At 68.9% G+C, this 84,407-nt stretch carries 73 protein-coding genes, 1 tRNA gene, 1 rRNA gene and 5 pseudogenes; 40 read left to right on the top strand and 40 right to left on the bottom strand.

Going from position 1 to position 84,407, the window contains the following annotated elements; genetic code table 11:
• Positions 1-79: ribosomal RNA gene (rrf, locus tag ACSVDD_RS27365) — 5S ribosomal RNA — on the top strand; the annotation flags it as partial.
• Between the two features lie 321 nt (positions 80-400).
• Here the strand turns inward: rrf and ACSVDD_RS27360 are convergent.
• The 3 genes and pseudogenes from ACSVDD_RS27360 to ACSVDD_RS27350 form a co-directional block, all read right to left on the bottom strand.
• Positions 401-559 (bottom strand): annotated as a pseudogene (locus tag ACSVDD_RS27360) (IS3 family transposase); the annotation flags it as partial.
• Positions 560-613: 54 nt separating this feature from the next.
• Positions 614-994, bottom strand: a complete 381-nt coding sequence (locus tag ACSVDD_RS27355; protein ID WP_448192588.1) for a DDE-type integrase/transposase/recombinase — start codon at positions 992-994, stop codon at positions 614-616.
• A 51-nt stretch (positions 995-1,045) separates the two neighbouring features.
• A complete protein-coding gene (locus ACSVDD_RS27350) occupies positions 1,046-1,525 on the bottom strand; it encodes a glycosyltransferase (RefSeq protein ID WP_448192594.1) in 480 nt (159 codons plus the stop codon).
• A gap of 47 nt (positions 1,526-1,572) precedes the next feature.
• Between ACSVDD_RS27350 and ACSVDD_RS27345 the strand changes: the two are divergent.
• The 5 genes and pseudogenes from ACSVDD_RS27345 to ACSVDD_RS27325 form a co-directional block, all read left to right on the top strand.
• A pseudogene (locus ACSVDD_RS27345) lies at positions 1,573-1,962 on the top strand (IS6 family transposase); the annotation flags it as partial.
• A gap of 20 nt (positions 1,963-1,982) precedes the next feature.
• Positions 1,983-2,279, top strand: a complete 297-nt coding sequence (locus tag ACSVDD_RS27340; RefSeq protein WP_448192587.1) for a methyltransferase domain-containing protein — start codon at positions 1,983-1,985, stop codon at positions 2,277-2,279.
• On the top strand, positions 2,227-3,810 hold the full coding sequence (locus ACSVDD_RS27335) for an IS66 family transposase (protein ID WP_448192586.1): 1,584 nt from the start codon (positions 2,227-2,229) through the stop codon (positions 3,808-3,810). Before ACSVDD_RS27340 ends, ACSVDD_RS27335 begins: the two co-directional genes overlap by 53 nt.
• A 282-nt stretch (positions 3,811-4,092) precedes the next feature.
• Positions 4,093-5,118 carry an SDR family oxidoreductase gene (locus ACSVDD_RS27330; RefSeq protein WP_448192585.1) on the top strand — a complete coding sequence of 342 codons (1,026 nt, stop codon included), beginning with the start codon at positions 4,093-4,095 and terminating at the stop codon, positions 5,116-5,118.
• A gap of 14 nt (positions 5,119-5,132) precedes the next feature.
• A complete protein-coding gene (locus ACSVDD_RS27325) occupies positions 5,133-6,086 on the top strand; it encodes a PRC-barrel domain-containing protein (protein WP_448192584.1) in 954 nt (317 codons plus the stop codon).
• A 29-nt stretch (positions 6,087-6,115) separates the two neighbouring features.
• On the opposite strand, the gene ACSVDD_RS27320 is transcribed toward ACSVDD_RS27325, so the two are convergent.
• Together ACSVDD_RS27320 and ACSVDD_RS27315 are read right to left on the bottom strand one after the other, a co-directional pair.
• Complete coding sequence (locus ACSVDD_RS27320) at positions 6,116-8,395, bottom strand: glycoside hydrolase family 15 protein (protein ID WP_448192583.1); 2,280 nt, start codon at positions 8,393-8,395, stop codon at positions 6,116-6,118.
• Positions 8,396-8,433: 38 nt separating this feature from the next.
• Entirely contained in the window at positions 8,434-8,910 is a 477-nt protein-coding gene (locus ACSVDD_RS27315) for a hypothetical protein (RefSeq protein WP_448192582.1), read from the bottom strand.
• Positions 8,911-9,105: 195 nt separating this feature from the next.
• Here ACSVDD_RS27315 and selA point away from each other — a divergent pair, with 195 nt between their 5' ends.
• From selA to ACSVDD_RS27295, 4 genes are all read left to right on the top strand, one after another.
• Entirely contained in the window at positions 9,106-10,530 is a 1,425-nt protein-coding gene (gene selA, locus ACSVDD_RS27310) for an L-seryl-tRNA(Sec) selenium transferase (protein WP_448192581.1), read from the top strand.
• On the top strand, positions 10,527-12,479 hold the full coding sequence (selB, locus tag ACSVDD_RS27305) for a selenocysteine-specific translation elongation factor (protein ID WP_448192580.1): 1,953 nt from the start codon (positions 10,527-10,529) through the stop codon (positions 12,477-12,479). The genes selA and selB overlap by 4 nt, the downstream gene beginning before the upstream one ends.
• Positions 12,469-12,561: transfer RNA gene (locus ACSVDD_RS27300), tRNA-Sec, on the top strand. Before selB ends, ACSVDD_RS27300 begins: the two co-directional genes overlap by 11 nt.
• Before the next feature lie 64 nt (positions 12,562-12,625).
• Positions 12,626-13,444 (top strand): formate/nitrite transporter family protein, encoded by an 819-nt coding sequence (locus ACSVDD_RS27295; RefSeq protein WP_448192579.1) that lies wholly within the window; start codon positions 12,626-12,628, stop codon positions 13,442-13,444.
• Here ACSVDD_RS27295 and ACSVDD_RS27290 read toward each other — a convergent pair.
• The 20 genes and pseudogenes from ACSVDD_RS27290 to ACSVDD_RS27200 all read right to left on the bottom strand — a co-directional run bounded on the left by ACSVDD_RS27290 (position 13,413) and on the right by ACSVDD_RS27200 (position 33,368).
• A complete protein-coding gene (locus ACSVDD_RS27290; protein ID WP_448192578.1) occupies positions 13,413-13,766 on the bottom strand; it encodes a hypothetical protein in 354 nt (117 codons plus the stop codon). The genes ACSVDD_RS27295 and ACSVDD_RS27290 overlap by 32 nt on opposite strands.
• On the bottom strand, positions 13,763-14,770 hold the full coding sequence (gene nrfD, locus ACSVDD_RS27285; protein ID WP_448192577.1) for an NrfD/PsrC family molybdoenzyme membrane anchor subunit: 1,008 nt from the start codon (positions 14,768-14,770) through the stop codon (positions 13,763-13,765). Before nrfD (ACSVDD_RS27285) ends, ACSVDD_RS27290 begins: the two co-directional genes overlap by 4 nt.
• Before the next feature lie 11 nt (positions 14,771-14,781).
• A complete protein-coding gene (locus ACSVDD_RS27280; RefSeq protein ID WP_448192576.1) occupies positions 14,782-15,681 on the bottom strand; it encodes a 4Fe-4S dicluster domain-containing protein in 900 nt (299 codons plus the stop codon).
• Positions 15,682-15,683: 2 nt separating this feature from the next.
• On the bottom strand, positions 15,684-18,233 hold the full coding sequence (locus ACSVDD_RS27275) for a molybdopterin-dependent oxidoreductase (RefSeq protein WP_510167013.1): 2,550 nt from the start codon (positions 18,231-18,233) through the stop codon (positions 15,684-15,686).
• Positions 18,234-18,287: 54 nt separating this feature from the next.
• On the bottom strand, positions 18,288-18,884 hold the full coding sequence (locus ACSVDD_RS29770; protein WP_510167012.1) for a hypothetical protein: 597 nt from the start codon (positions 18,882-18,884) through the stop codon (positions 18,288-18,290).
• Positions 18,881-19,114 (bottom strand): hypothetical protein, encoded by a 234-nt coding sequence (locus tag ACSVDD_RS27270; RefSeq protein WP_448192575.1) that lies wholly within the window; start codon positions 19,112-19,114, stop codon positions 18,881-18,883. Before ACSVDD_RS27270 ends, ACSVDD_RS29770 begins: the two co-directional genes overlap by 4 nt.
• Before the next feature lie 78 nt (positions 19,115-19,192).
• Complete coding sequence (gene selD / locus ACSVDD_RS27265) at positions 19,193-20,185, bottom strand: selenide, water dikinase SelD (RefSeq protein WP_448192592.1); 993 nt, start codon at positions 20,183-20,185, stop codon at positions 19,193-19,195.
• Positions 20,186-20,251: 66 nt separating this feature from the next.
• Positions 20,252-21,355 (bottom strand): annotated as a pseudogene (locus ACSVDD_RS27260) (slr1591 family oxidoreductase); the annotation flags it as partial.
• A gap of 52 nt (positions 21,356-21,407) precedes the next feature.
• Positions 21,408-21,734, bottom strand: coding sequence for a cytochrome C oxidase subunit IV family protein (locus tag ACSVDD_RS27255; RefSeq protein WP_448192574.1), 327 nt, complete (start codon positions 21,732-21,734; stop codon positions 21,408-21,410).
• Positions 21,731-22,375, bottom strand: coding sequence for a cytochrome c oxidase subunit 3 family protein (locus ACSVDD_RS27250; RefSeq protein ID WP_448192573.1), 645 nt, complete (start codon positions 22,373-22,375; stop codon positions 21,731-21,733). Before ACSVDD_RS27250 ends, ACSVDD_RS27255 begins: the two co-directional genes overlap by 4 nt.
• Positions 22,368-24,011, bottom strand: coding sequence for a cytochrome c oxidase subunit I (locus ACSVDD_RS27245; protein WP_448192572.1), 1,644 nt, complete (start codon positions 24,009-24,011; stop codon positions 22,368-22,370). Before ACSVDD_RS27245 ends, ACSVDD_RS27250 begins: the two co-directional genes overlap by 8 nt.
• Positions 24,008-24,955 carry a cytochrome c oxidase subunit II gene (gene coxB, locus ACSVDD_RS27240; RefSeq protein WP_448192571.1) on the bottom strand — a complete coding sequence of 316 codons (948 nt, stop codon included), beginning with the start codon at positions 24,953-24,955 and terminating at the stop codon, positions 24,008-24,010. Before coxB ends, ACSVDD_RS27245 begins: the two co-directional genes overlap by 4 nt.
• Positions 24,956-24,963: 8 nt before the next feature.
• Complete coding sequence (locus tag ACSVDD_RS27235; RefSeq protein ID WP_448192570.1) at positions 24,964-25,782, bottom strand: SCO family protein; 819 nt, start codon at positions 25,780-25,782, stop codon at positions 24,964-24,966.
• A complete protein-coding gene (locus tag ACSVDD_RS27230) occupies positions 25,779-26,255 on the bottom strand; it encodes a hypothetical protein (RefSeq protein WP_448192569.1) in 477 nt (158 codons plus the stop codon). The genes ACSVDD_RS27235 and ACSVDD_RS27230 overlap by 4 nt, the downstream gene beginning before the upstream one ends.
• Positions 26,248-27,330, bottom strand: coding sequence for a hypothetical protein (locus ACSVDD_RS27225; RefSeq protein WP_448192568.1), 1,083 nt, complete (start codon positions 27,328-27,330; stop codon positions 26,248-26,250). The genes ACSVDD_RS27230 and ACSVDD_RS27225 overlap by 8 nt, the downstream gene beginning before the upstream one ends.
• Entirely contained in the window at positions 27,327-27,851 is a 525-nt protein-coding gene (locus ACSVDD_RS27220) for a c-type cytochrome (protein WP_448192567.1), read from the bottom strand. The genes ACSVDD_RS27225 and ACSVDD_RS27220 overlap by 4 nt, the downstream gene beginning before the upstream one ends.
• A complete protein-coding gene (locus ACSVDD_RS27215; protein ID WP_448192566.1) occupies positions 27,848-28,366 on the bottom strand; it encodes a DUF3341 domain-containing protein in 519 nt (172 codons plus the stop codon). The genes ACSVDD_RS27220 and ACSVDD_RS27215 overlap by 4 nt, the downstream gene beginning before the upstream one ends.
• Entirely contained in the window at positions 28,366-29,721 is a 1,356-nt protein-coding gene (gene nrfD / locus ACSVDD_RS27210; protein ID WP_448192565.1) for an NrfD/PsrC family molybdoenzyme membrane anchor subunit, read from the bottom strand. Before nrfD (ACSVDD_RS27210) ends, ACSVDD_RS27215 begins: the two co-directional genes overlap by 1 nt.
• Before the next feature lie 3 nt (positions 29,722-29,724).
• On the bottom strand, positions 29,725-32,718 hold the full coding sequence (locus ACSVDD_RS27205) for a TAT-variant-translocated molybdopterin oxidoreductase (protein WP_448192564.1): 2,994 nt from the start codon (positions 32,716-32,718) through the stop codon (positions 29,725-29,727).
• Complete coding sequence (locus ACSVDD_RS27200) at positions 32,715-33,368, bottom strand: cytochrome c3 family protein (protein WP_448192563.1); 654 nt, start codon at positions 33,366-33,368, stop codon at positions 32,715-32,717. The genes ACSVDD_RS27205 and ACSVDD_RS27200 overlap by 4 nt, the downstream gene beginning before the upstream one ends.
• 375 nt (positions 33,369-33,743) lie before the next feature.
• Between ACSVDD_RS27200 and ACSVDD_RS27195 the strand changes: the two genes are divergently transcribed.
• On the top strand, positions 33,744-34,031 hold the full coding sequence (locus tag ACSVDD_RS27195; RefSeq protein WP_448192562.1) for a hypothetical protein: 288 nt from the start codon (positions 33,744-33,746) through the stop codon (positions 34,029-34,031).
• A gap of 39 nt (positions 34,032-34,070) precedes the next feature.
• Here the strand turns inward: ACSVDD_RS27195 and ACSVDD_RS27190 are convergent.
• Together ACSVDD_RS27190 and ACSVDD_RS27185 are read right to left on the bottom strand one after the other, a co-directional pair.
• Positions 34,071-34,602: pseudogene (locus ACSVDD_RS27190) on the bottom strand (IS6 family transposase).
• On the bottom strand, positions 34,583-34,846 hold the full coding sequence (locus ACSVDD_RS27185; protein WP_448192561.1) for a transposase: 264 nt from the start codon (positions 34,844-34,846) through the stop codon (positions 34,583-34,585). Before ACSVDD_RS27185 ends, ACSVDD_RS27190 begins: the two are co-directional and overlap by 20 nt.
• 55 nt (positions 34,847-34,901) lie before the next feature.
• Between ACSVDD_RS27185 and ACSVDD_RS27180 the strand changes: the two genes are divergently transcribed.
• The gene (locus ACSVDD_RS27180; protein ID WP_448192560.1) at positions 34,902-35,078 is read left to right on the top strand and encodes a hypothetical protein; all 177 of its coding nucleotides are present in this window, start codon (positions 34,902-34,904) and stop codon (positions 35,076-35,078) included.
• A gap of 66 nt (positions 35,079-35,144) precedes the next feature.
• Here ACSVDD_RS27180 and ACSVDD_RS27175 read toward each other — a convergent pair whose 3' ends face one another.
• Positions 35,145-35,666: a DUF4396 domain-containing protein gene (locus ACSVDD_RS27175; protein ID WP_448192559.1), complete on the bottom strand. Its 522-nt coding sequence runs from the start codon at positions 35,664-35,666 to the stop codon at positions 35,145-35,147.
• A gap of 169 nt (positions 35,667-35,835) precedes the next feature.
• The gene (locus ACSVDD_RS27170) at positions 35,836-36,480 is read right to left on the bottom strand and encodes a DUF4142 domain-containing protein (RefSeq protein WP_448192558.1); all 645 of its coding nucleotides are present in this window, start codon (positions 36,478-36,480) and stop codon (positions 35,836-35,838) included.
• A 206-nt stretch (positions 36,481-36,686) separates the two neighbouring features.
• Here ACSVDD_RS27170 and ACSVDD_RS27165 point away from each other — a divergent pair, with 206 nt between their 5' ends.
• Genes ACSVDD_RS27165 through ACSVDD_RS27145 form a run of 5 tightly spaced genes read left to right on the top strand, consistent with a single transcriptional unit; the run spans position 36,687 to position 39,240 of the window.
• Positions 36,687-37,616: an RNA polymerase sigma factor gene (locus ACSVDD_RS27165; protein WP_448192591.1), complete on the top strand. Its 930-nt coding sequence runs from the start codon at positions 36,687-36,689 to the stop codon at positions 37,614-37,616.
• Entirely contained in the window at positions 37,565-37,999 is a 435-nt protein-coding gene (locus ACSVDD_RS27160) for a cation efflux transmembrane domain-containing protein (RefSeq protein ID WP_448192557.1), read from the top strand. The genes ACSVDD_RS27165 and ACSVDD_RS27160 overlap by 52 nt, the downstream gene beginning before the upstream one ends.
• A 1-nt stretch (position 38,000) precedes the next feature.
• Positions 38,001-38,189 carry a hypothetical protein gene (locus ACSVDD_RS27155; RefSeq protein WP_448192556.1) on the top strand — a complete coding sequence of 63 codons (189 nt, stop codon included), beginning with the start codon at positions 38,001-38,003 and terminating at the stop codon, positions 38,187-38,189.
• Positions 38,186-38,704 carry a cation:proton antiporter domain-containing protein gene (locus ACSVDD_RS27150; protein WP_448192555.1) on the top strand — a complete coding sequence of 173 codons (519 nt, stop codon included), beginning with the start codon at positions 38,186-38,188 and terminating at the stop codon, positions 38,702-38,704. Before ACSVDD_RS27155 ends, ACSVDD_RS27150 begins: the two co-directional genes overlap by 4 nt.
• Positions 38,704-39,240, top strand: a complete 537-nt coding sequence (locus tag ACSVDD_RS27145) for a cation:proton antiporter domain-containing protein (RefSeq protein WP_448192590.1) — start codon at positions 38,704-38,706, stop codon at positions 39,238-39,240. The genes ACSVDD_RS27150 and ACSVDD_RS27145 overlap by 1 nt, the downstream gene beginning before the upstream one ends.
• A gap of 100 nt (positions 39,241-39,340) precedes the next feature.
• Here the strand turns inward: ACSVDD_RS27145 and ACSVDD_RS27140 are convergent.
• Positions 39,341-40,690: pseudogene (locus ACSVDD_RS27140) on the bottom strand (ISNCY family transposase); the annotation flags it as partial.
• A gap of 204 nt (positions 40,691-40,894) precedes the next feature.
• Here ACSVDD_RS27140 and ACSVDD_RS27135 point away from each other — a divergent pair.
• From ACSVDD_RS27135 to ACSVDD_RS27125, 3 genes are all read left to right on the top strand, one after another.
• Positions 40,895-42,118: a tyrosine-type recombinase/integrase gene (locus tag ACSVDD_RS27135; protein WP_448192554.1), complete on the top strand. Its 1,224-nt coding sequence runs from the start codon at positions 40,895-40,897 to the stop codon at positions 42,116-42,118.
• A 103-nt stretch (positions 42,119-42,221) separates the two neighbouring features.
• Positions 42,222-44,237, top strand: coding sequence for a tyrosine-type recombinase/integrase (locus ACSVDD_RS27130; RefSeq protein ID WP_448192553.1), 2,016 nt, complete (start codon positions 42,222-42,224; stop codon positions 44,235-44,237).
• Positions 44,238-44,249: 12 nt separating this feature from the next.
• Positions 44,250-44,705: a hypothetical protein gene (locus tag ACSVDD_RS27125; protein ID WP_448192552.1), complete on the top strand. Its 456-nt coding sequence runs from the start codon at positions 44,250-44,252 to the stop codon at positions 44,703-44,705.
• 213 nt (positions 44,706-44,918) lie between these two features.
• Here ACSVDD_RS27125 and ACSVDD_RS27120 read toward each other — a convergent pair whose 3' ends face one another.
• On the bottom strand, positions 44,919-45,335 hold the full coding sequence (locus tag ACSVDD_RS27120) for a hypothetical protein (protein WP_448192551.1): 417 nt from the start codon (positions 45,333-45,335) through the stop codon (positions 44,919-44,921).
• 403 nt (positions 45,336-45,738) lie between these two features.
• A complete protein-coding gene (locus ACSVDD_RS27115; protein ID WP_448192550.1) occupies positions 45,739-46,362 on the bottom strand; it encodes an FMN-binding negative transcriptional regulator in 624 nt (207 codons plus the stop codon).
• A gap of 85 nt (positions 46,363-46,447) precedes the next feature.
• On the opposite strand from ACSVDD_RS27115, the gene ACSVDD_RS27110 reads away from it, so the two are divergent.
• Together ACSVDD_RS27110 and ACSVDD_RS27105 are read left to right on the top strand one after the other, a co-directional pair.
• The gene (locus tag ACSVDD_RS27110; protein ID WP_448192589.1) at positions 46,448-47,149 is read left to right on the top strand and encodes a helix-turn-helix domain-containing protein; all 702 of its coding nucleotides are present in this window, start codon (positions 46,448-46,450) and stop codon (positions 47,147-47,149) included.
• 108 nt (positions 47,150-47,257) lie between these two features.
• Entirely contained in the window at positions 47,258-47,710 is a 453-nt protein-coding gene (locus ACSVDD_RS27105) for a DMT family transporter (protein WP_448192549.1), read from the top strand.
• Positions 47,711-47,743: 33 nt separating this feature from the next.
• On the opposite strand, the gene ACSVDD_RS27100 is transcribed toward ACSVDD_RS27105, so the two are convergent.
• Complete coding sequence (locus tag ACSVDD_RS27100) at positions 47,744-48,046, bottom strand: hypothetical protein (protein ID WP_448192548.1); 303 nt, start codon at positions 48,044-48,046, stop codon at positions 47,744-47,746.
• 223 nt (positions 48,047-48,269) lie between these two features.
• Here ACSVDD_RS27100 and ACSVDD_RS27095 point away from each other — a divergent pair, with 223 nt between their 5' ends.
• Positions 48,270-48,953 (top strand): YcbK family protein, encoded by a 684-nt coding sequence (locus tag ACSVDD_RS27095; protein ID WP_448192547.1) that lies wholly within the window; start codon positions 48,270-48,272, stop codon positions 48,951-48,953.
• Between the two features lie 46 nt (positions 48,954-48,999).
• Here ACSVDD_RS27095 and ACSVDD_RS27090 read toward each other — a convergent pair whose 3' ends face one another.
• The 3 genes from ACSVDD_RS27090 to ACSVDD_RS27080 form a co-directional block, all read right to left on the bottom strand.
• Entirely contained in the window at positions 49,000-49,356 is a 357-nt protein-coding gene (locus ACSVDD_RS27090; RefSeq protein ID WP_448192546.1) for a response regulator, read from the bottom strand.
• A gap of 36 nt (positions 49,357-49,392) precedes the next feature.
• Positions 49,393-51,624 (bottom strand): MASE4 domain-containing protein, encoded by a 2,232-nt coding sequence (locus ACSVDD_RS27085; protein WP_448192545.1) that lies wholly within the window; start codon positions 51,622-51,624, stop codon positions 49,393-49,395.
• Positions 51,625-51,722: 98 nt separating this feature from the next.
• The gene (locus ACSVDD_RS27080; protein ID WP_448192544.1) at positions 51,723-52,418 is read right to left on the bottom strand and encodes a DUF1194 domain-containing protein; all 696 of its coding nucleotides are present in this window, start codon (positions 52,416-52,418) and stop codon (positions 51,723-51,725) included.
• 205 nt (positions 52,419-52,623) lie between these two features.
• Here ACSVDD_RS27080 and ACSVDD_RS27075 point away from each other — a divergent pair, with 205 nt between their 5' ends.
• A complete protein-coding gene (locus ACSVDD_RS27075; protein ID WP_448192543.1) occupies positions 52,624-53,571 on the top strand; it encodes a transglycosylase SLT domain-containing protein in 948 nt (315 codons plus the stop codon).
• A 22-nt stretch (positions 53,572-53,593) separates the two neighbouring features.
• On the opposite strand, the gene ACSVDD_RS27070 is transcribed toward ACSVDD_RS27075, so the two are convergent.
• The 3 genes from ACSVDD_RS27070 to ACSVDD_RS27060 form a co-directional block, all read right to left on the bottom strand.
• Positions 53,594-55,567: a glycosyltransferase 61 family protein gene (locus ACSVDD_RS27070; protein WP_448192542.1), complete on the bottom strand. Its 1,974-nt coding sequence runs from the start codon at positions 55,565-55,567 to the stop codon at positions 53,594-53,596.
• A gap of 96 nt (positions 55,568-55,663) precedes the next feature.
• On the bottom strand, positions 55,664-57,481 hold the full coding sequence (locus ACSVDD_RS27065) for a sensor histidine kinase (RefSeq protein WP_448192541.1): 1,818 nt from the start codon (positions 57,479-57,481) through the stop codon (positions 55,664-55,666).
• Positions 57,482-57,618: 137 nt separating this feature from the next.
• Positions 57,619-59,883, bottom strand: coding sequence for a helicase-related protein (locus ACSVDD_RS27060; RefSeq protein WP_448192540.1), 2,265 nt, complete (start codon positions 59,881-59,883; stop codon positions 57,619-57,621).
• 334 nt (positions 59,884-60,217) lie between these two features.
• On the opposite strand from ACSVDD_RS27060, the gene ACSVDD_RS27055 reads away from it, so the two are divergent.
• From ACSVDD_RS27055 to ACSVDD_RS27035, 5 genes are all read left to right on the top strand, one after another.
• Positions 60,218-61,006 carry a WecB/TagA/CpsF family glycosyltransferase gene (locus ACSVDD_RS27055; protein WP_448192539.1) on the top strand — a complete coding sequence of 263 codons (789 nt, stop codon included), beginning with the start codon at positions 60,218-60,220 and terminating at the stop codon, positions 61,004-61,006.
• 3 nt (positions 61,007-61,009) lie between these two features.
• The gene (locus ACSVDD_RS27050) at positions 61,010-63,394 is read left to right on the top strand and encodes a GumC family protein (protein ID WP_448192538.1); all 2,385 of its coding nucleotides are present in this window, start codon (positions 61,010-61,012) and stop codon (positions 63,392-63,394) included.
• Between the two features lie 16 nt (positions 63,395-63,410).
• On the top strand, positions 63,411-64,643 hold the full coding sequence (locus ACSVDD_RS27045) for an endo-1,4-beta-xylanase (RefSeq protein WP_448192537.1): 1,233 nt from the start codon (positions 63,411-63,413) through the stop codon (positions 64,641-64,643).
• A 28-nt stretch (positions 64,644-64,671) separates the two neighbouring features.
• On the top strand, positions 64,672-65,592 hold the full coding sequence (locus ACSVDD_RS27040) for a class I SAM-dependent methyltransferase (RefSeq protein WP_448192536.1): 921 nt from the start codon (positions 64,672-64,674) through the stop codon (positions 65,590-65,592).
• A 228-nt stretch (positions 65,593-65,820) separates the two neighbouring features.
• Positions 65,821-68,295 (top strand): cellulase family glycosylhydrolase, encoded by a 2,475-nt coding sequence (locus ACSVDD_RS27035; RefSeq protein WP_448192535.1) that lies wholly within the window; start codon positions 65,821-65,823, stop codon positions 68,293-68,295.
• Between the two features lie 62 nt (positions 68,296-68,357).
• On the opposite strand, the gene ACSVDD_RS27030 is transcribed toward ACSVDD_RS27035, so the two are convergent.
• Positions 68,358-69,839, bottom strand: coding sequence for a lipopolysaccharide biosynthesis protein (locus tag ACSVDD_RS27030; protein WP_448192534.1), 1,482 nt, complete (start codon positions 69,837-69,839; stop codon positions 68,358-68,360).
• A 642-nt stretch (positions 69,840-70,481) separates the two neighbouring features.
• On the opposite strand from ACSVDD_RS27030, the gene ACSVDD_RS27025 reads away from it, so the two are divergent.
• The 11 genes from ACSVDD_RS27025 to ACSVDD_RS26975 all read left to right on the top strand — a co-directional run bounded on the left by ACSVDD_RS27025 (position 70,482) and on the right by ACSVDD_RS26975 (position 84,190).
• Positions 70,482-71,927, top strand: coding sequence for an exopolysaccharide biosynthesis polyprenyl glycosylphosphotransferase (locus ACSVDD_RS27025; RefSeq protein WP_448192533.1), 1,446 nt, complete (start codon positions 70,482-70,484; stop codon positions 71,925-71,927).
• 116 nt (positions 71,928-72,043) lie between these two features.
• Positions 72,044-73,354, top strand: coding sequence for an O-antigen ligase family protein (locus ACSVDD_RS27020; protein WP_448192532.1), 1,311 nt, complete (start codon positions 72,044-72,046; stop codon positions 73,352-73,354).
• 32 nt (positions 73,355-73,386) lie between these two features.
• Positions 73,387-74,319, top strand: a complete 933-nt coding sequence (locus ACSVDD_RS27015; protein ID WP_448192531.1) for a glycosyltransferase family 2 protein — start codon at positions 73,387-73,389, stop codon at positions 74,317-74,319.
• Between the two features lie 17 nt (positions 74,320-74,336).
• Positions 74,337-75,551, top strand: coding sequence for a glycosyltransferase family 4 protein (locus tag ACSVDD_RS27010; RefSeq protein WP_448192530.1), 1,215 nt, complete (start codon positions 74,337-74,339; stop codon positions 75,549-75,551).
• 254 nt (positions 75,552-75,805) lie between these two features.
• The gene (locus ACSVDD_RS27005; RefSeq protein ID WP_448192529.1) at positions 75,806-76,957 is read left to right on the top strand and encodes a glycosyltransferase family 4 protein; all 1,152 of its coding nucleotides are present in this window, start codon (positions 75,806-75,808) and stop codon (positions 76,955-76,957) included.
• A 37-nt stretch (positions 76,958-76,994) separates the two neighbouring features.
• Positions 76,995-77,921 (top strand): polysaccharide deacetylase family protein, encoded by a 927-nt coding sequence (locus tag ACSVDD_RS27000; RefSeq protein WP_448192528.1) that lies wholly within the window; start codon positions 76,995-76,997, stop codon positions 77,919-77,921.
• A 197-nt stretch (positions 77,922-78,118) separates the two neighbouring features.
• Complete coding sequence (locus ACSVDD_RS26995) at positions 78,119-78,436, top strand: acyl carrier protein (RefSeq protein ID WP_448192527.1); 318 nt, start codon at positions 78,119-78,121, stop codon at positions 78,434-78,436.
• A gap of 22 nt (positions 78,437-78,458) precedes the next feature.
• Complete coding sequence (locus ACSVDD_RS26990) at positions 78,459-79,982, top strand: class I adenylate-forming enzyme family protein (protein ID WP_448192526.1); 1,524 nt, start codon at positions 78,459-78,461, stop codon at positions 79,980-79,982.
• Between the two features lie 30 nt (positions 79,983-80,012).
• Positions 80,013-82,031: an asparagine synthase (glutamine-hydrolyzing) gene (asnB, locus tag ACSVDD_RS26985; RefSeq protein WP_448192525.1), complete on the top strand. Its 2,019-nt coding sequence runs from the start codon at positions 80,013-80,015 to the stop codon at positions 82,029-82,031.
• A gap of 57 nt (positions 82,032-82,088) precedes the next feature.
• The gene (gene nadE, locus ACSVDD_RS26980; RefSeq protein WP_448192524.1) at positions 82,089-83,096 is read left to right on the top strand and encodes an NAD(+) synthase; all 1,008 of its coding nucleotides are present in this window, start codon (positions 82,089-82,091) and stop codon (positions 83,094-83,096) included.
• Complete coding sequence (locus tag ACSVDD_RS26975; protein WP_448192523.1) at positions 83,093-84,190, top strand: GNAT family N-acetyltransferase; 1,098 nt, start codon at positions 83,093-83,095, stop codon at positions 84,188-84,190. Before nadE ends, ACSVDD_RS26975 begins: the two co-directional genes overlap by 4 nt.
• Positions 84,191-84,407: the final 217 nt, after the last annotated feature.

Genomic DNA, 84,407 nt, shown 5'->3' with positions numbered 1-84,407 from the left:
ATCCCGAACTCGGCCGTGAAAACCCTCCGCGCCAATGGTACTGCGTCTCAAGACGTGGGAGAGTAGGTCGCCGCCAGGTCTTCCAGGCGCACATCACACCCGGATCAACGCCGCATCGCTCGACACACGCCAACGCCGCCGCCCGCCCCACCAAAAGGGGGCGGGAGGCGGAGCTTTAGTTGGTTGTTTCTTGCCCTACGCATGGCGGGTGCAACTTGGCTGACCGTTACGGAAGGTTCCTTGGCGCCTCTCGCGTGCGGCCATTCAAAACGTCCGCACCGGGCATCCAAGTGGGCACGTTGTACGGCAACGTAGTGTGTTCATAGTGTGTTGCGCCTGGTCGACCTAATGGGGGCTGCGTCGGCACTGTCGGTTCGCCCGGCAGATGGGGCGACCTTCCGACCTGGAAGTTCGCATCCCAGACCCGTCGGATAGCTACGCTCAGTTCCGCATCGCTTCGCGAGCGGACCGGCGCTTTGGACGGATCGGCGCGCCGGGCGGCATGGGCGTGATAGGTGGACGGGGCGATCGGCAGCACCTTGCCGATCGGCTCGACCCCGGGTTCCGTTGCAAAGTTTGTCGGCAGGCGCGGACAGGCGTTGCGTCCGCGTCGTCAGGCGGCAACACCGAACAGGTCGGCGATGAAGGTCGCCTGGGTAGGCATGTCGTTGGCGGGAATGGCGGCGACCTGCCCCTTGCGCACCATCGCCAGGATCTCGTAGCCGGCGATCGTCCGGCGCGCCGTGTGGAAGCCTTTGAACCCGAGCCCCGGCCGGACGAGCCGCTTGATCCGTCGGTGATCCTGTTCGACTATGTTGTTGAGATATTTGCGTTGCCGCAGCTTGGTGAAGCGCCACAGTTCCCCGGCCTGCTTCATCGCCTTGGTCGCACTCGGGTAGGCGGCGTTCTTGTCCACCGTGAGGGTGCGCGGGGTCACCGATCGATTCCTCGTAGTGCTGTTTGTACGTATCGACCGTCTCGTACATCTCGTCATAAACGGCTGGTCACGCTTCCCTCATCACCGTCTCCTTTTTGGCCGTAGCGCCTAGAGTTGCGCCAGGATCGTGCGAAATAGGGCGATCTGGCCGCGGGTCGTTTCGTTCCAACTGAAGCGCTCTGCAAAGCGGCGGGTGGCGGCTCGCAGCGGCGGCATGGCCAGCAAGCTCCGAGCGGTCTGCGCGATAGCGGTGGCACTGCGCTCGGGCAGCAGGTGCCCGGCGGCGGGCTCGACGACCAGCTCGGGCGCGCTTCCGGCGCGCGAGGCGATGACCGGCGTGCCGCAGGCCATCGCCTCCAGCAGCACGTTGGCCCAGCCTTCGTGGCTCGAGGCGAGCACCAGCGCGTCGGCAGCGGCGTACAGCGCCGGCATCTCGGCGTGCGGCACTACGCCCAAAAAGCGCACTCGCTCTGCGACGCCCCGGTCGGCGGCGAGCCGGCGCAGCGCCGCTTCCTCCGGGCCGCGTCCAGCGATCAGCAGCGTCGCCCCTGGCAGCGCGGTTCCGTTGCAAAGTTTGACGGCGGGCAGCGATCGGATAAAACCCAGCCCGTTTCTGTGGCTGGGGTGACAGGGTGATGTGGTCCAAGAAGAACCCGTTCAAGGGTCGGCAGTTCACGGCGGCGGTGATCCTGTGGGCGGTGCGCTGGTACCTGCAGTTCCCGATCAGCTACCGCGATCTCGAGCGCATGCTGGCCGACCGCGGCGTGGCGGTCGATCACACGACCCTTTACCGCTGGATCCATGCCTACGCCCCGGAGTTGGACAGGAGGCTGCGCCCCCACCTGCGCCCCCACCTGCGCACGACGACCGGCTCCTGGCGGGTGGACGAAACCTACGTGAAGGTGAAGGGGCGGTGGATGTATCTGTACCGCGCCGTCGATGCGCGTGACCAGACCATCGACTTCCTGCTCAGCGCCAAGCGCGATGCCGCGGCCGCCCGGCGCTTCTTCCGCAAGGCGCTGAAGCAGGCGCACACTATTATCCGATGATGCGCGCGGCCCTGTCCGAGGTGGAGCGCCTGCGCGGCCGCTCGGTCCTCGAGGTCGGCTGTGGCAGCGGAGCGTTCGCGCACATGCTGTTCGATCGGACGGACATGGCTTACCGTGGTTTCGACTTTAGCCCGTCCGGTGTGCAGGCGGCCCAGCGGCGCGTACGTGGGGCAAAAGGCCGGGCAGGTATGAGGCGGACCGGGGTTGGTTTTGAACTGATCGAGACTCATGTTCCCGGCTGTGAGCCCCCCCGCGAAGCTTTCTCTTTCCGGCCTGTCGCGCGGCGACCTTGAAGCGCTGACCGAACGGCTGCTGGCGGACAACGCGGCCCTGAAGCAGGCAGTTGCGGAGCTGCGGGCGGAGGTCGCCGCGCTCAAGGGCGTGACGGGGCGACCCGTGATCCGGCCCAGCGGCATGGAGCCAAAGACCGAGCCCAAGCCGATGGGCGGCGGCAAGCGCGGCCAGAAGCGGCGCAAGACCGAGCGGCTGGTGATCCATGAGGAGCGGATCATCAGGCTGGACGCGCCGACCGGCTCGCGCTTCAAGGGCCACGAGGACTTCGTCGTCCAGGATCTCGTGCTGCGCCCGCATGTGGTGCGCCTCCGCCGGGAACGCTGGCTGACCCCAGCCGGCGAGACGCTGCTCGCCCCGATGCCGGCCGGGATCACCGGCCACTTCGGGCCGGAGCTGCGCCGCTTTGTGCTGCTGCAGTATCATCAGGGCCAGGTGACGATGCCGCGCCTTGTGAACCAACTGCGGGCCTTCGGGATCGACATCTCCAAGCGGCAACTCGTGCGCCTGCTCAACACCGGCACGCACACCTTCCGCGACGAAGCCCGCGCGGTGCTGCGGGCCGGGCTGGAAACCGCGGCGTGGATCAGCGTCGATGACACCGGTGCCCGGCACAAACGCAAAAACGCCTTCTGCACGCAGGTCGGCAACGATCATTTCACCGCCTTCGCCACCACCGGCTCCAAGAGCCGGCTGAATTTGCTGGAGGTGCTGCGGGCTGGTTATGACGATTACATGATCAACGCCGACGCGCTGGCGTACATGCGCCAGCGCGCCCTGTCGGGAGCGATCATCGCCCAGTTGGCCGCCGCTCCCGAACGCCGCTTCGCCGACAAGGCGGCCTGGATGCGTCATCTCGACCGGCTCGGGATCTCCGGGGTGGCGGTCTCCCCCGACCCGGTGCTGATCGCCACCGAAGGCGCAGTGTGGGGTGCCATCAAGGCACACGGCCTGCTGCCCGACACCGTGATCCTGTCCGACGATGCCGGCCAGTTCGCCGTCGATCACCACGCTTTATGCTGGGTGCACGCGGAACAGCTGGTGCACAAGCTCGACACCTTCACCGACCGGCAGTACGCCGCCCAGCAACGCGTGCGGGCGCTGATCTGGTGGTTCTACGCCGACCTGAAAGCCTACCGGTGGGCGCCCGATCGACGTCGGCGCTCCGCGTTGCGGACGCGCTTTGATCGCCTGTTCCGCCGGCGCACGGGGTTCGCCACGCTCGACCGCCTGCTGCAACGCTTGCACGCCAACAAGGACGAACTGCTGGTGGTGCTAGACCGCCCGGAGGTGCCGCTCAATACCAACGGCTCGGAGCGTGACCTGCGTCCGCAGGTCACCAAGCGCAAGGTCTCGGGCGGCACCCACTCCGATTCGGGGCGTGACGGCCGCGATGCCTTTGCCGGCCTGCTGCTGACCTGCGCCAAGCTCGGCGTCTCCTTCTGGGACTATCTCGGCCATCGCCTCGGCGTGTCCGGAGTTGAGGCCCCCTACCTGCCCGACCGCGTCAGGGTGTACTCAGCAATGGCCTGAGCGCCCGGCCTTTTGCCCCACGTACGGTCATTCACGCCAAGCTATTGTATTCCAAAGGTACTCGTTGGTCCAGGCGGGGTCAAACGGACGCCGATCGGGGGCTGGGCCGATTCCGATTTACAGCCATGCCCGACTCCTTATGCGGCTAGTCGCACGCCGCCAACTCGCGGGACGCGGGCGGGTTCCATGTGGAATGGAACCAGATGCGCCACGCGGAGTTGGCGGCGTGCCGGGCGGTTTCAGGCCTGTGAGGTCCAGGGCAAGGATTGAGGAGGTAACAGCATGGCATCCCATCCCGTCGTCTGCATCACGGGGGCGTCGGCCGGCGTCGGTCGCGCCACCGCTCTGGCGTTCGCGGCAGAATGGAAGGCGGCCATCGGGCTGATGGCGCGCTCGCGCGAGGCGCTGGAGGAGGTCCGGCGCGAGGTCGAGCGGTTGGGCGGCGAGGGCCTTGTGCTCCCCCTCGACGTCGCCGACCCTGAGGCGGTGTCCGCCGCCGCCGACCGCGTGGAGGAGGAACTCGGCCCCATCGAGGTGTGGATCAACGTCGCCATGGTAACGGTCTTCGGCCGCGTGCGCGACCTCACGCCCGAGGAGCTGAAGCGCGTCACCGACGTCACCTATCTCGGCTCGGTGCACGGCATCAAGGCGGCGCTGCGTCATATGGAGGCGCGCGACCGCGGCACCATCATCCAGGTCGGCTCGGCGCTCGCCTACCGCTCCATCCCCTTGCAGGCGGCCTATTGCGGGGCCAAGCACGCCGTCATGGGGTTCATGGACAGCCTGCGCTCCGAGCTGCTCCACGACGGCAGCCGCGTGCAACTCACCATGGTGCAGCTTCCGGCGGTCAACACGCCGCAGTTCGATTGGGCGCGCAGCCACATGCCGCGGCGCGCCCGGCCCATGGGGAAGGTCTTCCAGCCCGAGGACATCGGCCGCGCCATCGTGCACGCGGCGGAGCACCCGAAGCGCGAGTACTGGCTCGGCGGCACGGCGATGGAGGCCATTCTCGGCAACTTCCTGCTGCCGGGCTACGGCGACCGCTACCTCGCCCGCACCGCCGTCGAAGGGCAGGAGACCGCCGAGCTGGAACGGCCCGGTCGGCCCGACAACCTGTTCCACCCGGTGGAGGGTCTGCACCGCGTGCGCGGCCGCTTCGGGCTTCCGCACCATGACCTGAACCTGGTGGCCAGCGGGCGCACGGCACGCGCCACCAGCTTCGCCGCCGGGCTGCTGCTCGTGGGCGGCCTAGGCTACATGGCCCGCGCGGCGGTGTCCCTCGGCTCCGCCATGGCGCCACGAGGATGAACGGGAGAACGACGATGATGCGGATCGGTACGGCCGCGGCGGCGGCATTGATGCTGGTATCGGCCTCCAGCGCGGCCCAGCCGGGCGGACCCGCCGCGCAGCCCGGATCGCGCAGTGCTGCCGAATGGCAGAACGATGCCCCCGTGCGCATCCTCGTCCGGCCGGCCGGGAGCATCGCCGGAAGCGCGCTGCGCAGCGAGGCGGGCGAAACCGTCGGCCGGGTCGATGGCGTGCTGATCGACGCCCCGAGCGGCGCCGTGCGTTACCTGCTGGTCGGCTCCGGCGGCTCGCTGGACATCGGCCACGAGCTGGTCCCGGTCCCCTGGTCTGCCGTCGCCGTCGATCCGGGGGAGCATGGCGGGGTTCGCCTGACGGTCGACAGCGGCATGCTGGAACGGGTGCCGCGCTTCCGTCGCGAGGAGATCCGCCAGTTGATCGAGCCCGACGTGATCGCGCAGATCAACGACAACGTCTGGACGCCGGGTGCGCCGCGCGCCGTGTCCGGAAGCAGCGGGACCGCGGACGCCCCGCCCCGGCATGCGCCGCTGCCCGCCACGGACCTCGCTCCCCGCGATCCGGTGCTCCTTGTCCAGTGGGACACCGTGACGACCATCGCGCCGCCGGCCCTGGTCCGGCCGGACACGATCCGCGGCACGCTGGTCAGCACCCGGTCCGGGGAGCTCTTCGGCCACATCGACCGCCTGATGATTGACACCAACCTCGGACGGATCGCCTTTGCGCTGATCGGGCATGGCGGCTTCCTCGGGCTGAACGAGGACTGGGTTCCGTTGCCGTGGCAGGCGCTGTCCTGGTCGCCGGGGACCGAAAGCTACGTTCTGCAGGCGGATGCGCAGCCGGCGCCGCGGTCCGTGCCGAAGCAGGAGCCTCTCCCTGCGATGGTCGAGCACCGCGACCTGGAGCAGCTCTACGGCGCGTACGGTGTCGAGCCCTACTGGAAGAGGGGGTGAGCGCCGGCCCCGGTTCGCAGGAGCCCCGTTCAGGCGCCGATATGGATCGAGTGAGTCGTCGCCTGCACCCGGCCGTGCTCGTGCATGTCGAAGTGGACGGCCCTGACCGCGGCCAGCTCTCCGGCGGGGATGCCGACGCAGTGCAGGCCAAGGCTGCTTTCGGCGGAGGCCCGGAGTTGCGGCATCCCCGGGTCGTCGAACCTGATGCCCAAGTCGAAGGGCTTCTGGTCCTCGATGACCAGGTCGCGCCCGGCGGGCAGCCGATGGAACGGGAAGGTCCGCCTCCAGTGCCAGGCGCGCGCCGGGCGCGGTTGGGTACTGTAGCGGCGGACGACATCGTCCAGCATCTCGGCCGGCTTCCCGGAATGTTGCGCGGCAACGAGCTTGATGTACTCGGCGTGCGCCCAGACGAGCGGGGTGGCGCTCCCGGTGGGATACCCGGGCCGCAACCCGCGCGACGGGATGGGGGGAGCGTCCCAGACCTGTTCCGGCAACAGGCCGCTCGACGTCGACAGCGTGCCCATCGCATGCAGGTACGGAGCGGCGTCTTCTCCGGCCAGCAGGGCGAAGTGCCCCCGTTCCCCCGTCAGCAGCGGCCAAGCGCGACCAACGCCGGCCCCGTCGAAAGGCTGGCCGTCGGCGTGTTCGCCATAGCGGTCACCGTTGTAGCGGTGGTAGGCGACGCCGCGCGGCGTCGCCACGCGCAGAAGCCGGTCCACGACACCCATGGTCGATTGCAGGCGTGGGTCACGCGCCGCTCTCAAGCCGAGCCGCGCCAAGTAGGCGAAGCCGAGCCCGACCTGGGCCTCGGCCGAGAAGGGGGCGGCGTCCGCGGCGGCCCGCCGCACAGACCCGTACGGCCCGCCCCTCGCCGGCACCGGCGCGACGCGGACGTAGTAGCCGCCGGACGACAGCCCCCCACGCTCGACGAATGTCCAGTCCTCCTGCCGTTCGTTCCAATAGTCGGCCAGCGCCAGCGCCAGCGCCTCGGCCGCCGCATCCGGTTCGAGGAAGCGGCTGCCCGCAACGAGTGCCGCGATCTCGACGGCCAGGGAGAACGGACTGACACCGGCGCTGTCCTCCCACCGGTCCATCGGGCTGGCCGGGCCGACCCGCGCGATGCAGCGTAGCGCGTGATGCGCCATCGCGGCGACGCCGTTCAGCCCGTCGAGCGCGCCGGCGGCGCTCAGCTTGGCGGCGAGCAGCACCGGGAAGCCGGCCTCGTCGAGCTGGATTCCCCTCCAGAACGGACGGCCGTCGGGAAAGTAGCTCTGCCACCAGTGACCGTCGGCGTCCTGCGTCGCGACCAGAAAGGCCAGGATGATCTTGGCCTGATCCAACTGGCCGAGCACCATGCAGGCGAACGCAGCTTCGACGGCGTCACGCGTCCAGACCACGTGATAGCCGCCGCGGAGGTCGCCCTGGAAGCCGCCCCAGGGGATGCTCAGGCTTGCGACCACGGCGCCGGGAAAGGTCCGGTCTTCGTGCGTCTTGATGACGGCGGCCGAGCGGCGGACCCGCCATTGCAGATCCGGCGCGACATCCGGCACCCGGAGCGACGCCGCCCATTCCTTCCAGGTGGATTCGTAGCCGGCGCGGAGCGTGGCGCAACCGGTTCCAAGGCTTGAGCGGGCAAGGACGCGCGCCCCCTCCTGGGTCCCGGCAAAGCCCAGCGCCAGCGTCCCGCGGTCGGGCTCCACCTCCGCCATAAGGACGGCGGCCTCCTCGGAAATCGGGCCGCTCGCCGCCAGGGACGCGTCGCGGAGCAGGGCTTCGAGGGTGTTCGGCTCCCCGATGCAGCCGACCGAGGCCAACCGGAACGGCCGGTCGGCCGCAAGGCAGAGCGCCGCGCCGGCGCGGCAGGCCATCAGCCCTTCTTCGATCCACAGCGTGCTGTCCCGACGCCCGTCGAGGCGCGGTTCCAGCACGGCGAAGAGGCGGAGACCCCGCCCGAACAGCCGGTACGAGACGAGCGCCACGTCGCGGCGCGGGTCCGACAGCACGCGCAGGCCCAGGCGGAAGCCGGGCCCCGCATGCACGATGGCCGGAAGGTGCACTCCGGCGTCGGGGCAGGACACGCGGTAGGCGTTCCCACGGCCAAGCTCGGTCCAGGTTGCGCCGCGGCACACGAGGAAGCCCAATCGGCGGATCTGCGGTCTGCCGCTCGACGGCCAGAACATCTCCGTCGGTATACCCCCGGCTATCGTGACCCAGACACGCGACGACCCAAGCGCCGTCAGGACGACGTCCTTTGCGCTGCTCGCCCAGGCTTCGGAGGGATCGCCAGGAAGCACCGGTGGTTCCGTCATGCACGCCCTCATGCACGCTGGTCATCCGTCCACGTGGGTTACCGCAGGCGGAAGCGAATCCGCCCGACGGACCCGTCAACCAACTCCAGCGGCTGCGGGCAGGGGCCGGCCGGGCCGTCCGTGCCGCCGCAGGTGAGTTGGGTGATCACAACCGAGCGCATGTCGCGGCACGTCGCCGGCGTGAAGCGCAGCGCGGCCTGGAAGAACAGGCGGTCGATCACCGGCTCGCGCGTCGCGTCGAAGCGCTGCTCCTCGAGAAAGCGTCCGTCGGCGCCGCGCGCCTGCGCCGTGAGGCCGAGACGCTGGATCGGCGCGTTGCTTTCGTTCTCAACAAGGACGGGCACGCGGCATCCCTGAGCGTCGGTGGTCTGGATCGGGCCGTAGGGCTCCAGCACGAGGGGCACCGCGTGCTGCGCCGGCCATGCGGCGCGCCCGAAATCGGCGTTGTCCGAACACCCCACGAGCCCGAGCACCGCGAAGCCGAGTGCGGCACCGGCAATCCAGTCTGCGTTCATGGCTCTGCACCGACGTTGATGATGCGCCAACTCCGCCTATCGCGTCCGGTTCCGGTCATTTCCGTCGGCCGGACGAGCGCGGGACCGCTTGGTCTCTCTATCGGGGTACTTCCAAGAAGGCGGCTCCTGCCGGGCCTTGGCGTGTTAGCAAGGCATGAGACCGTCGTACAACGCACGGAGCCGGATGTGCATGGGGTGCCTTCGCCTCAGGCGGCGGTTCTGCGGGGCCTGCCGCAAGTCGAACGGCTGATGGGAAGCGCCGAGGCCGCGACGCTGATCGCCGCGCACGGCCGCTCTCCGGTCCTGCGCGCCATTCGCCGGTGCCTGGCGGACCTGCGGGTGCAGTTGCGCGAGGGCCGCGGCGATGCCTGCGCCGCAAGCCCCGCCGGCATCCTCGCTGCGGCGAGCGAATGGCTGGACGAGGAGGCCGCCCCCCGCCTGCGCCGGGTCATCAACGCCACCGGCATCGTCCTGCACACGAATCTCGGGCGGGCGCCGCTGGCGCCGCAGGCGGTGGCCGCGGTGGCCGAAGCGGCGTCCGGCTACATGAATCTCGAATACGACCTCGACGAGGGGAGCCGCGGCTCGCGCTATCAGGGCGTCTCCGGGCTGCTGTGCGAGCTGACCGGGGCGGAGGCGGCGCTGGTGGTCAACAACAACGCCGCCGCCGTGCTGCTGGCGCTGGCGGCGCTGGCGGTGCCGGGCGAGGCGGTGGTGTCGCGCGGCGAGCTGGTGGAGATCGGCGGCTCCTTCCGCGTCCCCGACGTCATCGCCCAGAGCGGCGCGCGCTTGGTCGAGGTCGGCACCACGAACAAGACGCGGGTCGGCGACTACGACCGGGCGATCGGGCCGGACACGCGCGTGCTGCTCAAGGTGCACCCCAGCAATTACCGGATCCAGGGCTTCACCGCCGCGCCGGAGCGGGCAGAGCTTGCGGCGCTGGCCCTGACCAGGGGCGTGCTCACTGTCGATGACCTGGGCAGCGGCAGCCTCGTCGACCTGCGCCCGATGGGCCTGCCGCACGAGCCGACCGTGCAGGAAAGCCTGGCGGCCGGCATCGACCTCGTGACGTGCAGCGCCGACAAGCTGCTGGGCGGCCCGCAGGCCGGCCTGATTCTCGGCCGCAAGGAGCTGGTGGCGCGCCTGAGGGCGCACCCGCTGCTGCGCGCCGTGCGGGTGGACAAGCTGACGCTGGCGGCGCTGGAGGCGACGCTGAAGCTCTACCGCGCGCCCGAGCGGGCAGCGGCGGCCATTCCGGTACTCGCCATGCTGGGCGCGCCGGTGGCGGTGCTGGACGGGCGGGCGGAGCGCCTGCGCGCCGCTCTGGCCGCCGCCCTGACCGACGTGCCGGGGCTGGAGGTGGCGGTGCGGGCCGGTACCGGCTTTGCGGGCGGCGGCGCGCTGCCGGAGGCGGCGATCCCGACGCGGATCGTCGCCCTGCGCAACTCCTCGCACGGCGTCGAGGATCTGGCGCGGCGCCTGCGGCGGCACCGGCCCGCCGTCGTCGGGCGGGTCAAGGACGGCTGGCTGCTGTTCGACCTGCGCACGGTCGCGGAGGACGAGGTGGCCGAGATCGCCGCCGCCTGCCGGGCCGTGCTGGACCGGGAGGGACCGGGGTGAGGACGGCGGTCGTCGGCGTTGTCGGCCATGTCGATCACGGCAAGACCGCGCTGGTCGGCGCGCTCACCGGGATCGACACCGACCGGCTGGCGGAGGAGAAGCGGCGCGGCATCTCCATCGCGCTGGGCTTCGCGCACCGGACGACGGAGCGCGGGACGCTGGCCTTCGTCGACATGCCGGGGCACGAGCGCTTCGTGCACACCATGGTCGCCGGCGCCACCGGAATCGACGCCGTGCTGCTGGTGGTCGCCGCCAACGAAGGCGTCAAGCCGCAGACCGTCGAGCACCTGGACATCGCGCGGCTGATCGGCGTGACGCGCGGGGTGGTGGCGATCAGCAAATGCGATCTGGTCACGGCGGACGAGGCGCGGCGGACCGGCGCGGCGGTGCGTTCCCTGCTGGCCGGAACCGGGCTGGAGCGCGCTCCGCTCGTCTTCACCTCGGTGGCCGCCGGGCAGGGGCTCGATGCGCTGGCCGGCATGTTGGTGGGCTTGCTGGACGATGATGCGGAGCGCCCGGATGCGGGCGTCTTTCACCTGCCGGTGGACCGTGCCTTCGCGGTCCCCGGCTTCGGCCCGGTGGCCACGGGGACGCTGCGGCGCGGCGCCATCCGCGTCGGCGACGCGGTGGAGCTGTGGCCGGGCGGAACGGCCGCCCAGGTGCGCGGCCTGCACGTGCACGGCGCGTCGGTCGGGGAGGCCGCCGCGGGGAGCCGGGTCGCGGTGAACCTGCGCGGCGTCGAGCTGGCCGACCTGCGGCGGGGCTGCGCCCTGGCGACGCCCGGCCTGCTGGCGCCCTCCCACTGGCTGGACGTGCGGCTGGAGCTGCTAGGCGACGCGCCCAAGCCGCTGCCGACTGGGCAGACGGCGCAGCTCCTGTTCGGCACCACGGACACCATTGCGCGCGTCCGCCTGCTCGACCGCGACGCGCTGGAGCCGGGACATGCCGCGCCGGCACAGCTCCACTGCGCCGAAGCGGTCAGCGTGCCCGCGGGCGAGCCCTTCATCCTGCGTCTCGGGTCGCCCACCCGGACGGTAGGCGGCGGACGCATCGCCGACCCGGCGGCGGCGCGGCGGCGGCGCTTCGACCCGGCCGCGGCGCGTTCCATCCTGGCGCTGGCCGAGGGGCGCCCGGCGGAGGCGGTGGCGGAACGTCTGGCCTCGGCGGGCGGCCGTGGTGTACGGATGGAGGAACTGGTCCGGCTGCTCGGCACGCTGCCCGACCGGCTGGACCCCGCCGCCTGGGGCGCGGAGCGGCTGCCGGACGGTACGCTCCTCGCCGGTCCGATCTACCACGGGCTGCGGGATGCCGTCCTGGCGGCGGTGGCCGACGCGCAGCGCGCTTGCCCGACCGAGCGGGGCGTTCCGCCCGACCGGCTGCGCGCCGCCCTGCCCGGGGCGCTGCCGGACGGAACGGCCGCCGCCCTCGTGGCGCGCCTCGTGGCGGAGGGGGCGCTGGTGCGGGACGGCGGGCTGTTGCGCCGGCGCGGCCTGGACGCCGCGGCGCTGCTGTCCGCCGCCGACCGTGACGTGCTTATGGCCGTGGAGGCCGCGTTTCTCCAGGGCGGGCTGGCGCCGCCCGACGTCGCCGAGGTTGCCGGACGCGACGCGCGCCGGCACAAGGCGCTGCATTTCCTGGCGCGCAGCGGCGTGCTGGTTCGGGCGCCCGACCGCGTGCAGAAGCGCGAGATCGTCTTCCACCGCGACGCCATGGCCGACGCCGCCCAGCAGGTGGCGCACGCGCTGGCCGGCACACCCGAAGGGCTGACGGTGAGCGACCTCGGCCGCCTGCTCGGGATCTCGCGCAAGTACAGCGTGCCGCTGCTCGAACATCTGGACGGCATCGGCGTCACCCGCCGCAAGGGGGACCGCCGCGTCGCCGGGCAGCCCCATCCGGGCAGTGGTCCCGCCGCACCGTGCGCGCCATCTGAGGGGATGGGGAGGCGATAAGGGTCTGGTGGCCCTCCTGGTCTTCAAAACCAGCGGTTCGCCGAAAGCGAACGGTGGGTTCGATTCCCATCCGCCTCCGCCAGTTCCGCCGCGCCGATGCGCGCGCCGGGCGGTTTACCGGACATCACGTCCGACGGAGACGCCCGGTGCCCGACATCCATGACCGCCATTTCGACCGCCGCGAACGGGAGGAGATCGAGGAGCGCTCCAACCCGCCCGCCTTGATCCTCCACGAAGCCATCCGCCTGGAGGGCGACCAGGAACTGGAGCGCCCGCCCTCGTCGCTTTTGTGGTCGGGGCTGGCGGCGGGGCTGTCGATGGGCTTCTCGATGGTCGGCGAAGCCCTGCTGACCACGCACCTGCCCGACGCGCCGTGGCGTCCGCTGCTGGCGAGCTTCGGCTACTCGTTCGGCTTCCTCATCGTCATCCTCGGCCGGCAGCAGCTGTTCACCGAGAACACGCTGACCGTCATCCTGCCGCTGCTGCACCGCTGGTCGTCGCGGACGCTGATGCGGGTGGTGCGGCTGTGGACGCTGGTGTTCGCGGCGAACATCGCCGGCACGCTGGCTTTCGCCGCGCTGGCCGCCGCAACCCCCGCCTTCACCCCGGAGCTGCGCGCCGCCTTCGCGGAGATGGGCCACTCGACCCAGGCGGCCGGAGCCGGCGCGACCGTGCTGCACGGGATTCTGGCCGGCTGGATCATCGCGCTCCTGGTGTGGATCACGCCGTCCGTCGGCCAGGCGCGCTTCTTCGTGATCGTCGCGCTGACCTGGCTGATCGCGCTCGGCAAGTTCGCGCACGTCATCGCCGGCTCGGTGGAGGTGTCCTTCGCCGCTATGGAGGGTGTGGCGGGGTGGGGCGACTACGCCTTCGGCTTCCTGCTGCCGGCGCTGGTGGGCAACGTGCTGGGCGGCGTCGGGCTGGTCGCCCTGATCAATCACGCCCAGGTCCGGCAGGACCAGTAGCCCCGCCGTCCTCCAGCAGCCGGCGCAGGAGGTCACGCGCCTTCTCGATGCGCTTGCGGCGCACGCCGACCAGCGGGTACTCGCCGCCGAAGGTGACGCTGAGCACCGCGTTGACGTGGTCGAGGCGCCGGGAAACCTCCTCTCCGGCGCGGCGGCGCGCGATCAGGCCGTCGCGCAGGCGCACGAGGCAGCGCGACGCCTCGGCCATGGCGTCGTAGGTCTCCTGGACCTGCGTGTCCTCCGGCGGCGCGGCCAGGATGCGGTCGAGGACGCTGAGGGCGTCGCCGCAGTCGTTTCCGGGGTTGGCGTGTTCGGGCTTCATCCGACGGTCTCCCGCGGCACGGCGGTGGGCAGGCGCGGCGCACCCCGCGCCGGCAAGGCGGTGCGGGGCGCCGGGCGGGCGAAGCGGAAGTAGTCGGCCGGCCGCTCGGCCGAGCGGTTGCCGGCGTGCACGATGGCGGAGCGCAGCGCCATGCCGCTGGCCAGGACGGCGAGCGAGCCCAGGACCGACAGCGCGGCCGACGGCCGACGGCGGCTTGCGTTGACGGCGTGGCAGACCACCGGCACGGCGGCGCCGAGCTTCTGCACCGACGCCCAGACGGTGTCGTCCACCGGGCCGGCGACGCCGTCGGCGTGGTATTCGCGCTCGGACGCCAGCGAGGCCGCGAGGTCCACCGCGCTGGCCGCCAGCGCCACGCGGTCGAGCGTGCGGGTGTTCTCCGGCCGGCCGTCGACGCGCTCGCCCAGCGACAGCGCGGCCGCCGCGCAGGCCATGGCGGAACTGCCAAAGCGCACCGCCAGCAGCTGCGGGGCGGAGGCCCACAGCGGCGTGCTGGTGGCCGACAGCAGCGCCGCCGTGTAGACGCTCATGCCCGCCCCGGCGACCGCCGCCGGAATCTGTACGGCGCTCGCCACCCGCGGCAGGCCCAGCCATTGCGCCGCCAGCGTCAGCCCGCTGAAGGCGCCGAAGCCGGTGAGGATCCAGCTGCCGATGGACATAGGCGAGGTGCGCCGAAAAATGCGCAGCATGTTGTAGAATCGGCTCGGCGTGTGCAGGTCGCCGACCAACAGCAGCGCGCCCAGCGTCGGGGCGGCCATCGCCACGTGGCGGGCGTTGCACACCAGTTTCTCCGATCCCGGACGCCCCGTCAGGTCCGCCGCGGTGCCGATGATCTGCGCCGAGCCGGACAGCCCGGCCAGGAAGATGTAGCCGCTGGTCTTCCAGCCGAACGGGCTGGGCTTCAGCACCGGGCGTCCGTAGTAGGTTTCCCCCTGGTAGGGCCTGCCGGCGGGGCCGGGGAGCCGGGGCGTCTCGTCGAGGGGCATGCAGTCTCCTCCTAGCGGCGGTCGGCGGCGAACAGGGCGACGGCGGCCAGGGCCAGCCCGGCCATGGTGGCGAGGCCGGCGGTCAGCGCCGGCTCGACCCGGTTGGAGGCGCGCGTCGGCGCGGTTGGGAAGCCGTAGGTTTCCGGCCGGTCGGTCAGCAGGAAGAAGGCGTTGAGGTGGCCAAGGCCGCCGGTCGCCCCCGGCCCACCCGGCGCGCCGTAGAGATAGGCGTCCTCGGCGCCCTTGCCGTGCAGGTCGGCAACCCGCCTCCTCGCCATCTCCACCAGCGCCGGCACCTCGCCGAAGCGGATGGAATCGGTGGGGCATGACTTGGCGCAGGCCGGCTCCAGCCCGCCCTTGAGGCGGTCATAGCACAGCGTGCACTTGTGCGCCTTGCCATCGTCGGGGTTGAGGTCGACCACGCCGAACGGACAGGACGGCACGCAGTAGCCGCAGCCGTTGCAGATATCCTGCTGCACGACGACCGTGTCGAACTCGGTGCGGAAGATGGCGCCGGTCGGGCAAGCCTCCAGGCAGGGGGCGTTGTGGCAGTGCTTGCACACGTCGCTCATCATCAGCCAGTGGCTCTGGAACGGCGGCATCTCGGTGACGCGGTGGCCGTCCGTGCCGATCTTCTCGACGAAGGCGACGTGCCGCCACGTGTTGGCGGACAGCCGGCCGGTGTTGTCGTAGCTGGTGCCCTTCAGCCGCACGTCGTCGGCGGGGAGCGCGCTCCACTCCTTGCACGCCACCTCGCACGCCTTGCAGCCGATGCACAGCGTGGTGTCGGTGAAGAAGCCGTAGCTCTTGCCCGGCTCGATGGTTACGCCGGCGGTCAGCTCGGATTCGTCCGGGATCATCCCGGGCAGGATCGGGTCGGCGTAGTCCAGCGCGCGAGCGGGGACACCCATGCCTAGCCTCCTCGTCCGGGGCGCTCCAGCCGGCCCTTGCGCAGGCCGCAGGTCAGCGCCTTGTTCTCGTGCATGCTGGTGTTCGGGTCGCCGATGACGGCCGTCAGCACGTTCGCGATGTCGCCGGTGGCGAAGCCGCTCCAGCCGAAGTGCCAGGGCATGCCGATCTGGTAGACGCGCCGCCCGTCGAGCTGGAAGGGGCGCAGCCGCGCGGTCACCAGCGCCCGCGTCTCGACCGCGCCGCGCGGGGTGGACAGCGTGACCCAATCGAGCGTGTCGACGCCCAGCTCCGCCGCCAGCTCCGGCGGGATCTCGCAGAACCCCTCCGGCTGCAACTCGGCGGTGGACGCCACCGAGCGGGTCGGGGTGCCGCCCGAATGGTGCTCGGTCAGGCGGTAGGTGGTCAGTACGTGCGGATAGCGCGGGTCGGCCGCCTCGTGGATCGGGTTGTCCGGCCGGTCCCAGACCTTGGCGGCCGGGTTGTGCTGCTGGCCGTAGAAAGGGTTCTTCACCGGCGATTCCACCGGCTCGTAGTGCGTGGGCAGCGGGCCGTCCTTGATGCCCGACGGCACGAACAGCGCGCCGCGCCCGTCGGCGATCATGATGAACGGGTCGGTGCCGCTCAGCGCGTCCATGCCCGACGGTTCCTTGCACCAGTCGGGGCGATAATCGGGCGCCTTGTTGGTCGAGAAATCGACCTTGTCGTAGCCGTCCCACGCGCCCTTGCCGGCATCCCACCACACCAGCTTCTTGCGCTCCGACCACGGCTTGCCGGACGGGTCGGCCGAGGCGCGGTTGACCAGCGTGCGCCGGTTCGACGGCCACGCGAAGCCCCAGCCCAGGTGCGTGCCCGGCCCGTCCGGGCCGTCCGCCTTGCGCGAGCGCGCGTGGTTGTGGTCGTCCGCGGGGAAGACGCCGGTATAGATCCAGCAGCCGCAGGCGGTCGAGCCATCGTCCTGGAGGTGCTTGAAGTCGGGGATCTGCTTGCGGTGTTCTTTGTTCTCGGCCCAGGTGTAGCCGTTGATCTCCCGCAGCACCGCCTCGGCGTCCGGTTCCTCGCGCTCGCCCAGCGTCGGGTAGTCCCAGGTGAGATAGCGGATCGGCTGGTCCTTCGGGTCGGCGCTAGCGCGGTACAGCTCCTTCAGCCGGCGGCCGAGATGGTAGATGAACCACAGGTCGGAGCGGCTGTCGCCCGGCGCCTCCACCACCTTGTCGTGCCATTGGATCAGGCGGTGCGTGTTGGTGAAGGTGCCGGCCTTCTCGCCGGCCAGCGCGGTGGGGAGAAGGAACACCTCGGTTTTGATGTCCTTGGGCGCCAGCTCGCCGTCACGCACCGGGTGGCCCTTGTACCAGAAGGACGCACTCTCGGTTTCGGTGAAGTCGGTCACCACCATCCAGTCGAGGTTGGCGAGTGCGCGTTGCACCAGTGTCGAGTTGCTGCCGCCTACCACCGGGTTCTGGCCGATCAGGAACAGCCCCTTGATCAGCCCGTCCTTGATGGCGAGCGTCATGGGAAGCTGCGAATGGTCGCCCATGATCTTGGGCAGCCACGCGAATCCCCAGCCGTTCTCCTTCATCCCGTTCTCGCCGTACCAGGCGCGCAGCAGGCTGACGATGTATTTCGGGAAGTTGTGCCACCACCCCGTCGGCGTCGTCTCGTGGTCGATGTAGTCCTGCAGCGAGTGGTGCGGCTTCAGCCCGTGCGGCTGCGGCAGGTAGCCGGGCAGCAGGTTGTACAGCGTCGGGATGTCAGTCGAGCCCTGAATGCTGGAATGGCCGCGTAGCGCCAGGATGCCGCCGCCGGGCCGCCCGACGTTGCCGAGTAGGAGCTGGATGATCGCCGCCGCGCGGATCATCTGCACGCCGGTGGAGTGGTGCGTCCAGCCCACCGCGTAGCAGATTGTCCCCGTCTTCTCCGGCCCCGAGGCGCGGGCCAGCGCGTCGGCGACCCTGACGAAGGTCTCCTTCGGGCAGCCGGTCACCCGCTCCACCATCTCCGGCGTGTAGGCGGCGAAGTGGCGCTTCAGGATCTGGTAGACGCAGTTCGGGTGCTGCAGCGTCTCGTCCTTCGGCGTCGGCCCCTTCTGCAGCCGTTTGGTCAGGTCGGAGAAGGACTCCGTGGTGTTCACGAAGTGCTCGGCCAGCGAGGAGGGCACGAACTCGCCCTCGTACTGCCAGCTCTCAAAAGTGTAGGATTTCTTCTTCTCGTCCCAGCCGGAGAACTTGCCGTCGTTGCGGCTGGGGTCCTCGAACCTGTCGTCGATGATGGTGGCGAGGTTGGTGTAGGTGAGCGCGTACTCCCTGAACCACAGGTCGTGTTCGAGAATGTGGTGGATGATGCCGCCGAGGAACGCGATGTCGGTCCCCGCGCGCACCGGCGCGTAGACGTCGGCCAGCGCCGAGGTGCGGGTGAAGCGCGGGTCGGCGTGGATCAGCGTCGCCCCCTTCTCCTTCGCCTGCAGGGCGAAGCGGAAGGCGATCGGATGGTTCTCGGCCATGTTGGACCCCATCACCAGGATGCAGTCCGCGTTGGCGAGATCCCATTGGGGCATGGTGGCCGCCCCACGGCCGAAGGAGGCACCCAGACTGGGCACCGAGGAGGAGTGTCAGACTCTTGCCTGGTTTTCGATCCACACCATCCCCAGACCGCCGCCGAACAGCTTCTTGATGAGGTAGTTCTCCTCGTTGTCCAGCGTGGCGCCGCCCAGCGACGCCATGGAGAGCGTGTGGTTGACCACGGTGCCGTCGGGCAGCGCGTGGACGACGCTCTCGTCACGGGTCCGCTTGGCGAGGTGCGCGATGCGGTCCATCGCCCAGTCGAGCGGCTTTTGCTCCCAGCGGTCGGAGTGCGGGGCGCGGTAGAGCACCGTGCTCATGCGCGTCTCGCTGGTCAGCCAGCCGAAGGTCGCCGCCCCCTTCGGGCACAGCGTGCCCTGGTTGATCGGGCTGCGCGGATCGCCCTCCACATGGATCAGGCGGCCGTCCTTGGCGTACATGAGCTGGGCGCAGCCGACCGCGCAGTAGGGGCAGATGTTGGTGCCGACCGTGTCCGCCTCCTCCAGGCGCGGCCGCAGCGTTTCGGAGCGGCTGCTTCTGGCGGCATCGGAGAACGGGCTCTCCCCGCGCATCTGCCGGGGCACGGACCATTCCCGCACGAAGCTGCGGGCGCGGTCGGCGAGGCTGCGGCGGCGGATCGGCTTCATGCGCGGGGCTCCTCTGCGTATCCGATGTCGTGCACGATCCCGGCGATCAGGCCGGGGCGCTCGTCGTAGCGGACGGTGATCCGCGCGTGCGTGCGGGCGAGCGGGGGCAGGTCCTGCGGCTCGATGGGCGCGTCGTGCGCCAGCACGAACAGCTTGGCGATCCCCTCGTCGCTGACGAGCTGGAAACGCCCCTCCTGCGAGAGCGTGATGGTGCCTTCGACCGTGCGCATCGGCGTGTTCGGACGAGCTGTTGGTGGGTCCTGGCCCATCAACTCCGGGCGCGGCGTCCGGTTCGCTTCCCCGACGGCTTACCCCGTCCGGCAGAGGACGCGGGGCTCGGGTCCCGCCTGCGGCATCACGGTGCCGATCAACACGGCCGATGGATACCCCAGGGTGCGCAGGGCGGCCGTGCCGGCCGCCGCGCACCCGGACGGTACGCCCGCGAGCAGGCCGCCCGCCGTCTGCGGGTCGAAGAGCAGTGCGGCGCGCGGGTCGCCGACGTCGCCGGACAGGCGCCGCCCGGCCTGCGCGTTCTCCGGGTGCAAGGTGCTGGCGACGCCGACAGCCAGCAGTTCCATGGCGCCCTCCAGCGCCGGCAGCGCGTCGAGATCGAGGGACGCGTCGACACCCGAGGCGTCCAGCATCTCCAGCAGATGGCCGAGCAGCCCGAAGCCCGTGACGTCGGTGCAGGCGATCGCACCATGCTCGGTCAGGCAGGTCGCCGCGGCGCCCGAGGACACTTGCATGCCGGCCAGCGCCGCCGCGATCCAGCGCGCCTTCGCCTCGCCGCGCCTCGCCGCCGCCAAGAGGACGCCGGTGCCCAGCGGCTTGGTCAGCACCAGCGCGTCGCCGGGCCGCAGGCCGCCCTTGCGCAGGATCCGGGGGCCCGCCACGCCGGTGATGGAGAAGCCTAGCCCCGGCTCCGCCATCTCGGCGCTGTGGCCGCCGACGAGGCGGGCGCCGGCCGCCTCCAGCACCTCCATCCCGCCGCGTAGCATCTGGTAGAGGTCGTCCTCCAGCATCGCGGCGCGCGCGGGCGGCAGTCCGGCGACCGCCAGCGCGGTCAGCGGCGCGCCGCCCATGGCGTGGACGTCGCCCAGTGCGTGGGCGGCGGCGATGCGCCCGAAGAGGTAGGGGTCATCGACGAAGGCGCGGAAGAAGTCGACGGTCTGGAGCAGGGGGCCGCCGGACGGCGCCTCCACCACCGCCGCGTCGTCGCCGGCCTCAGTGACGCCCAGCCGGTCGAGCACCCGGCCCAGGACCGTGACCGGGAGCTTGGCGCCGCAGCCGCCGCAGCGCATGTCCGGGGCTTCCGTGGGGGGAGCGGGCGGGCGCATCGCCGGCAGATCCTGGTAGCCGCGCATCCAGCGCCGGTCGATCCATTCCTTGAGCCGCCATGCCCACGCGCCCTCCGCGACCAGCGGCCCCTTGATGGCGACGGCATGGCGTCCGCCGGTGCCGATGAGCGACAGGAAGCGCCGCTGTGGGGCGAACGGCCGCGGCTCCCGTCCGGCCAGCGCCCGCCGGAGGTTCTCCGCCAGCGGTGGTCCCTGCCGCACGGCGAAGACGCCGGCTTTCGGGCGCGGGTGCGGCTGCACGGCGGCGACATCGCCGGCCGCGAAGACCAGCGGATCGTTGACCGAGCGCAGGCCGGCATCGACCGCCACGAAGCCGCTCCCGTCCAGCGTCAGGCCGGTGTCGGCCAGCCAGGGGGCCGCACTGGCCTGCGTCGCCCAGACGACGGCGTCGCAGGGCAGGGCGGTGCCGTCGGCGAAGACCAGCCCGCCCGCCTCGACCCGCGCCACCTCAGCCTCCTCGCGCACCGCGATGGCCTGCTCCGCCAGGACCCGACGGAAGATCCGGGCCGCCGCCCCGGCCTGCCCGGCGAGCAGCCGCCCGCGCGTCACCAGGGTGAAGCGGGGCAGGGCGGCCGGGCAGCGCCGGCGCAGCGCGTGCTGCATGGAGAGCACCACCTCCACCCCGGCCGCCCCGCCGCCGACCATGGCGACGTGCAGCGGCCCGGCCGCCACGCACAGCCGCTCGGACAGCCGCCGCCAGCGCTCGGTCAGGCGGTCGATCGGCTTCAGCGGGATGGCGTGCTCCGCGGTGCCCGGCGTGTCGAGCGCCGGGCACGAGCCGATGTCGAGCGACAGCCGGTCGTAGCGCAGCGGCGGGCGGTCCCGCAGCAGCACGCGTTGCGCCGCGCGGTCCAGGCCGACGGCTTCCGCGTGGACGAGGCGCGCCCCGGCGAAGTGCGCAAGGCGCCACAGGTCGATGTGGCAGTCGTCGTGCGCGTAGTGCCCGGCGACGAAGCCGGGGATCATGCCGGAGTAGGGCGTCTCGACATCGCGCGCGACCAGGGTCAGCCGCACGCCCGGCACCGGGCGCATGCCGAAGCTCTTCAGCACGTGCACATGCGCATGGCCGCCGCCGACGAGCACGAGATCCTGTTCGACGGGGCTGGTCCGCATGGCGATCCTCGTTTCGCCGGGGGCGCCGGCGTTCACCGCGTCGGTTGGCCGGTCAGCCGCGGCCTTCGCGACCGGTCGGCGTGGTCAGCGGGCCCGTGGGGACATCGTGCCGGGTCAGGTAATCGGTCGATGCGAGCGTGAACAGGAACGCCAGCCAGAACAGCCCCGCCGCCGCCGCGACACGGGTCAGGTAGGACGCGCGGAACAGTTTCATGAACACGGTGAGCACCAGCGCCGTTTTGGCGGCGGAGATCGTCAGCGCCGCCACGAGGTTGAACGGCCCCATCGGCACGTAGGCCAGCCCCAGCGTGGTGGCGAGGCACGCCAGCAGGCCGAGCCACGTCAGCAGCAGCGGGCGGGGCGGCGTCGAGATTCTCATGCCCCGCTCCTCCCGACCAGATAGATGAGCGGATACAGGAAGATCCAGACGACGTCCACGAAGTGCCAGTACAGGCCGGTGACCTCGACGGGCGTGTAGTAGAGCGGCGAGAAGACGCCGCGCCAGGCGCGGATCATCGTGACCAGGACGATGCCGATGCCGGCGGTGACGTGCACCCCGTGCACGCCGGTCAGCATGAAATACAGTACGTAGAACAGCTCGACGGCGTGCGCGTGCGGCCCCTCCTGGTGGAAGTTCAGCCCCGGCACCAGGTGCTCGTTCCATTCCTTGTAGTACTCCAACCCCTTGAGGCCGAGGAACAGCAGGCCGAAGAGCGCCGTTGCGGCGAGCAGGACCACCATCGCCCGCCGCCGTCCGCGCTCCGCCGCGTGCACCGCCCAGGCCATGGTGAAGCTGCTCGTCAGCAGGATCAGGGTGTTCACCGAACCAATGATGACCTTGGTGTGCTGCCCGGCCTCGGCGAAGCCGTCCGGGTAGACCGCGCGGTAGACCGTGTAGGCGAACAGCATGCCGCCGAAGAACAGCACCTCGGTGGCGAGGAAGACCCACAGGCCGAGCGAGGCGGTCTCCGCCTGCTGGCGCATCGTGGCGTACTGCGGTTCGATGCGAAGCTCAGCCATTTTGCGTCTCCGCCTCCGGCCGGTACTGGTAGGGCGGGCGGGTGACCACCGGCGTCACCTCGAAATTGTGCGTCGGCGGCGGTGACGGGGTCTGCCATTCCAGCCCCGTCGCCTGCCAGGGGTTGGGCCCGGCGCGACGCCCGCGCACCAGCGACCAGCTCAGATAGAAAAGCGGCAGCAGGTAACCGACGGCGAGGATCGAGGCCCCGGCCGAGGACAGCACGTTCCACACCTGGAACTCCGGCGGGTAGGCGTAATAGCGCCGCTCCATGCCCAGGTAGCCGAGGATGAACTGCGGGAAGAAGGTCAGGTTGAAGCCGAAGAAGATCAGCATGGCGGCGATGCGCGCCCACCATTCCGGGTACATCCGCCCGGTGATCTTCGGCCACCAGAAATGCAGGCCGCCGAAATAGGCGCTGACCATGCCACCGACCATGATGTAGTGGAAGTGCGCCACCACGAAGTAGGTGTCGGTCACGTGCACGTCGAAGGCCAGGTTGGCGACAAACAGCCCGGTCAGCCCGCCGGTGGTGAACAGGCCGATGAAGCTCAGGGCGTAGAGCATCGGCGCGTCGAAGCTGATCCAGCCCTTGTGCAGCGTGGCCGTCCAGTTGAACACCTTGATCGCCGACGGCACGGCGATGATGTAGCTGAGCAGCGAGAACACCAGCCCGGCGTAGAGCGACATGCCGGCCACGAACATGTGGTGCGCCCAGACGAAGAAGCCCAAGGCCACGAACGAGATGCTGGCCCACACCACGAACTTGTAGCCGAACAGCGGCTTGCGGGCGAAGCACGGGATGATCTCGCTGATCACGCCGAAGCCCGGCAGGATCATGATGTAGACCGCGGGGTGCGAGTAGAACCAGAACAGGTGCTGGAACAGCAGCGGGTCGCCCCCCAGAGACGGGTCGAAGATGCCGACGCGCAACAGGCGCTCCACCGCCACCAGCGCCAGCGTGATCGCCAGCACTGGCGTCGCCAGCACCAGGATCACGGCGGTGGAGTAGTTCGACCAGACGAATACCGGCAGCCGGTACCACGTCATGCCGGGAGCCCTCAACCGATGCGTCGTCACGATGAAGTTCAGTCCCGTCAGGATCGAGGAGAAGCCCGACACGAACACCGCGGCCAGCGCCAGCACCACATAGCTGTTCGAATACATGGACGAGAACGGCGTGTAGAAGGTCCAGCCGGTGTCGACGCCGCCGACCAGCATCACCACAAGCCCAAGCGCGCCGGCGAGCACGAAGAGGTACCAGCTCAGTAGGTTGAGCCGCGGGAAGGCGAGGTCCTTGGCGCCGATCATCAACGGCATCAGGAAGTTGCCGAGTGTCGTCGGGATCGACGGGATCAGGAAGAACCACACCATGATGATGCCGTGCATAGTGAACAGCCGGTTGTAGGTGTCCGGCTCAAAGATGCCGGCCGGCGTCGCGAGGCTGAACCGGATCAGCGTCGCCGCCGCCCCGCCGACGAAGAAGAACAGGGTGATGGAGATCGTGTAGAGGATGGCGATGCGCTTGTGGTCCGTGGTGAGCAGCCAGGAGCGCAGCGTGAAGCCGCCTTCGGTCAGATAGTTGCGGGTCGTGGAGATGGGCTCGGCCGGCGGGCCCGAGAAGGTCGCGGTGGTCATCGGGCGGGCCTTTCGGCGTTTCCCAGGGACTTGATGTAGGCCAGCAGCTTCACGAGGTCGTCCTCGCCGATCTGGCCGGCGAACGAGGGCATGATCGGCGGGTAGCCGGCGGCAATCTCGGCTTTCGGCATCAGAATGGAATCGCGGATGTAGCGGTCGTCGGCGACGACCGTCCGACCGTTCGCCAGCGGCACCGGTCGGCCGTACAGCCCCTCCAGCGGTGGCGCGTGCACCGTGCTGGCGGCGCCGTGGCAGCCGCTGCAGCCGTATTGCCGGAACAGCGCGGCACCCTCCTGGGCCAGCGTCTCGCCGGCCCCCTGAGCATCCAGCCAGCGCTGGAAGGCGGCGGGCTCCATGACGACGACCGAGCCGCCCATGTGGGCGTGGTCGGTGCCGCAGAACTCGGCGCAGAACAGGTGGTACTCGCCCACCGTCGTCGGGGTGAACCACAGGACCTCGGTGCGGCCGGGCACCGCGTCCTGGCGGATGCGGAAGGCCGGCACGGCGAAGTCGTGGATGACGTCCTGCGAACTCAACACCAGGCGCACGGGCCGCCCGACGGGCACGTGCAGCGTGTCGATCTCGCGCTGGCCGCCGGGGTGCTCGACCTTCCACATCCACTGCTTGCCGACGACGTAGATGTCGGTGGCGTCCGCCGGCGGCCGATGGATGTCGATGTAGAGGTACGCCCCCCAGACATACAGGCCGAGGAAGGCGACGAAGGTCGCCGTCGTCCAGCCGGTCTCGACCTTCCACGTCTTCTTGAGCGTGTCGCCGCGCTCGGCGGAACTGCCGCGCCGGTAGCGGACGCAGAAGACGATCATCAGCCCGAACACCAGGATCAGGATGACGCCGCTCGCCGCGACCAGACCGGCGAACAGCCAGTTCATCTGGCTGGCGTGGCTGGATGCCGTCGCGGGCAGGAACTGAAGGTCGCCTCCCATGGTCCACCTCAGAGCCTGCGCGGTTGGCGCGCGGCGCGCGCGATGACCAGCCCGAGGCCGAGCACCGAAGCGGCGCCGGTGGCGCGCATCAGCCAGCCGACGGCCGCGTCGTATTTGCCCCGCGCCGGGTCGTAGGCGTAGCAGAGCAGCAGCAGATGGTCGGCGACGGAAGCGATCGTCCCCTTCGACGCCTCGACGAGGCCGAGGCGCAGGTCCAGCGGGTCGTAGCCGATCCCGAGGAGATAGCGGGAGATCGTCCCGCCCGGCGACACCAGCACCACGCCGGCCGGATGGGCGTACTGGCCCAGGGCCGGGTCGTCGCGGTAGGGGAAGCCGGCGGCGACGGCGAGGCGCCGCACGGCCTCGCCGTCGCCGACGAGGAAGCGGGCGGCCCCGGCAAAGGCGGGATCGCGGCCGAAATGCCGGGCCTTCAGCGCCGCCGCATCGGCGGGCGTCTCGCCTGGATCGATGCTCACCGCGGCCACGCCGTAGTCCCGGCCAGGGGTCAGCGGCACCCGGCGCAGCGCTGCCGCCAGATCGCCGAGCACGACGCCGCACAACGTCGTGCAGCGGAAATAGTCGAAGACGAGGATCATCGGCCTGCCGGCGCCGAACAGAGTCCCCGTGTCGACCGCCGCGCCGGTGGAATCGCGCAGCGTCACGTCCGCCGGGAGCGTCGCGCCGGGGTGCTGCGCGAAGGCGAGGCCGGCCAGGGCCGCCGCCGGCAGGCTGGACGACGCGGCGCGCGGCGCCGACAGGGGCGCGGTGGTGCCGGCCAGCAGCACGGCGCCGGCGGCAAGCAGGCTGCGGATGCGCGGAGCCGTCATTTCGCCTCCGGCCAGTCGGGGATGCCGCGTTCGGCGACGCGGCGCATCGCCTCGTCGATGGGGATGCGGGCGATGCCCGCCGCACGGTCGACCCAGCCGTAGCTGTGCAGCGTCCGCTCCGCCTCGGCGCGGTAGGCCCGCATGTCGGCGGCCGGGTCGGTCTGGAGCCGCGGCTCGGGCATGGCGGCGGTCAGGGCCTTCGGCTGGTCGCGGGTGGCGTCCGGGAAGATGACGAGCAGCGCGACGATCACCGCGGCGATCACGAACACCGCGAGCGCGGCCAGGAACCCGATCACCCAGGGCGGCGCGTCGGAGGGCTCGACCCGCGTGTCGTCGTTGCGGGGCTCCTCATCGTGCGGCGGGACGGGCGGACGGCGCTTGCGCCCCGCCACGCCGAGCAGCAGCAGCGCCGCATAGCCGGCGATCCGTCCCGCGATGCCGCCAGTCCGCCCGATGCGCGCCGCATCATCCATGGCGAGCGCCCTCCGCCAAGCCCGGAACCTCCGGGCGCGCCGAGCGCGGCCGGCGGCGCTGCGCCTCGAGCCGGCGCTGGTACAGCAGGAACCACGCCCCGCCCATGGCCGCCGTGGCGGCCGGGGCGAACCAGGTGAAGCCGCCCGCCGTGCCCGGCAGCACCAGCCACCAGCCTTCCAGCACGTGCGCCGCCAGCACCAGGACGCACGCCGCCGCAAGGCCGGCGCGGCTGCGCTTCACCGGCCACCAGATCAGCAGCAGGAACGGCAGGACCGCCTCGCCGAATGCGCCGAGCACCGCCACCCAGCCCCAGCCGCCGGCCAGCCGCGGCACGTACCAGGAGATCTCGTGTGGCAGGTTCTCCTCCCAGATGATCAGGAATTGCATGAAGGACAGGTATCCCCACAGCAGGACGCCCGCGAACAGAAGGCTGCCGAGGTCCATGCGGCGGCCGGGCTCGGCCGCCGGCTCGGCCAGCGCCACTGTCAGCGCCGCCAGCGCGAGCGCCGCCAGGAGATGCCCGCTGATCACGGTCATCCCGTAAATGCTGGAGCCCCACTCCGGTTCGATCGACATGGTCCAGTCGAACGCCGCCAGGGTCGCCGTCAGCGCCGTCAGGATCAGCCCGGCGATGGCGAGCGGCGGCTCGGCGGCCCGTCGGGCGAGCACGAGCGCCAGGACCGTCCACACGCCCAGGCAGACGGCCGCCCGGGCCAGGAAGAACGGCACGTTCAGGTAGAAGCCGTTCTTCAGGTGCGCCGCCTCCTCAGGCCGCGCCCAGGGATAGAGCTGGGACAGGGACAGCAGGACCGGTACGAACAGCACCGCCAGCAGCGGCATCGTCGCCGCGGCGGCGCGCAGCGGCGGTCCGGCCGCCTCTCCCCAGCGCCCGCCGGTCAGCGCGTGCGCCAGCAGCAGCAGCACGGAGCCGAGCGGCAGGCCGATCCAGAACGCGAAGGCGGCCAGCCATCCGCGCAGCACCGCGCCGGGATCGAACGCCAGCCCGACCGCGCAGAGCGCGACCCCGGCAAGCGCCGCCGCCAGGGCGGCGCGGTGGAGGCGGCGGGCGCTCACTTCAGCCTCTGCCGGATCTCGTCCGGCAGCGAGGCGGCGGCGACATGCCGGCTTTCCTGCAGCGCCCGGATGTAGGCGGCGATCGCCCAGCGGTCGTCGGCGGACACCCGGTCGGCGTAGGAGTACATGGCGCCCCAGCCCTGGGTGGCGACGTCATAGAAATGGCGGGTCGGGGCTTGGCGCAGCCGGTCGCTGTGGAACGACGGCGGGGACGGGAAGCCGCGCCGGACGACCATGCCGTCGGCCTCGCCGGTGTAGCCGTGGCACGCCGCGCAGTAGATCTCGTACCGCTCCCGGCCGCGGGCCAGCAGCGCCGGGGTGAGCGGCGGCACCGGCTTCGCCACGTCGTCCAGCGCGATGCCGTTGGCCGGCGGGACCGGCGGCCAGACCTTACGGTCGGGAAGCGCGCTGGCCGGCCGCCACGTCTTGTCGCGCGGCTGGCTGGCCATGTTGTCGCAGCCGACCACGGCCAGCGGGAGCAGGGCCAGGAGCGCCAGCGTCGGGGTGCGGCCGTACCTCATGGGACCTCCCCCACGACACGGGCGCCGAACAGCGCCTCCAGGCGGTCGCGGTCGCCGATGCCGTCCCGCACGGCGATGCGGACCAGGAAGCGGTCCTGCGAGGCGCGCTCCATGCCCGGCACGTCGAAGACCGGGTCGTACAGCCGCGGCAGGCGGCAGGACCACAGGAAGGCCAGCGTCCCGACGACGATCATGGACAGCGCCGCCATCTCGAACGTCGTCGTGCTGAAGGCGGGCCAGCTGTTGAGCGGCCGCCCGCCGATGTTGAGCGGGTAATCGACCGCCAGCCCGTAGTACTGCAGGACGAAACCGACGAGTCCGCCCGCCATGCCGGCCGCGAATATGACGAGCGGCAACGCCCCCCGCCTCCGGCCGAGAAGCTCATCGACGCCGTCGACCGGGTAGGGGCTGTAGACCTCCAGGTGCGCGAAGCCCGCCGCGCGAAGGCGGCGCAGCCCGTCCAGCAGCGTGTCCGCGCTCTCGAACTCGACGATGACGCCGTGCCGGTGGTCCATCACCGCTTCCCCTTCTTGCCCAGCAGTTCGCGCATCTCGAACATCGAGACCATCGGGATGAAGCGCAGGAGCAGGAAGAACCCCGTCAGGAACAGCCCGACCGACCCGGTCAGCGTCGCCCAGTCCCAGAAGGTCGGCACGAAGACGAACCAGCTCGACGCCGTGTAGTTGCGGTGCAGGCCCGACACCACGATGACGTAGCGCTCGATCCACATGCCCACCACCACGCCGGCGGAAATGAGGAACAGCAGCGGCCGGGTCAGCCGCACCGCGCGGAACCAGAGGAGCTGCGGCACCACGCTGTTCAGGACGATCTTCGCCCAGTACCAGGGGGCGTAGGCGCCGGTCAGCTCCTCGACGAGGACGGTGATCTCGTGCCGTTCGCCGCGGTAGAACGGCATGAAGACCTCCAGCGCATAGCAGTAGGTCAGCAGCAGGCTGGTGGTGAGCAGGAGCTTCGCCAGCACGTCGACGTGGCGCAGCGTGATGACTCCGTCCAGTGCGAAGGCGGGGCGGAGCGCGATCACCAGCATCAGCACCACGGCGAAGCCCGAGAGCACCGCGCCGAAGATGAAGTACGGCGGGAACTGCGTCTCGTGCCAGCCGGGCGTCAGCCCGCCGGCGAAGTCGAGCCCGACGATGCTGTGGATCGAGCAGACCAGCGGCGCCATCAGCCCCGCCAGGATCAGGTACAGCGTGCGGAAGGCGCGCCAGTGCCGCGACGACCCCTGCCAGCCGAGCGCCAGGACGCCGTAGAGCACGCGCTGCCAGCGCCGCGTCGCCCGGTCGCGCAGCGTCGCCAGGTCGGGGATCAGCCCGACGTACCAGAACACCACCGAGCCGATCACGTAGACGAGGATGGCGACGAAGTCCCAGTGCAGCGGGCTGCGGAACTGCGGCCAGAGCGCCATGGTGTTGGGATAGGGGAACAGCCAGTAGAAGTACCACCAGCGCCCGAGGTGGATGATCGGCATGATGCCGGCGCAGGCGACGCAGAAGACCGTCATCGACTCCGCGATGCGGCTGGTGGCGCTGCGCCATTCCGAGCGGGTGAGGAAGAACAGCGCCGAGATGATGGTGCCGCCGCTCGCCATCCCCACCCACCAGACGTAGTTGCCGATGGCGAAGCCCCAGGCCACCGGCCAGTCGATGCCCCAGACGCCGACCCCGCGGAGGAACAGCCATCCCAGCGCCACGACGAACAGCAGCAGCAGCGCCGCGGACAGCCCGAAGCCGATCCACCACCACAGCGGCGTGCGGCGCTCCAACACGAGGTCGCTCACGTGCGTGGTGACGGACAGCGGCGTCACATCCGGTTCCACAACGCGTCTGGTATCGATGGCGGCTTGCGTCACCGGCTACGCCTCCTCGATCTCGGGGTTCGGGTTGCGCAGCCGTGCCTGATAGGTGGTGCGCGGACGGGTGTTCAGCTCGGTGAGCACGCCGTAGTCGAGCGGGCTCGCCTTGCGCCGCCGCACCGCGCTGTCCGGGTCGTTGGCGTCGCCGAAGACGATGGCCTCGGCCGGGCAGGCCTGCTGGCAGGCGGTCTTCACCTCGCCGTCGCGGATCGGCCGGTCCTCGCGGTCGGCGGCGATGCGCGCCTCGCGGATGCGCTGGATGCAGTAGGTGCACTTCTCCATGACGCCGCGCGCGCGCACCGACACGTCGGGGTTCCACGACATCGGCAGGCGCGGATCGTCCTGCGAATAGTTGAAGTAGTTGAAGCGGCGGACCTTGTACGGACAGTTGTTCGAGCAGAACCGCGTGCCGATGCAGCGGTTGTAGACCATGACGTTGAGCCCGTCGGTGTCGTGCACGGTAGCGGCGACGGGGCAGACGACCTCGCACGGCGCCTTCTCGCAGTGCATGCAGGGCATGGGCTGGAAGATCGTCTCCTCCGGCGCCTCGGCGGCACCCGCGTACCAGGTGTCGACGCGGATCCAGTGCATCTGCCGGTTCCGCAGCACCTCGTCCTTGCCGACGATGGCGATGTTGTTCTCGGCTTGGCAGGCTGCGGTGCAGGCGCCGCAGCCGATGCAGGAATTGAGATTGATCGCCATGGCCCAGGCGTTCCGCGGGTAGTCCCAGTCGGGATAGAGCGACCGCGTGGGCTCCGGGCGCTGCGCGAAGCGGGGATTCTGCCGGAACGCCTCCAGCGTCGCGGAGCGCGCCGCGTCGGTGTCGTCGATCATTTGGTGGTGCTGCGTGTCGGCGAGCCGGTGGCGGTCGTCCGTGCCGCGCAGGTCCAGGCCGTCGGCGCGCCAGAGCGACGCGCGGGTGCGCAACCGGAAGGCGTCGAAGCCGACACCCCGCGCGATCCGGCCGGCAACGCGGCGTCCGAAGCCGAAGGGCAGGGTGACGCAGTCCGGTGCGTGGCCCGGCACCACCCAGACCGGCGCCCGAACGGTTCCCGCCGGGGTCGTCAGCGCGACCACCTGTTCGTTGGCAAGGCCGAGCCGCCGCGCCGTCGCCGGGGCGATCAGCGCCGCGTTGTCCCAGGTCAGCGTCGTGAACGGGCGCGGCAGCTCCTGCAGCCAGCCGAGATTGGCGTAGCGGCCGTCGCGCAGCCACGGGTCGGGCCGGAACAGCGCGGTGAGGGTCCCGGCGGGCGGCGCCTCTGCCGGCGGCAGGCGCCCGGCGAGATCGGCCATCGGCGTCGCCTCGACGGCCGGGGCGGCGCTGTCCGCCACTATGCCCGAACGGACGGACTCCGTCCAGAACGCCTCCGCGTCGCCGGCGCCGCGTTGCGCGGCGGTACGCATCCAGGCGTCGCGGACGATGCCGTAGCCGTTGGGCCGCGGCTCGCCGTCCAGGATCGCCAGGATCTCGTGCGGCGACCACCCGCCCCACAGCGGCTGAATCTGCGGCTGCATGAGGGTGGCGGTGCCGTCGAAGGCGCGGGCGTCGCTCCAGCATTCGAAAACGTGCGCCTCCGGTACGTGCCAGGTGCTCAGCATCGCCGTCTCGTCGATGTGCGTGGCGAGGTGCACCGACAACGGCACCCGGCGCAGCGCGTCGGCGAAGGGAAGGTCGGCGGGCGCGGTGAAGGCCGGGTTGACACCGAGCATGACCAGCGTGTCGACCTGCCCGCCGTCCATGTCGGCGACCAGGGCGGCGAGCGAGGCGGCGTGGTCGACCGGGTCGGCCTCCACCGGCTCGATGTAGGTCAGCGTCCGGCCCGGCGCGCCGAGGGCGGCGTTGACGGCGTGCACCAGCGCGTGCACGGCCGGCGGCTGGGCCGGGCCGGCGTGCACCAGCGCCGCGCCGCGGTGCGCCCCGAGGTCCCGCGCCACAGCGGCGACCCAGGACGGCCCCTGGCCTTTCAAGTCCGCCGGGCCGGCGCCGAGTTCGGCCGCCAGCGCGCGCACCGCGCGCTCGATCTCGTCGGGCCGCGTGACGAAGCGGTGGTCGGCGCGGGCGCCGGCCAGTGTCGGGACGCTCTCGACGGCGTACAGCCGGCTCATGCCGTCGGGATTGCCGTCCTCCGGCGCGCGGCGGCGGCGGGCGAAGTTGCGGGCGTAGCGCAGGTGGCCGGGGGCGGACTCGAGAAAGTCGCTCTCGACCGCGAGGACGACGTCGGCCTTGTCCACGTGCAGTACCATATCGGCGGGCCGCCCGAAGGCAAGCGCGGCGCCGGCCCGCTCCGCGTCGCGCCCCTCGGCCTCCCAGCGGTGCCATTGCATCTCGGGGAAGCGCTGTTTCAGCGCCGCCATCTGCCCGGCCAGCGTCGGCGAGGTGACGGCACCGCTCAGCACGCGCAAGCCCCGCCCACCGCGGGACTGCAGGAGTGCTGCGCGCTCGGCCAGGGCCGTCACGAAGGCATTGGTGCTGCCGATCCGGCCGCGCTGCAGGACGGTCTGCGAGCGGTCCGGATCGTACAGGTCGAGGATGCTGGCCTGGATGACGGGATCGAGGGCGCCGAGGCTGGCCGGATGGGCCGGGTTGCCCTCGACCTGGACCGGTCGGCCCATCTGGTGGACCACCAGGACGCCGTCGGCGTAGCCGCCGCGCGTCACGGCGGTGGCGAAGCGGCGCGCCACGCCGGGGACGACGCCCGGCGGCAGCACGACGTAGGGGACGGCCTCGTCGGGGACCGTCGTCGGCCCGCAGGCGGCAAGCCCGCCCAACGCGAAGGAGGCGCCCATCAGCTCCAGGAGCCGCCGCCGGCTGAGCCGTGCCTCCGGCAGCGCCGGCAGGCCGGGGAATTCCCGCTGGAGCATCTCCAGCACCGCCGGATCCCGGGTCAGCTCGCCGATGCTGCGCCACAGCGCGCGGCCGCGCTTGCCCTCCAGGCGGCGGGCCAGCGCCGCGCGGTCGATGTTTGCCGGGGCGGAACTGCGGTCGTCGGTCATCGGTGGCACACCGAGCAGTCGGAGAGGGTTTCCGGATGGATGTGGTAGCTGGCCATCAGCTGCTCGCCCGACGGCGTGCCGGGGGTCCTCTTCCAGTCGGGATTGAAGACCTGCTCGCGCGGGCGGAGGTTCGGGGCCGGGTTGCGGTGGCAGTCGAGGCACCAGCCCATCCGCAGCCCTTCCCCCTTCCAGGTGAGCGGCATGGTGTCGATCGGCCCGTGGCAGGTGGTGCAGCCGACGCCCTTGGCGACGTGGATGCTGTGGTTGAAGAAGACGTAGTCGGGCAGCGCGTTGACCCGGTTCCAGCGGATCGGCTCGCCGCGCGCCAGGCTCTGGCGGACCGGGGTGAGCACGTCGGCGTTGGTCCAGATCTGCGAATGGCAGGTCATGCAGACGTGCGTCGGCGGCAGGCCGGCGGTCGCCGACACCTCCACCGACGTGTGGCAGTACCGGCAGTCGAGCCCGAGCCCGCTCACATGGTGCTCGTGGCTGAAGGGAACCGGCTGCGGCTGCGCGTAGCCGACCTTAGTGAGGTAGACGATCCTTGGGAAGACCCAGCCGCCGCAGACCAGCGTGATCAGCCCGGCGGCGGCCGAGTACAGGACCACCTTGGTCACGAGGTTCGCGGTGGGACCGAAGACCGCTGACATAGTCAAAATCCGCTGCGATGGGCGGGAGAGGGGCCGCCATCCGGGCGCGCGTTCCGTTGCGCCTTGACGCGATCCTCTCTGGACGTTCCTCCCTCCAATTCAAAAGCCGGGGTCGGGTTCCATTGCACCGCGTCTGGGAGCGCTTCGCCTGATCCGGGACGCTCCGGCGTCCTGCCGCGCTTTGCGAGACCCGGACCCGCCGGCATCCTGCAGGCAGACGGACGCGGCGACCAATCCACCGGCGCCACTGATCACGCAGCCTTGCCGAAGTCGAACTCCAAACCTGGCTGCCGCATTCGCATTGACTCGTACCGCGGCACCGGTCAGCGTTCGCCCCGCAGCTGCCCGCCCCGTCTTACAACCGGCGAAAGCCTCATGCCCAGTCTGTTCAAAAAGTCCGATCGAAGGTTCCGTCTGCATCGCTCCCGCCGTATCTGGCTCTCGCCGCAGACATGGCGGAAGCGGTTTGTCTTCATCGGCGGCGCCGTGGCCGTAGGGGTCGCGGCCGTGCTCTTCGCCAGGGCGGCGGATCAGGCCCAGGACCTGTTTCGTACCATGGTCGCGGAGCGCCCATGGTTACCGTTCCTCCTCACGCCCGTGGGGCTTGGGCTGTTGGCGTGGCTGACCTCCCATGGGTTCCGTCAGGTGTCGCGCCAGGCCTGAGGTGACGGTGCAGGGAGTCCGAAGAGCGGGTGCGGTGACTTACGCGACGGTGAGCATGTCGCGCAGGGCGGTGACGCGCTGGACATGGATCGCCCGTCGGCGCGCTGCTGGGACGTGCTGCTTGCGCCGGGTTGTCGGGCGCAGGAAGTTGCGCACCTCGTCGTGAGCCCGGCAGAACCGGGCGGCGCTGACCGGGGACTTGAAGCCGCGCATCGGCCGGGTGCGGCCTTTCACTCCGCGGTGGTCTTGCTCCAAATGGTTGTTTTTGTACTTCGAGGTTACGGTGCTCAACATCCTCGCCGAACACCTCCTGGAGGGCCGGCGGGTAGCCGGAGTGCTTGTCGGAGGTGATGGTCTCGGGGATGATCCCGGTCACCTCGATCGCCGAGCGGAAGAACGCTTCGGCCGCGGCTTGGTCGCGCGTTGGGCTGAGGAAGACGTCCACCAAGTTGCCATCGCTGTCGATGACCCGGTACAGATACTGCCACTGGCCGGCGACCTTGAGGTAGGTCTCGTCCACGTACCATGAGCAACGGCGCCAGCTTGCCCTCCTACTCGCGTACCGCCTCATGACTAAAGACCAGCCCGCGCAACAGCAGGATTTCGGCCAGATCACGCAGGCTCAGCTTCAGGCGCAGCCGCCACAGGACGATCAGGAAGACGACGTCCGAAGGCAGCTGCAGCCGGTTCAGCACCGAGCCGGTCCGTTCATTGAAACCACGCTTGCATTCCCGGCAGAGGAAGCGCCGATAGCCATGGGCTGTCCGATCCAAACGCTCGGTCGTGCTCGCCGACTGGCAGTGTGGGCAACGCATCCCTCTCCTCCTCGCTGAGAGGGGCGATCTGGGGAATGGCCAAGCTCCCGGCAACGTGGCGCGAGCCCTGAAAGAACCGTTCCGCGCATCCTATCTGACCCGCGTCGCCGCGGCGGCAGGTGTGTTCTGGTTGGCGTTCCTGTTCTCGCTTGGCGCGATGGACTACCTGACCCGGCGCGACGTTCCCGCGGGCGCCCTGTCCGCCCCGACCGGCCGCGAAGGGCACGGCTGAGCAAACAGCAGAAGGCTGCGAAGCGGGCGTAACCGCGCGGGCGGAGCCGGCGCCGGCCGGCATACTCTACATCGCTTCCTTGATGCCGCGGCGGATCAGCCACCAATTGACCGGATAGGTGGTGGCGAGGCCCAACAGCATGGCGATCTGCATCATGAACCAGAAGGTCCAGCTGGTCGGTTCCAGCCCAGGGAACAGCAGCTTCTGCGTCACGGCCATCCAGCCGAACATACCGACCTCGTAGGCCACCAGCGACAGGGTATCGGCCTTCACCGCCGCCCACAGACCTTCCCAGAGCCCCAGCCCGCGCATCGGCGCAATGGAGAAGTACTGGAAGAAGATGCCAAAGATGTATGCCAGAGCGAACGCCACCATGTACTTGCTCAACAGCGGGGAGTCCAGCAGTGCGATCCCGCCGAGGAAGACCAGCCATTCCCCAATGAAGTCGCCCACCGCACAGCCGGCGCCGCAAAGGGTCGAACCGGTGAGCGCTACCTGCCAGAACGGTTTGTCGGGCCGATTGTGGCCCTCCTTGCCGCCCCCCCCCCGCGTCTTCGGCCGCCTTGCGCCCGATCGCCCAATAGGCACATAGGCCGAGCGGCCCGGCGTAGAGCGCGGACAGCGGCCACACCAAGTTCATGATCCACATGCGTTTGCGGGTGGCGGACGAGATCGACCGCGGTCGCCAGAGCGCAGACCAGCGCCAGGGCGACCGCGATCATCGACAGGATGTGCAGCCAGCTCGAAACCGCCGCCGTCACTTTGCCGTGCCCGTGGCCGCCGTGGTGTGCTGCGTACCGGACGCGCCGGTGGTGCCGGGCTTCATGGCGCCGCCTTCGACGAGGTTCGGGTTTTCCTTCGCCAGATGCGCAGCCAGCATGTCGGCCTTGGCGAGATGGTCGCGCAGCGTCGGCAGGGTCTGTTCGGCGAAGCGCTTCACCGCGTCATGCTTGCCGGACTTGGCCTCCTGCTCGAACAGCGCGACGGCGTTCCGGTGCGCTTGCTTCTGACCGCCGATGTAGTGGTAGTCGAAGGTCCGGCCGCTCAGCTTCTGCAAGTCTTCCATCTGCACCTTGTCCGCTGCGTCGAGGTCGTGCGGCAGCGCGAGGTTGCTGCCAGCGGCGATCTTCTTCAAATGCTCGTTGGCCTTGCCGTGGTCCTCGACCATGCGGCGGGCAAAGTCCTTGACGCCCTTCTCCGACGCTTTCTGTTCGGCCATCTTGCCCATCTGGACCTCGGCCATGCCGCTCAAGGCGGCGGTCTTCAGGAACTCCGTTTCCTGTGTGTTCAGTGCGGCGTGAGCACCGGCCGTCGAAGGGGTGGTTGCACCGGTGCTCTGCGCCATGGCCGGGGCGGTCAACAAGACCGCCACGCAGCCAAGCGTCATCGGCAGGGAACGCATGGATTCCTCCTGATGCTCGTTGCATGACGGTCCGTCAACTCACCGGCCCGGCCGCGGTTCCTCATCAGCCGCGTCCCGCCTCGGTGGACACGGCCGTGAAGCGCTGCTGGCCGGTAGCTCGACCGCGACCACCAGCGCACAGCATTAAATCGCGCACATATGTGCGGAACTGCGGAACTCGCTCCACGGAGGTCCCGTTGGACTCCGTGACAGGAAGCGACAGCTCGCAGCCTGCCGATCCCACGATCACCATCGCAAACACGCAGGGTTCCGGCATGTCCACATCCTTCAACGAGGAACTGCTGACGTGCATCCCGGAACTGCAGCGCTACGCCCGCAAGCTGGCGGGCGATCACGCAGCCGCGGAGGATCTGGTCCAGGACTGCCTGGAGCGTGGGCTGAGGAACGCCGACAAGTTCGAGCCGGGCACCAACCTGGAAGCCTGGCTGATGACGATCCTCAAGCATCTCTTCTTCACCGAGTGCCGGCGTTGCCAGCGGCGCCCGCATGTCGAACTGGACGAGCATGACAGCATCGTCCCTCCACCGCAGATCGCGAGGATTGCCCTCGACGAGGTCGGAGAGGCGATCAGTGCCCTCCCGCCGCGCCAGCGCGGCTTGATCGAACTGGTGACCATCGACGGCGTGTCGTATCAGGACGCCGCGCAGCGCCTGGGCGTGCCGGTGGGGACCATCCGCTCGCGCCTCTCCCGCACCCGGGAGCAGATCCGCCACAACATGGAGCGGCGACGGCGCATCGAACGCCCCCCCCGCGCCGCGCGCCTTCCCGCCGCCTCCCCGCAGCGGGTCCGCTCCCCCGCCGTCCATACCGGCGGTGTCGTCGGACACGCCCACTCCCGCGCCTGCCGTGCCCCGGCAGCGCCCTTCCGCGCTGCCGGCGTGTCTGGCGCCGCAGCCCGGCCGTCTCTTGCCGGGCATCGACCGCGTTTTCAACACCGCCTCGGCTCCCCGATGGGAATGGCCGTGGCGTGGGCCGGCGCGGGAGACCATCCGCAGCCGAGGGCCGCCGGCCACTCCCACGCGTTCACCAATGAGGGTCATGCTAGCCCGCTGAGAAAGGATTCATGCCGAAGGGCTCATCGGAGGGATCGACGACGGTCGTCTACACCGCCGTAGCCGCCAATCTGGCGATCACTGTCACCAAGTTCGTGGCCGCCGTCCTGACCGGCAGCGCGTCCATGCTGATCGAGTTTGTGCACTCCGTGGTGGACACCGGCAACGAAGCGCTGATGCTGATCGGCGAGTCGGCGCAGCCCCACCTCGTGAAGGGCGTGCGCGCCATCCTCGAGGCCAAGCCGGTGGTCGAACACGTGAACGAGGTGCTGGCGATGCACCTCGGCCCGGACACCGTAGTGGCGAACCTCAGCCTCGACTTCCGCGACGACGTCGCCGCCGGCCACGTCGAGGAAGCGATGGCGCGCATCGACCGGACGGTGAAGGCCCGCTACCCGGAGATCCGCCGCGTCTTCACCGAGTTCCGCTCCGCACGGGTCGGATGACATGCTCGGTCCCTTCGATCTGATTGCCATCCTGCTGATGCTCGCCGCCGCGTTCTGCTTCATCAATCACCTGTGGCTGCGGCTGCCGGGCAACGCGGCCCTGTTCCTCCTCGGCCTCGCCTTCTCCCTGGCCATGATGGGCCTGCCGCATCGGACACCCTGGCGGTCGGCAGCTGGCTGCGCCACGTGACCGAGCAGGCCAACCTGCCCGAGATCCTGCTGACCGGGATCCTCGGCCTGCTGCTGTACGCGTCGGCGGTCAACGAGGAGTTGGACCAACCGCTGCGGCGAAAATGGACGATCCTCGTGCTTGCCACCGTCGGCGTCGCCCTGTCCACCGCGGCGGTGGGCCTCGGAATGTGGCCGGTGTATCGCACTTTGGGTACGCCGGTCCCGCTGATCTGGTGCTTGGTGCTGGGTGCCGCCATCGCGCCCACCGATCCCGTCGCGGTGCACGGCATCCTCCAGCGCTTGCCGGTTCCCGACACGCTGAGGACGGTGGTGTCGGGCGAAAGCCTGTTCAACGACGGCGTCGGCGTGGTGGCGTTCACCACACTCCTCCATGTGGCGACCGGAAGCGAGCGGGACCTCGGCGCGGCTACGGCCGCCGTCACCTTCGTGCAGGAGGCGCTCGGCGGCGCCCTGCTCGGCCTCGTCCGTGGCTGGGTAGCCCACAGCGCGAAGACGAAAGTTCGGTGGAGCTGATGATCTCGCTGGCGCTGGTGATGGGAACCTACGCCTTCGCCCGCGCGATCGGGGTATCCGGCCCGATCGCCGTCGTCGTCGCCGGCCTGCTGATTGGTCACACGACGGAGCGGCACGTGCAAAGCGAGGAGAGCCGCCGCAACCTGGATGTGGTCTGGACGATGGTCGATTCCGTCCTCAACGCCGTGCTTTTCCTGCTCATCGGGCTGGAGGTAATGGTGGTCATCACCTGGACCGGACCGAGCTTCGGCGCCGCCGCCCTGGCCATTCCGGTGGCGCTGGCGGCACGCATCCTCAGCCTGACGCCCGCGCTGATCATGCACTTCGGGTCCAACCGCAAGACCGGTGCGCTCGCCGTGCTCACTTGGTCCGGGCTGCGCGGCGGTATCGCCGTCGCGCTGGTCCTCTCGCTGCCCTGGAACGAATACTGCGACCAGATGCTTGCCGCCTGCTACGCCATCGTGGCCTTCACCATTCTGGTCCAGGGCCTGACCTTGGACCAAGTCGCGCGTGTGTTCTACAGCGATCCGCGGTGACTTAGCCCTTCGGCAGGGAGTAGGCGATGACCGAATCCCCCGCCTTGGTGCCGAGCGGACCGTGTCCGCCCGCGACCACCAGCAGGATCTGCCGGCCGCCGGGCGACCGATAGGTCATCGGCGTCGCCTGTCCGCCCGCCGGCAGCTGGCTTTCCCAAAGCTGCTCGCCGGTGGTCACGCGGTAGCCGGTCTTCTCGCTGTTGGTCTTCACCCGCGGCGCCGGCTGGCTGTCCTGCATCTCCTTCACGTAGGCCAACGCCGCGCTCAGCCGCTTGGTCTCCACGATCGCCGTGTGGCTGACCCTCTGGTCCTTGTCGAAGGCCGTGTAGGGCAGCGAGATCCCCTTCCAGCGCACCTCCAGCCGGCCATCGGCGAAGGCATAAGTGTCGACGTACTGATCCACCAGCCCGCGCGTCAGTTCGGTCTCCTCCAGCATCAGCCGCTTGCGCTCATAGCACAGCGTCAGCTGCCGGCCGACATGGCGCCGCTCCCGCCAGCACAGGATGTCGCCCAGACGCTCGCTGGCCACGTTCAGCGGCCGGTGCAGATCCTCCGGCCGGGCAGGGGACACCGCAAAGCGCGCGTTGAAGCGCTCCATGAAGCCCGTCAGGAAGGCGTTGCCCGCCTCCATGCCCGCGATCCCGGCCAGCCGCAACTCCTTGACCAGCCGGTCCTGCAAGGTTCGGTTCACCCGCTCCACCCGGCCCTTGGCCTGGCTGGAATTGGCGCACAGGATCTCGATGTTCAGCTCCGCCAGCGCCCGGCCGAACTGCGTCATGCCCTGGCCGCCCTTGGCCTCCGTCTTGGCGACCCGGAACACCGAGTGCTTGTCGGAGTACAAGGCCACCGGCCGGCCGTGCGCCGCCAGATAGCCCTCCAGCGCTTCGAAGTAGGAAAAGGCGCTCTCCGACGCCACGAAGCGCAGCTGCATCAAACGCCCGGTCGCGTCGTCGATGAACACCAGCAGCGTGCACGGATCGGCCCGGTCCTCGAACCAGCGGTGCTCGCTGCCGTCGATCTGGATCAGCTCGCCGCAGCGTTCCCGCCGCAGCCGGGGCGGGTGGAACTGCCGGCGCTGGCGGCGCGACAGCCACAGCCCAGCCTCCACCATCCAGTGCCGCAGCGTCTCGCGCGAGACCTCCAGCCCGTGCTTCTCGGCCAGCATCTCCGCCGCCAGCGTCGGCCCAAAGTCCCGGTAGTGCTTGCCCACCAGCTCCAGCGCCCGCTCCCGTACACCCGCGCCAAGCCGGTTGTTGGAGGGCCGGCCGCGCGCCTGATGCGCCAGCGCGCCGGCGCCGCCGGTGCGATAGCGCCGCAGCAGACGCCAGACCTGCCGCTCGCTCACGTCCAGGACCGAGGCCGCCGACGCCGCCGTCCGGCGCCCGCCCAGAACCTCCGTCAAAACCTCAACCCGCTGAAGATCCCGCTCGTTCATCGCCACCCAGCCCACCGCCAGCCTCCCAGCCGTAACTCCGACCAGGAACTGACATTTCTGCTTTGCCAGATCGCGACATTCTAACTTTGCGCCTACACATTCTTATCGCATAATATGGATTATGGAAAATACAGATACCATTATGCGTCCATGTCCAGTGTGTCCACTGCGGTGGTTAATCCGGATGCGTAGCGGTCAACCGCGGCGCTCTGGCTTAGTATGGACACCATGTCCATTGCGAGCCACCGCACGCCGTTGCACCTCGTTCGGATCCGGATGCCCGACGAGCGCCGGAATTGGACCATCATTGACGGCGCCGGGGAAACCGTCGCCGATTTGAGGCACTGGATCGTTCACCTGGAGCAGACGCACTGCTCGCCGAACACGATCCGGGCCTATGCGCGGCATGTGGTCGATCTGGCCAACTATCTGGCTGCCAACGAGTCGAGCTTGGCGCGGATCACCGTGCCGCTCTACGACGATTTCCTGCGCTGGCGTGCCGGCGCGGTCAAAGGCTCGTTGCCGAGCCCCAAGGTGGTCCGGTTCGCTCCGCGTGGTACGGCAGGCCTCTCGCCATCGACCCGGAACCAGATCCAACTCGCCGTCAAATCGCTCTATCGGTTTCTCTCAGGCCGGGACGCCTTCGAGATCGACTCCCGCGACGAACTGAAGGTGTTCGACGGCCATCGCACCTACAAGCCGTTCCTGGAACACATCAACCAGCGCCGAACGACCCGCCGCAAGGACCGCTATCTCAACGGGGATCTCGGGCGCGTCACCCGGCGCGTCCACGACCACCGGCTGCTGCCGGATCAGGTCCTGGAACTCGTCCATGCGTGTCATCTGCTGCGCGATGCCTTCCTGATCGTCCTGCTCTACAACACCGGCATGCGCATCGGCGAAGCCCTGGGTCTGCGTCACACCGACATCGATGTCAAAGAAAAGGTCGTCTGGGTCATGCCCCGCGACGACAATGAAAACGAGGCCAGAGCCAAATCACGGCGCGTGCGGGCCATTCCGGTCCACGACTACGTGATCAACATGTACGTGGACTACCTGACCAGCAGCGAGTATCTGCCGGCGTTTGAGTCCGGATCGGAATACGTCTTCTGCAACGTCAAGGCCGGGATCTGTGGACGGGCGCTTTCCATCTCCTATTCGAAGAAGCTGTGCAGCTACCTGAAGCGCCGCACCGGCGTCGCTCTGCATTGGCACGTCTTCCGCCACACGCACGCCTCCGAGGCGATCGCCGACGGCTACAGCCTGCTGGAGGTCGCCGAGCGGCTCGGCCACGCCAGCCCGCAGACCACCGCCGACTTCTACCGGCATCTCTTCTCGGCCGAGGTCCGCAAGCTTTATCTCACCGGCCCGCAGCGCGTGATGGAAAGGCTCGACCAGATCCGCGAGGCCGAACTCATGGGGAGGAACTTCCATTGGGCGTGAAGCCCCCTACCCGCCCCTGGCCGTCGTTGGCGGCGCCGACGATGCGCTCGACCGCTACGGTGCCTATCTGCGCCAAGGCATCGCCGGCTACTCCCCCAAGCTCGTGGAGGAGGACGTCTGGAGCAACGACCTGCTGATCGAGGTGTTCGGCTTTCCCTGGCCCTGTGGGGCACGCCAGGGTCGAACGCTCACCGGCCCCACCCGTGTCGTGGCCGACGAACTAAAAGCGTATTTCGCAGCCTCCCTTGCCGACGAGCGGAAGCAGCAAAAGGACTGGTTCTGGCGCCGCCGCGCTGTTGCCGCCTTCGTAGCCGAGTGCGGCGCTGAAGTTCTCGCCTCCTTCGGCGTGGAATGCTTCGCCGACATCCCTCATCCACTCTTCTCCCTGTCCGGCAACCTGCCCTTCGCCAAGGCGGACGGAAATACACACAACGGCCGCTTTCTCGATCTTTATGCGGAGTGGTATGCGATCACCTTCGCTCGAAGAACCAGCCAGACCGTTTCCTATGTCCGTGCCGGGCAGGTGGTTGAGAAGGCATACCGCGCTCCCGAGATCCTGCTGTCCGGCGACCTCCATCGCTTCCTCGTGGTGCACAAGGAGCAGATGAAGCCGTTGCGAGACCGCGACATCCTCTTCATCAACGACCTCTACAGCGAGGAAGACACCCGCTTCCGGGACCGGCAAAAGCAGAAGGACAAATTCCTCAATCTCCACAAGTTTCCGGCCTGGATGCGGCCTGCTGTGCGGGCTCACATCCTGGACAAGGTTGAGCACGGCGAATTGGCTCCGAGCACCTTGGTATCCTACATCGGGGCATTCTCTTATTTCCGCGACTTCCTGTATGAGCGCTTTGAGGATCCGAGTCCGGCGGTTATCACATCCGACCTGATGGCCGAGTTCCTCGCCTGGGGAAACCAGCGGGAAGCCGCAGGGAAGAACTGGTACACCAACGTCGTTCAGCTCCTCACTGCAGCTCCCAGGCTGCTTGGAGAGGAATGGCCCAGCATGGCGCTCGACAAGCGCGCGGCGCGCAAGATCCAACGGCGGCAGGCGGCCGACGCCAACTACCGCCTCTACGCCTCGAAGGAAGGTGCGAACCGCGCCGCATCGGAAGCAGCCATCCGCGGCATCTTCGAGCACCTCGACGACCTCCCCGCCCCGATCCCGGCGATCTTCGTTGTTGGCGTCGGCGCCGGCATCCGGGTCGAGGACCTTCACGCGCTGCTGTTCGATTGCCTGAAGCCGGACGCTCATGATGAGCGCTTCATGATCCTCACGTTCTGGCAGAACAAGGTCAGCCGCTGGAACCACAAGCCGCTTCTGAAATCCGACCCTCTGCACCAAGCCATGATCGACGCCATCGAGGGGCAGCGCTCCGCCATCCGGCAACGGCTCGGGCGCGACACCAAGTACCTGTTCCCGACCTTCTACGGCCGGCGGGAGTCGTTCCTCGACAGCCGCTACACGGTGACGGAACTCAAGAAGCTCTGCCTCCGGCACAGCATCCACGGCGACGACGGCAAGGTGTTCGACTTCACCTGGCACCCCATCCGCCATCACCGCGGCACCCAGATGGCGCTGGAGGGCCACGATATCTTGAGCATCATGCTCGAATTGGGCCACGGCTCGCCTGACATGGCGACCTGCTACGTGAACAAGCGGCTCGAACTCAGGAAGAAGGCGCTGCTGGAGAAGGGCGGCGGGCGGTTCTACACGATCGAGGGCCGGGTGGACGCCAAGGTAGGCGAGTTGCTGGTTCGCAAGGAGCAAATCATCGCCACCCGCGTCAGCGGCGGAGCTTGCACCCTGCCGGGTCAACTCGGCGAGTGGTGCGAACACGCCCACGCCTGTCTCGGCTGCCGGCACTTCCGAGCCGATTCCGGGGACTACGAGTATTTCCGCTGCGAAAAGCACAAGCTGCTGACGCTGATCGAGCAGCAGGAGGCCGAGATCCGCACGTTCGATGAGAACGGACAGCGCCGTTTGGCCGACATCACCAAACGCCGGCAGACGCGCAACAAGAACGCCGCCCCAAGCGCTGACAACATCATCCGCGCCATCGAGCGCGACGGCAGCTACACCGGCACCGAGCACAACTTCCTGCGGGCACCTGGATGATGGAGTGGGCCAATGCCTGAGACGACCGCCTCCCCCGCCCATCCCCGAACCGACGCGCTGAATGCCGTTCGCGAGACCCGGAGCCGCGAGAAGCGGCAAGCCGTTGAGGGGGCGATCCGCCAGCTCCGGGATGCCCGCCAAGCGGTAATGTTCGTAGCCGTGGCCCGCCTCGCCAAGGTGAGCCGCCAATACCTCTACAACAACTTCTCGGATGAGATCAGCGACCAACGTTCCACATCGCGAGCGGTCGTAGAAATCATCGAGGGCGTTGCCGTGCCCTCCCGCACCCCCGAAGAATATCGGCACGTCGAGGCCGCCTTGCGGAACAAGCTCACCCGGCTGGAGGGCGAGGTGACCGCCCTGCGCAAGCGGCTCCGCGAAGCCGAGGGCGTGGCTGAGCGGGAGCGCGGCAAGGCCGAATACTGGCGCGACCTCTACAGCCAAGCACGGCCGAACGCCCGCTCCTGACGCTCGCCGCACGGCTCGTTGAAGATCGGGCACCGCCTCAGGTGGCCGGGCTCCGCCGGCCACCTATGGAAAACGAACACCGGAGGCGCGCGCAGCGGTCAAGGAGGCTCCGCGCCCGCAGGGCGTGGATGCCTTGACGGCGAGCACGCCGCAGGTACGGAGAACCGTAACGGCAAGGTCACCGCTGCCCTGCCGCTTTCCGTAAGGAACACGTCAGAGGCAGGCGGGCCGGAACTCCCCTTTAATCTCTGTAATGCGTCCCTTCTCGGCGCGCCAGGAAACAAACCACTGATCCAAACAAATAAACAATGACCTCTTCAATACTGCCATATGCGAAGAACCGACACCTCCCCAGGTCGGCACAAACCCCTGTCTGGAAAGCTCGCGGATCATATCACCTTCACTTGACCCAACTGGGAAGTGGTTTTGGGCACGGATATTAAATTGCCGATTCGCCTCTCCTGTGAAATTGGAAAGGTTATCTGCAAGCGGCGGGAGCTTCTCCTCCCATAGCATCACTACGGTGCAAGTTGCCAGCAGCAATACCAAGCCGAGCGAGGCAAACTTTATGATCCGCCACCAGTTCCAACGCTTAATGGGTATTGGTGCGTCTACCATGTTGCTGGACATCGAGTCCTCCGGTGGGGCAGGACCATCGGAACAATTCAACCATAGTGTCTCAGTTTTTCCCGTAACGGTAGGCGCACAAACGGACTATATACGCAGAATCCCGATCAACTTCTGATAGGTGATCGGCGCCTCCGGACAGGCCGAGCGCACAATAAGGTACGATGGTTGCGCTTGCTCGGCGCGAAGTGAGCCGCCTTCGGCGGCTTGCGCTTCGCACCTGCGCGAGCGCCCTATTCACACGATCTGGACACGCCTCCGCCGCGCAAACCAAAGGCCATCAACGGGTTGGGCACGATCTGGTATCTATACATGGAAAATAATGGGCGCTCTGCCTTTGCCCAGCCCAGTTTCGCCACACCCGTGCCGGCAGCTCATGCCCCATTGGGGACGGTACGATCTCACCTCATTCCGGGATGAGAGCGGCGGCTTGGCGTTCCCGTGCGTCGGCGCTCCCAAAGAGCCCCTCTTTCACGTTCGCCCTGTCTTCCGCATTGCGGTTCTGGCTCATCTTCCGTTTGGCGTCGATCCGGGTGATGGGCAGCCGCACACCGACGATGCCACGCAACTGCGCCTGGATGAAATCGGCAGGCGCATCGCTGACGGCCCAAGGCCGAGGGTGCGACGCTTCGTGGAGATCCGTCAGGCGCGTGACGACGGCGAGAAGCCGGTCGGCATCCTGGAAGAATTCGACCGGACCGTAGGCGTGGACCGCCACGTAGTTCCACGTCGGAACGACCTTTCCGTCCCGGCTCTTGCCCTCGTACCAGGAGGGGGTGACGTAGGCGTCCGGCCCCATGAAGATCGCCATGGCCTCCCCCACCGGCGCTTCCCCCCACTGGGGGTTCGCCTTCGCCATATGTCCATAGAGCGTGCCCATCTCGCCCTCGCTGGCGTCGAGGAACAGGGGCAGCGGCGTGCACACCAATCCGTTGGCCGTCGCCGTAACCAGATTGGCAAGCCCGGCGGCTCGCATCGTCTCATGGATGAACGGCAGCTCGGTCTCGCGGAACGCAGGGGGGATATACATTCGGGCCTCCTTGATGGGGTGGAGTTTGCCCCAGAACTGGTCCACACTGAATGGCCAGTTTTCACTCTTTCAAGTGGTCCAGGTGATGCTCGCGTTCCGGCAGCCTTACGGAACTTGGGAATATTGGTGCCCATCCGGCAGCAGCATCGTCGAACTGGGAACGGTGCGCGGCCTCGATGTGGCGTTGCCAGTCCATTTCCACGAAGAAGACCAGTTGACGTTCGTCCTGTCGGGAAGACGCCGATTTGTCATCGGCGCTGAGGTGTTCGACGTTGTCTCCGGCCAGGGCATGCACATCCCTGCGGGAACACCTCACTGCTCGCTGTCCGAGCCGTCAGAAATTAACTGCATCAACATATACACGCCATCGGGCGCCTACGCGGCACGCGACGCGATCTCCAGTCTGGCTCGTCACTGGCGAAGGAAGGGGCATATCAGCTGGCCCGACCTCACGATCATCGTCGAAGATCACAGGTTCCTTCCTGAAATCATTGCGAGCCCGACGGGCGATCTTTTGAACAGCGAACCGTGGGAAACGGTGAGCCAGGCGGCACAACGTGCCGGCATGAGTCGCGAGGGCTTTTCCCGCCAGTTCAGACGACGTCACGGCATGCCGCCGCACGCGTTCTGGCTGCTGGAGAAACTGAACGACGCACGACGACTGCTTCGGACGGGCGAGCCCATCGCGACAGTCGCCGCGGAAACCGGCTTCTCCGACCAAAGCCATCTGGGCCGCTGCTTCCGACGCGCGTTCGGCGTTACACCGGGTCGATACCGGGCGGGGTAGGTCACATCCGTTCCAGACCGCTGCCGCCCAGAGCTGCTATCCATCCGCCCAAGAGCGCCGCACGGAATGGTTCCGATGCGAGCCCACGCTTTTGCTTGGGAGCACGGCATGACAGCTGCTTGGTCCGCATTTTCATACCTCCTGGTGGTCGGCGCCGGGGTGAGCGTTTCCCTGCAACAGGTCTTGAACGCCAATCTGCGGGCCGAACTCGGGTCGCCCTGGTGGGCGGGCTTCGTCAGCTATTTCGTCGGCATGCTGGCGATGTTGGCGGTCGCACTGACCTCCCCTGGCCCGCGGTTGTCCGACACGCTCGTCGGGTCCACGTCGTGGCTGTCGTGGACCGGGGGGCTTTTCGGCGCGATGTTCATCGGAACCGCCATTCTCATGGTCCCGCGCCTCGGCGCCGCGACGGTGCTCGCCTTGGTCGTCGTCGGTCAGATGCTCGGCTCGCTCGCCTTCGATCACTTCGGCCTGCTCGGGCTTGCATATCACCCGGTGAGCCCTACCCGGCTGGCCGGCGCGGCCTCGCTGATCCTGGGCGTCGTCCTGATCCGCTTGTAGCGCCTGGAGGTCATACTATGGCTATGGCGCTCCTCATCCGGACGGACGGCCAAGCAAAGACGCGAGCTTGGCGGCAAGAACACAGGGCAATGCAATGGCGGCAAACAGCGCCATGCCGAGAGGCCAAAGATTGCCCAGCTCGCCATTGCGCAGACACATGGCCAGGAACTGTGATTCAAAAAGAACCAGCGCCCATCGCCATGGACGATCGGGGTACGAATAGCCTAGAAAGGCAGATATGAGGATGGCCGCTGGGTAGGCGAATACCCAATATGCAGACGCATCCCACGGTTCGCGCTTGCCCGTAAACAGCGACACGATGAACCAAAGTGCCATGCCGGCTATGACTGCAAGCAAGACTGGAACGATTGCTCTGCGAGTGGGCATGAGCCGCCTAACCGCTGTTCAGACGCAGAAACGCCGGGGAATTGGTAATCAACGTATCCCGGATGGGTAGAATACCCCCTCCGGTGGCGTCCTGGAAAGCCACTCCGCTCCATTCTGCTGCGGCCAGGACGGATTCTGTTGTAGCGTTCGCAAAGCGCTGATTTGGTTGACATTGAACCGTACGACGAAAGAAACTGTCAGCACCATGTCCTTTATGCCTTTGAAACGCCGGGATCTCCTGGCCGGCTGCGGCGTGCTGGTGCTGATGCCGGCCGTTGGCCGGGCGCAGCCGATGACCGCGCGCCGGCTCCAGCTGCGCAACGAGCACACGGGCGAGACCTTCGACGGCCCCTACCGCGATGCGGACGGTCCCCTGCCCGACGCGATGGCCGACCTCGCAAAGGTTCTGCGGGACCATCACGCCAACAAGATCGGCCCGGTGGATGTCGGAACGCTCGACCTCCTGGCCGACATCATGGAAGCCGTGGGACACAGCAAAGCAACCGTGCTCTCCGCCTTCCGTACGCCCGAGACGAACGCCAAGCTGGCGAGCAAGGGCCTTGGGGTGGCCGAACACAGCCAACACCTCCTTGGCAAGGCGCTCGACGTCACCTTCCCGTCGCGACTGCCCGACGCACATCGCAAGGCGCTCGACCTCAAGCGCGGTGGTGTGGGGTGGTACCCGCGCTCCTTCTTCCTCCACATCGACACGGGGCCGGTGCGGAGTTGGGAGATGTTCGGCGGCGATCTGAACAATCTCTTCGCACCGGGGGTCAGGGGCCGCCTTCGGACGGTCGCCGACCGTATGAGGATTCACCGCGCGATCGCCCGCCGGCACGTGTCCGCGGGCCGCTGACTGGCTCTAAAGCACGGCCGAGGCCGCCGTCCTGAACATGTCCGCTTTACTGAAAGTAGGCGGCAATCGTGCTGAACAGTTCCTTGTTCGTATAAGGCTTCCGCAGGATCGGTATCGTCGTGTCGATGTTCTTCGACTGCAACGCCTGACGATCATAACCGGTGGTCAACAGCACCTTGAGACCCGGACGGATCCGCTGTGCCTGCTGCGCCAACTCGACGCCGTGCATCCTTCCGGGCATGACGATGTCGCTGAACAGGAGGTCGATGTCCTTCGGCTGGGACAGGATGTCCATGGCTGCCTGGGCATTCTCGGCCTCGCACACCTCATAATCCATGCTGAGCAATTCGACCACCAGCATCCGGATCATCGGATCGTCTTCAGCGACTAAGATCGTCGGCATTCTTACTCCAGGCAACAGTCGTATCTTGGCGGTGGGTCAGGCGCTCACCACCCTCGGCCACGCCAGCACGTTCGACGGACGCGCGCGGGCTGGGCCGAGCATAGCATGAACTTTGCCGGCGATGTCCGCCGGCAGGAACGGCTTTTTGAGAATCTGGTCTGCGCCGACGGCATCGAAGAAGGCCTCCGATTCCGTGTATCCCGTGATGAACAGGATCGGCAGGTGGGGCCGCAGATGGCGCGCGCGCGTGGCCACCTCGGCCCCGTTCATTCCCGGCATGGCGAAGTCGAGCACCAGCAGGTCGGCCTCCTGCCCGCACTCCAGCATGCCCAAGGCTATCCGCCCGCTGGCGGCCTGTGCGACCTGATAGCCAAGGTCCATCAGGCAGGTCGCCGTAAAGGCGCGGACATCGGAATCGTCATCGACCAACAGAACCGTGCTGCCGCTTCCCAGCTGGGTGATCGCGCGGGTCGCCGGCGCCTCCGCCACGACGGCCGGAGCGTCGGCGCGCCGCAGGAACAGGCGGACCGTCGTGCCGCTCCCGATAGCGCTGGAAATGGTCACGGTTCCGCCGGATTGCTTGACCACCCCCTCGACCATGCTCAGGCCGAGGCCGCTTCCGTGCCCGACTTCCTTGGTCGTGAAGAAGGGCTCGAAGGCACGGGCCAGCACGTCCGCCGGCATGCCGGTCCCGGTGTCGGCGACCGACAGCAGGACGTAGTCGCCGGCCGGCACGTCGTCCGGGATGTCCGGGTGCCCCTGCGGCAGGTTCGCCGTCTCGATGGTGACGCTGCCGCCGAGTGCCACGGCATCGCGGGCGTTGATCGCCAGATTGAGCACGGCCAATTCGACCTGATTCGGATCGGCGACGGCCGGCCAGAGATCCGGCGCGGGCAGTCGCTCGATGCGGACGGTGCCGCCGAGCGCCCGCAGCAGCAAATCGTCCATGCCGGCCACCAGATGGTTGATGTCCACCGGCTTGAGCGCGAGGTGTTGCTTCCGGGAAAAGGCGAGGAGTTGCTCGGTCAACGCCGCGCCGCGTCCGGCGGCCTTGATGGCGTTCTCCAGCAGCCGGACGATCTTCGCGTCTTCCGAACGGCTGCGGGCGAGGTCGATGTTGCCGATCACGGCGGTGAGCAGATTGTTGAAGTCGTGCGCGATGCCGCCGGTGAGCTGGCCGATGGCCTCCATCTTCTGCGCCTGCTGGAGGGCGGCCTGGGCCTGAAGCTTTTCGTCGGTCGCCACTTCCAGGTCCCTGGTCCGCTCCGCCACCCGCTCTTCCAGGGTGTCGCGGGCGCGCTGGGTTTCGGCCAACGCTTGGGTGAGCGCCTCGGTGCGCTCCCGCACGCGGTCCTCCAGCACTTCGTTGGACCGGGTCAACCGGTGCGCGGCCTCGGCGATGCGTCCGTAAAGGACGCCGATCTCGCGCAGGTAGACCATCAGCAGGAAACTGGCCGAGAGCAGCGCCTCCAGCCGTCCGAAGGTCCAGCCCACGGAACCGCGGGCGGCGCCGAGCAGGGTCAGGCCATTGTCCAGGATCAGCGTGAACAGGGACACCATCAGCCAGAGATGGAGCACCGTACGCCCGCGCGTCGTCCACCACAGCACGCCCAGCGCCAGCACGGTCAGCCCCTCGACGGCCGGCCCGACCCCGGACGTGGTCAGCTGCCAATAGTCGTCGCCGTTGACGATCGCCGGCAGCGACGCGACGAGTTGGGTGACGACCCCCGAGGTCGTGGCGATCAGCGCCAGCACGGTCGCCACCACGGACCAGATCAGCAGCTTGACCTGATTGGTGTCGCATTGGCGCCCGGCGCCGCGCCGCTCGGCAATGGCGTAGCCCAATGCGAAGACGGGCGGGCCGATGTGCCAGAACGTCCATAGCCAGCTCGTGGTCTCCGGGCCGCTGCCCAACAGCCGGCCCGGTGCCAGCATGTTCGGGAAGCTGAGCAACTGGAGGAATAGGATGACCGCCGTATAGAGCGCACCGGCGCCGACCCACAGCAGCGAGAGCACGCGGGTGCGCCGGAAATGACTGAACAACAGGTACGTGGTCAGCGCGTAGGCGATGATGACGGTGGTCTGGTAGATCGGCACGAAGGCCGGAACCGGCGCATGGACGTGCGTGGCGAAGGGCAGAAGTGCGGCGGTGACGGCGGAGAACAGGACGCACAGGATCGCCGCGGCCCGCCGCTGGCCCGCTGTCGCCGACGCCGTGGCCAGCGTCAACTCCGTAACCGCGGTCGAAGGTTCCGTGCATGCCACCATGACGCCGCTCCCCTGTGCCAAGCCGGTAGGGGTAGCCGCACCCCCGCGAATTGGGGGTATCCTGAACCAGCGCGGTGCCTTCTGGAAGTGTTTGTTTGCTAATTATCGGCCTTCCGCCCATCGGCCATGCCGGCGACCTCACGCTTGAGCTTGCCGGCAATGGCTTGAACGAAGTCCGACCAGTCTTCAACGCTTCGGACGGAGGCACCGGAGCCGCCGATCACGCGCTCCGCGAAATATGTGCCGAGCCAGGGAACGTCGTCGAGGATGACCAAACCGTTGATGGTGATGCCCTCGCCGACGACGCGGTCGCGCGCGATCTCCGGGAGCACCCCGACATTGTTGTAGCCGTTGCTGACGATGTCGATGACCCGCCGGGGCGCCGTCGGCGTGACAGCGGGGAAGAGTGCCGCGGCGTGCAACAGCGCCGCGCCGATTCCGGTGCTGCCGGCGCGTGCACGCCGCGGCGCCGCGTCGATCGCGGCCGCGAAGGCTTCACCGCTGCCGGCATCGGCGACGGCAGTCCATGGGACGAGCACCTCCAGCGTCGTGGGGTCCGACCACGACACCAGCGTGGCCGCGATCCTGCCGTTCTGACCGGCGCGGATCATCTCCACGATGGCCGGATCGCGAAAGGCGGCGGCATGTCCGCCGAGTTCGAGTTCGAACATGGCGCGGTCGATGCTTGCCGATCCGTCGACGGCGAGCACAAGTTCCAGGTCGACAGCCGGCTGGGCGACAGCGGCACTGACCCAGAAGAGAATGGCGGCGGCAACTCCGGTCGGCACCGACATGGCAGGTCTCCCCCCAGTCATGTAGGGCGTGTCCGCTCCATTGGTTCTGCCGGGCGAGGCCCATGGCCGCAAGAGCTTCACCCGGAAACTCGACACCGGTGCCGGCGAGCGGCCGGATACAGGCCCGGCGGTTTACGGCGAGCCCTGAACATGCGATGGTCTTTCTCTGAAATTGTAGCTAATTGCGTCAGAGGAAGGCGGCCCTGTGCGTCGTGTGAAATCGCTGTTGGCCTGTGCCGTCCTCTCGACCCTGGCCGCCGCTTGCGCCGGGGGACCATCGCGAACCGCGTCACCGGCGGAAATCGACGCTCATGTCGTCGAGGCATCCAAGCGTTTCAACATGCCCGAAACCTGGATCCGCGAGGTCATACGCCAGGAAAGCGGCGGGCGCACCACGATGAACGGGCGCCCGATCGTCAGCAAGGCCGGCGCCATGGGCCTGATGCAGCTCATGCCCGCCACGTACGAGGAAATGCGCCGCAAGCACGGCCTCGGGTCCGACCCGTTCGAGCCGCGCGACAACATCCTCGCCGGGACCGCCTACCTTCGTGAAATGTACAACCTGTTCGGGTCGCCCGGATTCCTCGGCGCCTACAATTGTGGCCCCGGATGCTATGGCGATTATCTGGCCGGGCATCGGACGCTTCCAAATGAAACCAAGCAGTACCTCGCCTCGGTTGGCCCGCGCCTCAACGGCACGCCGAAGCAGGACAATTCCGACATCGTGATCGCGAGCGTGCCCCCGGTTTCCCCAATCGCCGCTCCGGTCGCCGCTCCGGTCGCGCTTGCGCCCATCCCGATGGCCGCCGCTCCGCGTGTGCCGGCGCCCGAGGCGTTGCCGGTGATCGTGTCAGCGCCGCTCCCGGCGCCGGCATCCACCCCGTTGCGGGTCGCCGACGCGGACCGCTTCTGGACGGTGCAACTCGGCGCGTTCCGCTCGGCCGACGATGGTGCCCGCGTGATCGACCGGGCCCGCCGCTCGCTTCCCGGAATGTTGGACCGGACCCAACGCATCGTGCAGGCCGTCGACACCAAGACCGGCCCACTCTACCGGGCGCGGCTGTCCGGCCTCTCGCAGCAGGACGCCGCAAGCACCTGCGCGAGTTTGGTCGGCCAGGGCATGGCCTGCTTTGTCGTCGCGCCGGGGGCTTGATCCGGAGCGGGGAACCGCGGCGTCAGCCCCCGGCGCCATCCAGCAGGCCGCGCACCGCCGCGGCCACGGTGTCGGGCGACACCGCGAAGTCGTAATCGAACTCCGACGGCCCCCGGTTGCCGCGCATCGGCCCGACGATCTGGCGGTAGCGCTGCCCGAGCATGGCGGTGAGGATGCCGTACTGCGGGATCGCGATGCGCCGGTGCACCAGTTCCACGTAGGCCGCTCCCGGCGGCGCGAAGGCGACGGCGGCCGAGCCGCCGCCGATCGGCCCGACGATCAGTTCCGCCGAGGCGAACAGCGCGATCTGCTCGGCCATGGAGAGATCCTCCGCCACGACTGCCTCGACGCCCAGCGGTGCCAGCGCGGCGAGCACCTCCGCCTCATTGACCAGCGTGCGGTAGCCGGCCTTGCGGCGTGACAGAAAGATCCGCCGGCGTGGCCGGGCCATCCCTTCGGCGATGGGGCCGGCGAGGCGGCGGCGCAGGGATTCCAGGTGCAGCGGCGCATTGAACTGGTAGATGTGCGTCAGCGACGGAATCCAGAGGCGGCGGGCCCGCACCGACTCGCCCGCCGGCAGGCGCCGGATTCGCTCCCGCTCGACCCCCATCAACGCCATCAGGTCCAGGATCGAGCCGAGCATGTCGGGGGCCACCAGGATCGGCAGCCCGTCGAGGTTGGGGAAGTGCTCCAGCACCGCCAGCTTGGACGTCCAGTCGAGCACGCCGTGCGACCAGTTGGGGCCGCCGCCCAGCAGGATCGCCTCCTCCCCGATGGTGTACGCCGGCACGGCCAGATCCAACAGCATGCGGTCGTCCGGCGCGTGCGCGACGACGTGCGGCATCATCGTCAGGCTGACGCGCGAACTCGTGTTGAGCCCGTCGAGCAGCAGGGAATCGCCGTCAGCGATCACCGCATAGTTCAACGGCACGATCTCGGCATCGTCGGCACGCGCGAGGAAAGCCTCCGGCAACGAGAGAAAATGCTCACGATTGTCGTCGGTGACGAGCCGGCAGGGACGCGGCGGCGCCACCTGATGGTAGGGCCATCCCAGCGCCCGGCACACCTCGGCGACCGGCCGGATGGTCAGATGGCGCAGCTCGGCGCCGGGGAAGCGCTTGCGGTCGGTGGTCACCCCGAGGAAGCGCCGGTAGACGGCCGTGGCCGCATCCGCGTCGCCCAGATCGAACAGCTTGCGGAAGATCCGCGGCAGGGCATCGGTGTCGTTGATGACGCCGGAGGCCGCGTACAGCCGTTGCGCCGCCTCGTCCCGGCGCCCCAGCGCCTCCAGCGCCGCCGTCACGCCGAAATGCCCCTCCAGGTTGTCGTGGCGCAGGGCCACGGCATTTTCGTAGGCGGCCAGGGCGTCTTCCGGCCGGCCTTGCGCGCTCAGCGCCTTGCCCAGCGTCACATTGAGATTCGGGTTGTCGTCTTCGAGCGACAGGGCTTTGTGGAGGCAGTGCTCCGCGGCGGTGGCTTCCCCGGTGTCCAGCAGCACGGCCGCCGTCTGGTGGAGCAGCGCCGGGTCGTTCTTCCTGATGCTCATCGCCCGGCGGAACAGCGCCACTGCCTCGCCGAAGCGCTTGTCCCAGCGCAGCAGGGCGCCGAACAGGCGGAGGCTTTCGGCGTTGGCGGGCTCCAGCGCGATGGCGCGCTTGAAACTGTCCGTCGCCATGACGACGTCGCAACTGGAGCTGAACGCACTCGCCAACGCGATGTGGCAGCGCACCACCGTGCCGTCGATGGCCAGCGCCGCCCGAAGCAGCGTGATCGCCTCCGGCAGGTTGCCCTGCTCGTAGTGGACCAGCCCCAGCAGATGCATCGCGCCGACGTGCCGGGGCTGCGCGTGCAGCACCGCCCGGTAGGTCTCCGCGGCCTTGTCGAGCCAGCCGGACTCGTGCAGCGCCAGCGCCAATGCAAGGGTCTTTTCAACCGCCGCCACGTCCGGGCGGGGGGCGTCCGCGCCGTCGGCGCTGCTTGAAGCGGAGCCGGTCATGCCTCGCGTTCCACTGGAATCCCTGTTGGCCCGATCCCCTATGCCATAGCATGCCCTGCCCGGATTTCCTACGGCAGCAGCGGAGCAGGCCGCGGATCAGGTGGCCGCGTCCGCCTCGGCCGGCTGCGGTGCCGGCTGCGGCGCCACGCGGGGGAAGCGGATGACGAAGCGCACGCCGGAGGGGGCCGTGCCGTCCAGCTCGATCCATCCACCCAGCCGCGCCGTGACCAGATTGAACACGATGTGCAGACCGAGGCCGGTGTTGCCGAAGCTGCGCCGGGTGGTGAAGAAGGGGTCGAAGATCTTGGACCGGCAATCCGCCGGAATGCCCAGCCCGTCGTCGGTGTAGACCACTTCCACCATCTTGTCGTCCGGCGTGGTGACCGTGATCAGCAGGTGGCCCCCCTGCCCTTCGGCGAAGCCGTGGTCCAGCGAATTCATCACCAGATTGGTCAGCACCTGCGCCAGTGCGCCGGGATAGCCGTCCATTTCGATGCCGCCCGGGCAGTCGATGGCCATGGCATGGCCTGCCTTGCGCCATGCCGGCTTGAGGCCCGTCGCCAGATCCTCCAGCCACTCCCGCAGCCGGAAGCGCCGCCGGTCGTCGGCCACCTGATCGCTGGCGAGCTGCTTGAAGCTCTGCACCAGGGCGGCGGCGCGGGCGATGTGCGACTGCACCAGCGTCGTCGTTTCCCGCGCGATGCTGACATAGCGCTCGAAATCAGCCTTGCGCAGACGGGTTTCGCCGGACAGCGCCTCCAGCCGCACCGTCTCGTCGCCCAAATGCGAGGTGGCGGTGAGTGCGATGCCCAGCGGCGTGTTGATCTCGTGCGCCACGCCGGCCACGAGGCTGCCGAGCGAGGCCATCTTCTCCGCCTGCACAAGATGGGTCTGCGCGGCCTTGAGCTGCTCGTGCGCCACCCGTTCGCTGTCCAGCGCGGCGGTCAGCGCCTGCGTCTGCTCCGCCAGCCGGGCGTTGGCCCCCGACAACTCCCGCGTCGAGCGGTTCGCCGACGCCGTCCACTGGCTGAACAGCTGGTAGCCGAAGTAGGAGGCGAAGACGATGATGACCGTCATCACCCAATAGATCGCCCGCGTGGCCTCGACCAGCGATGCCATGGCGGCCGGCGACAGAGGGTCGAACGCATCGACGTTCAGGTGCACGGACAGATAGAGGAACAGCAGCACGCCGCCGAGGATCAGCGCGCAACCGGCCAGCGTCTGGCGCGCCGTCACCGTCGCGTGCGACGTGCCGTCCCAACCGCGCGCCGCGCGCCACCGCGCCACCGCCGGGCTGAACGCCGCCAGCAGCGGCGCCACGATGACGAGGTTTTGCAGGAAGGCGCCCAACCACCAGCCCTGCCAGATCGGCAGCACCTGATGGCTGCCGACCCCGTTGGTCATGATCCAGATGAAGGAACCGGTGGAACCGAACACCCCGCCGACGAACGACAGCAGCACGAAAAACAGCACCGCGTTCAGCGAGCGCAGGTCGTACGGCACGGGAATCGCCCGATAGGCGATGGCGAACACCGCCAGACCCACCGGATCGGCGAAGGCGAAGACCAGCGACCAGGACAGCGGCATGCCGGAATAGAGCGCCAGCGCCAGCGTCGACAGGTAAGCCGGCAGGAAACCCCACCAGAATCCGAACCACAGCACCCAGAAGGCGGCGAACACCAGCGGCGGGTAGATGGTGACGAAGACGTCCGTGCCGCCGAAATGCAGCGGCACGCCGGACCATTCGTAGATGATGGAGGCGAGCCCCAACCCGATCCCGGCGGCAACGGTCGCCAGCCAAAGCGCCATCACCAGAACCCGGTCGGCAACGCCGCCACTGCGCCGGACCCCGGCGAGGGGCACCGGCCGGTAAATCGTCAGCGCGCTGTGGTCATCCCCGTTCCGGTCGAACATCTACCCTCGAATGCCAGGACGGGACGCAGCCCGGCGTGCCGCATCGCCTGCGGCACGTGCACCCCGATGTTACCCTTGTTCGGGATGGGTTCAAAGCCTTTACGGGGTACACGTGGCAATAGCCTGAAAGCAAGAACTTACGGCTGCGCCCCCCGCCCGCCGCGGCGGCGTGGAGGGGGGCGGGACGGACGGGCGCTGCCGGGCTGCGGCGGCTGTTGCTTCTGGGAGTGGTGGAAGTGCGGGTGCGCGGCCCCGCCGTCCGCCGGCTTGCCGCGGCCACTGCCGGCGCCGCGCCGGTCGGGGCCGCGGTCCGCCTTCTGCGTGTAGCACGAATCGCAGACCCGGAAGCGGTGGTTGGCCTTTAGGTGCTTGCCGCACACCGGGCAGGCGCGGGCCAGACTGCGCTCGGCCAGCGTGCGCTCGATGAAGGCGTTCAGCATGGCCCGGCGCTCCAGGCACACATCCATCTCCGGGTAGGCGTCCGGGAAGCGGTAGGCCAGCCACGAGTACGCGGTCAGGTCCTTCACCGCCCGCTCGGCCGCCTCCAGCTCCACGTCGGTGCCGACGCGGTGATGGAAGCGTTCGGCCTCCACCGGCGCGGTGTTGGGCTTGCCCCGGCCCTGGTTGTGCGACCACAGGGCCAGCAGGCGAAGCTGGTTGTTGTCGCGCGTGTCCACCGGGCAGCGCGCCAGCATGTCGCGCACCGCCAGCGGCAGGTTCGCCTTGTCCACCGCCTGCGCCGCCTGGATGCGCTGCTCCAGGTCGGTCATGCGGAAAGTCTGGCTGGCGCGCAGCAGCTCCTGCCCCGCCGTGCGCAGCACCTTGACGAGGCTGTTGGTGTCCAGTTCGCGGGCGATGGCCTCGACGTGGGTCAGGTTGGGCGAGATCCATGAACGCGGGTCCTCCGGCGGCACCGGCGGCGAGGTCAGCGCGCGGCGGACGGGGTTGATGCTCTCGCCCTCCAGCACGGCGACGCGCCCCTCCTCGTGCATGCCGAAGCGTCCGGCCCGGCCGCCGATCTGGCGGATTTCCGACGGGTTCAGCTCGCGCTCGGCGCGGCCGTCGTACTTGCGGGTGACCGACAGCACGACCCGTGCGATGGGCAGGTTGAGCCCCATGCCGATGGCGTCGGTGGCAACCAGCACGTCCGCCTGCCCTTCGCGGAAGCGCCGCGCCTCGGCGCGCCGCACTTCGGGGGACAGCGCGCCGTAGATCACCGCCACGGTGTGGCCGCGCGCCAGCAGATCGCGGCGCAGGCCCATGACGTCGCGGCGCGAGAAGGCGATGATGGCGTCGTTCTGCTTGACGCTGGTCAGCGACACCGGCTCTTCCTGGACGCGCAGCGGCGACTTGCGGGTGAATTCGACGACCTCCAGGTCCTCGCCCATGGCGTCGGCCAGACGCTTGACGTAGGGGATAGCGTCGGCCGAGCCGGTCATCAGGATCTCCGGCGCCGCCACGCCGGCCACCGCCTGCGTCCACGCCCAGCCGCGGTCGGGGTCGCCGATCATCTGGATCTCGTCGATGACGCAGGCGCCCCAGATGCGGCTGGTGTTGACCATCTCGATGGTGGACGACACGAAGCCGGCGCCGGGGCGGACGTCGCGCTCCTCGCCGGTGACGAGGCTGCACGCCCGGCCGCGCGTCTCCAGCGCCTCCTGCCCTTCCAGCGCCAGCAGGCGCAGCGGCGCCAGATAGCAGCCGCTCTCCGCCTGGGCCAGCCGGTCCATGGCGGCGTGCGTCTTGCCCGAGTTGGTCGGGCCGACGAACAGGCGCAGCTTGCGCACCAGCGCGCGCGCCGAGGCGAAGCTGTCCAGATAGACGCCGAGGCCCGAGGCGTTTTCCAGCTGCTGGCGGCGCACCCGCTGGCCGATGCGCGCGGCGGCGGCGGTGAACGCCTCCTCCAGCGCGTCGATCAGCGCTTGCAGGCGCGGGATGCGGCCGCCGAACGTGGCGGCGCGGCCGAGATCGTCGGCCAGCGCCTTGGGCCGCCACGCCTCGCCGAAGCCGGCGGCGCGCTCGGTCATCGAGGTGAACCAGGAATCCACCCGCGCCTTGGCCTTGACGATGGCCGAGGACCCCAGCACCGCGGCCTTGACCTGCTTGCCGAGCAGCTTCGCCTGCGGTTTCCCGAAGCCCTCGGGCTGGACCAGCAGGCCCCACAGCTCCGCCTCGATGTCGGGCAGCGGGCCGACCGGGACGCGGAAGCGCAGTCGCAGGCGGCGGTCGGTGCCGGGCACCGTCACGTCGTACACCACGGTGACCAACCAGCGGGCCGGGGTGGAGTCGAAGTCCACCTCGATGCCGTCGCCGCGCACCACCGAGGCGATGGCGCGCAACGCGTCGCGCCGGTCGAATTCGTCGGCGGTGCCGGGGGTCTTCGGGGTCTCGTCGGAAGCCATGATTCGTCCTTGCAGGCGCCTTCCCGGTACACCGGAAGGTACCCCTATATGGGCGGCCCGCGCGGATGCAGCAAGCCGAATCCCCGCCCCGCAGGCGCCGGACTAGCCCGCAAAGTCCCGCTCCTCGCCGAACCCGTCCCTGCTCCCAAGCCCACGCTTTCCCAACATGACGCCGGGTGGATGCGCCGCAACACGGCCCGATCGATCGGGGTAGGTGCGGCCATCCAAGGAGCCGATTCGCCGATCGAATGGGGTAGTTACGATCCCCGTCTCTCCCAAATCGGCGGCGTCAGGCAACATTGGGCTCTCGAAGCAGGCAAGACCATGGATGCATATGACCGGTCAGGAGATGCGTATGGCAAGTCCGCGTGAAGTCCTGGCGCTGATCGATACCATCCGGCTCGTGCATTCGGATGAACAGCGGCGCGAATTCATCAAATCATTGGGAAATATTGAGCGGCCGACGATCCTGTCGTTCGTCAATGTCCACGCGGTGAACCTGTGCTGGTCGGCCGGCCCGGTGCTCGACGCGTTCCGCGCGTCCGACGTGGTGCTGCGCGACGGCGTCGGGCTGTCGGCCGCCATGAAGGCGCTGGGCATCGATCCGGGCCTCAACATGAACGGCACCGACTTCATCCCGCTGCTGCTGCGCAGCCTGCCCAAGCGCCGGCTCGCCGTCTACGGCACCGCCACGCCCTGGCTGGAGCGCGCCCGCATTCATCTGGAAGAAACCACGCCGCACGCCATCGCCGACATGCAGCACGGTTTCCACCCGGCCGAACTCTACCTGGAAAACGCGCGCCGTCACCGGCCGGACATCATCCTGCTGGCCATGGGCATGCCGCGCCAGGAGGCGATTGCCGTGCAGCTGAAGCAATCGCTGGATCACCCGGTCCTCATCATCAACGGAGGGGCCATCGTCGATTTCATGGCCAGGAGGTTCGACCGCGCCCCGGCCGTCGTTCAGCGCCTCGGGCTCGAATGGGCATACCGCATGGCACAGGAGCCGCGCCGCCTCTACCGCCGCTACGTCCACGGCGGCTTCAGCTTTGCCCGCAACGTGATGCTGCTGCGTCGCGCTGCCAGCGCCCGCTCGACCGGCGCCCAAGCACAAGGAGTTTAAGCATTGGAACAGCTTCCGTCTTCCAACCGCGGCGGCCTGCCCCAGAACCCGGTCGGGGCGCAGGCGTCCTGGCCCGCCGCGCCGGTGCCCTACCAGTCCAACTCTCCCGGCTCCTACGACCCGCCGCCGGCCGCCGGTCCCGACATGCGGTTCATCGGGCGCGTGCTGGCCGCGCGCAAGTGGATGATCCTCGGCATCATGACGGCGGTGACCGGGTTGACGGCGTTCGGCGTTTCGACGCTGTCGGACACCTACTCCTCCGAGGCGCTGCTGCTGGTGGACAGCCGGCAGGTGCGCATCGTGCGCGAGACCGATCAGGTGGTCGGCGCCATGCCGGCCGAGGACGCGGCGATCCTCTCCGAGATCGAGATCCTGAAGTCGGACCACATCCTCAAGACCGTGATCGCCGACCTCGGCCTGATGAACAACCCCGACTTCAACAAGCCCGCCAAGGACGGCGACAGCGGGTCGTTCGCGGCGCAAATCATGTCCTACGTCCAGGGGAAGGCCGACGCCGTCTGGGGCGACGCCCCGCCGGAAGCCGTGGCGACGGCGCTCCGCGCGGTGAACGATTATCTGGCGATGCTGCGCGACCGCGAGGTGGCGGCGCAGCCCGCCGGCAGCCCCGACCGCATCCTGGAACGCCTGCACCGCAAGCTGGAGGTCGGCATCGTCGGCCGCTCGCGCGTGATCCGCGTCGCCTACACGGCCAAAAGCGGCGAGCTGTCGGCGGCCATCGTCAACGACATCGTCAAGCGCTACATGGAAACCCGCCAGCAGATGGACCGCGAGTTGGCGACCGGCGCCGTCACCTGGCTGCGCGAGCGCATCGCAACCCTGCGCGAAGAGGTGATGCAGGCCGAGCAGCAGGCCGAGCAGTACCGCTTCAAGTCCGGTCTGCTGAAGGGCGCCACCGGCCCGCTGGCCGTGCAGTCGCTCGAACAGACCCGCCTGCGCCTGACCGAGGCGGAATCGACCCGCGCCCGCGCCGTGGCGCAGGCCGACGCGCTGGAGCGCTACATGCGCGCCGGCAACTGGAACGCCATCGGCGGCTCGCTGGTGTCGCCGGTCGTCTCGCAGCTGCGCGCCACCGTCGCCACGCTCCAGACCGAGATGGCGCAGGTCACCAAGCAGTACGGCCCGAAGCACCCGAAGGTCATCGAGTTGCAGGCCCGCTTGTCCGAAGCCTATGGCGGCATGCAGAACGAAATCCGCCGCGAGATCAACGGCGTGCGCGAGACCGCCAACGTCGCCATCGAGCAGGAGAAGGCCCTGCGCGAGATGATCGGCAAGATGGAGGGCAAGTACGCCGACAGCCTCAGCGACGAGGGTGTCAAGCTGCGCACCATCGAGGCCGAGACGACCGCCAAGCGCCAGCTTCTCGAACAGCTGATGGGCCGCCTGGAGGAGGTGCAGGCGCAGCAGGACAACCGCGCCTTCCCGGCCGGCGTCAAGCTGGTGTCGCAGGCGCAGGTGCCGCATGAGCCCTCGGGCCCGATGCGCGTGCTGCTGATCGTCGCCGGCTTCTTCGCGTCGATCCTGCTGGCGGTGGTCGCGGTGTTCGCGCTGGAACTGTTGCAGCGCCGCGTGCACACCCCGGAGGCGCTGCGCCGCATCCTCGGCGCCTCGGCCATCCACGTCGTGCCGCACCACCCCGTCCGCAAGCGCAGCGCGCGCCTGTACGAGGTGTTCCAGCGCCATCCGTTCTCGCTGTTCAGCGAGTCCCTGCGCGCCCTGTTCCGCAACCATCTGGCGGACCTCGGCCCGGTCGGCTCCATCGCGGTGATCTCGGCCCGCCCGCAGGACGGCAAGACCTCGATGAGCCTCGCCGTCGCCCAGGTGGCGAGTCAGGCCGGCCGGCGCGTGGTGGTGGTGGACACCGATTTCCGCCGCTCGCGCATCGACCACCTGTTCGACATGTCCGGCAAGGCCGGCCTGTCGGACTGGATCGCCGGCAACGTGGCGCTGGACGAGATCATCCATCACTCCGCCGACGTGCCCTTCGCCGTGGTCCCGGCCGGCAAGCTGATGTCCAGCACGCTCGACCGCTTCAACGTGGACTGCGTGGTCGAGCTGATGGCGGGCTTGAGCCCGCACTTCGATCTGGTGGTCTTCGACACGGCGCCGGTGCTGGCGGTGTCGGACGCCCGCGTGGTGTCGGCGGCGGCGTCGAAGGTGCTGTTCGTCACCCGCTGGGGCCACACCACGGCCAGCGACCTGCAAGGCGTCGCCGACCTCGGCCCCATCGACTACGACAAGTTCGTCTGCGTGCTGACCGACGTGAACCTGAAGAAGGCGGCGCAGAACGGCTACGCCGGGCCGTACCGCAACTACACCGCCACCAGGAAGTACTACGGCGAGCCGACGCGCCTGCGCGCCGTCCGCTGACCGAAGGGGAGTGCCGATGGACACCTCCTTCAGCCGCCGGGACCTGTTCGGAGTCCTGGCGGCCGGCCTGTGGACCGCCGGTTGCGTCCGGGCGATCGACGATGCCGCACTGGAGCCGCCGCCTCTGCGCCCGGCCGATGGGCCGGCGCTCAGCCTGCGCGATGTCTGCCGCAGCCGCGGCATTCGCCACGGTGCGGCGCGCGACCACGTCATCCTGCCCGACGATGCCGACCTCGACCGGCTGATGGCGCAGGAGTGCGACCTCGTGGTGCCGGAAAACGGCGGCAAGTGGGCGGTGCTTCAGCCGCAGGACGGCGTCTGGGACTGGCGCCGCTTCGACCATGCCGTCGAAGACGCCCGGCGCTTCGGCGCCGCACCGGTCTGGCACTGCATGCTGTGGCAGCACATGGGCATGCCAGACTACATGAAACTGCCCGCCTCCCTCCAAGACGAGCTGGGCGTCGGCGAGCCCGGTTACTTCTCGGCCGAGGGGTCGCTGGCGGCGGAGAACCACTGGCGGCGCTTCACCGACTGTGCGGCGGCGGTGCGCGGCCGCTATGGCGACGCCTTCTGGCGCGTCGACGTCGCCAACGAGGTGTTCTTCTGGGAAACCGAGGCGTCGCACCCCCACCAGCAGGACGCGCACGGCTTCCGCAAGGGCATGTGGTGGGTGGCGGCCGGCGGGGCGCGCGGGCCGGAGTGGCTCGACCCTTTCTTCCACCACGCGCGGCGGATGTTCCCTTCCGCCAAGCTGGTACTCAACGATTTCGGCATCGAACTGGCCGAGGGCTGGCAGCAGCGCAAGCGCGCCTACCTGCTGCGCTGGCTGACCGACGCGGTGGGGCGCGGCGTGCCCATCGACGGGCTGGGTCTGCAAAGCCACCTGTTCGCCGGCAAGCCATACGACCGCGAGGGCCTGCGCGCGTTCCTGCGCGCGGTTGACAGGCTGGGCCTGGCCGTTCACGTCACCGAACTGGACGTGGACGAGACCCCCCTGCCCCGCCACTGGAGCCGCGAGGACAAGGACCGCGCCATCGCCTGGACCGCGCAGGAGTACCTGCGCGACGTGGCGGCCAACGCGCGCCTCGTCGAGGTGACGTGGTGGCACCTGCGCTCGGACCTGAACTGGATCGCCCGCGAGCATCCCGAGCTGTCGCCCCACCCGGCGCCGTTCGACGCGGCCTCGCAGCCGCTGCCGCTGTACCACGCCGCCGCGCGCGCGCTGGAGGGCTCGGCGCGTCGGGCGTAATTCACTGTATTCGCAGGAGAGGTAGACCGTGATCAGCCAGAGCGGCCATCGTCTTGTCGAACGCTACAAGAAGAAGTTCGGCCTTTCCCCCATGCACCCGCTGAACGAGCAGATGGTGCTGGGCCATTGGGACCTGGAACGCCGGCTCGCCGGCGAGCTGCTGGCCTCCAGCCCGGAGAACCGTTGGGACGTTTTCGAGCGCTGCTACACCACGCTGTACAGCCAATGCCCGTGGCTGAACGACGCCGTCGACACCTCCGACTACGACGACGAGGTGGACTTCAGCCATTTCCTGACGCTGCTGGACGGCGTCACCGACATCTACGAGATCGGCTCCGGCAAGGCGCGGCTGCTCAGCTATCTGGCCCGGCACGGCTTCCGCTGCGTGGCGACCGAGATCACCCGCGAGCGCGGCCAGCGCTACGTCGATCCCGGCGCGGCCGTGCAATGGCGCACCACCGACGGTGTCAACCTGACCCGGTTCGAGCAGCCCGGCAGCTTCGACGCGGTGATCTCCACCCACGTCATCGAGCACTACCACCCCGACGATTTCGAGCCGCACCTGACGAACGTGCACGCCCTGCTGCGCCCCGCCGGCCGATACGTCTTCAGCATGCCGCACAAGTTCGCCGGCCCCATGGACCTGTCCGAGGTGTTCGGCCTGCACGAAGCCGTGTGCATGCACCTGCGCGAGTACACCTGGGCCGAGACGGCCGCCGCCTGCCGCAAGGCCGGCTTCACCCGCCTGGAGGCGGTCTACGTGGCGCCCCGCAGTCTGCGCCGCCGCCTGCCGGTCAGGAGCTTCTCCGGGCGCGGCTACCTTTCCTATGTGCGGGCGGTGGAAATGGTGCTCGGCACCCTGCCCGTTAACCTCCGGCACGCCGTCGCCAAGCGCGGGGCCGCCTTCCTGTTCCGTCCCGAGGTCTTCATGGTCGCCCACAAGGATTGATTCCAAAGTCCGGATTCTACCCGAAGCCGTCCCCTCCGGCCGGCGTTCGTGGCGCTTTCCGTGGCTTTGCGCTCACGCTGTGGCGTGTTTGCCGCAGAGAAGCGCCGGAAGTCCGGTCACATTTTTACCACGGCCTCTGATTGTATTTTCCTAAAATTTGAAATAACGCGTTAACCATCTCGGCGCAGTCTGCCCTTCACCGATCAACCGGAAGAAGGGCCTAGACCCATGGCCACCATCGATACCAAATTCGTCGTCAACGCCTATGGACAGTCCGCCGGCGGTGTCGCTCCACACTTCCGCCTGCTTGTCGACGGTAAGGACGCCGGCCAGGCCTCGGTGAGTGCGACCACCCCGACCGCCTACACGTTCACCACCGCGGTCGAGGCCGGACAGGCGCACAAGGTGCAGGTCTACTACGACAACGACGCCTACGTCAGCGGCCAGGACCGCAACCTGTACGTCAAGTCGATCGTCGTCAACGGCAACACGATGCTGCCGACCCAGGCCACCTACGACCGCTACGCGCTCGACGGCCAGGACACCATGGCCGGCCAGGAAGGCATGTGGTGGGAGGGTGCGCTGAACTTCGCCACCCCCTCGTCCTACTACCCGGCCCCGGTCGTCAGCCTGCCGCCCACCCCGACGCCGACCACCGGCGCCTCGACCATCGTGGTGAACGCCTTGGGCACCACGGCGGGTGGCGTCAACGCGCACTTCAACGTGCTGGTCGACGGCGTGAAGGTCGGTGAGGCCACGGCCGGCACGACCGCCAGGGACTACAGCTTCACCGCCAACGCGACGGCGGATGCCGCGCACAAGGTTCAGATCCAGTACGACAACGACGCGTACATCAACGGCCAGGACCGCAACCTGCTGGTCAACAAGATCACCATCAACGGCCACGCCGTGGCGCCGACCGACAGCATCGTCACCTACGACAAGGGTGCGCTCGACGGCAAGGACGTGGTCGCCGGCCAGTCCGGCATGTGGTGGGGCGGCACGCTGGTCGTCGGCGCCGACAAGACCTTCTTCCCGGCCTCCTCGGGCGGCACCACCACCCCGCCGGCCCCGACGCCGACCACCCCGTCGCTGTCCGTGTCGAACGTGACGGTGCAGGAACCGGCGGCCGGCAGCGCCACCGGCATCGCGCCGGGCTACCTGCACACCAGCGGCGGCCAGATCGTCGACAGCGCCGGCCATGACGTCAAGCTGACCGGTGTCAACTGGTTCGGCGCCGAGGGCTATGCCTTCGTTCCGCAGGGCCTGTGGATCGACAGCTACCAGCACCACATGGACAACATGAAGTCGCTGGGCTTCAACACCATCCGCCTGCCCTGGTCGGACGCCATGCTCGATGGCGGCGGGCGCATGCCGACCGGCATCGATTATTCGAAGAACCCCGATCTCGTCGGCCTCAACGCCCTTCAGGTGTTCGACAAGATCATCCAGTATGCCGACAAGACCGGCATGAAGATCATCCTCGACCACCACCGCTCCGACGACGGTGCCTCGGCCAACGAGAACGGCCTGTGGTACACCTCGGCGCACCCGGAATCGACGATGATCGCCAATTGGAAGATGCTGGCGGCGCGCTACGCCAACAACTCGTCGGTCATCGGTGCCGATCTGCACAACGAGCCGCACGGGCCGGCCACCTGGGGCGACAACAACACCGCCACCGACTGGGCGCACGCCGCCGAGCGCATCGGCAACGCCGTGCAGTCGGTCAACAACAAGCTGCTGTTGTTCGTCGAGGGTGTCGAGCAGTACCAGGGCAACACCTACTGGTGGGGCGGCAACCTGGACGGCCAGAAGAACTACGACGTGCACTTCAACACGCCAGACCAGCTGGTCTACTCGGTGCACGACTACCCGCCGTCCATGGCCGGCTTCGGCTGGTTCAACGACAGCAGCTATCCGAACAACATGCCCGCCAAGTGGACCTCGGCCTGGGGCCGGCTGATCCAGAACGACCAGCACCCGGTGCTGGTGGGCGAGTTCGGCACCCGTCTGGAGCAGTACAAGGACCAGCAGTGGCTGCCCAAGCTGGTGCAGTACATGGACGGCGACTGGAACGGCGACGGCAAGATCGACCTGACCAACGGCCAGCAGGGCGCCAGCTGGACCTATTGGGCCTGGAGCCCCGGCTCGGGCGACACCGGCGGCATCCTGAAGAGCGACTACACGGTCGACTACAACAAGGTGAACGCCATCAAGCCGGCGATGTTCGACGGCGCGACCGGCCCCGGCTCGACCGACGCGCTGTTCACCGTGAAGCTGTCGGCGGCCTCGACCACGGCGGTGTCGGTGAACTACGCGACGGTGGACGGCACGGCCAAGGCCGGGTCGGACTACACGGCGACCAACGGCACGCTGACCTTCAACCCCGGTGAGACGACCAAAACGGTCGCGGTGAAGGTCCTGGGCGACAGCGTCGCCGAAGGCACCGAGACCTTCTCGCTGAAGCTCTCGGCGGCGACGGCGGCGACGCTGGGCACCGACACCGGTGTCGGCACCATCACCCAGGCCGCCACCGCGGCGGCGGCACAGTCGGACGTCTACACGCATCTGGTGGCGCAGGCGGCTCCGGCGCCGACCACCGACGCGGCCGACCTGCTGGCCCACACGGCCACGATGAGCTACGCGGCGGACATCCACCACGTCGATGTTCTGCCGGATTTGACCGAATACCACGGCTAAAACGCCTGTGGTGGAAAGAGGGACGGGCCGGCAGCTCCAGGGCTGCCGGCCTTTCCTTGTCGTCAGGGCGCCGGCTGCACCCGCCGGGTGAGGCCGCCCACCAGCTTGAACAGCAGCGCCCGCCCCTCCGGCCCCAGGCCCGGCCCGAACACCGCAGCAGCGATGAAGAGGGCGGTCAGCGCCACCTTGGCGGCGGTGAAGACGGGGGACATGCCGGCGCCGAACGCTTCCCAGCCGATCAGATAGGCAACCGCGGCCGGAGCCAGGATGCTCAGCAGCCGGACGGAGTCCAGCGGCTCCTCGCCGGGGCACAGCCGGCGGCAGACCAGCTCGGTGACGGTGATCTGGAAGATCTCCCGGCCGAGCACCGCGACGGCGGCGCCGAACACCCCCCACTGCCAGACCAGCAGCACCGCCAGCGCCGAGCCCACCGCCAGACTGGCCGCCGAAATCCACGGCAGCACGCCCACACGCTTGGCCTTCATCAGCGACACTTCGGAATGCATGCGCGCACCGTGCAGCACATAGGCGGCCACTAGGAACGGCATGCACGGCAGCACCGGCGCGTAGTCGGCCGACGCGATCAGCCAGAGGATCTCCGGTGCGGTCAGCGCCATACCCAGGGCGGCGGCGGTCAGCACGATGATGAACAGATGGAAGACGAACTCCGACTGCTCGCGGTCGACGGCCTCGTGCTGCGCCTCCAGGCGGCGCACCGACCAGATCTGCAGGAACGACGCGGTCAGGAACATGAACAGGATGGTCGACAGCCGCATGCCGAACGAGAACACGCCGACCGCCGCCGTCGTCATCAGCACGTTCAGCAGGTAACGGGCGACGAACTGGTTGGCGATGTCCAGCAGCGACTGCGGCATGAACGGCAGCCCCAGCGTCACCACGCGCCGGAGGATCGCCGGGGAGAACGCCACACCGGTGACCGCCAGGATCGCCGCCGTCAGCGACAGCCCGAGCACCGCGAACGCCACCCCGTTGGCCAGGAAAATACCCGCCACACCCCACCCCAGCCCCAGCAGGAAGCCCAGGTTGAGGCCGAGCAGCAGCACCGCCTTCGCCACCGACACCAGCAGGCACATGCCCGAACGCTTGCGCGCCCGGTAATAGGACAGCCCCAGCTCGAACAGCATGCTCAGCGCGATGCTGCCGAGCGCCACCGCCACCACCGCCGCGTATGCCCCGTCGCCGAACAGGCCGAGGCTGATCGCCCAGCCCGCCGGCCAGCACAGCGCCAGCAGCCCTCCCGACGCCGCCGTCAGGCCGAGCAGCGTGGTGCTGGCCACCCGCGCCCGGTCGCCCTCGTCCGCGTGCTCGAAATAGACGACGGTGAACGCGTTGTTCATGCCGATCATCAGCATGACCGCCAGGATGTCGCCGACCACGCCGATCAGCGCGTACACACCGAACTCCGACGGCGTCAGCACCTTGGCGTACAGCGGCAGCAGCAACAGGCCGGCGGCCCGGTTGACGATGTTGGCGACCGTGTAGATCCAGCCATGCTTGAGAATCGTCGCCGCTTCGGATGCCATCATCGCTCCTTTGCAAATTGACGCGCACCGGCGGTCACCGTGCCTAGGATTGGGATCGTGCCGCAGCGCGTCAAATTTGCATTGGTCGAAGCCGCGTCTCTTCGGTCGTAGGCGGTGATCGCGACGGCCGCGTTCCCCATTCGCACACCCGGCCGCCGTTTTCGTCAGCGGCTTAGCCAGCCCGGCGCGACCGGAAATCCCTTTGGTGCGGCACACACCACGTCCCGGTGGCCAGCTCCATCGACCGGGTGGGGACGGGGGTGGAATCGGCCGATGGTTACCTACAATTCTCCTGAATTTTTCGCCGGATGCGCCGCGGTTCGGATAGCTCCTTCCCCGATGCGATCACCCCTGTGTTTTCTCATCTATACTCCGGTATTTCCCGAAAAACTGCGGCGTCAACCTTCCGATACACCGCATTACGGCATCCGAAAACACCGCGCCCCAAAGATTACTTGATAGTTAACGGCCCTTATTCTAATTCCGTGTACAACAAAGCAATTGCCGGCAATCCCCCAGGCCATGGTTTCTTCCATGTGCTTGCGGGAACCGGACATAAGACACCCAAGACATGTGCAGAGGAACGCCGCCGCGAAGCAATCGCAGCGGTCGGGATAATATTGTCGAAATACGGGGTGTGTGATGAGCCAGTCCGATCCTGAAGCGGTCTTCGAAACCGCGCCGGTCAAGAAGGCCGGGTGGCCCAGCCCTAGCGTGGGGCTGCTGTTGGCACTCTCCGATGGTCTTGTCCTGGCACTCCTCGGCTGGGTGCTCAGCGGCACGCTGATGCCCAGGGTCCCGCTCGCCGAGGCCGATCTGGCGGAGCGCGCGCTGGTCACCGGCCTGATGCTGGTGCCGCTGGTGAAGTCGGTGTTCGGCATCTACTCGCTCAGCCGCTTCGACTACGCCGAGCGCAGCCGCCGTACCTTCCAGGCCGCCGTGCTGTGTACCGCCGTGCTCATGGTGCCGTTCGTCGTGGTGGAGGGCATCCGCTCCTTCTTCGTGCAGGCGCTGGCGACCTCGCTGGGCGGCTTCGCCATCACCTTCGCGGTCGATTTGCTGCTGGTGCACGGCCTGATGATCCTGGTCCTCCAGTGGCGCACGCCGGTGGTCATCATCGGTGCCGGCGCCCACGGCGCGCTGATGGCCGAGAAGATGCACCGCCTGCCGTGGCTCGGCATGCGCGCCATCGGCTTCGTCGACGACGACGAGGCGCTGTGGAACACCCGCGTTGCCGGCGTGCCGGTGCTCGGCCCGACCAGCCTGCTGCAATCCGCCCCGGCCATCGCCGCGCAGGCGAAGGCCGCCATCGTGTCCGACGTCGGCCGGCATGGCGCCGACCTGGCCGCGCTGCTGAACACCCTGCCCTTCCGCCAAGTGTATTGCGTTCTGGGCGGCAGCACCGTGGCGACGCTGGAGGCGTCGTACCAGAACCTGCACGGCTCGCTGGCGCTGCGCGTCACGCCGCGCTCGACGACCGTCTACCTGCGCATCCGCCGGGCCATGGACATCGTGCTGTGCAGCCTGTTGCTGGTGCTCGTCGCCCCGCTGATGCTGGCGATCGCCATGCTCATCAAGCTGGACAGTCCGGGGCCGGTGGTGTTCCGCCAGCAGCGCTGGGCCGGCGGCAACCGCACCTTCGACGTGCTGAAGTTCCGCTCCATGCACATCGACGCCGAAGCGCAGCTCCAGCGCCTGCTGGACAGCGACCCGCAGATGCGCGCCGAGTACGAGACTTACCACAAGCTCAACTTCGACCCGCGCATCACCCCGTTCGGCCGCTTCCTGCGCAAGACCTCGCTGGACGAGCTGCCGCAGCTGTGGAACGTGCTGATGGGCGACATGAGCCTGATCGGCCCGCGCGCCTACATGCCCAAGGAATTGCCCGAGGTGGGCGAGGCGGCCGCGATCATCGGCACCGTGCGGCCGGGCATCACCGGCTATTGGCAGGTGTCGGGCCGGCACCGCACCAGCTTCCAGGAGCGCGTCGCCATGGACGTGTTCTACGTGCGCAACCGCGGGCTGCTGTTCGATTTCTTCATCCTGTTCAAGACCGCCTTCGTGGTGTTGCGGGGCGAGGGCTCATAGGCCCTCCGCCGGGGCGTTCGTACGTCCGAATTGGGGGTACGCCCCGGTCGCTTTAGCTCTTCCGCGCGGCTTACGCGCCGGGGAGAGCCGGCGGCACTCTGGATGCGGCGCACACGGTGCCGACCCACGCAACGGAAAGCAGCGGCCCGGAGATCATGCAGAAGATCGAGAAGTTCCTGACCGTCCTGGTGGTCATGGCGTTCGGCGGCACCGTGCTGCCGGCACTGGTCGCCAACGGCGCCCTGCCCAAGGGCCCGCTCGACGTCGAGAGCCCCGGCGTCATGTTCATCTTCGCCGGGGTGTACGTCATCATCATCACGCTGCTGTTGTTGCGCCGCGGCGTCCTCTGGCAGGTGTCGACGATCAACCCGGTGTTGACGGCGCTGCTCGTGCTGGCGTTCGTCTCGGCATTCTGGTCGGTGTTCCCCGACGTGACGCTGCGCCGGTCGGTGTCGCTGACCTTCACCACTCTGTTCGGCCTCTACCTCGGCGTGCGCTGGCGGCTGGAGGAGGCGGTGGGACTGGTGGCCACCGGGATCGGCCTGCTGATCCTGATCTCCTACGCCTTCATCGTGGCTCTGCCGGAGATCGGCATCGACCAGGACATCCACCGCGGCGCCTGGAAGGGGGTGTTCTTCCAGAAGAACGTCACCGGCCGCGTCATCGTGTGGTTCTCGCTCAGCGTGCTGTGGCTCGACTGGATGGGCTGCCGGCCGAAGTGGCTGCTGCGTGGTTCGCTGCTGGCGGCGCTGGTTCTGCTCGTCATGTCGCGCTCGGGCACGGGGCTCTTGTCCACCATCATGGTGGCGGTGGTGATGCTGTCGGTGCGCGTGCTGCGCATCAACATCCGCACTCTGATTCCGGCGCTGGCCTTCATCGGCTTCGCCGTGCTGGTGGTGGCGGCGCTGATTTCCGCCGACTTCCGCGAAGCCATGTACATGCTCGGCCGCGACACCACGCTGACCGGCCGCACCGAGCTGTGGCGCTTCGCGCGGGAGATGCTGGCCGACAACTTCCTGCTCGGCTACGGCTACGCCGCCTTCTGGTACGGGCTGTACGGGCCGGCCAGCTACTACACCACGGGCTGGGGCATCACGTCGGTGCACAACGGCTGGATCGAGGTGATGCTGGACGCCGGGCTGCCGGGCCTTGTGATGATGGTCTTCCTCATGGGCCGGCTGCTGTTCGGCGGCGTGCTGGTCGCCCGCTACAACGACTGGCGCGAGGCGCCGTGGATCCTCGCCGTGGCGCTCGGGCTGCTGGCCGTCTCCATCTCCGAAAGCGTGTTCCTCGAACGCCATTCGCTCAACTGGGTGGTCTTCGTTCTGGGCGTGACGCGGGTGGCTCTGCTCCGCCGCCGCACGGCCCAGGCGCCGCGTGGACCGGCTTACGCGCAACAGGGCGTCGGCTACGCCCCGACCCATTGACGACCGACCCAATAAGAAACCAAAGGCCCATCATGACGACCATGCAAGATCAGGTCACCGTCGTGATTCCGACCCGCAACCGGCCGGATCTGGTGACGCGTGCCGTGCACAGCGCGCTGGCGCAAACCTACCGGACCCTCGAGGTGGTCGTCGTGGTGGACGGCCCCGACCCCAGCACCGTCGCGTGCTTAAGCGCCATAGCCGATCCGCGGCTGCGGGTCATCGCCCTGGACTCCAACATCGGCGCCGCCAAGGCCCGCAACCTGGGCGTCGAGCGCGCCCAAGGGTCGTGGATTGCCTTCCTCGACGACGACGACCTGTGGATGCCGGAGAAGATCGCGGCGCAGATGGCGGCGCGCCCTCCCGGCCTGCGCTATCCGGTGATGAGCTGCCGCTGCGAGGTGGTGACGGCGCGCGGCACCTTCGTGTGGCCGCGCCGTCTGGCGACGCCCAAGGACGCCATCGGCGACTACCTGTTCGTCCGCCACGGCCTGTTCAAGGGCGAGACCTTCGCGCCGACCACGACGCTGCTGGCCCCGCGTGAGCTGCTGCTGAAGCATCCCATCCCCGTATCGCTGTTCGACGATTGGGAGTGGCTGATCGGCTGCGGCCGGATCGAATCCTGCGCGCTGACCACCGTGCCGCAAACGCTGGCCGTTCACTTCACCGAGAACAACCGCATCACCCTGTCGACCTGCCACAACATCGACGCCGCGCTGGCCTGGGCGCAGTCCATGCAGTCGCGGCTGTCGCCGCGCGCCTACGCCGGTCTGCTGCTCCAGGCCACCGGCGGCGAGCCCGCCGCGCGCGCCGGCGCGGTGCGCTGGCGCATCCTGGCGCAGGCGATGCGCGGCGGCGCGCCGACGCCGATGGCGCTGGCCACCTTCACCATGCACTCCCTGCTCCCCGTCGCGTTGCGGCGGCGCCTGCGCCAGGCGCTGTTCTCCGCCCACGGCACCACGTGAAAAGGGAGACGACGGGCATGAACCGCAAGCGAACTCGCGTCGCCTTTGCGACGCCCGGAGCCCTGGACGGCGGCGGCATCGGCCGCATGACCGACTACATTGTCGACCAACTCGACCGCCGAGGGGAACGGACCGGCGGCGGCCCGGAAACCCTGGTCCTCGACACCCGCGGCCGCGGCAGCGTGTTCCTGTCGCCGCTGTACCTCGCGGCGGCGCTCGGCCGGCTGGCCCGGCTGCTGTCGCGGGGGGAGGTCGACACCGTCCACATCAACGTCTCCGAGCGCGCCAGCTTCGTGCGCAAGGCGGCGGTGCAGGCCATCGCCAACCTGTTCGGCGCGCCGACCGTGGTGCACCTGCACGGCGCCTCGTTCATCGACTACTTCCACGGCGGGCCGTTCGCCCGCGCCATCTCGCGCTGGCTGTTCCGCCAGTGTGGCCAAGCCATCGTGCTCGGCCATGGCTGGCGCGACTTCCTGGTGGCGGAGGTCGGCATCGATCCGGCCAAGGTGGAGGTGTTGTACAACGCCGTGCCGGACTTCGCGGACTCCGTCTTCCGTGCCGAGCGGCAGCCGCCGCACGCCGGCCGGCCAGCGACGCTGCTGGTGCTGGCGCACCTCAGCGAGCGCAAGGGCATCGGCACGCTGCTGCAAGCCTGCCGGACGCTCAAGGATCGCGGCTTCGCGTTCCGCCTGACGCTGGGCGGCAACGGCGACGTGGACGGCTATCGCCGGATGGCCGCCGCGCTGGGCATCGACGCCGAATGCGACTTCCTCGGCTGGGTGTCGCGCGAGCAGGCGCACGAGTTGATCCGCTCGCACGACGCGCTGTTGCTCCCCTCCACGCACGAAGGGCTGCCCATGGTCATCCTGGAGGCGCTGTGCGCGCGCCTGCCGGTGATCACCACCCCTGTCGGCTCGATCCCGGAGGTGCTGCATCAGCGCGAGACGGCGCTCATCGTCCCGGTGGGCGACCGCGTTGCGCTGGCCGACGCGGTGCAGGAACTGACCGGCGATCCGGCGCTGTACCGCCGGATGGGCGAAGCCGGCCGCCGCCTTTTCGAGGAGCAGTTCACCATCGAGGGGTACTGCGAACGCCTGTGCGCCATCTACGACGCGTTGAACCGGCGCGGCCCGAGCCGGCGGCGGGCCCCCGACACCGAACCGCTGCCGCTGCTGGCGGAAAGCCGCCCACCGGCCGCCGAGGCACCCCTGCCGCGCATGGGGCGGCAGTAGGCCGCTCGGATAACGCCAAGCCGGCCTTAGGCAAACCTGCGTAATCCCATAGCGACGTTGCTGACGGTTTGTGGCCTCCCTAATCTCTGGAAGACTTCAATGCACAATATTCCTGCATTTTCTCAGGGGAACATTATCCGTCCCAGGCCAATGGCGATGCCTTCCAAGAGCAGCAAAAGGCAAGGGGCAGGAAACAGTTTGGCCGCCGAAGGCTCTGCTCAGGGGTGCAGACGATCAGATGACCAGGAGTGGACATGATCTACATCGTGACCCCGGGCGGCACCCGAGAAAAGGGCGGCATGGGGCGGATCGTCGACAACTTCACCAGCGACCTGCGGGAAAATCGGCCCGACGTGCGCTTCAAGGTGGTGGACACCTACGGTCCCGGCAAGTTCCACCTGATGCCCGTCTACTTCCTACTGGCGGTGCTGCGGCTGGGCGCCTGTTTCCTGGCTGGGCGCGGCAACCTCGTCCACATCCACATGGCCGAGCACGGCAGCGTCGCGCGCAAGGGGACCATCGTCCTGCTGGCGGCGCTGTTCCGGGTGCCGGTGGTGCTGCACCTGCACGGCGGCCGCTTCCCGGAGCAGGTGCGCAACGCCGGCCCGCTGACCGCCTGGGCGATCCGCCGCATGGTGGCGCTGTGCCGCGAAACCGTTGTGCTGGGCGACTTCTGGCGCCGCTTCATGGTCGAGGAGTTCGGGCTCGACGCGCGCCGCGTGACCGTGCTGCACAACGCCGTGCCCGGCCCGCGGGCGATCCCGCTGCGTCCGGCCGACCGCCCGGTGCGCATCCTGTTCCTCGGCCGCCTCATCAAGTTGAAGGGCATCCACGTGCTGCTCGACGCCCTGGCCGCAGCCGAGTGCCGCAGCCGCCCCTGGGAACTGGTGATCGCCGGCGACGGAGACCTGGACACCTACCGGCGGCAGGCCGAGGCGCTGGGCTTGGGCGGCCGCGTCCACTTTACCGGCTGGCTCGACCAGGACGGCTGCCGCCGCCAGCTCCTGCAAGCCGATGTGCTGGTGCAGCCTTCCATGTTCGAGGGCCTGCCGATGGCGGTGCTGGAGGCGATGGCGCACGGGCTGTCCATCGTCGCCACCCCGGTCGGCTCAGTGGGGGACGCCATCGAGCACGAGGTCACCGGCCTGCTGGTGCCGCCGGGCGAGGTGCAGCCGCTGACCGACGCGCTGGTGCGCATCCTCGACGACCCGGACCTGCGCCGCCGGCTGGGCGCCGGGGCGCGCCGGAAGTTTGAGACGTGCTTCGACATCGCCGTCTACCGCGAGCGGCTGATCGAGATCTACCGCCGCAACGCCCGCCGCTGGCGCGCCGAACCCGCCATCGTGCCCGCCGCAGCCCCGGACGACGCCTCGATCGGCAGCGCGCGCGGCGCGCGGTCGGGGTGATCGCTGGTCTTTCTTTCCCGCCCGGAGAACAGAACCCATGAAGGAAGCCCTAGGCGCCCTCGTCCGCTGGTCTGGCCTCGACACGGCGATGCGCTTCCTGTGTGCGCGCCGTCGGGTGACCATCGTCGTCTACCACGACCCCGACCCGGCGGTGCTGCGCGAGCATTTGGCGTGGTACGCCCGGCGCTACACCTTCACCACCCTGGACGCCGTCGCCGACGCCATGGACAGCGGCCGTTGGGGCGCCCTGCCGCGCTATCCGCTGGTGGTCACGCTCGACGACGGGCACCTCGGCAACGCCCGGCTGGAGCCGCTGTTCCGCGAGTTCGGCGTGCGCCCGACCATGTACCTGTGCAGCCGCATCGTCGGCACGGCGCGCCCCTTCTGGTGGAAGACCGCCGCCGCCGACCGCATTGGCACCGAAGTGTTGAAGCGCCTGCCCGACCCGGAGCGGCGTCGCCGCCTCGCCGAAGCCGGCGACGACCCTGACCGCGACGGGCACGGCCCGCGCCAAGCGCTGACCTGGGCCGAACTGCGCGCGCTGGGCAGCGTCTACGACTATGGCGGCCACACCCGCCACCATCCGATCCTTCTGCAATGCGACGAACGCTCGGCGGCCCAGGAAATCTGCCTGTGCAAGACCGAGGTGGCAGACGCGCTGAACCGCCCCTGCCACCATTTCGCCTATCCCAACGGCGATTACGGCGAACGCGAAGTGGCGATGATCCGCGCCGCCGGCTACCGGACCGCACGCAGCATCGATCCGGGCTGGAACGGCCCAAAGACCGATCCCTTCCGCCTCAAGGCTTTCCCGGTCAGCGACGACGCCGGCCTCGACTGGCTGGCGGTGCAGGTCACCGGCATTCCGAGCTGGGCGCGCCGGCTGAAAGGCATGTTCCGCCGCGGCGGGGACGAGGGAGCGGCCTATCCCGAACCGGCCGGCGTGCTGGGAGGACCCGGCTGATGCGTAGTCTAGCGGGAGTATAGACTCAACAAAATCGCCTAACACTTAAGGACACTCACCTTATCCAATGCCATCAATGAGTATCATCCTTTGCTCACTCGTTTTCCCTTCAATCAAATGCAATAAATAGTGAAAGAAGAGTGCGAATTTGAGTCGGGTTTGATCGCTCCCAGATTTCCTTAGGAGGTCCCTTCACGATGCCGACCGCCGCCAACATCCAATCAGCCCCCCAGTCGCCCCCCCACTCCACCATTGATCCCGCCGTCACTCAGGCGATCCGTTCCTTCATCGTGGAGAGCTTCCTGCTCGGCCATGACTCCGGGTTCGACAACGCCGAATCGCTGCTGGAATCGGGGATCATCGACTCCACCGGCATCATGCACGTCGTCGCTTTCCTGGAAGAGACGTTCAGCGTCGCCATCGACGACGACGATCTGGTCGCCGACAACCTGGACTCGGTGGAGCGCATCGCCGGCTTCGTCGGGCGCAAGCGGATCCGGATGAACGCAGCCTGACGGCATTCCGACGGGGACGAGCATGGCCTTCCTGGTCCACCACCTCCTGGCCGAGACGGCCCGGCGCGCGCCTGACAAGGTCGCGCTGATCGCCGGCACCGCGCGCCGCAGCTTCGCCGAACTGGACGCCGACAGCGATGCCGTCGCCGCGGCGTTGCAGCGCCAGGGCGTGCGCCGCGGCGAGCGCGTCGCCATCATGCTGGAGAATTCGGTCGAATACGTGATCGCGTTCTTCGGCGTCATGAAGGCCGGCGCGGTCTACGTTCCCGTCAACCCGTCCACCAAGGCCGACAAGCTCGCCTACATCCTGACCGACTGCGGCGTGCGGGCACTGGTGGCGCCCACGGCGCTCGCCCGCAACGTGCTGCCGGCGCTGGCCGAAGCCCCCACGGTGCACGCCACGCTGTGGGTCGGCCCGGTGCTGCCGGCGCTGGATGGTGCGGCCTCCATGAGCGAGGTTCTGGAGGCGCCTTCCACGCCGGCCGATCCCGGCTGCATCGACCAGGATCTGGCGGCGATTCTCTACACCTCCGGCACCACGGGCAAGCCCAAGGGCGTGATGCTGACGCACGCCAATCTGGTCGCCACCGCCCGTTCCATCGCCGGTTACCTGAAGAACACCCCGGACGACGTGGTGCTGAACGTGCTGCCGCTGGCCTTCGGCTACGGCCTGTCTCAGGTGACCACCTCGGCGTTGGTCGGGTTCACGCTGGTGCTGGAGCGCTCCTTCGCCTTCCCGGCCGACACGCTGAAGCGCATGGTCGAGCACCGCATCACCGGCCTGCCCGGCGTGCCCACGGTGTTCGCCACGCTGCTGCAAATGGACGCGGCGAAGGACGCCGACCTGTCGTCGCTGCGCTACCTGACCAACGCCGCCGCCCCGCTGCCGGTCGCGCACATCAAGCGCCTGATCGAGCTGTTCCCGCAGGCCGCCTTCCACTCCATGTACGGCGCCACGGAGTGTTCGACGCGCATCGCCACCCTGGACCCGGAGCGTTTGTCCGACAAGCCCGGCTCGGTCGGCAAGGCGATCCCCAACAGCGAAGCGTATGTGGTGGACGAGGCCGGCAACCCCATCGCTCCCGGCGAGGTGGGCGAGCTGGTGGTGCGGGGCGCCAACGTCATGCGCGGCTACTGGAACCGCCCGGACGCCACCGCCGAGCGCCTGCGCGGCGGCGCCTATCACACCGGCGACCTGTTCCGTACCGACGCGGAGGGCTTCCTGTATTTCGTCGCCCGCAAGGACGATGTCTTCAAGTGCCGCGGCGAGAAGGTCTCCCCCAAGGAGGTCGAGAGCGTGCTGTGCGAGCTGGACGACGTCGCCGAGGCCGCCGTCCTCGGCGTTCCCGACCCGGCCGACGGCATGGCGGTGAAGGCGGTCATCGTGCCGCGCGACGGCGCCGTGATCGCCCCGGCCGCCGTGATCCAGCACTGCCGGGGCCGCCTGGAAGGGCACATGGTGCCCAAGTTCGTCGAGTTCCGCGCCGAGCTGCCGAAGACCGAGTCCGGCAAGCTGAAGCGCAGCGAGCTCGCCATCCCCGCCTGACGGCCATCCCGGACCAGGAGAACCTCGCCCATGTGTGGAGTCGCCGGTATCATCGCGGGTCCGCGTGCCGAGCCGCCGTCCCTGGACGAACTGCGGCGCATGATCGCCATGCTGGGCCACCGTGGCCCTGATGGTATCGGCCTCTATCGCGACGAGCGCGTCGGCTTGGCGCATTCGCGCCTGAGCATCGTCGGCCTGGCCGGCGGCTTCCAGCCGATCCACAACGAAGACCGCACGGTCTGGATCTCCTTCAACGGCGAGATCTTCAACCATGTCGAACTGCGCAAGGAGCTGGAGGCGCTCGGCCACCGCTTCTACACCGCCACCGACACCGAGGTGATCGTCCACGCCTATGAGGAGTGGGGCACCGCGACGTGGGGCCGGCTCAACGGCCAGTTCGCCATCGCGCTGTGGGACACCATTGCCCGCAAGCTGTGGCTGGTGCGCGACAAGCTGGGCATTCTGCCGATGCAGTTCGCCCGCGTCGGCGAGCGCATCGTCTTCGCGTCGGAGGCCAAGGCGCTGTTCGCCGGCGGCGGCATCGCCCCGCAATTCGATGGCGCCCACCTCGCCCAGGTGTTCACGCAGTGGACAGTGGCGCCGCAGGGCACCGTGTTCGCCAGGGTGCACATGGTGCCCGCCGCCACGGCGCTGTGCATCGACCACGCCCTGACCGTCACCGAGGAGCGCTACTGGGCACCCAACCTCGAAGGCGACCCGGATCTCGCCAACCTGTCGCTCGACGAGGCTGCCGAGGCGCTGGGCGAGAAACTGTTCGACGCGGTGAAGCTGCGACTGCGCGCCGACGTGCCGGTCGGCATCTACATCTCCGGCGGGCTGGACAGCTCGGTCATCGCGGCGCTGGTGCGCTGGGGCAAGCAGGGGCACGTGCACTCCTTCGGCGTGCGCTTCGCCGACCCGGCCTTCGACGAGACCGAACAGCAGCGCCTCGTCGCCGGCTTCACCGGCACCGAGCACCACGACATCGTCTGCGGCCCGGCCGAGATTCAGGCGGCGCTGCCCGACGTGGTCTGGCACGGCGAGATGCCGCTGGTGCGCACCGCCCCGGCCCCGCTGTTCCTGCTCTCCCGCCTCGTGCGCACCAGCGGCATCCGCGTCGTGCTGTCCGGCGAGGGTGCGGACGAGCTGCTCGGCGGCTACGACATCTTCAAGGAGGACCGCATCCGCCGCTTCTGGGCGCGCCAGCCGGACTCCGCGCTCCGCCCGAAGCTCTTGGGCCGCATCCACGCCTTCGCGGCGATGAACGGCGCCAAGGACAGCCGTCTCTGGCAGTCCTTCTTCCGCCGCGGGTTGAGCGACGTGGACGACCCGTTCTACGCGCACCGCATCCGCTGGCAGAACACCGCCTGGACGCTGCGCCTGCTCGCCCCCGACGTGCGCGCCGCAGCCGACCCAACCCGCATGGAATCCGACATCCTCGCCCACCTGCCCGAGAGCTGGCAGAGCTGGAACGCCCTGTCGCGCGCTCAGCTGGTGGAGATGGACAGCTTCCTCACCCCCTACCTGCTGTCCAGCCAGGGCGACCGGGTGGCGATGGCCAACTCCATCGAGGTGCGCTACCCGTTCCTCGACCCCGACGTGGTGGATTTCTGCAACGCGCTGCCGCCGCGCCTGAAGATGCTGGGCTTACGCGACAAGCTGCCGTTGCGCCGCATCGCCAAGGATCTGCTGCCGGCCGAGATCGGCCAGCGGCCGAAGCGCCCCTACCGCGCGCCGATGACCACCGCGCTGTTCGGCGCGAACGCACCGGAGTACGTGCGCGACCTGCTCAGCGAATCCATGCTGACCCGCTATGGGTTGGCCGACACCGCCGGCGCGTGCGCGCTGGCCGCCAAGGCGCACCGCCAGGACGGCCGCATGGCCGGCGAGCGTGAGGAGATGGCCCTCGTCGGCATCCTCACCCTGCAGATGCTGGCGCATTCCTATGGCGACACCTTCCGCCAGCGCGCCGCGGACCGGCTCGCCGCCCTGGAAGACACGCCGATCCACGTGCTCGAAGACCGGATCGGGGCAACCCACGTGGCGTAATCGTCCCTGCCGACGGGCTGGATCTGTCTGAAACGCGAAAACCTGGGAAACACCGACATGCTCAAGGACCAGACTGTGTTCGACCGCCGCGCGCTGGAGATCGACTACGCCGCGGCGGCCCGCGAGATCGAGGAGTCCATCCGCGCCATCGTCGCCACCGATCTGCGGCGCCAGGGTGTCGTGCTCGGCGTGTCGGGCGGCATCGATTCGGCCGTCTGCGCGACGCTCGCCGTCCGCGCGCTGGGGCCGGAGCGCGTGCGCCTGCTGCTGATGCCCGAGAAGGAATCCTCGCCCGACAGCACCCGCCGCGGCCGCCTGCTGTGCGAGGGGTTGGGCGTCGAACCGGTCATGGAGAACATCACCGCCCCGCTCACCGCGCTCGGCTGCTACGAGCGCCGCGACAGCGCCATCCGCCGTCTGTTCCCCGAATACGGCCAGGGGTGGAAGCAGAAGATCGGCCTCGCCGCCGGCCTGCTCGACCACGACCGCGTCAACTACTTCACCATCACCGTGGAATCGCCGGATGGGCAGCGGCAGACCAGCCGCATGCCGGTGGACGTCTATCTCACCGTGGTCGCCGCCACCAACCTGAAGCAGCGCGTGCGCAAGACCATGGAGTACACGCACGCCGACATGCTGAACTACGCGGTGCTCGGCACGCCGAACCGGCTGGAGTACGAGTTGGGCTTCTTCGTGCGCGGCGGCGACGGCCTCGCCGACCTGAAGCCGATCGCGCACCTCTACAAGACGCAGGTCTACGCCATGGCGGCGCACCTCGGCGTGCCTGCGGACATCCGCAACCAGGCGCCGAGCACCGACACCTACACCCTCGAACAGAGCCAGGAGGAGTTCTACTACGCGCTCCCTTACGACCAGCTCGATCTGGCGCTGTGCGCCTACGGCAACGGCGTGTCGGAGGAGGCCGCGGCCAAGGGCCTGGGCATCGCGCCGGAGCAGGTCGCCCGCGTCTACAAGGACATCACGCTGAAGCGGCGCACCTCCGCCCGCATCCTGCGCGACGCGGTGCTGGTGCAGGACGTCGAGGTCGAAGGGCTCGCCGCATGAGCGTGCTCGCGCGTGCCCGTCAGGGCATCGCCCGCTACACCCCGACCGACCGCCCCGACCTGGAAGCCTTCCAGCGCGAACAGTTCGGGGATGGCACCCTCCAGACCGACTGGAAGCATTTCCGCTGGGCCTACGAGGAGGTGCCGACCCCCGACCCCGAAGGCGTGCAGTTCTGGGTCTGCAAGCGCAACGGCGCCGTCGTCGGACAGCAGGCCGGCATCCCCTTTCGCCTGAAGCTGGGAGAGAGAGTATGCCGCGCCTCCTGGGCCATCGACCTGATGGTGGCGCCGGAATGGCGGCTGCGTGGCGTCGGTCCCGCGCTGTCGGAGATGCACCGCGCCGCCAATGAGGTGGCGATCGGCATCGGCATCTCCGACTTGGGCTACAAGGCGTACAAGAGCGGCGGCTGGCTCGATCTGGGCGGGCTCGCCACCTTTGTGCGGATCATCGACCCGGTGCCCTGCGTGCGGGCCAGCAAGCATGACGGGGCACTCCCCCGGCTGGTGGCGGCGTGCGCCAAGCCCCTCGCCGCCGCGGCGTCGATGGGGTTCGCGGCGCTCACCCGCGCCCGCTTGTCGGAGGTGCCCGCCTTCGACAAGCGGGTGGACGGGCTCTGGGAGGATGCCTCGCGCCACCATCCGGTGATCGCCGAGCGCACCTTGCGCTTCCTGTCCTGGCGCTTCGACCGCAATCCCGGGGCCGGGCGGTTCCGGCGGCTCTACGTTCTGCGCGGCGGCGAGTTGATGGGGTATCTGGTGTTGCGCGCCGAACCGTGGCGTGGCGCCACGGTGGGCGTGGTGCTCGACTACTTCGCCCGTCCCGGCTGGGCGGGACCGGCTTTCGCGCTGGCCGTCGAGTTCGCCCGGCGGGAGGGGCTGGCGGCGCTCCTGTGCCGGACGCTCAACGCGAAGATCGAAAAGCCGCTGATCCGCATGGGCTTCCTGTGCCTGCGCAACGGACTCAACATGCCGACCCGGATCATGGCGCGGCCGGGGCCGGGCGGCGAGGGGCTCGCCGACATTTTGGGCAACCCGCACCACTGGTTCGTCACCGCGGCCGACAGCGACGTCGGCTTCGCCGAACTGAAATCGTAGAGGAGAGGCACACCGAGTTCACCTGACCCCGCCCCTCTCCCCGCCTTCCCAGGTGGCGGGGGTGCCGGGGCCGCCCGGTCCCGCGCGCGAAGCGCGGGAGGGCGGGGCCGGGTGAACCAACACACCGAAAAACACACTCCAACGCCGCCGCTCGCCCCACAAAAAAGGGGCGAGCGGCGGCGTTGGGGTGTCGAGCGAAGCGAGCGTTGATCCGGGT

Source organism: Azospirillum terrae (assembly GCF_053470425.1).
Note: the sequence above shows the minus strand (reverse complement) of the source record. Positions and strands in the feature narration are given on the sequence as shown.

Excerpts from the sequence above, each read along its gene's own strand:
- ACSVDD_RS27355 (WP_448192588.1), bottom strand. The coding sequence starts at position 994 with ATGACGAGATGTACGAGACGGTCGATACGTACAAACAGCACTACGAGG.
- ACSVDD_RS27340 (WP_448192587.1), top strand. The coding sequence starts at position 1,983 with ATGATGCGCGCGGCCCTGTCCGAGGTGGAGCGCCTGCGCGGCCGCTCG.
- ACSVDD_RS27330 (WP_448192585.1), top strand. The coding sequence starts at position 4,093 with ATGGCATCCCATCCCGTCGTCTGCATCACGGGGGCGTCGGCCGGCGTC.
- ACSVDD_RS27325 (WP_448192584.1), top strand. The coding sequence starts at position 5,133 with ATGATGCGGATCGGTACGGCCGCGGCGGCGGCATTGATGCTGGTATCG.
- ACSVDD_RS27320 (WP_448192583.1), bottom strand. The coding sequence starts at position 8,395 with ATGACGGAACCACCGGTGCTTCCTGGCGATCCCTCCGAAGCCTGGGCG.
- ACSVDD_RS27315 (WP_448192582.1), bottom strand. The coding sequence starts at position 8,910 with ATGAACGCAGACTGGATTGCCGGTGCCGCACTCGGCTTCGCGGTGCTC.
- ACSVDD_RS27290 (WP_448192578.1), bottom strand. The coding sequence starts at position 13,766 with ATGAAGCCCGAACACGCCAACCCCGGAAACGACTGCGGCGACGCCCTC.
- nrfD (WP_448192577.1), bottom strand. The coding sequence starts at position 14,770 with ATGCCCCTCGACGAGACGCCCCGGCTCCCCGGCCCCGCCGGCAGGCCC.
- ACSVDD_RS27280 (WP_448192576.1), bottom strand. The coding sequence starts at position 15,681 with ATGGGTGTCCCCGCTCGCGCGCTGGACTACGCCGACCCGATCCTGCCC.
- ACSVDD_RS27275 (WP_510167013.1), bottom strand. The coding sequence starts at position 18,233 with ATGCCCCAATGGGATCTCGCCAACGCGGACTGCATCCTGGTGATGGGG.
- ACSVDD_RS29770 (WP_510167012.1), bottom strand. The coding sequence starts at position 18,884 with ATGAAGCCGATCCGCCGCCGCAGCCTCGCCGACCGCGCCCGCAGCTTC.
- ACSVDD_RS27270 (WP_448192575.1), bottom strand. The coding sequence starts at position 19,114 with ATGCGCACGGTCGAAGGCACCATCACGCTCTCGCAGGAGGGGCGTTTC.
- selD (WP_448192592.1), bottom strand. The coding sequence starts at position 20,185 with ATGCGCTGCGGCGGCTGCGGCGCCAAGCTCCCGGTCACGGTCCTGGGC.
- ACSVDD_RS27255 (WP_448192574.1), bottom strand. The coding sequence starts at position 21,734 with ATGAGAATCTCGACGCCGCCCCGCCCGCTGCTGCTGACGTGGCTCGGC.
- ACSVDD_RS27250 (WP_448192573.1), bottom strand. The coding sequence starts at position 22,375 with ATGGCTGAGCTTCGCATCGAACCGCAGTACGCCACGATGCGCCAGCAG.
- ACSVDD_RS27245 (WP_448192572.1), bottom strand. The coding sequence starts at position 24,011 with ATGACCACCGCGACCTTCTCGGGCCCGCCGGCCGAGCCCATCTCCACG.
- coxB (WP_448192571.1), bottom strand. The coding sequence starts at position 24,955 with ATGGGAGGCGACCTTCAGTTCCTGCCCGCGACGGCATCCAGCCACGCC.
- ACSVDD_RS27235 (WP_448192570.1), bottom strand. The coding sequence starts at position 25,782 with ATGACGGCTCCGCGCATCCGCAGCCTGCTTGCCGCCGGCGCCGTGCTG.
- ACSVDD_RS27230 (WP_448192569.1), bottom strand. The coding sequence starts at position 26,255 with ATGGATGATGCGGCGCGCATCGGGCGGACTGGCGGCATCGCGGGACGG.
- ACSVDD_RS27220 (WP_448192567.1), bottom strand. The coding sequence starts at position 27,851 with ATGAGGTACGGCCGCACCCCGACGCTGGCGCTCCTGGCCCTGCTCCCG.
- ACSVDD_RS27215 (WP_448192566.1), bottom strand. The coding sequence starts at position 28,366 with ATGGACCACCGGCACGGCGTCATCGTCGAGTTCGAGAGCGCGGACACG.
- ACSVDD_RS27205 (WP_448192564.1), bottom strand. The coding sequence starts at position 32,718 with ATGACCGACGACCGCAGTTCCGCCCCGGCAAACATCGACCGCGCGGCG.
- ACSVDD_RS27200 (WP_448192563.1), bottom strand. The coding sequence starts at position 33,368 with ATGTCAGCGGTCTTCGGTCCCACCGCGAACCTCGTGACCAAGGTGGTC.
- ACSVDD_RS27195 (WP_448192562.1), top strand. The coding sequence starts at position 33,744 with ATGCCCAGTCTGTTCAAAAAGTCCGATCGAAGGTTCCGTCTGCATCGC.
- ACSVDD_RS27185 (WP_448192561.1), bottom strand. The coding sequence starts at position 34,846 with ATGCGTTGCCCACACTGCCAGTCGGCGAGCACGACCGAGCGTTTGGAT.
- ACSVDD_RS27170 (WP_448192558.1), bottom strand. The coding sequence starts at position 36,480 with ATGCGTTCCCTGCCGATGACGCTTGGCTGCGTGGCGGTCTTGTTGACC.
- ACSVDD_RS27160 (WP_448192557.1), top strand. The coding sequence starts at position 37,565 with ATGCCGAAGGGCTCATCGGAGGGATCGACGACGGTCGTCTACACCGCC.
- ACSVDD_RS27155 (WP_448192556.1), top strand. The coding sequence starts at position 38,001 with ATGCTCGGTCCCTTCGATCTGATTGCCATCCTGCTGATGCTCGCCGCC.
- ACSVDD_RS27145 (WP_448192590.1), top strand. The coding sequence starts at position 38,704 with ATGATCTCGCTGGCGCTGGTGATGGGAACCTACGCCTTCGCCCGCGCG.
- ACSVDD_RS27135 (WP_448192554.1), top strand. The coding sequence starts at position 40,895 with ATGGACACCATGTCCATTGCGAGCCACCGCACGCCGTTGCACCTCGTT.
- ACSVDD_RS27125 (WP_448192552.1), top strand. The coding sequence starts at position 44,250 with ATGCCTGAGACGACCGCCTCCCCCGCCCATCCCCGAACCGACGCGCTG.
- ACSVDD_RS27120 (WP_448192551.1), bottom strand. The coding sequence starts at position 45,335 with ATGTCCAGCAACATGGTAGACGCACCAATACCCATTAAGCGTTGGAAC.
- ACSVDD_RS27115 (WP_448192550.1), bottom strand. The coding sequence starts at position 46,362 with ATGTATATCCCCCCTGCGTTCCGCGAGACCGAGCTGCCGTTCATCCAT.
- ACSVDD_RS27110 (WP_448192589.1), top strand. The coding sequence starts at position 46,448 with ATGCTCGCGTTCCGGCAGCCTTACGGAACTTGGGAATATTGGTGCCCA.
- ACSVDD_RS27105 (WP_448192549.1), top strand. The coding sequence starts at position 47,258 with ATGACAGCTGCTTGGTCCGCATTTTCATACCTCCTGGTGGTCGGCGCC.
- ACSVDD_RS27100 (WP_448192548.1), bottom strand. The coding sequence starts at position 48,046 with ATGGCACTTTGGTTCATCGTGTCGCTGTTTACGGGCAAGCGCGAACCG.
- ACSVDD_RS27090 (WP_448192546.1), bottom strand. The coding sequence starts at position 49,356 with ATGCCGACGATCTTAGTCGCTGAAGACGATCCGATGATCCGGATGCTG.
- ACSVDD_RS27085 (WP_448192545.1), bottom strand. The coding sequence starts at position 51,624 with ATGGTGGCATGCACGGAACCTTCGACCGCGGTTACGGAGTTGACGCTG.
- ACSVDD_RS27080 (WP_448192544.1), bottom strand. The coding sequence starts at position 52,418 with ATGTCGGTGCCGACCGGAGTTGCCGCCGCCATTCTCTTCTGGGTCAGT.
- ACSVDD_RS27070 (WP_448192542.1), bottom strand. The coding sequence starts at position 55,567 with ATGACCGGCTCCGCTTCAAGCAGCGCCGACGGCGCGGACGCCCCCCGC.
- ACSVDD_RS27065 (WP_448192541.1), bottom strand. The coding sequence starts at position 57,481 with ATGTTCGACCGGAACGGGGATGACCACAGCGCGCTGACGATTTACCGG.
- ACSVDD_RS27060 (WP_448192540.1), bottom strand. The coding sequence starts at position 59,883 with ATGGCTTCCGACGAGACCCCGAAGACCCCCGGCACCGCCGACGAATTC.
- ACSVDD_RS27055 (WP_448192539.1), top strand. The coding sequence starts at position 60,218 with ATGACCGGTCAGGAGATGCGTATGGCAAGTCCGCGTGAAGTCCTGGCG.
- ACSVDD_RS27045 (WP_448192537.1), top strand. The coding sequence starts at position 63,411 with ATGGACACCTCCTTCAGCCGCCGGGACCTGTTCGGAGTCCTGGCGGCC.
- ACSVDD_RS27035 (WP_448192535.1), top strand. The coding sequence starts at position 65,821 with ATGGCCACCATCGATACCAAATTCGTCGTCAACGCCTATGGACAGTCC.
- ACSVDD_RS27030 (WP_448192534.1), bottom strand. The coding sequence starts at position 69,839 with ATGGCATCCGAAGCGGCGACGATTCTCAAGCATGGCTGGATCTACACG.
- ACSVDD_RS27025 (WP_448192533.1), top strand. The coding sequence starts at position 70,482 with ATGAGCCAGTCCGATCCTGAAGCGGTCTTCGAAACCGCGCCGGTCAAG.
- ACSVDD_RS27015 (WP_448192531.1), top strand. The coding sequence starts at position 73,387 with ATGACGACCATGCAAGATCAGGTCACCGTCGTGATTCCGACCCGCAAC.
- ACSVDD_RS27010 (WP_448192530.1), top strand. The coding sequence starts at position 74,337 with ATGAACCGCAAGCGAACTCGCGTCGCCTTTGCGACGCCCGGAGCCCTG.
- ACSVDD_RS27005 (WP_448192529.1), top strand. The coding sequence starts at position 75,806 with ATGATCTACATCGTGACCCCGGGCGGCACCCGAGAAAAGGGCGGCATG.
- ACSVDD_RS27000 (WP_448192528.1), top strand. The coding sequence starts at position 76,995 with ATGAAGGAAGCCCTAGGCGCCCTCGTCCGCTGGTCTGGCCTCGACACG.
- ACSVDD_RS26995 (WP_448192527.1), top strand. The coding sequence starts at position 78,119 with ATGCCGACCGCCGCCAACATCCAATCAGCCCCCCAGTCGCCCCCCCAC.
- ACSVDD_RS26990 (WP_448192526.1), top strand. The coding sequence starts at position 78,459 with ATGGCCTTCCTGGTCCACCACCTCCTGGCCGAGACGGCCCGGCGCGCG.
- asnB (WP_448192525.1), top strand. The coding sequence starts at position 80,013 with ATGTGTGGAGTCGCCGGTATCATCGCGGGTCCGCGTGCCGAGCCGCCG.
- nadE (WP_448192524.1), top strand. The coding sequence starts at position 82,089 with ATGCTCAAGGACCAGACTGTGTTCGACCGCCGCGCGCTGGAGATCGAC.
- ACSVDD_RS26975 (WP_448192523.1), top strand. The coding sequence starts at position 83,093 with ATGAGCGTGCTCGCGCGTGCCCGTCAGGGCATCGCCCGCTACACCCCG.